At 59.9% G+C, this 115,343-nt stretch carries 90 protein-coding genes, 1 tRNA gene and 9 pseudogenes (1 of these 100 running past the window's edge); 54 read left to right on the forward strand and 46 right to left on the reverse strand.

The window, feature by feature from the left end; all coding sequences use genetic code 11:
• Window positions 1–436 precede the first annotated feature (436 nt).
• Genes JO965_RS45485 through JO965_RS45510 form a run of 6 tightly spaced genes read left to right on the forward strand, consistent with a single transcriptional unit; the run spans window position 437 to window position 18,281 of the window.
• The gene (locus JO965_RS45485) at window positions 437–3,373 is read left to right on the forward strand and encodes a DEAD/DEAH box helicase (protein WP_203448275.1); all 2,937 of its coding nucleotides are present in this window, start codon (window positions 437–439) and stop codon (window positions 3,371–3,373) included.
• A 3-nt stretch (window positions 3,374–3,376) separates the two neighbouring features.
• Complete coding sequence (locus tag JO965_RS45490) at window positions 3,377–8,167, forward strand: Eco57I restriction-modification methylase domain-containing protein (RefSeq protein WP_203448278.1); 4,791 nt, start codon at window positions 3,377–3,379, stop codon at window positions 8,165–8,167.
• A 2-nt stretch (window positions 8,168–8,169) separates the two neighbouring features.
• Window positions 8,170–14,520 (forward strand): DEAD/DEAH box helicase, encoded by a 6,351-nt coding sequence (locus JO965_RS45495; RefSeq protein ID WP_203448280.1) that lies wholly within the window; start codon window positions 8,170–8,172, stop codon window positions 14,518–14,520.
• Window positions 14,517–16,706 carry a UvrD-helicase domain-containing protein gene (locus tag JO965_RS45500; RefSeq protein ID WP_203448282.1) on the forward strand — a complete coding sequence of 730 codons (2,190 nt, stop codon included), beginning with the start codon at window positions 14,517–14,519 and terminating at the stop codon, window positions 16,704–16,706. Before JO965_RS45495 ends, JO965_RS45500 begins: the two co-directional genes overlap by 4 nt.
• A 58-nt stretch (window positions 16,707–16,764) precedes the next feature.
• Window positions 16,765–17,163, forward strand: coding sequence for a hypothetical protein (locus JO965_RS45505; protein WP_203448284.1), 399 nt, complete (start codon window positions 16,765–16,767; stop codon window positions 17,161–17,163).
• Between the two features lie 2 nt (window positions 17,164–17,165).
• Window positions 17,166–18,281 carry an ImmA/IrrE family metallo-endopeptidase gene (locus JO965_RS45510; RefSeq protein ID WP_203448292.1) on the forward strand — a complete coding sequence of 372 codons (1,116 nt, stop codon included), beginning with the start codon at window positions 17,166–17,168 and terminating at the stop codon, window positions 18,279–18,281.
• A gap of 54 nt (window positions 18,282–18,335) precedes the next feature.
• Here the strand turns inward: JO965_RS45510 and JO965_RS45515 are convergent, their stop codons facing one another.
• Both JO965_RS45515 and JO965_RS45520 read right to left on the reverse strand, forming a co-directional pair.
• A complete protein-coding gene (locus JO965_RS45515) occupies window positions 18,336–23,090 on the reverse strand; it encodes a protein NO VEIN domain-containing protein (RefSeq protein ID WP_203448294.1) in 4,755 nt (1,584 codons plus the stop codon).
• 289 nt (window positions 23,091–23,379) lie between these two features.
• Window positions 23,380–24,570 carry a hypothetical protein gene (locus JO965_RS45520; protein ID WP_203448296.1) on the reverse strand — a complete coding sequence of 397 codons (1,191 nt, stop codon included), beginning with the start codon at window positions 24,568–24,570 and terminating at the stop codon, window positions 23,380–23,382.
• Window positions 24,571–25,021: 451 nt separating this feature from the next.
• On the opposite strand from JO965_RS45520, the gene JO965_RS45525 reads away from it, so the two are divergent.
• Entirely contained in the window at window positions 25,022–26,059 is a 1,038-nt protein-coding gene (locus tag JO965_RS45525) for a DUF4365 domain-containing protein (protein ID WP_203448298.1), read from the forward strand.
• Window positions 26,060–26,639: 580 nt separating this feature from the next.
• Here JO965_RS45525 and JO965_RS45530 read toward each other — a convergent pair.
• The gene (locus JO965_RS45530) at window positions 26,640–27,650 is read right to left on the reverse strand and encodes a DUF6635 family protein (protein WP_246777360.1); all 1,011 of its coding nucleotides are present in this window, start codon (window positions 27,648–27,650) and stop codon (window positions 26,640–26,642) included.
• A 307-nt stretch (window positions 27,651–27,957) separates the two neighbouring features.
• Between JO965_RS45530 and JO965_RS45535 the strand changes: the two genes are divergently transcribed.
• The 3 genes from JO965_RS45535 (at window position 27,958) to JO965_RS45545 (ending at window position 31,800) form a co-directional block, all read left to right on the forward strand.
• Window positions 27,958–29,409, forward strand: coding sequence for a hypothetical protein (locus JO965_RS45535; protein ID WP_203448300.1), 1,452 nt, complete (start codon window positions 27,958–27,960; stop codon window positions 29,407–29,409).
• A 186-nt stretch (window positions 29,410–29,595) separates the two neighbouring features.
• Window positions 29,596–30,411: a hypothetical protein gene (locus tag JO965_RS45540; RefSeq protein ID WP_203448302.1), complete on the forward strand. Its 816-nt coding sequence runs from the start codon at window positions 29,596–29,598 to the stop codon at window positions 30,409–30,411.
• A 354-nt stretch (window positions 30,412–30,765) separates the two neighbouring features.
• Window positions 30,766–31,800, forward strand: coding sequence for a lysozyme inhibitor LprI family protein (locus JO965_RS45545; protein WP_203448304.1), 1,035 nt, complete (start codon window positions 30,766–30,768; stop codon window positions 31,798–31,800).
• A 12-nt stretch (window positions 31,801–31,812) separates the two neighbouring features.
• Here JO965_RS45545 and JO965_RS45550 read toward each other — a convergent pair whose 3' ends face one another.
• Window positions 31,813–32,001, reverse strand: coding sequence for a hypothetical protein (locus JO965_RS45550; RefSeq protein ID WP_203448305.1), 189 nt, complete (start codon window positions 31,999–32,001; stop codon window positions 31,813–31,815).
• 213 nt (window positions 32,002–32,214) lie between these two features.
• A complete protein-coding gene (locus JO965_RS45555) occupies window positions 32,215–33,471 on the reverse strand; it encodes a DUF6538 domain-containing protein (protein ID WP_203448307.1) in 1,257 nt (418 codons plus the stop codon).
• Between the two features lie 611 nt (window positions 33,472–34,082).
• Here JO965_RS45555 and JO965_RS45560 point away from each other — a divergent pair.
• The 5 genes from JO965_RS45560 to JO965_RS45580 are packed head-to-tail and all read left to right on the forward strand — an operon-like array spanning window position 34,083 to window position 41,496.
• Complete coding sequence (locus JO965_RS45560) at window positions 34,083–35,147, forward strand: gluconate 2-dehydrogenase subunit 3 family protein (RefSeq protein WP_203448308.1); 1,065 nt, start codon at window positions 34,083–34,085, stop codon at window positions 35,145–35,147.
• Window positions 35,148–35,177: 30 nt separating this feature from the next.
• Complete coding sequence (locus tag JO965_RS45565) at window positions 35,178–37,013, forward strand: FAD-dependent oxidoreductase (protein WP_203448310.1); 1,836 nt, start codon at window positions 35,178–35,180, stop codon at window positions 37,011–37,013.
• Between the two features lie 9 nt (window positions 37,014–37,022).
• Window positions 37,023–38,183 (forward strand): cupin domain-containing protein, encoded by a 1,161-nt coding sequence (locus tag JO965_RS45570; RefSeq protein ID WP_203448312.1) that lies wholly within the window; start codon window positions 37,023–37,025, stop codon window positions 38,181–38,183.
• 27 nt (window positions 38,184–38,210) lie between these two features.
• The gene (locus JO965_RS45575; protein ID WP_203448314.1) at window positions 38,211–39,530 is read left to right on the forward strand and encodes a cupin domain-containing protein; all 1,320 of its coding nucleotides are present in this window, start codon (window positions 38,211–38,213) and stop codon (window positions 39,528–39,530) included.
• Between the two features lie 22 nt (window positions 39,531–39,552).
• Entirely contained in the window at window positions 39,553–41,496 is a 1,944-nt protein-coding gene (locus JO965_RS45580) for an alpha amylase C-terminal domain-containing protein (RefSeq protein WP_203448315.1), read from the forward strand.
• 444 nt (window positions 41,497–41,940) lie between these two features.
• On the opposite strand, the gene JO965_RS45585 is transcribed toward JO965_RS45580, so the two are convergent.
• The gene (locus JO965_RS45585; RefSeq protein WP_203448317.1) at window positions 41,941–43,917 is read right to left on the reverse strand and encodes a hypothetical protein; all 1,977 of its coding nucleotides are present in this window, start codon (window positions 43,915–43,917) and stop codon (window positions 41,941–41,943) included.
• Between the two features lie 560 nt (window positions 43,918–44,477).
• Between JO965_RS45585 and JO965_RS45590 the strand changes: the two genes are divergently transcribed.
• Both JO965_RS45590 and JO965_RS45595 read left to right on the forward strand, forming a co-directional pair.
• Window positions 44,478–44,675: a hypothetical protein gene (locus tag JO965_RS45590; RefSeq protein WP_203448319.1), complete on the forward strand. Its 198-nt coding sequence runs from the start codon at window positions 44,478–44,480 to the stop codon at window positions 44,673–44,675.
• A gap of 524 nt (window positions 44,676–45,199) precedes the next feature.
• Window positions 45,200–45,367: a hypothetical protein gene (locus tag JO965_RS45595; RefSeq protein ID WP_203448320.1), complete on the forward strand. Its 168-nt coding sequence runs from the start codon at window positions 45,200–45,202 to the stop codon at window positions 45,365–45,367.
• Window positions 45,368–45,869: 502 nt separating this feature from the next.
• Here the strand turns inward: JO965_RS45595 and JO965_RS45600 are convergent.
• From JO965_RS45600 to JO965_RS45620, 4 genes and pseudogenes are all read right to left on the reverse strand, one after another.
• On the reverse strand, window positions 45,870–46,793 hold the full coding sequence (locus tag JO965_RS45600) for a DUF429 domain-containing protein (RefSeq protein WP_203448321.1): 924 nt from the start codon (window positions 46,791–46,793) through the stop codon (window positions 45,870–45,872).
• A gap of 99 nt (window positions 46,794–46,892) precedes the next feature.
• Window positions 46,893–47,765: pseudogene (locus JO965_RS45605) on the reverse strand (hypothetical protein).
• A gap of 329 nt (window positions 47,766–48,094) precedes the next feature.
• Window positions 48,095–48,643 (reverse strand): annotated as a pseudogene (locus JO965_RS45615) (AAA family ATPase); the annotation flags it as partial.
• Between the two features lie 15 nt (window positions 48,644–48,658).
• Entirely contained in the window at window positions 48,659–50,404 is a 1,746-nt protein-coding gene (locus JO965_RS45620) for an MrcB family domain-containing protein (RefSeq protein ID WP_203448330.1), read from the reverse strand.
• A gap of 860 nt (window positions 50,405–51,264) precedes the next feature.
• Between JO965_RS45620 and JO965_RS45625 the strand changes: the two genes are divergently transcribed.
• Both JO965_RS45625 and JO965_RS45630 read left to right on the forward strand, forming a co-directional pair.
• Window positions 51,265–51,687: a helix-turn-helix domain-containing protein gene (locus JO965_RS45625; RefSeq protein ID WP_203447660.1), complete on the forward strand. Its 423-nt coding sequence runs from the start codon at window positions 51,265–51,267 to the stop codon at window positions 51,685–51,687.
• Window positions 51,651–52,226 (forward strand): IS630 family transposase, encoded by a 576-nt coding sequence (locus tag JO965_RS45630; RefSeq protein ID WP_203447954.1) that lies wholly within the window; start codon window positions 51,651–51,653, stop codon window positions 52,224–52,226. Before JO965_RS45625 ends, JO965_RS45630 begins: the two co-directional genes overlap by 37 nt.
• A 290-nt stretch (window positions 52,227–52,516) precedes the next feature.
• On the opposite strand, the gene JO965_RS45635 is transcribed toward JO965_RS45630, so the two are convergent.
• From JO965_RS45635 to JO965_RS45650, 4 genes are all read right to left on the reverse strand, one after another.
• Entirely contained in the window at window positions 52,517–53,287 is a 771-nt protein-coding gene (locus tag JO965_RS45635; RefSeq protein ID WP_203448332.1) for a hypothetical protein, read from the reverse strand.
• Window positions 53,284–53,505 carry a hypothetical protein gene (locus tag JO965_RS45640; RefSeq protein WP_203448333.1) on the reverse strand — a complete coding sequence of 74 codons (222 nt, stop codon included), beginning with the start codon at window positions 53,503–53,505 and terminating at the stop codon, window positions 53,284–53,286. Before JO965_RS45640 ends, JO965_RS45635 begins: the two co-directional genes overlap by 4 nt.
• 144 nt (window positions 53,506–53,649) lie before the next feature.
• Window positions 53,650–53,913, reverse strand: coding sequence for a helix-turn-helix transcriptional regulator (locus JO965_RS49955; protein WP_371827064.1), 264 nt, complete (start codon window positions 53,911–53,913; stop codon window positions 53,650–53,652).
• Between the two features lie 426 nt (window positions 53,914–54,339).
• Window positions 54,340–55,590, reverse strand: coding sequence for a site-specific integrase (locus JO965_RS45650; RefSeq protein ID WP_203448335.1), 1,251 nt, complete (start codon window positions 55,588–55,590; stop codon window positions 54,340–54,342).
• A gap of 475 nt (window positions 55,591–56,065) precedes the next feature.
• Between JO965_RS45650 and JO965_RS45655 the strand changes: the two are divergent.
• From JO965_RS45655 to JO965_RS45665, 3 genes and pseudogenes are all read left to right on the forward strand, one after another.
• Window positions 56,066–57,502, forward strand: a pseudogene (locus JO965_RS45655) (IS1182 family transposase).
• A gap of 409 nt (window positions 57,503–57,911) precedes the next feature.
• Window positions 57,912–61,286: an AAA family ATPase gene (locus JO965_RS45660; RefSeq protein ID WP_203448336.1), complete on the forward strand. Its 3,375-nt coding sequence runs from the start codon at window positions 57,912–57,914 to the stop codon at window positions 61,284–61,286.
• 183 nt (window positions 61,287–61,469) lie between these two features.
• Complete coding sequence (locus tag JO965_RS45665; protein WP_203448337.1) at window positions 61,470–62,666, forward strand: IS256 family transposase; 1,197 nt, start codon at window positions 61,470–61,472, stop codon at window positions 62,664–62,666.
• 187 nt (window positions 62,667–62,853) lie between these two features.
• On the opposite strand, the gene msrA is transcribed toward JO965_RS45665, so the two are convergent.
• From msrA to JO965_RS45710, 9 genes are all read right to left on the reverse strand, one after another.
• Window positions 62,854–63,369, reverse strand: coding sequence for a peptide-methionine (S)-S-oxide reductase MsrA (msrA, locus tag JO965_RS45670; protein ID WP_203448338.1), 516 nt, complete (start codon window positions 63,367–63,369; stop codon window positions 62,854–62,856).
• Window positions 63,366–63,824 (reverse strand): peptide-methionine (R)-S-oxide reductase MsrB, encoded by a 459-nt coding sequence (msrB, locus tag JO965_RS45675; RefSeq protein ID WP_203448339.1) that lies wholly within the window; start codon window positions 63,822–63,824, stop codon window positions 63,366–63,368. The genes msrA and msrB overlap by 4 nt, the downstream gene beginning before the upstream one ends.
• Window positions 63,825–63,857: 33 nt before the next feature.
• Window positions 63,858–64,013, reverse strand: coding sequence for a DUF1127 domain-containing protein (locus JO965_RS45680; RefSeq protein ID WP_203448340.1), 156 nt, complete (start codon window positions 64,011–64,013; stop codon window positions 63,858–63,860).
• Between the two features lie 80 nt (window positions 64,014–64,093).
• Window positions 64,094–64,630 (reverse strand): YkgB family protein, encoded by a 537-nt coding sequence (locus JO965_RS45685; RefSeq protein ID WP_203448341.1) that lies wholly within the window; start codon window positions 64,628–64,630, stop codon window positions 64,094–64,096.
• A 263-nt stretch (window positions 64,631–64,893) separates the two neighbouring features.
• Complete coding sequence (locus JO965_RS45690) at window positions 64,894–65,244, reverse strand: hypothetical protein (RefSeq protein ID WP_203448342.1); 351 nt, start codon at window positions 65,242–65,244, stop codon at window positions 64,894–64,896.
• Window positions 65,245–65,355: 111 nt separating this feature from the next.
• Window positions 65,356–66,984 (reverse strand): NADP-dependent glyceraldehyde-3-phosphate dehydrogenase, encoded by a 1,629-nt coding sequence (locus tag JO965_RS45695; protein ID WP_203448343.1) that lies wholly within the window; start codon window positions 66,982–66,984, stop codon window positions 65,356–65,358.
• Window positions 66,985–67,241: 257 nt separating this feature from the next.
• Window positions 67,242–67,514 (reverse strand): glutaredoxin 3, encoded by a 273-nt coding sequence (gene grxC, locus JO965_RS45700; RefSeq protein ID WP_203448344.1) that lies wholly within the window; start codon window positions 67,512–67,514, stop codon window positions 67,242–67,244.
• A 186-nt stretch (window positions 67,515–67,700) separates the two neighbouring features.
• Window positions 67,701–68,078, reverse strand: a complete 378-nt coding sequence (locus JO965_RS45705; RefSeq protein ID WP_203448345.1) for a hypothetical protein — start codon at window positions 68,076–68,078, stop codon at window positions 67,701–67,703.
• A 116-nt stretch (window positions 68,079–68,194) separates the two neighbouring features.
• On the reverse strand, window positions 68,195–68,893 hold the full coding sequence (locus JO965_RS45710; protein ID WP_246777364.1) for a transglutaminase-like cysteine peptidase: 699 nt from the start codon (window positions 68,891–68,893) through the stop codon (window positions 68,195–68,197).
• A gap of 234 nt (window positions 68,894–69,127) precedes the next feature.
• On the opposite strand from JO965_RS45710, the gene JO965_RS45715 reads away from it, so the two are divergent.
• Window positions 69,128–69,715: a TetR/AcrR family transcriptional regulator gene (locus tag JO965_RS45715; RefSeq protein ID WP_203448454.1), complete on the forward strand. Its 588-nt coding sequence runs from the start codon at window positions 69,128–69,130 to the stop codon at window positions 69,713–69,715.
• A 34-nt stretch (window positions 69,716–69,749) separates the two neighbouring features.
• Here JO965_RS45715 and JO965_RS45720 read toward each other — a convergent pair whose 3' ends face one another.
• The 3 genes and pseudogenes from JO965_RS45720 to JO965_RS45730 form a co-directional block, all read right to left on the reverse strand.
• Window positions 69,750–70,262 (reverse strand): hypothetical protein, encoded by a 513-nt coding sequence (locus tag JO965_RS45720; RefSeq protein WP_371827053.1) that lies wholly within the window; start codon window positions 70,260–70,262, stop codon window positions 69,750–69,752.
• Window positions 70,263–70,489: 227 nt separating this feature from the next.
• Complete coding sequence (locus tag JO965_RS45725) at window positions 70,490–70,816, reverse strand: ATPase inhibitor subunit zeta (RefSeq protein ID WP_203445919.1); 327 nt, start codon at window positions 70,814–70,816, stop codon at window positions 70,490–70,492.
• 105 nt (window positions 70,817–70,921) lie between these two features.
• Window positions 70,922–71,188: pseudogene (locus JO965_RS45730) on the reverse strand (NAD(P)H:quinone oxidoreductase); the annotation flags it as partial.
• A gap of 119 nt (window positions 71,189–71,307) precedes the next feature.
• On the opposite strand from JO965_RS45730, the gene JO965_RS45735 reads away from it, so the two are divergent.
• The 7 genes from JO965_RS45735 to JO965_RS45765 all read left to right on the forward strand — a co-directional run bounded on the left by JO965_RS45735 (window position 71,308) and on the right by JO965_RS45765 (window position 77,853).
• A complete protein-coding gene (locus JO965_RS45735; protein ID WP_371827054.1) occupies window positions 71,308–71,658 on the forward strand; it encodes an NAD(P)/FAD-dependent oxidoreductase in 351 nt (116 codons plus the stop codon).
• A 64-nt stretch (window positions 71,659–71,722) separates the two neighbouring features.
• A complete protein-coding gene (locus JO965_RS45740; protein ID WP_203448347.1) occupies window positions 71,723–73,030 on the forward strand; it encodes a family 1 glycosylhydrolase in 1,308 nt (435 codons plus the stop codon).
• A 14-nt stretch (window positions 73,031–73,044) separates the two neighbouring features.
• Entirely contained in the window at window positions 73,045–74,280 is a 1,236-nt protein-coding gene (locus JO965_RS45745) for an IS701 family transposase (protein ID WP_371827056.1), read from the forward strand.
• A gap of 544 nt (window positions 74,281–74,824) precedes the next feature.
• On the forward strand, window positions 74,825–75,226 hold the full coding sequence (locus JO965_RS45750; protein WP_203448348.1) for a cupin domain-containing protein: 402 nt from the start codon (window positions 74,825–74,827) through the stop codon (window positions 75,224–75,226).
• Window positions 75,227–75,234: 8 nt separating this feature from the next.
• The gene (locus tag JO965_RS45755; protein ID WP_203448349.1) at window positions 75,235–76,575 is read left to right on the forward strand and encodes an epoxide hydrolase family protein; all 1,341 of its coding nucleotides are present in this window, start codon (window positions 75,235–75,237) and stop codon (window positions 76,573–76,575) included.
• A 73-nt stretch (window positions 76,576–76,648) separates the two neighbouring features.
• Entirely contained in the window at window positions 76,649–76,870 is a 222-nt protein-coding gene (locus tag JO965_RS45760; RefSeq protein WP_203446729.1) for a DUF2798 domain-containing protein, read from the forward strand.
• 29 nt (window positions 76,871–76,899) lie between these two features.
• Window positions 76,900–77,853, forward strand: coding sequence for an alpha/beta fold hydrolase (locus JO965_RS45765; protein ID WP_203445913.1), 954 nt, complete (start codon window positions 76,900–76,902; stop codon window positions 77,851–77,853).
• Window positions 77,854–77,978: 125 nt separating this feature from the next.
• Here JO965_RS45765 and JO965_RS45770 read toward each other — a convergent pair whose 3' ends face one another.
• Window positions 77,979–79,031 (reverse strand): alpha/beta fold hydrolase, encoded by a 1,053-nt coding sequence (locus JO965_RS45770; RefSeq protein WP_203445912.1) that lies wholly within the window; start codon window positions 79,029–79,031, stop codon window positions 77,979–77,981.
• A gap of 221 nt (window positions 79,032–79,252) precedes the next feature.
• Between JO965_RS45770 and JO965_RS45775 the strand changes: the two genes are divergently transcribed.
• Window positions 79,253–79,669 (forward strand): organic hydroperoxide resistance protein, encoded by a 417-nt coding sequence (locus JO965_RS45775; RefSeq protein ID WP_203445911.1) that lies wholly within the window; start codon window positions 79,253–79,255, stop codon window positions 79,667–79,669.
• Window positions 79,670–79,987: 318 nt separating this feature from the next.
• Window positions 79,988–80,155, forward strand: coding sequence for a hypothetical protein (locus JO965_RS45780; RefSeq protein ID WP_203445910.1), 168 nt, complete (start codon window positions 79,988–79,990; stop codon window positions 80,153–80,155).
• 41 nt (window positions 80,156–80,196) lie between these two features.
• Here JO965_RS45780 and JO965_RS45785 read toward each other — a convergent pair whose 3' ends face one another.
• Both JO965_RS45785 and JO965_RS45790 read right to left on the reverse strand, forming a co-directional pair.
• Window positions 80,197–81,510: a HAMP domain-containing sensor histidine kinase gene (locus JO965_RS45785; RefSeq protein ID WP_203448350.1), complete on the reverse strand. Its 1,314-nt coding sequence runs from the start codon at window positions 81,508–81,510 to the stop codon at window positions 80,197–80,199.
• Window positions 81,511–81,512: 2 nt separating this feature from the next.
• Window positions 81,513–82,253 carry a response regulator gene (locus JO965_RS45790; RefSeq protein ID WP_203445908.1) on the reverse strand — a complete coding sequence of 247 codons (741 nt, stop codon included), beginning with the start codon at window positions 82,251–82,253 and terminating at the stop codon, window positions 81,513–81,515.
• Window positions 82,254–82,599: 346 nt separating this feature from the next.
• Between JO965_RS45790 and JO965_RS45795 the strand changes: the two genes are divergently transcribed.
• From JO965_RS45795 to JO965_RS45805, 3 genes are all read left to right on the forward strand, one after another.
• Entirely contained in the window at window positions 82,600–84,366 is a 1,767-nt protein-coding gene (locus tag JO965_RS45795) for a cytochrome c biogenesis protein DipZ (protein ID WP_203448351.1), read from the forward strand.
• A 243-nt stretch (window positions 84,367–84,609) separates the two neighbouring features.
• Window positions 84,610–85,116 carry a helix-turn-helix domain-containing protein gene (locus JO965_RS45800; RefSeq protein ID WP_246777289.1) on the forward strand — a complete coding sequence of 169 codons (507 nt, stop codon included), beginning with the start codon at window positions 84,610–84,612 and terminating at the stop codon, window positions 85,114–85,116.
• Window positions 85,113–85,703: a transposase gene (locus JO965_RS45805; RefSeq protein WP_246777290.1), complete on the forward strand. Its 591-nt coding sequence runs from the start codon at window positions 85,113–85,115 to the stop codon at window positions 85,701–85,703. Before JO965_RS45800 ends, JO965_RS45805 begins: the two co-directional genes overlap by 4 nt.
• Before the next feature lie 417 nt (window positions 85,704–86,120).
• On the opposite strand, the gene JO965_RS45810 is transcribed toward JO965_RS45805, so the two are convergent.
• The 7 genes and pseudogenes from JO965_RS45810 to JO965_RS45840 all read right to left on the reverse strand — a co-directional run bounded on the left by JO965_RS45810 (window position 86,121) and on the right by JO965_RS45840 (window position 92,816).
• Complete coding sequence (locus JO965_RS45810; protein ID WP_203448455.1) at window positions 86,121–87,155, reverse strand: IS481 family transposase; 1,035 nt, start codon at window positions 87,153–87,155, stop codon at window positions 86,121–86,123.
• 477 nt (window positions 87,156–87,632) lie between these two features.
• Window positions 87,633–88,637 carry a thioredoxin-disulfide reductase gene (gene trxB / locus JO965_RS45815; protein WP_203448352.1) on the reverse strand — a complete coding sequence of 335 codons (1,005 nt, stop codon included), beginning with the start codon at window positions 88,635–88,637 and terminating at the stop codon, window positions 87,633–87,635.
• Entirely contained in the window at window positions 88,634–88,855 is a 222-nt protein-coding gene (locus tag JO965_RS49960; protein WP_203448353.1) for a DUF1127 domain-containing protein, read from the reverse strand. The genes trxB and JO965_RS49960 overlap by 4 nt, the downstream gene beginning before the upstream one ends.
• Before the next feature lie 763 nt (window positions 88,856–89,618).
• Window positions 89,619–90,209, reverse strand: coding sequence for a transposase (locus JO965_RS45825; protein ID WP_246777290.1), 591 nt, complete (start codon window positions 90,207–90,209; stop codon window positions 89,619–89,621).
• Window positions 90,206–90,712: a helix-turn-helix domain-containing protein gene (locus tag JO965_RS45830; protein ID WP_246777368.1), complete on the reverse strand. Its 507-nt coding sequence runs from the start codon at window positions 90,710–90,712 to the stop codon at window positions 90,206–90,208. The genes JO965_RS45825 and JO965_RS45830 overlap by 4 nt, the downstream gene beginning before the upstream one ends.
• A gap of 69 nt (window positions 90,713–90,781) precedes the next feature.
• A complete protein-coding gene (locus JO965_RS45835; RefSeq protein WP_203448354.1) occupies window positions 90,782–91,738 on the reverse strand; it encodes an IS630 family transposase in 957 nt (318 codons plus the stop codon).
• A 236-nt stretch (window positions 91,739–91,974) separates the two neighbouring features.
• A pseudogene (locus JO965_RS45840) lies at window positions 91,975–92,816 on the reverse strand (IS5 family transposase).
• Between the two features lie 212 nt (window positions 92,817–93,028).
• Between JO965_RS45840 and JO965_RS45845 the strand changes: the two are divergent.
• The 5 genes and pseudogenes from JO965_RS45845 to JO965_RS45865 form a co-directional block, all read left to right on the forward strand.
• Complete coding sequence (locus tag JO965_RS45845) at window positions 93,029–93,316, forward strand: helix-turn-helix domain-containing protein (protein ID WP_246777378.1); 288 nt, start codon at window positions 93,029–93,031, stop codon at window positions 93,314–93,316.
• A gap of 208 nt (window positions 93,317–93,524) precedes the next feature.
• A pseudogene (locus JO965_RS45855) lies at window positions 93,525–93,774 on the forward strand (IS6 family transposase); the annotation flags it as partial.
• Between the two features lie 534 nt (window positions 93,775–94,308).
• Window positions 94,309–95,277 (forward strand): group II intron reverse transcriptase/maturase, encoded by a 969-nt coding sequence (ltrA, locus tag JO965_RS45860; RefSeq protein ID WP_371827057.1) that lies wholly within the window; start codon window positions 94,309–94,311, stop codon window positions 95,275–95,277.
• A 45-nt stretch (window positions 95,278–95,322) separates the two neighbouring features.
• Window positions 95,323–95,568, forward strand: coding sequence for a group II intron maturase-specific domain-containing protein (locus tag JO965_RS49965; RefSeq protein ID WP_371827058.1), 246 nt, complete (start codon window positions 95,323–95,325; stop codon window positions 95,566–95,568).
• Between the two features lie 62 nt (window positions 95,569–95,630).
• Window positions 95,631–96,098: pseudogene (locus JO965_RS45865) on the forward strand (IS6 family transposase); the annotation flags it as partial.
• Between the two features lie 128 nt (window positions 96,099–96,226).
• Here JO965_RS45865 and JO965_RS45870 read toward each other — a convergent pair.
• The gene (locus JO965_RS45870; protein WP_203448356.1) at window positions 96,227–98,005 is read right to left on the reverse strand and encodes an adenylate/guanylate cyclase domain-containing protein; all 1,779 of its coding nucleotides are present in this window, start codon (window positions 98,003–98,005) and stop codon (window positions 96,227–96,229) included.
• A gap of 158 nt (window positions 98,006–98,163) precedes the next feature.
• On the opposite strand from JO965_RS45870, the gene JO965_RS45875 reads away from it, so the two are divergent.
• Window positions 98,164–98,583 (forward strand): DUF1236 domain-containing protein, encoded by a 420-nt coding sequence (locus JO965_RS45875; protein WP_203448357.1) that lies wholly within the window; start codon window positions 98,164–98,166, stop codon window positions 98,581–98,583.
• Between the two features lie 106 nt (window positions 98,584–98,689).
• Here JO965_RS45875 and JO965_RS45880 read toward each other — a convergent pair whose 3' ends face one another.
• The 4 genes and pseudogenes from JO965_RS45880 to JO965_RS45895 form a co-directional block, all read right to left on the reverse strand.
• The gene (locus JO965_RS45880) at window positions 98,690–99,295 is read right to left on the reverse strand and encodes a PRC-barrel domain-containing protein (RefSeq protein ID WP_203448358.1); all 606 of its coding nucleotides are present in this window, start codon (window positions 99,293–99,295) and stop codon (window positions 98,690–98,692) included.
• Between the two features lie 313 nt (window positions 99,296–99,608).
• Window positions 99,609–100,013, reverse strand: coding sequence for a PRC-barrel domain-containing protein (locus JO965_RS45885; RefSeq protein WP_203448359.1), 405 nt, complete (start codon window positions 100,011–100,013; stop codon window positions 99,609–99,611).
• Between the two features lie 571 nt (window positions 100,014–100,584).
• Window positions 100,585–100,767, reverse strand: a pseudogene (locus JO965_RS49970) (hypothetical protein); the annotation flags it as partial.
• Between the two features lie 284 nt (window positions 100,768–101,051).
• Window positions 101,052–101,333: a hypothetical protein gene (locus JO965_RS45895; protein ID WP_203448360.1), complete on the reverse strand. Its 282-nt coding sequence runs from the start codon at window positions 101,331–101,333 to the stop codon at window positions 101,052–101,054.
• A gap of 114 nt (window positions 101,334–101,447) precedes the next feature.
• On the opposite strand from JO965_RS45895, the gene JO965_RS45900 reads away from it, so the two are divergent.
• From JO965_RS45900 to JO965_RS45915, 4 genes are all read left to right on the forward strand, one after another.
• Entirely contained in the window at window positions 101,448–101,705 is a 258-nt protein-coding gene (locus tag JO965_RS45900) for a hypothetical protein (RefSeq protein ID WP_203448361.1), read from the forward strand.
• A 91-nt stretch (window positions 101,706–101,796) separates the two neighbouring features.
• Window positions 101,797–102,039: an RNA chaperone Hfq gene (gene hfq / locus JO965_RS45905; protein ID WP_203448362.1), complete on the forward strand. Its 243-nt coding sequence runs from the start codon at window positions 101,797–101,799 to the stop codon at window positions 102,037–102,039.
• Window positions 102,040–102,176: 137 nt separating this feature from the next.
• Complete coding sequence (locus JO965_RS45910) at window positions 102,177–102,410, forward strand: hypothetical protein (RefSeq protein ID WP_203448363.1); 234 nt, start codon at window positions 102,177–102,179, stop codon at window positions 102,408–102,410.
• Window positions 102,411–103,201: 791 nt separating this feature from the next.
• Entirely contained in the window at window positions 103,202–103,891 is a 690-nt protein-coding gene (locus JO965_RS45915; RefSeq protein ID WP_203448364.1) for a protein-glutamate O-methyltransferase CheR, read from the forward strand.
• A gap of 253 nt (window positions 103,892–104,144) precedes the next feature.
• Here the strand turns inward: JO965_RS45915 and JO965_RS45920 are convergent, their stop codons facing one another.
• Together JO965_RS45920 and JO965_RS45925 are read right to left on the reverse strand one after the other, a co-directional pair.
• Window positions 104,145–104,405 (reverse strand): hypothetical protein, encoded by a 261-nt coding sequence (locus JO965_RS45920; protein WP_203448365.1) that lies wholly within the window; start codon window positions 104,403–104,405, stop codon window positions 104,145–104,147.
• Between the two features lie 600 nt (window positions 104,406–105,005).
• Entirely contained in the window at window positions 105,006–105,155 is a 150-nt protein-coding gene (locus JO965_RS45925) for a hypothetical protein (protein ID WP_203448366.1), read from the reverse strand.
• 14 nt (window positions 105,156–105,169) lie between these two features.
• Here JO965_RS45925 and JO965_RS45930 point away from each other — a divergent pair, with 14 nt between their 5' ends.
• The 3 genes from JO965_RS45930 (at window position 105,170) to JO965_RS45940 (ending at window position 106,547) form a co-directional block, all read left to right on the forward strand.
• Window positions 105,170–105,790 carry an Hsp20/alpha crystallin family protein gene (locus JO965_RS45930; RefSeq protein WP_203448367.1) on the forward strand — a complete coding sequence of 207 codons (621 nt, stop codon included), beginning with the start codon at window positions 105,170–105,172 and terminating at the stop codon, window positions 105,788–105,790.
• An 88-nt stretch (window positions 105,791–105,878) separates the two neighbouring features.
• On the forward strand, window positions 105,879–106,079 hold the full coding sequence (locus JO965_RS45935) for a helix-turn-helix domain-containing protein (RefSeq protein ID WP_246777369.1): 201 nt from the start codon (window positions 105,879–105,881) through the stop codon (window positions 106,077–106,079).
• Between the two features lie 388 nt (window positions 106,080–106,467).
• Window positions 106,468–106,547: transfer RNA gene (locus tag JO965_RS45940), tRNA-Lys, on the forward strand.
• Window positions 106,548–106,929: 382 nt separating this feature from the next.
• Here the strand turns inward: JO965_RS45940 and JO965_RS45945 are convergent.
• Complete coding sequence (locus tag JO965_RS45945; protein ID WP_203448368.1) at window positions 106,930–107,190, reverse strand: dodecin family protein; 261 nt, start codon at window positions 107,188–107,190, stop codon at window positions 106,930–106,932.
• A gap of 231 nt (window positions 107,191–107,421) precedes the next feature.
• On the opposite strand from JO965_RS45945, the gene JO965_RS45950 reads away from it, so the two are divergent.
• Window positions 107,422–107,640 carry a hypothetical protein gene (locus tag JO965_RS45950; RefSeq protein ID WP_203448369.1) on the forward strand — a complete coding sequence of 73 codons (219 nt, stop codon included), beginning with the start codon at window positions 107,422–107,424 and terminating at the stop codon, window positions 107,638–107,640.
• Between the two features lie 533 nt (window positions 107,641–108,173).
• Window positions 108,174–109,034 (forward strand): class I SAM-dependent methyltransferase, encoded by an 861-nt coding sequence (locus tag JO965_RS45955; RefSeq protein ID WP_203448370.1) that lies wholly within the window; start codon window positions 108,174–108,176, stop codon window positions 109,032–109,034.
• A gap of 542 nt (window positions 109,035–109,576) precedes the next feature.
• Here the strand turns inward: JO965_RS45955 and JO965_RS45960 are convergent.
• Window positions 109,577–110,602 carry an IS110 family transposase gene (locus JO965_RS45960; protein ID WP_203448371.1) on the reverse strand — a complete coding sequence of 342 codons (1,026 nt, stop codon included), beginning with the start codon at window positions 110,600–110,602 and terminating at the stop codon, window positions 109,577–109,579.
• Window positions 110,603–110,819: 217 nt separating this feature from the next.
• Here JO965_RS45960 and JO965_RS45965 point away from each other — a divergent pair, with 217 nt between their 5' ends.
• Together JO965_RS45965 and JO965_RS45970 are read left to right on the forward strand one after the other, a co-directional pair.
• Complete coding sequence (locus JO965_RS45965) at window positions 110,820–111,548, forward strand: protein-L-isoaspartate(D-aspartate) O-methyltransferase (RefSeq protein WP_203448372.1); 729 nt, start codon at window positions 110,820–110,822, stop codon at window positions 111,546–111,548.
• Between the two features lie 4 nt (window positions 111,549–111,552).
• Window positions 111,553–114,012 carry an SAM-dependent methyltransferase gene (locus JO965_RS45970; protein ID WP_203448373.1) on the forward strand — a complete coding sequence of 820 codons (2,460 nt, stop codon included), beginning with the start codon at window positions 111,553–111,555 and terminating at the stop codon, window positions 114,010–114,012.
• A gap of 206 nt (window positions 114,013–114,218) precedes the next feature.
• Here JO965_RS45970 and JO965_RS45975 read toward each other — a convergent pair whose 3' ends face one another.
• Window positions 114,219–114,404: a hypothetical protein gene (locus JO965_RS45975; RefSeq protein ID WP_203448374.1), complete on the reverse strand. Its 186-nt coding sequence runs from the start codon at window positions 114,402–114,404 to the stop codon at window positions 114,219–114,221.
• A 156-nt stretch (window positions 114,405–114,560) separates the two neighbouring features.
• On the opposite strand from JO965_RS45975, the gene JO965_RS45980 reads away from it, so the two are divergent.
• On the forward strand, window positions 114,561–115,259 hold the full coding sequence (locus JO965_RS45980; protein WP_203448375.1) for an IS6 family transposase: 699 nt from the start codon (window positions 114,561–114,563) through the stop codon (window positions 115,257–115,259).
• Window positions 115,260–115,311: 52 nt separating this feature from the next.
• Window positions 115,312–115,343 (forward strand): annotated as a pseudogene (gene groL, locus JO965_RS45985) (chaperonin GroEL); its annotated part runs 1,219 nt beyond the window's last position; the annotation flags it as partial.

A 115,343-nucleotide genomic window follows, 5' to 3' on the forward strand; every position in this document is an offset into this window, starting at 1 on the left:
CCTTGTTTCCCTCATACATCTCAGGCTTACAGCTCCGATGGTCTCGCTCAAGCGGGCTAGGTCGTCGGAATGGGTCAAGCAGGGCCTGAACTTGGCTGCCCCGAACGACAACGCACGTGGCAGGTGGGCTTCTGCAGCCTCCCACAACTGATGTTCATTGCGGCGCCCCTTTCCTAGTCCTTGATCGCCGTTAACCGTGACAGCTCTCCGTGACCTTGACGGTCAGGAGAACCTCCAACGAATCGCTTATAAAGTCCTTGTACGTTCGGATTGGCGCATCTCAGCAGGGTCAAAGACCCTGAATTGGTTGTCCGCATCCATGGTTCATGCACAATCCGACAAAGCGTAAAAATAAGCGGGGGCGATTATGGACAAGCAGACGATCATCCGGCCCGATACGGAGCAGCCTTCCAACCCGGTGAATGGGTGATCTGCCATGACTCGTGGATCCCTCGTCGCGGGTGCCCGCATCCGTGTCCGTAATGCCGAATGGGTCGTAGGCCATGTCGACCCAAGTCCTCTCTCCGGCAACGTCATTCATGCCATCGGCCTGTCGGGGGTCGTGCGCGACAAAGCGGCGATCTTCGTCGAGACGGTCGAGAAGGCGCGGGGGCGCGGGATTGAGGTGGTTGATCCGGCCAACGTTACCCTCGTGGCCGACGAATCCTCCGGCTACACCGATACGCTCCTCCACCTGGAGGCGGCCCTGCGCAAGTCCGCCCCCACCGGCGAGGCGATCCAAGTGGCGGGCAAGGCGGCCATTGACGACCTCGACTTTCAGCTCGATCCGGTTCGCATGGCCCTGAAGGCGCCCCGGGCCCGCATCCTGATCGGCGACGACGTCGGCCTGGGCAAGACCCTGGAGGCGGGTCTGCTCACCTCGGAGCTGATCCTGCGCCGCCGGGCCAAGCGCATTCTGGTCGTCGCCACCAAGGCGATGCTGGCCCAGTTCCAGCACGAATTCTGGACCCGCTTCTCGGTGCCCCTCGTGCGCATCGACAGCGACAAGATCCGCCAGATCCGGACCCGGATCCCGCTCAACCACAACCCCTTTGATCAATTCGACAAAGCGATCATCTCGGTCGACACCCTCAAGAACGACCTCCAGTACCGGACCGCGCTGGAGAAGGCGTGGTGGGATCTCATCATCATCGACGAGGCCCACAACGTCGCCGAGCGCCGGGGAGCCGGCGGAGTGAGCCAGCGCAACCAGCTCGCGGAGCGCTTGGCGTCCCGCTCCGACGCGCTGATCCTCATGTCGGCCACGCCCCATGACGGCTCCCGCCGTAGCTTCGCGAGCCTGATGCGGATGCTGGACCCGACATCCATCGCCAACCCTGACAGCTACAAGCCGGATGATATCCAGGGGCTGTTTGTGCGCCGCTTCCGCACCACGCCAGCCGTCAGTGCCGCCCTGAAGAGCAAGGTCCAAAAGCGCGCCACTCAACGGCTTGACGACTTCTCGCCTTCGCCAGCCGAGGAGGCCGCCTACGAGATCCTGGCCAATCTCGACCTGCAGGAGGACAAGGTGGCCCGGAACCGCGGGCAGCGCCTGTTCAAGACGCTCTTGGAGAAGGCGCTGTTCTCCAGCCCGGCGGCCTGCGCCGAGACGCTGGAGAAGCGGATCAAGACTCTCCTCAAGGACGGGAGCCCGGAGGCCCAGGCTGACGTGGCTGCCCTCGGACTTTTGCTCGAAGCGGTCCAGGCCATCGGGGCTGACGACTTCGCCAAGTACCAGCGCCTGCGCAAGCTGCTGACCGACATCAAGTGGTCGCCCAGGAAGAAGGATGACCGCATCGTTGTCTTCTCAGAGCGCATCGCCACGCTGGAATGGCTCGCCAAGCACCTGCGTGAGCACCTCGGGCTGAACGAGGAGCAGGTGAAGACCCTGCACGCCTCGGGGGGTGATGCCGACCGGAACACTCAGGAAGTGGTCCGTGACTTCGGGCTGGAGCGCTCGCCCATCCGCATCCTGCTGGCGTCCGACATGGCGTCAGAGGGCCTGAACCTCCATTACCTGTCGCACAAGCTTATCCACTTCGACATTCCGTGGGCCCTGCTCACGTTCCAGCAGCGTAACGGCCGCATCGACCGTTACGGGCAGGAGCGTAAGCCTCACATCTGGTACCTCATCGCGCAGTCTGCCCAGCCGAAGATCCGGGGCGACCTGCGCGTCCTCGACCGCCTGATCGAGAAGGATGAGGCGGCGCAGGACAGCATCCGGGATCCCTCGGCGTTCCTTGGCACCAACGACGAGCAGGAGCAGGAGGACGTCGTCGCAGATGCCATTGAGCAGGGTGTGTCCGCGGAGCAGTTCGACGCCGAGATGAATGCCCGGGCCGACGCCTCGGATGCCGCCGGCGATGATGCCTATGCCGCCCTGGAGGCGTTCTTCGAGATGGCCCAGCCGGAGCCGCCTGCCGTGCCGACCGAGCGGGAAGCGGGGCGTCCGTCCGTGTTCGAGACGACGTTCGACTTCACGACCGCGGCCCTCGAACGGGTGAAGGCCTGGAAGCACGACCTGCAGTTCGAAGTCGACCGGACCGACCGGGTCATCACGCTGCCGATCCCGGACGACTTCCGCGAACGTTCGGACTTTGGCGGACGGGCCGCTCGCGCGGTCGACGCCCGCTTCATGCCACCCGAGGCCGAGCCGCAGGACGGCCGGGTTCGGTTGACTGACAACCGCTCGCTCATGAACGACCGCATCGTCGCCTCGCGCCAGGGCGCCGGCGGCGGCTGGCCGGAGTTCCAGTACCTGTGGGACGTCCATCCGGCGGTCGATTGGCTTGCCGACAAGATTTCGGGCGTGTTCGGGCGCCAGAATGCGCCCGTGGCCCGCCTGGTCGGCCTTCTTAAGCCCAACCAGACCGCGTTCGTCTTCAACGGCGTGGTCCCCAACCTCAAGGGGCAACCCCTGGTCGACGAGTGGCCTGTCGTCCTGTTCTCCGGGTCCGAGTTCACAGGAGTCGAGACGGCCCGCGAGTTCCTCGCTCGAACAAGGCTTGGACGCACCGAAATTCCCAACATCGGCACGACGCGTCTCGACGACGTGCAGAAGCTGGTGGAGGAGGCGGTCGGCCGCGCTCAGACCTACGTGCATCAGGCCCGCAAGCGCTTCCAAAACGAACTCGACGGCGAGCTCCTGGCCCTGGATGAGCGGCTCGAAGCTCTGCGCGCCCGGCACCGTCAAACGATCACGGATCTTTTCGGCCGCCTGGAAGACAACGCCATCCAGCGCAGCAAGAAGGCGCGGCAGGAGGAGAAGGTGGAGCAGATCTTCGCGTCGTGGTGGGACTGGATCAAGAAGACGCGCGAAACGCCGAACGATCCCAATCCTTATGTCCGCCTTGTAGCCGTGTTTCGGGGTTAAGCTATGCCGATTGAACTCGCCGGTATCTCGAACGAGAACGAATTCTACTCCGAGCACTACCTCTCGACGATCTTCGAGGGCGACATCGAGGAGACCTTCCGCGAGTGGAAGGATGCCGAAAAGGCGGGGAACACCCCGCCGAACAAGCTCATGGAGAAGGTCGGCGTCCAGTGGCGGCGCCTGTCCGCCGCCTATCTTGAGGAGCGGGACGACCGCAAGCGCCTCCTGATCGGGCGCGCGTTCGCCCACGAGATGCTGACCGCCCTGGGCTTCGAGCGCCGCTCGGAGCTTGTGGTCGACGCCGAAGGTAAGCTCATTCCTGTCCTGGCGCGCAGGGCGTTTCATGACGGACGCGAGGCCGTGTGGGTGGTCGAGGTGCCGTCCCCGGGCGGCGCCGACTTCGAGGTCGACCCGCTCCAGATCCGGTTCCGATGCGAGCAGTTCGAGGGGATCGAGACCGCGGAGGAGGTCGAGAAGCGCCGCAAGGACAATGCTGAGGCGGCCCTCGCGAAGGGCATCTTCGCCCTAGAGGCGCCCCCGCGCTTCGTCGTGCTCCTCAGCATGTCCCAGGCGGTCCTAATCGACCGCAACAAGTGGTCCGACAGCCGCCTGCTGCGCTTCCGCTTCCCGGAAATCTTCGGCCGCGGCGACAATGCGACCGTCGGTGTGACCACGGCTCTGCTGCATGCCGAGTCGCTGGCCCCAGGATCGGGAACCTCCCTCATCGACCGCATCGACGAGGAAAGCCATCGGCACGCGTTTGGCGTCTCACAGGACCTGAAGTACGCGCTTCGGGAGGCTATCGAGCTTCTTGGAAACGAGGCTGCCCAGCAGATCCTTGAGAAAGGGGTTGTAAGATATACCGGAAAGAACGCTCTTGATGCGGAGAAGCTGACGACGGAATGCCTGCGGTATATGTACCGCCTGCTCTTCCTGTTCTTCATCGAGGCGCGCCCGGAGCTCGGCTTCGCGCCGATGAAGGCGAAAGCCTATCGCATGGGCTATAGCTTGGAGGGCCTGCGTGAGCTTGAGCTGGCGCCCCTGGAAACGGACGAGGACCGCAACGGCCACTACATCTCGGACACGCTGGAGACGCTGTTCAATGTGGTCTTCGAGGGCACGCCCGCAGCCAGCATGGCGAAAGGAGACGTCACCGAAGAGTTCACATTCAACCCGGTCCGAGCCCGACTGTTTTCCCCTGAGGCTATCGGCACCTACCTGAAAGGCCTTCGATTCCGCAACGTGACCATGCAGCGGATTATCGAGCTCCTGTCGTTGTCGCGGGGCGACCGCACGCGCGGCCGCGGCCGCATCTCCTATGCCCAGCTCGGGATCTCGCAGCTCGGTGCCGTCTACGAGTCGCTCCTATCCTTCTCGGGCTTCTTCGCGTCCGAGGACCTGATCGAGCTCAAGCCGGCCGGCAAGCCTGCACCAGGGCCGTTGGAGGCGGCTTTCTTTGCCCCTCGGAGGCGCTCGGAGGAATTCAGTAGGGACGAGATCGTGTACGAAGGCACGAACGCCAAGATCTATCCCAGGGGCACGTTCATTTACCGGCTGGCAGGCCGCAACCGTGAGAACTCGGCCTCCTTCTACACGCCAGAGCCCTTGGCCCGTGTAATGGTGAAGTATGCGCTGAAGGAGCTCCTCGCCGGCAAGAAAGCGGACGACATCCTGAAGCTGCGCATTGTCGAGCCGGCGATGGGATCGGCGGCGTTCCTGGTCGAAGTCGTTAATCAACTTGCTGACAAGTATCTCGAACTCAAGCAGGCCGAACTCAAAAAGCGTATCCCGCACGAGCGCTATGCCTTGGAGCGCCAGAAGGTGCGCGCCTATCTGGCCGACCGGAACGTCTTCGGCGTCGACCTCAATCCGGTTGCTGTGGAACTCGGGCAGGTGTCCCTCTGGCTCGATTGCCTCCACGAAGGAGGGTTCGCGCCCTGGTTCGAGGACCAGGTGCATGCTGGCAACTCACTTGTCGGCGCCCGCCGGGCTGTGTTCCCGGTCGTGTCGCTCGATGCCCGCCGCGAGGAGGATCGCTGGTACAAGCGCAAGCCGCGGGAGATCGGCTGGTCCGCGGAAGCCCGCAAGCCCGACGAAGTCTGGCACTTCCTGCTGCCCGACCCGGGCATGGGCACCTATGACCCCAAGATCGTGCGTCCCCTCGCACCAGATAACTGGGCCACCTTCGCCGAGTGGCGGCGCGACTTCATCCGTCCGCTCGATCAGGACGAGATCGCAACGGTGAAGCGTCTTTCCAGTGTCGTCGATGCACTGTTTGAGGACGTTGCAGATCGACTGCGGGAGGTTCGCAAGGAGGTGAACGACGACATCTCGATCTGGCCGGCCGAGCCCCGTCCCGACGAGCGGCATGTCGATTTCCAGGAAAAGATCCGCCGCCTGATGACCTTCCAGGGTGAAGGGGTGAAGAATGCCGTCTCCTGGCGCCGACTGCGCAGTGCTATGGACGCATGGTGCGCCCTTTGGTTCTGGCCATTGGATAAGGCAGATCAGCTGCCGTCCCGGACCAAGTTTTTCCAGGATCTCGACCTGATCCTCACCCAGGGCATCGACAATCAGAAGGTTGTCACGCGCGCGTTCGCAACAGGAGCGCCCCAGGGACGGCTGTTCGAGACCGTTACCTTGCCTGGAGAAAAGGGGTCCGGCTCTCTGTTCAGAACCGAGGAGCGGGTTGTTGAGCTCCGCCGGAACGATCTCTTTGGCGATATCGATGTCGGCAAATTGATTGACGCGTCGCCGTGGTTGCCGACCGCAATGAATGTCACACGTCGGCATCGCTTTATGCACTTCGACCTTGAGTTCGCAGATGTAATGCGGGACCGAGGAGGCTTCGACCTCGTGATTGGGAATCCCCCGTGGCTCAAGCCGGCGTGGATCGACGCCCATATTCTTAGTGAGCATGAACCGACATTTGGAATCCGAGAAGTGTCCTCCGCGGAAGTGGAGCGGTTAAAGCCACGTCTGTTTGAGATCGATCCGGGCCTCAAGGCTTCATATCTCAACGATTATATTGGGACCGGTGGGCTACAGGCATTCCTGTCATCTCCAACGTGCTATCCATTTCTCGGTGGAGGGCAACCTAACCTTTACAAGTGCTTTATTGACCTCGCATTCCGCATCACATCTCGGCGGGGCTTTGCAGCGCTGATCCATCAGGACAATCACCTGTCCGATCCAGACGGTACAACGCTAAGGCGCGCTTGGTACCGGAGGATCAAGCGGCACTATCATTTTGTGAACGCGATCAAGCGGCGCCTCTTTGCAGAAGTCGGCCATAGCAAGACCTTCAGCCTAAACGTCTATTCAGGCACGGAGCACGATATCGAGTTCGACCATGCAGCGCTCCTGCTGCTTCCATCAATGGTGGACGAGAGCTACGAGCACGATGGTGTGGGGCCGGTGCCTAGCCATAAGAAGCCAAACGGAGAATGGGATACTAGGGGACATCGCAAGCGGATCGTACGTATCGACAACGAGGTGCTGCGGACGTTTGCAAGTGTAATCGAGGATGAAAGCACCCCTGTTGACACGACGCGGTTCCTATTCCCCTATTCGACTGAGACGCTCGCAGTGTTGCAAGCCTTTGCTAACGGCAGAACTTCCTTCTCGGATGGCGCCAGACCGTTCCAGATGAGGCCCATGTTGCATGAAAGCTCAGCGATAAAGCGTGATAAGCTAATCGAGAGCAAAGTAATCTTCCCGGAACAAGCTGACGAAGTCATCCTCACCGGATCCTTGATGTATGTCGGGAACGCGTTCCATAAATCTCCCGACGAGAACGGACGGCGCGAGGTAGAGGTTGATCTGGAAGTCATCCCAGAAGATTATCTTCCGAGGACATATTACAGTCGGTCTGCGGAAAAGGTTGCATACGAGCAATCCTTGCCTAAGCTCGGCTGGGATCAATCCAAGTATCATGCCTCGCAGTACCGGATAGCTTTCCGGAACATGCTTGACTTGCACTCGGGACGGACACTTGTCGCTGCTTTGATCCCGCCAGGATTTGCACACGTCCACACAATCGAGAGCCTTGTATTTGAGGACGAGGCGAATCTTGTTACCGCTTTGCCTCTTTGGTTCTCGTTGCCGTTTGACTTTCTGGTAAGGACAATGGGCTTAAAGCATTTCCATGAGTCCGCCCTCAAGTACTTTCCTTGGGTAAACCTTACGGCGACGGCTAAGCAACGTGCACTCCGCCTCGCGTGCCTAACTAACCACTATGCAGAAATCTGGAACCGTCACGGTCGCCACCTCGATGCGCTTCCTTGGTCATCAGATGATCCAAGGCTGAAAGTGGAGAAACCGAACATTGGCTCTGAGATGCGGGATTGGACGCGCAATGTAGCACTCCGTTCAGACTTTGCGCGTCGCCAAGCGCTCGTGGAAATTGACGTTCTAGTGGCTCAAGCCCTCGGACTTTCACTCGATCAACTTATTGAAATGTACCGTACTCGGTTCTCGGTCTTGGAAGAGCAAGAACGAGGCACATGGTATGATGTCCATGGCAGAATTGCATGGACTTCGTCAAAGGGCCTTCCTGGCGTCGGTTATCGTAAACCAGACGGACGCAAGCCAACTGCCGTTGAATGGGTTCAAGAGTACGCAAGCCGACCTGCTGGTGAACGATTGGAATCCCAAGCCCAGGTTGGTTTCCTGAAAGACTATAAAGAGATCCATCGCGCCTACGAAGCGCCGTTTATCACTTGCGACCGTGAGGCGGACTACCGCACCACGTGGGCCTTCTTCGAAGCCCAGAATCAAAAGAAGGCCGCCTGACAATGCTCCCTTCCATCCTTGCGCGCCAGGTTCGGGCTGGCGTTGAAGATCAACTGCGTGCCTCGTTCTCGCCGTCGACGAAAGCCTTCGAAAACATCATCGAGAGCTTCCTCGGTGAACCGGACGCACTCCTCAAGGGGCCGTGGCTGTCGCTCGACATGCCTTTTCGGCGCAGCGTGCGGGCGGAGGAGTTCTTCCCGGACGTTCCGCTCGGGTTCAAGCCGTACAGGCACCAGGAGCGGGCGTTCGAGCGTCTCTCCGGGGAACGCCCGAAATCCACCCTCGTGGCGACCGGAACAGGGTCGGGCAAGACGGAGTGCTTCCTCCTGCCCGTCCTCGACAGCTGCGCCAAGGCCAAGGGCGAGCCGGGCATCAAGGCAATCATCATCTACCCAATGAACGCGCTGGCCTCCGACCAGGCACGCCGCATTGCGAAGGTCATTGCCAAGAACCCGAAGCTCAAGGGGCTGCGGGCCGGCATCTACGCGGACCAGCGTCCCGAACATCCGTCGACCGTCATGACGGACACCGGGATCATCGACTCCCGTGATGCGTTGGTGAAGAACCCGCCGGACATCCTCCTCACCAACTACAAGATGCTCGACTACATGCTTGTCCGCCCGGATGAGCGCGAGATCTGGGAGAAGAACCGGCCCGACACCCTACGCCACCTGATCGTTGACGAGCTTCATACGTTCGATGGCGCCCAGGGCACGGATCTGGCCAGCCTCATCCGGCGCCTCAAGGACCGCCTGAAGATGCGGAGCGGCGATCTTTGCTGCGTCGGCACGTCGGCGACCCTCGGTGGGCCCGAGGCTATCGGGGAACTCGTAGCCTATGCGCAGGAGATCTTCGACGAGCCGTTCGATGGCTCCTCGGTTGTCCTGGAGGATCGTCAATCGGTCAACGAGTATCTGGAGGAGATCCAGATCACGGCCCTCGACGTGCCGTCGGAGGGCCAGATCACGGCGCTCGTGCGCAAGACGGACGACCTCAGCCCCGAGGAACTCGTGAGGCTTGCCTTTGGCTTCTGGTTCAATGCCCAGCCCCCGAAGGACATCTCGGCCACGGACTGGCGGGTGACCCTTGGCCATATGCTGGACGGGCACGTATTCTTCCAGACGCTGCTGAAAATCCTGAAGGGGCGTCCGCGGTCTTATGCCGACATCAAGGAAGAGTTCCGCCGCAACAAGCTTTATCGGAGCCTCAGCGACGACCACCTCGGCGCCTTGCTTGATACCCTGACCGCCTTGGTGGCGCACGCCAGGCGCATCTATCCGGACGTCGCCGACGAGGCCGGCCGTCCCATCCCGATGCCGTTCTTCAACGTCCGCCATCAGCTCTGGCTGCGCGAACTCCGGCGCATGGTCGCCAATGTCGGCACGACGCCGCGCCTGCAGCATCACGACGACTTGGGCATCGACGAGCAGCGGCGCGCCCTGCCTGTCATCCATTGCCGGGCCTGCGGCGGGGCTGGATGGGCGACCGTCACCCCGAACGATGAACGCCGTCCGCTCGCGGCGGAGCTGCAGGAGATCTACAGCGCCTACTTCGGCTATTCGGACCGCCTGCGCTTCGTCTTCCGGGAGCCGCCGGTTCCCCGGATCAAGCGCAAGGTGGTCGGCCAGACGCGGTCCGCCTGGCTGTGCACCGAATGCCTGGCGCCGCACTATGGCGAAACCTGCCCCGAGGACGGGTGCGGGTCATGCCGCGCGTCCTCGGACAAGCTCATCGAGGTTTATGTCCACAAGCCGGGCCGGCTCACCGACGAGAAGTTCCGGATCGACCATGACTGCACGTTCTGCGGCGCCCAAAACGGCCTCGGCATACTGGGGGCGCAGTCCGTCACGCTGGTGACCGGCATGGTTGCAACTATGTTCGGTTCCGACCACAACGACGATCCCAAGCTCCTGACGTTCTCGGACTCCGTCCAGGACGCCGCGCATCGGGCGGGCGTCCTGCAGGCCCGCAACGCCCTCAACGTCTTCCGCGCCGGCCTGTCCCGCTTTGTGTGCGAGGCCGTGGCCCCGGACCTGGACACCGTCGAAGCCGAGGCCCCCGACGCCATGCAGAGGGCCTTGGGCGACAAGGCACCGGACGGCGACTTCGTGGCGACGTACCTGCCGGCCGACATGGAGTGGCGGAAGGACTACAAGGCGCTTTTAGCGACCGACGAACTCCCGGGCGGCAGCAAGCTGCCCGAATACCTCAGGCAGCGGCTTGCCTGGGAGAGCTTCGCCGAACTCACGTTCCGGTCGCGCCTCGGGGCCACCGTCGAAAGGACGGGCCTCGCCGCGCCCCACGCCGACCTGTCGCTGGTCGAGCCGCTTTGCGACGAGATCGCCGGAAGAATGCAGGACGAGCTCGCGATGGCGCCGGACGTGATCTCACGGGACGGGCTGCTGCGCTTCCTCGTCGGCCTGCTCGACCACATGCGGGCCCGTGGAGCCGTGGCAACCGACATCACGAGGCTCTACGTGGCGCGCGGGGCGAACTGGTTCGCCGTCCTGAAGGCCCATCCGCACGGGCGCTCGCTTCCGCAATACGGCCCGTCCGCCCCCAAGCCGACGTTCCCGTCCAACCGCATTCTGCGCGGGTTCGAGCCCGTGGCGACCGATGGCATCGGGGGGTGGTACGTGCCCTGGTTCCTGAAGTGGTTCGACCACAACAACGTTCTCACGGGCGACCTCTACCGAGACTTCTACGAGCTCGTGTTCAAGGTTCTGGAAAACCGGAACATCGTCGAACGGCTTCCCATCGGCACTGATAAGGACGTGTCGGCGGTCTGCGCCTGGGGCTTGCGGCCGGAAACCGTCAGAGTGTTCGCGAAGTCCGCCAACGTCCGCTGCGACTCCTGTGGCAACCAGCATCACGTGCCCCAGACCTATGTGCATGTCTGGACCGGGATGCGGTGCACTCGGGTGGGCTGCGATGGATCCATGGGGCTGGACGGGGGCGCGAAGCGGAACCGGTTCCGCACCCGCATCCTCACCAAGGGCCGGATCAAGCGCGTCATCGCGGCCGAGCACACCAGCCTGCTGGGCCGCGACCAGCGGCAGGAGGTCGAGCGGCGGTTCATGGCGGAGGACCGCAAGACCTGGTATCCGAACCTGCTCGCCGCGACGCCGACGCTGGAAATGGGCATCAACATCGGCGACCTGTCGACCCTGGTGCTGTGCTCCGTTCCCCCTGAGCAGGCAAACTATGTCCAGCGCATCGGGCGCACCGGACGCCGCGACGGCAACTCGCTCAACGTGACGGTCGCGACCGCACGTCCGCATGACATGTGGTACTGGACGGATCCGGAGGAGATGATCTCCGGCAAGGTCCGCACCCCGGGCGTCCACCTGAAGGCGGTGGCGATCCTGAAGCGCCAGTACGCCGCCTACACGCTGGACCGCTGGGTGGCAGAGGCCGGTGCCGGGGTGAAGAGCTACGGCAAGGTCCGCGACGCACTCAACGCCATCGTCGCGAAAAACCAAAACGCCTTCCCGCTGTTCTGGTTCAACTTCGTCGAGGCGAACGCCGACAGCCTGTTCAGGAAGTTCTGCGAGCTGTTCCCGCGGCTGCGCGAGGACACAGAAGCCCTGGAGGCGCTCCGCGCGTTCGCGTTCGGGAGCGACAACGACGGCCTCGCTTATGCCGTCGCCAACGAGTTCGCCGGCGTCGCCAACGAGGTCGCCGCGGTCCAGGAGCGCATCGACGCCGCCACGGCCATGGCCAAGAAGCTCAAGGCCGAGCAGCCGCCGCCCTCCAACCTTGATGAGCTCCTTGCGGCCCTCGAAAGCGAGAAGCGGGCCCTGAGGTCGATCCGGCAGGAGATCAACACCGGGGACATCGTCGGCTTCCTCACGGACCGGGGCATTCTCCCGAACTACCTCTTCCCGGAGCAGGGCGTCACGCTGAAGTCGATCCTGTACCGCGCCGAGGTTGCAAACGAGGAGGAGAAGGCCCCGACCATCACGGAGTACATGAGGCCAGCGGCGGCCGCCCTGGGCGAGTTCGCCCCGAGCGCGCTGTTCTACGCTGACAGCCGGAAGCTCAAGATCGACCAGATCGACCTGTCCGCATCGCCCATCGAGTACTGGCGTGTCTGCCCGGATTGCACCCACATGGCGCTCGCGCAGGCCGAAACCACCGAGGACGGTTGCCCCTGCTGCGGCTCGAAGATGTGGGCTGACAAGGGCGCTCGGCGGCCCATGATCCGTCTGAGGCAGGTCTATGCGGTCGGCAACGACCGCAACACGCGGATCGGCGACGACGGGGACGAGCGCGAGACCCGCTACTTCGACCGGGACTACCTGCCGGCCTTCGAGCGCGACCAGATCGGGGACGCCTACGCCGTCGAGGAGGGCGCCCTGCCATTCGCCTTCGAGCATCTCCGGCGCTGCACGTTCCGCGAGGTCAATTTCGGCGAGACCGGCGACACGCCGTCAGGGCAGAAGGTGGCCGGCGAGCGCCGCCTCGGGCATGGGTTCTCCCTCTGCCGCTCCTGCGGCCGGGTCCAGGACCCGGAGGAGATCCGCCGCCTGCGGCGCGACGGCTCCAAGAAGGGGCTCCACCAGCCGCGCTGCCAGGAGGTGAACTCCGAAAAGGACGAGACCTATGTCTCGGTCGTCTACCTGTACCGGGAGTTCACGTCCGAGGCGATCCGGTTCCTGCTGCCGCTCGCCTCGTCGGGCGATCATGACAAGGTGAAGTCCCTGCGCGCCGCGATGGACCTGGGGCTGCGCCTCCACTTCAAGGGCAAGGTCGACCATCTTCGCACGTCGCTCGTGGAGACAAGCGACGGCCCGCTCACCCGCCGGCATCTGTACCTCTACGACACCGTCCCGGGCGGAACGGGCTATCTCAAGCAGCTGGCGACACGGCCCGAGGAGATGCGGGATGTGTTCGCCCTTGCCCTGGCCCACATGCACGAATGCGTCTGCAACGCGGACCCGCGCAAGGACGGATGCCCCCGTTGCATCCGCTCGCACGCCTCGACGTTCGGACGAGGCGAGGTGTCCCGGAACACGGCCAGCCTGATCATCGCCGAGATCCTGGCGGACTGGGACAAGCTGAGGCCCGTCGATAGCGTGGACGGCGTCAAGCTCAACAAGGCTCTTGAGAGCGAGCTGGAGGCAATGTTTGTCGCCCGCTTCAAGGCCAGCGTGCAGGACGCCGGCGGCAAGTTCAACAAGGCGGTGGTGAACGGCCAACCAGGCTTCTTCGTGAAGCTTGGGGAGGGCGAGTGGCGCCTGGAGCCCCAGGTCGACCTCGACAAGCGCTGTCCGGACGTGCCCAAGACCCGCGCGGACTTCGTCCTCTGGCCGGCCGTGCCGACGCCGGGCTCAAAGCCGGTCGTGATCTATCTCGATGGCTGGCAGTTCCACCATGACGTCGTGCCAAAGGATCTGCGCGTGCGCCAGAAGATCATCAGGTCGGGTCACGCCCTGGTGTGGTCCCTGACCTGGGCCGATGTCGAGACGGCGTCCGGGGGCGAGGCCAAGAAGCACTTCTGGGATCCATGCTCATCCCTGCCGGGCGACATGCTCAAGCGCCTTGCCGATGGGGAGAAGGCCCTGACGGACCTCAAGGCCGTCCTCGACGCGGCGCCATTCGACCAATTCCTGCGGTTCGTTCGCTCTCCGGACCTGGCGGTATGGGAGAAGAGGGCCTGCGCGCTCTCGACCGGGCTGTTCCTGGCCGGGATGCAGGCGGGCAAGAATGTGAAGGCCGTGATGACGGCCACGGAAGAGTTCAGCGGCGATGCCGGGCGGGCGACGTTGGAGGTAATCTCCGGATCGCCGCTATACGGGTTGCGGCTGGACAAGGGCGTGGGTTGCGTGACGGTCGCGGTCGAGCAGCCGTGGAAGCCGCCTGCGTGGCCCGATGATCGCACACTGACCACGGTCGTCGGCTTCGAGCACCGCCTGGAGATGTCGCCGGAGGCCAAGAAGGCCTGGAACGGCGCTCTCCGCCTCCTCAACCTGCTTCAGTTCGGCGGCCCCCTGTATGTGGGCTGCACGGAGGAGACCGGGCTTGATCCCGCCCCCCGTCCGTCTCCGAAGCAGCAGGATACGAACAGCGAGGCCTGGGCCGACGTCGAGCGCCTTGTTCTGTCCGACCTGCTGCCGCTCGTCCACAAGCTCAGGCAGCAGGTTCCGCCGATTGCCCCCCCGGAAGTTCTCCACGAGGTGGCGGACGAGGAGGGCAACCCCATCGGAACCCTGGAACTGGCCTGGCCCGACAAGAAACGGGGGGTTGTGATCGATCCCGACGTGGCGGGCCTCTTCCCCGGATGGACGATCATCGTCTACGCCGGGCAGGACAACATTTTTGACGACGAATCCGTGGGAGAGCCGGCATGACAGCGCGGAAGCCTGACGTTCACATCATGATCGACGCGCTGCTGTCGCAGAACAGGCTGCCCCGGGCGGTCCAGGACAAGGCGGCGAAGCTCATCCTCAAGCTCAAGAACGATCCCGCGGCGAACGGGATCAACTTCGAGAGCATCGAGGGGGCCCGGGACCGCCACATGAAGTCGGCCCGGATTGACCAAGGCCACCGCGCCATCGTGTACGACCGCGGCGGCGCCCTGGTCGTGCTGTGGATGGACAAGCACGACGACGCTTACCGCTGGGCACGGGACCGGGTCATCGACATCAACCCGCTCACCGCCTCGGTGCAGGTCACCGACATGAGCCTCGTCGCGGCGCCCCCCGCAGCCCCGACGGCAGAGCGCGCCGAGAAACCGCGTTTCGCCGATTACAGCGACGCCGACCTGATCGCCGTCGGCGTGCCCGAGGTGCTGCTGCCGGCCATCCGCGCCATCCGGACGGACGAGGAGCTCGAAGCCAACAAGCCCGGCATCCCGGCGGACGCCTACGACGCGCTGATCTGCCTTGCGGCCGGCTACTCGGTCGAGGAGACTCTGGAGGAGCTAGAGCGCACCTCGGGCCCGCGCATCTCCCCGGACGACTTCGCCGCGGCGCTCAAAACGCCGGAAAGCCAGCGCTCGTTCTGGTTCGTCGAGGACGACCAGGAACTCCAGAAGGTTCTCGACGAGCCGCTGGAGTTCTGGCGCGTCTTCCTCCACCCGTCCCAGCGCAAGCTGGTGAACCGGCAATGGAACGGCCCGGTGCTCGTCCGAGGCGGGGCCGGCACCGGCAAGACCGTGGTCGCGATGCACCGCGCCCGCTACCTGGCCAGCCGCCTGATCGCAGCGAAAGATGCGCTGGGCAAGATCCTCTTCACCACCTTCACCTCGAACCTCGCGGCGGACGTGAAGGCGAACCTCGCCAACCTCTGCTCCCAGGAGGAGATGGACCGGATCGAGGTCATGCACCTCGATGGCTGGGTCGCGGACTTCCTGCGGAGACAGGGCTACCAGCGCGAGATCCTGTACGGGGACGCCTCCCGCCTGACGGATGCGTGGGACGCGGCCTTCCGGGCGCACGGCAAGGATATCGGCCTGAGCCTGGAGTTCCTGCGCGACGAGTGGCGCCAGATCGTGCAGGCGAACGGCATCTCCGATATGCCGGGATACCTGAGGGTGCAGCGGGCCGGCCGGGGCACGTCCATCGACCGGCGGACCAAGGAGAAGGTCTGGGCCGTGTTCGCGGCCTACCGCGCCCGTCTCGACGAGGAGGAGTTGTCCGAGCCCGAGGACGCTTACCGGCATGCCCGGGAGATCCTGCGGGCCAAGCCGGCCCTGCTGCCATATCGGGCCATCGTGGTCGATGAAGCGCAGGACCTCGGGGCCGAGGCCTTCCGCCTCATCGCGGAGATCGCCCCGAAGGCCGAGGGCACCGCCGCCCCGGACAGCCTGTTCATCGTGGGCGATGCGCACCAACGCATCTACGGCCGCCGGGCGTCCATGTCGAAGTGCGGAATCAACGTGCGGGGGCGCAGCCGCAAGCTCCGGATCTGCTATCGCACTTCCGATGAGATCCGACGGTTCGCCGAGGCCATCATCCAGGGCGTCACGGTCGATGATCTGGATGACTCCACGGACGACCTGAAGGGCTACCGTAGCCTCTTCCACGGCCCCAAGCCCGACATTGCGGTCACCGACACCACGGAGGCCGAGCTGTCGGCCTTGGTCGAGTGGGTCGAACGGTGCAAGGCCGACGGCATTGAGGAGACCGAGATCTGCGTCCTTGCGCGCACGAACGACCTCGTGACGGCCGCGGCCGATGGTCTGAAGGCCCGCGGCTTCAAGGTGAACCTGCTCGCGCGAAAGAAGGCGGACGACCGGGCGAAGCCCGGACTGCGCCTGGGCACGATGCACCGCGCCAAGGGGCTGGAGTTCGCGGCCATCGCCATCGTCGACATCAACGACGGCGTGGTGCCACCGCGCTGGCTCGTGGACGCAGCGCCGGACGCTGCCATCCGACGGCAGGTGATCGAGGCCGAAAAGGCGCTCCTGCACGTCTCAGCCACGCGAGCCAAGAAGCGTCTGTTCGTGGCATCGTCCGGAACCCCCAGCGACCTGCTGCCGAAGGTTTCGGCCGACAGGCAGGACACGGCGGGGCAGACGGCGAAAGCGGCCTGATAAATGAGGAAGGCAGGGGCGGACCAAACAACGAGCCACCGCTGCCAAATCGGGGGCAATGATGAAGAAGCGGGAACCAAAGAAGCCGAGCCGTCTCGGTTTGGAAATCGAAGATGCCGTGGAGCGCGACCCGCGCTTCGAACGGCACCAGCCCAACCGGCTGTACCAGTGTACTTTCCGCACCGTGGAGGGGCGCAAGGTTTTCGCGTTCGAACGGGTCACGTTGGATGCGATCAGGTTCTGGCTGCCACCGACAGAGGCCATCAAGAAGGCCGTGGCTGACGAGGGCATCCTGGTGCCGGAGGTCAGCATCCCGTATCCGGATCGGAATGATCTTGATCGCTATGGGAGGTTATCAAACCTCTTGAGTGTTCCCGAGCTCAAGGACGAATCGCTCCTGCCTGTGCCGGTCACATCCGCCGGACAGGCGCTCCGCATTCTTTCGGCGTTGCACTGACCATGCTTGGCTTCATAAAGGGCCTGCTGGGCAATAGCCGGCCGACCCGGCAGGAGCACACAGCCATCGTGGCAGCGGTTCAGGCGTCACTCGACAGCGGGCAGGTCGCCGGTCCCAAGAGGCCAACCCATCAGGAGCAGGCCACCATCATCGCCGCCGTTCGGACGTCCCTCGAACCCGAACCGCAGGACGACCTCGACGCCCAGGGGCTGCAGGTTCGTCAGCTGATTAAAGAGGCCCTTGAGACCACGACCCCAGAGTCTCTGGTTCAGTCCCTGGAATTCCTGACCCGGTTCCGGCGGATGTCCGTCTGGAATGCCAGGATGGTGTACATCCAACGTCCGGGATCCCGAGCCGTGGCTTCCGAGTACGAATGGGGGAAGATGGGGCGGCATGTACTCCCGGATGCCGTCCCCATCATCATTCTCTGGCCATTTGGACCCATCCGTTTCGTCTATGAGCTGGCTGATACCGGGCCTCGCTTGGAGCGCGATGATCCCAATGACCCTTTCGCGGTCAAAGGTGAGTTCTCCCCCCAGACACTGGCAACCTTGATCCGGGGCCTTGGGAAGCAGAAGCTGTTCCGCGTGAAGACGGAATTCCGGCGGCATGGCTACGACAGTGCCGGGACGGCCGCTTTCCACGGTGTTGATGGAAGACCTGAAGCAGATGCGCCAGGCGCGCTGGGACCATCCGCCGCCGATGTCCAGACTGTGGCATCCGTGGTCGAAGGAATTCGGGTCTATGGCGTCGTGATCAATGACCGGATGACGCCTCCAGAGCGCTTCGTCACCCTGGCCCATGAGCTGGGTCACATCTTCTGTGGTCACCTCGGAGGCTGCCAATCGATCACAACCAAGGCCAATGAGAGCGGCTGGCCGGATCGAACCCACTTGAGCCACAGCGAGCGTGAGATTGAAGCCGAGGCGGTTGCGTACCTGGTGGCCGCCCGGGCCGGATTGAAGCCTGCCTCCGCCAACTATCTTCGCCCTCACGCCAAGGCGGCTAACTTGTCCAAGGTTGATGTCGACACCATCGTCCGCGCAGCGGCACGGATCGAACGGCTCGCAGGCATCTCATACGGCAAGGTTCTGTTCGAGAGACCAAAGACAACTTAGGCAGCAGACTGCGGGGAAGGTTCCCTGTCCCACCCGCATCTGCTGGAACCCGAGTTACTCCTCGATCAGCTCCATTCTGGAAGTATCGAGCGCGATAGATCGCTTTCCGTGAAATGGAAATTCGATCACAAGGTTTCGCGTGGAACCGATGTTCTGAATTTCGATGATCTTACCTTGGCCGAAACCGCTCAGATTAAGCTTACGGCCCGGTACAAACTTCGACCGTAGATCTTCTCGCTCGGTGGCGACCTTCCGCCATTCTTCGTCGAACCAGAACTCAGATGCCTTGCCGAATGGGTTCTGTATGGCGTGAATGGTACGCATCCTGTTGTCGAGGGCGTGCTCGACGACATAGAGCCAGTACTCGTTTCCAGTGTCCCTAGCGCAGCTTATCTGCGTCCGTGACAGTTTCACGCCGCGCTCCGTCCAGGCGCCATCGACTCCCTTCACCTCAATGATGCGCCTTGCGCCATCCTCTGACGTGGAATTGATGTCGTAGCCAGGGTTGAAGTGGGGTTTACGTTCGGGGGACCGTCCCGCTGCGATCTCGTAATCGAGCACTGCCTTCATGGCGGCTGCGTCGATGGCATTGATGCGGTCCTGCGACTGCCCCTTCTGTTGAGATCTCTCGGTTTCGCCGCTGGTCGGGGCCACATACGACCGCATCCACTCCTCCCGGCGGTTCCCCGTCTTCGGTGTGTCGTCAGGTTTCGACGTGGGTGAGCCCGGCTTCGATGCACCATTCGCGACCTGGGGCTCGCGTTCTTTGGCCGTGACGCCGTCCGGGTTCTTGATTGGGGTACCTGGAACTTCGCTCCGATTTGCCGAGATGGGCGGGATGCTGCCGCTCGGTTTGCGGGGTTCGCCAGGCCTCTGCACGAGATCTGAACTGGTGTCGTCACCCAATGCGGCCTCGTCGGATGTCTCCCCGTTCCAATCCTCATCCGCGCCGATTGTGCCCATCCCTACGTCTTCGTCGTCTGCCATGTGCAGGGCGGGATGGAGTGTTGGAGCGGTATAACCCGCCTGCTCCAATTGCTCCTGAGCTTCCTCCGTGCTCGGGGCATGCAGGATCAGACTTGCGGCGAAGGCGCATTGACGTACGTCAATGTCGCCCTCCTCGGTTAGGAGAGTCGAGAAGATCGTCTTCAACGCGGGGATCCAAAGGGATCCTTTGATATCCATCTGTACGTGGAGGGCGCCCTTCTCCTCATCGTAAATCACGTCCTCAGAACGGGTGGAGGAGGTGATTGGTGGATCGTCAAGGGCAAAGACGGAATAGACCTTGATCGCATCCGATCTGAAAACCCGCATCCGTTCCAGGGCGTCCGCGATCCTCTGCTGAGCGTCGGCACGCAGGTCCGAGAACAACCAGAGCAAGAGCTCCTGGCGCTCCCCTAGCAGATCAGTCGCGGCCTCATCGGCAATTACCTCGCCGATATGGGCCGCTTCGACGCGGGTCACCGACGAAAGCTTGGCGCATCCGAGGCGCTCCAGCAGTCTCCAGGTTTCAGGAAGTGGTTTAACGAGCCTTGCGTCGATGTCGCTGCCGAAGGGTTCTACCAGCCAGGCGTTATCAACAACCGCAACCTCATCCGGGAAGGCAAGCGTGCCCGCCATTGTCAGTATGCACGGGTGATCATTCAGTTTTTCGAGCACGGCCTCGACCGCTGCGGGATCCGTCTCATAGCCGTTCCCAACGGCTTTCATGCAGGCGGCGTGGACCAGTTGCGAGTGCGGATGCAATGAATCGGGGGACGCTCCATACCTGTCAGCGATCTCAACAAGAACGTCCGCATAGGTTAACAGCGTGGGCTCTTCTTGAACCCCGATCAGTTCAAATAACTCCCGATACTGATGTGCTATCTGCGAGACTTGGAAGCAGTAATCTCCCATGCCTCTTGGCTTGCTCCAGAAGATCCTATCGGATCGAATAAAGCGTTTGGTAGTCTCGCTATAGACGCAAGCGATGTCGCGTAATGCTCGAATGGCCTGGATGTCATTCTTCGCACGGATACGCTCGTTGAGAATTTGATAGACAACTGGATTCGGTTCGAGGCCGTTCTCCGAGCACCATACCCAGTGGTCCACCACGACCTTGGTCGGCGGCACGGCGGGCATAAGAAGGTAGTCAAGGAATTTGCCCGAGAGCGAGTTTCTGAATCTACCTTCCAAGGCAAGGACCGGTACCTGCGAGTAAAAGCCGCTTGCGCGGAAATGCTGAAAAACCTCGTTCGGCTTGAACCAAACCGGCTGCGGCTTGCCTGCCTTCGTGGCAGGGACCCATTTAAGGGATCGCAGGCGGATGAAGGATTGCGGGACGAATCTCTGGTTGGCTAGTTTTTCATCCTCCCAGGTCTGCGCAACAAGATGCAAGAGGGTGACGACTTGGTCTCGCCGGTCGTCGTCTGGCGGAGCAGATACCAACTGCTCGATTCGGCTCACTATGTGGTCGAGTGATGGTCGCGCTCGCATTCCCAGGAATCCCAGAAATTCCTTAAGACCAACCGAGCTTGAAGTCTTGAATGCGGATGTATCAATCCATAGGCTCGGAGTATCCCCAAGGGCGGCGGCTAACTCCGTGGTTTTGAAGTAGCAATCCCGGGGCCTCACCATGGTGCCTGCGCTTGTCCTGACGAGCGGCAAGCCGGCGAGCGTGTTCCTGAGCCCAAGGTCGTCCAACACTTCCGGGTGTTTCACGAGCTCCGCGAGAAGGGCGGCGTGCTCCTCGCTGGATAAACCATCTTTCAGCACAATCCTCAGGTTGGTGCTGAGGTAGGTCCGGAGATCAAGCGTCTGAACCCCAAGCACGTCCCTCAGAAAACCACGGGCCGGAGTATCGTAGAGGGACACATCAAGGATGTCGAAACGCCCCAACGGATCCTTGAAACCACCGGGAAGGACAGCCTCATTGGGTGTGAGAAACCTGCCGTTCCCCCTGAGGAATGCTACACCCTGCAAGGTTACCCCCTGTAAGACGAGAGCCCCGGTCAAACCCTCCCGCGGGTAGGCAGCAAGAAAGGAGTAAAACTTGCGCAGATGCTCGGGGTCAACGCCGAGCAATCCATCCGCGCCTTCCTGCTTCAACGTGCCGGCAAGCTCACCAAGGAGCTTTTTCAGATCAAGATACTCGATGTTCTCATACAAAGCGTGGTGAATTTCGAATTCGCGGGAAACCAGCGGGACATCCGGCAGGAACTCGAAGACTCGTTCGTTCGTGACGCCAGGGGGCAATCGGTACAAATCATTGATGCGGGTCAGGCCGGATCCCCAGCGCGGGGCGAGACGGACCGCCTTCAGGCGTGAGACCAGGGCGGCCGTAGTGGAAGTCTTGCTCGCATCCCTGACCATCCTGTTCAGTATCGAACAAACTGGCTGAACGATCTCGTTAAAGACAGATTCCCCTCTTGCAAGCTCCTCGTCGAGTGCTGTCCGGTCCCACTTCTCGAAAGCATCGACCAAGAATCCCAGGTTGAGCTGCCGAGCTCCGAGGGCTTGAAGTGTATTCAGGAACGGGCGGAGCTCGGGATCGACGAGCTCAACACCAATGTGAACCAATGCCCGTTCCTCTTCCAGAGCAGTGTCGCGCACCGGAATTAGGACCTCTCTCGGCTTGGCCCACCGCCCAGACGTCGTCCAGACGATCTCCTCGTCCTTTGAGACTTCTTCAAGGGCGGACCAGTAGCGGCCGAAGTGCTCGGAACTTTTTTTGTCGAAGGCAGCGCTCAGGATTTTCCAGAGGCCGTGGGCGCCCAGAACATCCCTCAGCCCAATCAAATTGGCGGCGATTTCGTCCGCGGCGGCATTGAGGAGCATCTGGTTCCAGTGCCGCTCATGCTGCTCACCTGATAGGACAAGCGCTTTACGATCCTGCTCAGGGAAGAAGTCCGCATTGATGTGGCAAGGCACCGGAGCCGGCTGCTCTGTCGGCAGGAACGCAAAAAGCCGGCCTGAGATCGACTGCGAGAGGTCGACCGGAAATGCGATCTGGATGGCGGCTTGGCGTCCAAGCTTCTCAAGCTGCGGGAACTTTTGCTTGAGCTCCGCTGCGCCTTTTTCCGCGGCGGTGTGCAGGACGTACCACACCTGCTCGATGGAGCTTGGCTCGAAACGCAGGTTGATACGGTTCCCGTCCAGCGTGCTCCGGGTCACACGCGCCTTGACCTCGCCCTCCCGCGCGACTTCCACGCACCTAAGATTCCTGAGGAACAGTAGACATGTGCGGCTGACCCGCTCGAAATCCGCGTAGGCCCGCTCGATGTCCTGAGGAGAGATGGCGGACGCATGGAGGGCGTCACGCGTCGGGCTCTCCGGGTCGAAGGCCCAGGGAAGCTGAAACTCGGTGCCCGGATGTCCGGCAATCTGATTGGCGACGTTGCTGGCATGGTATGGGTCGAGCCGAAGCTCGGTGGTCCCAGACCGAATGATCGGGTTGTCGGTCACCTGGTAGACAGAGACGAAGCCGATACCGAACCGGCCGATCAAGGACGGGTCACGGTATTTATTGCCGCTGCCGACCATGCTGATTGCATGGAAGTCGCAAGCCTTCCTCTTACCGTTTGGGCCGCCAGTCTGCTCCCAAGGACACTTGGCCGATTGCAAACCGCATGAGGAAAAACGACCATTGTTTGTTATGCAGAGGCAGTCATCCCGGACATCGAAGCGCATGGTTGACGCTCCAGCGTCGTCGGCGTTCTGGATCAACTCCAGTGCCATCGCTTCGAACCCCTGAAGGCTCGTCAGGTGTGGCCGGATGTTCCCCAGCAAAGGAGCGACGTAGGGTATTTCGAAGCTGTTCAACTTGCTCACTGGAAGCGCCCCCAAACCGTCCTTCTTGTCTGAATGCCTGGCAGACGGCCAATCCGGACATTTTGAACCGCCCGCGCTGATGGCGGGCACTCAGGTGTAGATCCGGCTCCGTCGCAGGAGCCCTTCTAGTGTATGGCCCAAGCTTGTCCCCTCTGGGAGCCTTTGAGAGGGCTCTCTTAAGGGACTTGGCGATTGCCGGAACCGGTTTCTTATCCTGCGGGATTCTACAGGAAACGCCCAGTTCAAAATAACCAGGAAAGCCACTTGTTGGTCCGGCATGGGACCTGCGTCATGGTAGGGAATTTCCATGCTTGTGGTAGCCATCGATGTACTCGCCGACCGTGACCTCCTCCCCCTCGTCGCCCTCGATGATGGAACCCCAGTTCTCCCGAAGTACGTTAATCAGTTCGCGTGGATCGTCGAAGGGATCCTCCTCCAGACCGAGCTCACCCAGTGCGGCGCCTATGCGCTGGTAGATCAGCGACACGCTCCTCCTTTTAAGGTTCTCCAGATGGAGTTGCCGCGCGAAGCTCATGACAAAGGTGTTCCAAGCCCCTGTATCAATGCGAAACCGTGGCACGTCGATGATTTCGACCCCATCGATAAACCGTGTACGAAATTCCTCGTCGGCGGCCAGATCGAGGTCGTAGTCAACGCGCTGTTCGAAAAGCTGCCCGTAATGGTTTAGGTCGACCATGCCGCCGTCGGAGGACAGGTATGTTCCGGCGTTCTCCCCCAGCGCCGTCCAAAGGCGCCTGATGCGGTCGAGATAATGATCCCTAGCTTGCTTCCGGCAACCGGATTCCTTCAACTCCTCCAAGCGTTCAAGGATGTGGAGCCGCCCCTCATGGCCAGCTTTCCTGAATAAGCGCTTTCGGTCTGCATAGCAGGCTCCCGAGCACCAGTCTCCGAGCTGCGTCAGGGCAAAATAGCGGCTTCGCCAATGGCCGCTGCCGTCGGGGGCATCTTCAATATGCCCAATGTTCTGCGGGTACGGGATGCTTAGTCGCTTGGTCCGAGGTGTTTCAAACCCTTCGTTTTGGATCATCTGCTCCAGAGCCCCCGGAGGAAGCTCAGCGAGGAGGTTGATATGAACGCGCAGGAAGGAAGGGTCCGGACGGAATACAGCAGCCAGCCGACCCCGCTGCAGCCACAGGTCGAAATTGTGAGCTTTCGTCGTGGCGTCCTTCACGACGATTTTGGGGAGGCGCACAGAGATACCCTCCGCAAGCCAGATGTCCCGCGCTTCTTCAATGGTGACATCCCCATTGCGTGCGGCTTTAACTGCGTCACGGACACCGCGCACCCAATCAAGGACGTCCTGGTGGTTGGCTGCCGTGAGTCTGGCCCTGCACATCAACTCAGCGTTGATGCCCCCATGGAATGCCTGACGAGTAGCGTTCCCGGAGCCATATACAAGGGAGTGAGCGCGCCTGCCGCTGGATGTCTTCCACTCGACGTAGAACACCTTCGCATGCACGAGGCCAGTTGCCCCTCCGAGCGCCGCGTGGACCTTCGTGACCCCAGAGGCCAACGATTGGATCATTTTCACGTCTTCGGGACGGCAACCATCGTCCACAACTACCGTCAGACGATTAGGTCGGAGATCCGAGACGAGGCGCCGGAAGAACTCTTCCTCCACGTAGGGTGTCACAATAAGAACAGACCGGGCCTTCCAGTCCGGACGAGCGAGCAGGTCGTAATGGTCCACGGAAGCGCCCCCTGCGCCAGTTTCGGCGCCATTTTCGCCGCACATGCAAGCGCGATGCGTAGAATTTTTCAAGACGAACCCGAACGCTTTCTAGGGGGATAACGAATTCTGGATTTTTCTGTCCTTGTGTTGCTGAGCTTGGCGGTACACATGAGGAGGCCACCGCGCTCAAAGTGATTAGGCTCAGGCGCTCAATCATCCGACTTGAAGGATCTGAGTGATGGATCTTCCGGCTCGCACCGTTCAAAAAAAGTCCGAATCGGACTCGTATGCCATCCTACTCTACAAGCTCCGAGAGCTCGGGGTGTTTAGAAACATGACCGAGAGCGACTATGGCATCGACTTTGAGATCGAGCTCGTCATCAACAACATCATGAGCGGCCGCTATTTCAAGGCACAAGTGAAATCAGCCGACGGGATAACTATCAGAAAGGATGATGTTCCGACGGTTGGAGGAGTGAAACAGTCGACCCTTGCCTACTGGTGTGAGCTGAGCCAGCTCTCACACGTACTGGCCTTTGCAGTCGATCTGAGCTCAGAAGAGATCTATGTGTCGTTGCCGCTATTCTGGCAATCATCCACGCTGATCGATGGCACTTCGCGGTCCAAGACAATCGAATTCGTCCCTAGCAAGCATATACCGGCAGGACGTTTAGTAGATATTACGAGACAGCTAGCGATGGCGCCTAGTGCGCGAGATGAGATGCAGGCATTTCAGTACGCTGTTAAGTATTTCCGTAATTTTATTCAGATGCGATACGACGTGCATCAATACGACGCTGGAGGCATCATGCCTGAGCCTGTGACGTTTGATACATTTCTGCGAGTCTCTAGCGTACTAACCTTTCCTCATGTTCAGATTCCTGGTTATGCGCCTGGCTACTTCAACACTAATTATTGGTCTAAGAAGGGGGGATCCCTGGAAGATGGTGTGATGAACATCCATGCGAGATCGGCAATCGGCGCGATTCTTCCGGAGCTGATTAAACGCTTAAGGATCTTTAAAATGAGGATCCTAGACGGATGGTACTATTGGGAGTCGCGGAATAGGTCATTATTGGCCCTCGCGTATGATACCCCTCTGCCCGCAGACGAAAGCGAAGCGACTCTGGACGCTTGGGAAGAGCAGTACGATAAAGTCGCGCGACGACCATCCCTTGGGCTATCCATGTACATTCAGAAGAAGAAGGAAGAACAGGAGGAAGAGAAGCGCCAGCGTGTAGAGCGCGCCCGTGATCGCAAATCAAGGAGTGCGTGATCTGCCCTTGCCACGGATCGTCGGGCTGTATCTGTTTCCTCGATGAGTGGTTTAGATGAAGATGGTTGGATCTGAAAGCATCGATCCCCCAGCACAAATAGCAATGACGTCTGCTTTGAAAGCGTTCCGAACTCGCAACTTATCATTCCCGATCCTGTGCCTGTAGCTGCGGATTGCGAAAAGCGCAGTCGTTGATCCTGCAGGGGGTACAGGTGAAGGGTTTAAGTTTTTGCTAGACCTCTTCCAGGGATTGCCAACGGGTACTAACGTGTATGGGCAAGGACGTGGGCACTGATTGCAAAAGGTTTGATGGAGCCGAGGGATCTGACACGGTCGTCATGGATCACGTCATTCCCCGCTTAGTTCGCCTTCGGTCGGTCGTCTCGGCTGCCAGGACCTCGTACTAGGGATGCTTATCGATCTCGGACTTGATGGCATCCGCCGGGAAGCCGCCATAGCGGCCGCTCTCGTTGGCCTGGGCATGCCCCTGGATCGCGTCCAATCACCGCTTTCCCGGGAGCCTGAGATCGTGGCGGCAAAATTGTCCCATCGGGCAGCCGGCAAGCTGACCCGGGTTGTATCAGGTTTTCGCGAGCTTGTAGGCGCTCCCGAGCAGATCGACCAAGTCCAGCAGGCGAGCCACGTAGGGATCCCGAGCGACAAAGCCGGCTTCCTCCCGCTCCGCATTCCACTGGCGCTCCAGGGCGTCGATGAGGCGGTGCAAGCGGCGTTGGTGCAGCCCCAGCTTCCGCTGCACCGGATCGGCCAGGATGCCGGCGAAGGCCGCGGCAATGGAGCTGACCGCCAAGAGCCCGCCGGTTACGCCGCCGACCAGGACCGGAGAGGCCGCCGCCGGGAAGATGCCGTACCACAGACTTCCGACGCCGGCGCCCAACGGAAAGGAGGCCACCGCCGCATGCTGCGCCAGCGCCGCCGCGAGGGCTGGCCCGAGCGTCATGACGCCGGGGGTTGCCTGCTTCACGGCGATGGCTCCTGCCCCGACTGTCAGCAGGGCGGTGGTGATCTCGGCGGCGGCGGCCCGTGTGCCGGCGTAGGTCTCCATGGCTTCTTCCAGTCGTTGCCGAAAGGCCGGATCGCCCCCACGCCGGCCGACCGCTTCCAAGGCCTCGTTCAGTGTGCCTTGAATCTCCGGGGCGGAGAGGATCTCTTCCGTGAGGGCGTCCTTCCGTGACTCCTGCTCGCCTTGCTGGAAGGGCAGTTCGAGCAGGTCCGTGATGATCAGCCATTGGATTTCCTGGCCCACGGCGGTGTCGAACATCAGATTGCGGGAGCCCAGATACACGGAGGCCCGTTCGGCACCGAGCGCCTTCGCTCCGGCCGCGGCCAACTTGGTGGCAAGCTGTGGCACCGCTAGGGCAATGTTCACGGGCGCCTTCAGCATGTCCCAGCCGACCGCCTTGCGATGGATGGCGGCCGAGCCGGCGAGTGAGAAGTGACAATCCACAAACCCATCCACACGCGAGCGGCGGCTCTCAAAGTAGCGGCGGCCCGCCACCGTGACGATTCGTTGGGCCTCCTCGGGCGACAGCCGAGGAGGCTCCTGCGATGGTTCAAGTGGCATATCCGCCATGAAGCGCCCAGCGTTGGCTGTCGGAATGAGCAAAGTTCCCTCAATGTTGGATCGAAAGCCACGCTTTCAACGTGCGCCATAAGGCCTTCAACCAGGCTGGCGGTTTCCCGCCAGAGGATGTTCCGTCAGCCGGAACCGGACACACGGATAGAATGGGGATAACCGCGGTTTACAGGGTGCGGTTCTGTAAAATCCAGATTTACTCTTCTACAAAATTCCAATCACGCCATAATGCAGAAAGAGAATGTGGCTGTGCCCGCTTCAGCTTAGCCTCCTCCTATCGCAATCCCATCACATGGAGGACGTCGTGACCGACACTGCATCAAACCCGCAGATCGAATTGCTCCTGAACAATGCCGCGGGCGCCACCAGCCCGGCGAGCTTGGTTCAAAGGGCTGCCGACCTCACCGCTCCTGGCCATCACTGGAAAGGCCGTACCAAGCTCACCGAGGAGGAGGCCATTGCCGCCATGAGGGTGGTGACCACAATGGTCCATCGCTTCGGGCTTCAGCCGACGACGACCTTGGTCAAGGCCGGCAGGGCAAGCGCCCCGAGCGCCACCTACAAGCTCTATCTCACCCCGAAGGAAATGGCCGCGGGAGCGGCGATCACGCGCAAGCGCAAGGATCTCAACCTCAGCGTCAGGGCGCATGTGGACAGCATCAGGCAGATTGCCCTCCATGCCCGTGCAGCCGGGCATGAGGTGGATACGGATGAACTCCTAGGGGGGCTCGCCGCTGCCATGCCAGACTTCCTGGAGCAATTCCGCGAGGAACTGGACATCGATCCGGATGCCGAGCTTGCCAGCGACATCGAACGGATCGCCCCATGGCTCGCCAGCCCGCACCGCGGAATTGAGGTGGTCCGCTTCATGACGGAGTCCTTCCGGCAAGAGGTGATCTATAACGAACAGACAGGCTTGATGGAGTATCAAGGCTCGGACGGGGACTGGGACGATGCCAACACGCCCTTCATCCCCCTGCTGACGAGGGTTGTGGCACGTGCCGCTGCTGACGTTCTAATTGAGGCCCCCGACCAGCACGAGGAAGAGAAGCCGCGGGGTCGCATTCGCCTCTCCGGACCCGAACTCCGGCCAATAGGCAAGGCCCACTGCTTCATCGCCTACAAGGTCGGGCTGGGGGCCGCCCTGACCCAGGAGCGGCGCGGGTTGCGCATGGTGTTCACCCTGGATCCGGTCTCGTACGTGGGTCAGCCCATCGGAGGCGAGGACGACCCGCACTGGATGACGAGGGGCTACTCGAAGCTGATGTCGGTTCGGGGCATCCCGATCCCTGGCCGACCGCAGAGGGTAGGGGACGAGGGCCAATGGTTTTCCGTCCACTGGCCGCTGGATTACAAGTGCACCGAGTTCGAGGAGTTCGTCGATCAGGTCTACGATGACGAGCGTGGCTGGGACGAGGCTGCCCTGTGGACGCGCCGCTGGCTGCCCGTCACGGCCCAGACATGCGCTAGGGTCTTCGAGGACCAGGGCCACCTCTTCCGTATGATCCGTTCCTTCTCGGGCTTGGAGGAGGACAGCGTGCTGCCAGAGGTGGCGGTGTCCGAGGGGGGCGTGGAATCCTGGGCACCCCGTGATCGCTTCGAGTCCCTGCTCTACGCCAAGGACGAGCCGTCGGCTGCGGGTCTTCTCCTGGAGCAGGCCGAGAGGCGGATGCGGGCGTTCGAAGAATTCATGATCCGATCCGCAAGCGGCATCCGGCAGCGCAAGCTGGCGTTCCGGTCCCGGATGCGCAGATGATCCCCAAGGAGCCCAAACGGCGAGAGGGGCCCGCGTTGGCGGACCCCTCTCAAAAAGAATAGTTTAGACTCAAGTGGCGTCCGCCTTGCGACGGCAAATGTCCCCGAGGCGACATCCCCACCGGAGTGATGTGGTATTTACCGCTGACGCCTTCCCGCGTCAAGGTTTCTGTGTTTCTTTCCGCCCATGCCAGCCCGCCGCCGATTCCTGCTCGAATTTTTCCAGAACCACCTGCCATTCACCCCGACCGCCGGTCAAGTAGCCCGCTTCGAGGCCGACCTGGCTGTCGTGAGCCCCTACATCATGCAGGCCTCCCTAAAGGAAGTGGCCGTGGGCAGGGCCCTCGTCAACCGTCCCTTCAACGACTGGCGCCAGGCGATCTTCGGCGTCTATCACAGGAAGATCGCCGAGCATGCCCAGCTCTTCCCGGTGTTCCATACGTTTGAAACGGCGTTTCGTTCCTTGGTCGCGGTCGAGCTGGAGGCGCTTTACGGCACGCCGGACTGGTGGACGCCAATCTACACGGCTCTCCGGAATGGCGCCGCCGCGAACACCATCGCCCACATCCGCGGCAAACCGATCTCCAAAGACGCCGCTCACAGGGTCGGGCAGATCATCCTTGCCATCGAAGGCGACAAGCTCCAGCGCGGTGTCATCCCGACGCTGCGGAATGGCTATGAGTTCGCCGAGCGTTGCGATCTCTCGCATATTGAGGGGTTGATCGTGGAGCACTGGTCGGTGTTCGCACCGAAGTTCGTGCGGGGCACCCTCCGGTTGCCGCAGAAGGACTTCAAGGCGAAGTTCAAGCGCGTGCGCGAGGCCCGCAATGACGTCTACCACCACAAGTCCGTCGCCCGGATGACAAGCGTGGTCGACGCGGCCGAGGACCTGCTGGATTATCTCCACTTGTCCCTCGACTTCACGGTGACCCAGATCCAGAAGGCGAATCCCGCCCCCCTGTCATTCCTCCTTCCGCAAGCGCCCCGGCACGGCTGCTGGTAGTCGAGGGACCTCTCTGGGCCTCTCTGGGCAGGCTGATCGGCCAGGAATGCGATGCTCGTTCTGTCCTGAATGTAAGAGCAAACGGTGCAAGCGCTCTTCAGGCGGGGCGCGCACCGGAGGCCGCCCCGAAGGGCGTAATTGCGGCTGGACCAAAATATTCCGTGCCAGTACGTCGAATCGCTATTCTCGTTCCAATCAATTGGCTAACGGAAGCTCATGGGCCGTCTAAGGCAAATACTTCTGCGAGGCATTTTGAGAACGTGGCGCCATCCCGACATGCCGCGACCCACGTTGAAAACGACACCGAGATGTTGGGTTCGCGTCCTGCGTTCGGAAAGGCATTGAGAGGTCGCTATGGGGCAGGATGTTGAACAGATGGTGCGCGTAGGGTTGAGGTCACTGCTGGCGCTTAAAAGGATCAGTGCTTCATTGCTGTTCTGCTCGGCCTTAGCATTCCATTGCATTGGCTCGGCATCTGCAATGGAATTCAAGCTGGAATACTCAAAAGATCGCACAAACGCAGCTGTGTTTGCTCGGGGCCCCATTGAAAGCGGTGATGCCCAAAAGATGCGGCAACTTATAGAAAATAGTTCGCTGCCAGTTGAGATCCTATCAATTGAGAGCCCCGGAGGCAATGTTGCCGAAGCGAGGAAAGTGGCAGAGATAGTAAAGCTCCGCCAGCTCATTGTGATCGCCGATTACGAATGTGCGTCGGCATGCGCCCAAGTGATATTCCCGGCAGGCAAGTACTCAATGCTTACCAAGGGTAGCCTTTTAGGTATCCACTCTTGCTCTACTCAGGGCGTGAGGTCTGAAGTTTGCAATGAGGATATTGCAGATTTCGTCGTGGCGAATGGCTTTCCGCACGGGACAGTCGACATGTTCATGGACCTGTATGATCCGTCTGACATGAAATGGATGGGCGAGATAGCTGCTCGATGCTTCGGATATTATCATGCAATTGGGGAGCCCCTGCCCAACAATGGCGGGAAGAAGGCTTGCGTGGATGGATACATATTTACATCAAACTCGGGGATCAAAACGAGACCTTATGGTCCGAGCTTCGACTGCACGAAGGCCCAAACCAAAGTGGAAAAACTACTTTGCAGGGACAAAGAGTTGATGGCTTCCGATAGCGTATTGGGCCGAGCTTATGATGCAAGACGCCTGAAATCGAATCCGGGCGACAAACCCCGTCTGAAAGCAGAGCAGGTGGCTTGGATTGGGCAAAGAAACGAAAAATGTTCAAGTCTAATTTCAGATGACCCAAGCTTTGTCGCTACACGGGAGGCCGCGCTTTGCCTTTTCTCCGCCAACGAAGCCAGAATATATGAACTTATAGGGTTCGATCCCGCAGACCCTTCCAAGGCCATCCTGCAAAGGCCTTGAGGCGGAAAACTTCTAAGGCTTGCTGGCTCGCTCCTTGCTCCGCCGGGTCTTGCGCCGGTCAGTCGTCTCGGCCGCAACCACATCGTACCGGGGGTGCTTGTCAATCTCGGACTTGAGCGTAGCCGGCCGGAAGGTGCCATAGCGGCCACCCTCGTTGGCCGGGGCATGACCCTGGATCACGTCGAGCTTCGCGGAGTCCATCCCGCATTCGCGCCCGACCGTCTTGAAGCGATGGCGCCATCCATGGTTGGGCCAAACATTGGGGTCATCAATCCCAAGGCCACGGACCCATGCGCCGAGGCTCTGGCCGACGCGGACATAGGTCGGGTTCTGCCCGGAGACGCCCTTCTTCTGATGCTCGGGCGAGTAGAACAGCGGCCCCTTGCCGCTTAGCAGGGCGAACTCGATGAAGCCCTACTCGACCAAGTGGTCGTGCAGGGGGACCTCCCGGAACCGGCGGTTCTTCACACGGCCGGCCTCGGGCGTGATCTTGATGAAGTAGTACGGCACTTCGACCTCGCAGCCGTTCTCCTTCTGGACCAGCGACCCCTGATAGACGTCCTGCCCGCGGAGCTGGGTGATCTCGTTGACCCGGGCCCCGGTGTAGGCGCACAGCCACGGCACCCAGCGCCGCGGCGTGCTCAGCGGGCTCGGCGGGCTCGGCGGGCTCGGCGGCGCCAGCGTGGCCGACAGGATCGTGCGCGCCTCCCAGTCCTTGAAGCCTTTCTCTCGCACCTCATCCTTGCCCGGCACCGTGACCTCGATCTCGGCGGCCGGGTTCACCTTCAGCTTGCCTTGGCCCTTGCCCCAACGGAACACGGCGCTCACGGCGGCGATGTAGACGCCCTTGACCGTCTTGGGATCAAGCTTCGAGGTCTTCACGAGATGGTCCCGCCAGCAGATCAGGTCGTCCTCGGTGATGTCACGTACGTCCGCGGCATCAACGAAGGCCGCCATCTTGTGCAGGACAGGCTCCCAGCGCTTGACCGTGCTGGGGCTGGGCTTCTTCAGGTCCTTGTAGTCGTCCCAGAGCGCCTGCATTGTCAGAGGCCGACCTGGCCGCTTAAGGGGCGGGAAGCGTTCGGCCTGCGGGTCGGGCCGGTAGTCACCCTCGGCGTTGCGCTGCAGCTGTCCGTGGGCGTCACGCATGGCGTCCACAGCGGCGAGGACGATGCGCTTGCGGTCCTCCGGGCGGACCTGAAGCCCGTGCTTGGCGAGCAGGGCGTCGACCAGGTCTCCATACCGGCCCTTGGCCATGGCCTCCGCCGGGGACCAGCCGGTCGTCAGCCTCAGCCCGTTCGGCTTGGTGCCCTCCCGCTGCCGGGCATGGGCGAAGAACTCGGCGAAAAATTGGGCCGAGGCCCAGTGCTGCGCGCTGCCCGGATTGGCCCGGTTGGCCTCGACCTCCGCGCGGTAGAGCTCGCCGGCCAGGGCATGGACCTGCTCGTGGCTGAGAGCGACCGGGCCGCGTGCCAGGTTCCTCCAGCGCTCGTCGATCTCGGCCGCGACGGCGGCGAAGCGCTCGCGGGCGACCGCGGGATCCTTGGTGTGGAGGCTGCGGACCTCCTCGGTCTTGCCGACCGCGGCGCGCAGCCGGTCGGGCACCCGCCTGCGGTACCAGTAGACGCCGGTCCTTGGATGCTTCTGAGGACGGGCCATACCAAGAGCCATTGTGGAGCACCCTTGTGTAGCACAGGGCGCCGCGAAGCCATTGAGTGGCAAGGACTCTATAGCAGAATCAGAGGCTTGGGGAGGGGTTGGCGGAGAGGGGGAGACTCCGCTGTACTTCCTCTGAAGCCAGAATTTGCTGTGGTTTCCGGCCGAGGTTCAATCCTGTTTGTGTACCATGTTTGTGGAACGCCGTCGAGCAACCCGACTAGGTTGTCAAGAATTGGAAACTCAATTCTTGAGAGCACGTTCCAGCGTACCCTCGGCTCGTAATCAACGACGAATGACACTGATATATGGAAATTAAGAGATGCGAGCCTGCATCAGGAAGACACTTGAAAAGTATTGCAGAGGTGCTGTTTACTTGAGAGAAAATCTTGGCCGGAGGCGACAAATCGGCAGGCAGAGAATGCTCCCTTAAGTAGAATATACTCGCGGCTACCAGGCGAAGTGCGCTAATACCATTAAGTATATAGCTCATTGGCTGAGGGTAGTCCAGCATTGTAGATCTCTTGACGAACGAATGACAATTGATGATCGTCTAGCGAAAGTAGTCTCCTAGCACGTTACCAGAAATATTTGTCAGAATGGAGCCTCTAGACCAGGAGGTAGTGTTGAGATCGGAAATCGTAAAAAAAGAACCGGGTTACATATTCAACAATTGCACAAAGTATTTAGCGCGAGATAACTCGGAGCCACGTCATAACTACTTTGGGGTCTTTGATGGTCAGCGCAGAGCCTTGATCAGTGAGGCATGGCGTTTCCCCGTGATTGACGCCCATAGTCCGGCGAGCGCCGCCGAAACTGATGCATACGAGTATAATGATGTAACTTTTATTTATGTGGCGCCTGATGATGAAGCATCGTCTGTAGAGCTTGTGGCATCCTGTGCATCACTAACCCAGCCGGTCAGGCTGAACAGGGTCGGAAATTCGATCTATTTTGCAGTGACACTGAAGGTTCATAAGGCAGAACGCCACCGGTATAGGTTTATCGTTGACGGTTCTTCTGTCCTTGATCCCATCAATCCTCAGATAGAGACGTTACCGACAGGGGATGTGTGGTCGAGATTCTTTACCTGGGCTTACAACGAGCCGATCAGTTTCGAGAGATGGGAATTTACGCTGCTTGATCGCCTAACCCGGCATATCCTTCAATTCAACAGTGATGAGGCCAAGAATTTTCAGGCGCGTGGCAACAACGAGAAGAATGTTGCTAATCTTTATCGTCTCGATATCTCCGTGGGTGTCGCCAACTACATCGATAAGTTGGTCGCGCGTGAGGAGCGGCATCAGCTAGGAGCTTATAAGACCTGTCTTGAGATGCTCGCAGAAGTGCTCAGGCGGCGGCATCCCGGTCAGGATATAGAGACCTTGAAAGAGGAAGAATTCGGCAAGCTTTATGACGAGATGGCGGACGGGAACCTCGTCAAAAACATCATCAACGATGGATGGGATCCAAACCGGTACAATAACCCATCATACTTCCTTTATCTGCTGCGCCGGCATGCTTGGACAGGTGCGTTCTCCCATCCGAAGTACGGCGGCAATCCGGGGGGGATGGCTTGGGCGTATATGCAAGAAACCTATAAAACAAATGACAATAAGAGCGTGACCGCATTCGACTGGCGCCGGGCAATTGAGCCGCCTCTCGGAACAAGCACGGAATACAAGGGATAAACGCAATCACGACAGACGCGGGAGGAAGAAATGGGCACCGACTTCGATGTTGTCGTTATCGGCAGCGGGGCCGGCGGCGCGCCTGTCGCGTATGAGCTGGCGCGGGCTGGTAAGTCAGTACTCATTCTCGAGAAAGGGCCTCTGCTGGCCACTCAGGGAGAACGCAGTGAGCACGATCTAAGCGACTTCAAGCGCGACGAGATGTTCAATGCCGGTCCTGAGCGGATCATCACAATTCCAGGAATGACAAATACTGGTGCCTCGTTCTATACGAGCCACATCGAGCCGGATCTGAACGACGAGCCCCACATCTTCAGCGACCCTGATGATCCAGCGGCGGGATCCAAGGTTACGATCGAGGGATACACCGCTCAGGTCGTCGGGGGCGGAACGCAATTGTACGGGGCGGTGTCGCTCCGTTTCGCCCCCGACGATTTCAGGCTGAAGTCGTTCAACGAAGGGCAGAAGCTTCAAAACGACCCCAATGGAGATGCACTCAAGCACGTCTTGGACTGGCCGTATTCCTATGAGGATTTGGAACCTTATTATGTGAAAGCCGAGGATCTCATTGGGATCAACGGGAGCGTGAGAGGGCAGGCCAAGCCATTCAGTGCAGACAAATACCAGAAACCGCTTCCGCCCAATCCGATCAGTGAGGTCGCTTTGGCTGGAATGAAGAAGCTCGGGTATGAAACATACCGGACGCCCCTTGCGGTCATTACTGAAGATCACGCACCCAGCAATCGTAAGGCAGGGGAGCCCAAGGTCGGCTATGTCAACCGGTACGGAGATCCCCTCGGCTATAAGTCGAACACCTGGGTTTCGTTGCTCCGCCCGATACGCAATTCCGAGCAGTTCTCCTCCTATTTAACGCTCCGCGAAAACTGTGTCGTGACGCATCTGGAGTCGAATGATCGGATCGTCAACAAGGTTCACTATAGAGATGAGAGCGGACGTCACCATGTGGTGACCGGAAAAATCGTTGTCGTCGCCTGCTCCGCTGTCGAATCCGTCCGCCTCATGATGCTGTCCGCAGAGGAGGACCGCCTTGGATTCGGGAAGAACGCTCGATACCAGGAGGCGGACAGCCTCCTTGGCCGGTTCTTCCTCACGCATGCGTTCGGTGGAGCTGAAGTGGCACTCAAGGGGCGTCGGTACGATAAAACGATCTCTCTCGACAGCGATTATGCGACGGACGCGTGTGCTCACCCAGACTTCATCAAACAGAATGGTATGTGGGCGGGGGGCGCGATCTACAACAACACGTCTGACCAGTCGCTGCCCGTCACCTTGGCTCGCACCCATGGAAGCACTGACCTCGATTTCTTCTGGGGTGGCTTCATGGGGGACGTCAAAAAGTATGGCGATGAGATCACGAAATGGCTGGATGAGGATTTTGGCACCCGTCTTTCAGTGAGCTTCATGGCGAACCAGATCCCACGATGGGATAACCGCATCGAGATCCATCCCGATGTCCGGGACAAGTGGAACCGCAAGGCCGCACATATCGTCAAGAACTGGCATCGGCACGACGGGCATGTGATGGACGTGATGGCCGATATCTGCGGAAAGATCTTGCGTGCCGGATGCGAGGCCGAAGGACTTGAGGGCATCGAGACCAAGCATGTGAGCAAGGGATCGGTCTACGGGAACGCTGTCCGGATCGCCAATCATATCTTGGGAGGCATGCGGTTCGGGCGGATGGCGGAGGAGTCGTACCTTGATCCTAGTTGCAGGGTCTGGGGGTTCGACAACCTGTTCGTGACCGATGGGTCGTTCATGCCGACATCCGGGGGCGCTAATCCTACGCTCACGATCCAGGCCAATGCCTTCCGCGTGGCGGACGAGCTCAAGAAGATGGTTTAGGGGGCAACCATGGACCCACGCTTTAACGACATCGTCGACCGCCCTGAGAACAAGATATTCCAAGTCGTCTTCTTCCCGGATCGGGTCTACCACGCACAGTACCTCAATGCGACACGAAGCGTGAGGTACCGCTACAATGTGCAGGAGGTCCGCGGCAAGGCTGACATCAATGTTCTCAAGGGAGAGGTGTATCTCGACGGCATTAAGCTCTGCAATTTCTTGCGCATCGAGTACCGCGGAACGCGTCTTGGGGAACTGTCGCGGGAAAAACTGCGGTTCCTTGGCCCGGACATTCTTGCCGAAGTCGGCATCCAGAAGGACGACGGGTGGATATGGGCATCGGTCCGGATGCACTATTGTCCATGGATCAGGGCCTACCAGGTCGAGCTTTGGGAAACGCTCGAACCACCCAGGAACAGGCGGCACGATTATCAGGTGCTAGACCTGATGGGGTTTGGTGGCTCGATTACCCGTGAGCCTAAGTTCGCCGACCTCCTGAAGGGAGCCGATCTAAAGCAGATCAAGCGGGTCAAACTGGCTTTCAGGGAAAATGACATCAACTACCCCAGCGGAGCGACGATAAACAAGGGTGAGGTCCAGTGGGACAACTTCTTCAGTCGCAACATCCAGGTTCCGAATAAGCCGAATGAACCAAGCAGTCCAGAGAACACCGTCGAGGACAAGAACTACGACATCTATTTTCAGAGAGGCTGGTTCATCAAGGATGTGGGCCAGATTACGCCGGTCAAGTACGTCAACGGCATGATGGAGCCTCCGAGCCGGGGATTTGATGAGACCAAGCAGAAAAACATTATCGAAATGCGATGGGTGTTTCAGCAGGAGTTTGGCGGGCCTGTGGTCTTTTTCCACGAGGTGACAATCCCGCCTGGGACATACGAAGGGGTCCATCAGCACATCGGAAGTGAGGAACTGTACTTCATCGTTGAAGGGGAGGGCGAGGCCTATCTCGGTAAAGATGACGACCCTAGCCTGGCCGATGTTAAACTGGAACAGGATCACATATTCGGGATAGGGACGAAGGATGTGCGGGTGCTGGATGTCGGCCCCCGTAGTGTCATCTTCACAAAGAGTGGCGGCATCCATGGGATTCGAAACAAATCGAAGACCAAGGATCTGCGTTTCGTTGCCTTCCTATACCACAGTGCCTGAGCCACGAGCCGAAGGGGAGGAAACGGAATGCGGATCCTAGACGAGGAAATCGGGAAGGTTCATCTTGTTCAGCCGCCAGCAAAGCCGAACTACGATGAGAAGAACCCGATCGGCAAGCTCTTGGCTATGGTGGAGGGCGTTGCTCTCGCTGCGGGACGCGAGCACTATTTGGCGGATCACCTGCAGTACCTTTTCCCGATCTCCACCGTGGAACTCTATGGCCCATCTGGCGACCAGTGGCAGGTCCGAGATCCCCGCCAACAGGACAACCGCAACGACTTCCAAAAGCAGAACGTGAGGGATTTCACGCTTCAGGGGATCGAGATTGTCCGAGGTTACGCCGCGATCGGAAATTGGATTGGGTCATTCATCAACATTGCCTACTTCCCGAAGCCCGGATCGCCTTTGTTGAACCCGGATGGGACCTACCGCGCCAACTCCGTCAAACTCTACCTGAAAGTCGGAGATAAGGCGGGCACAGAACCGATCACCGTGCCCCTGAACGAGGAGATGCACCGTTTCCAAGTCGAGCTGTGGGCGGTTGACGACCCCGCAATGCTTGATGGCCTCGACGAGAAGGGAAAGGCGTCCCTCAAGAACGGCACGCTCCTTGCCCGGCCGGATCTCGTCAAGGGAACGTACGATCAGCTGTACGGACATTCGTTCAATGGGATCCGGCAGGAGGCGCTGAAGCAGGATCAAGGCGTCGGGATGCTTGATTATGTCCCTGATCACACGATGCACCCGGTTCGCCCCCTTCGCCTCGAGATGGCGTGGGGCAGCGAGGATGGAGAGCGTTGGGATTCCCGTGAAGGCACCAACTACCGATTTGAATTCGCGATGAGCCAGCGCGGATGGAACCACTACCTCGGCGTCGGCAAGAGCCGGAACCCCCATGGCGGCCTAAAGGGGCTCGAATTTAGAAACCTGTACTCGAACTATTTCGGTTATGAGGGCCGGCGGCAGGCGATCTTTGGCGGAAACACGCTTAGCGAGCTGGGACGGGAGTTGCCCGACTGGAGCTTTGATGCGGACGGGAACCGCCCCCCCGGCGTCAAACGCGAAGCCTTCATGACCGTCGACTATATGGATCTGCACATCCTTGAGCCGAATGCGGTCATCGGCATTCACCGCCATCGGGACAATCAGGAAGCCTTCTTGGTCATGGAGGGCAAGGCGCTGATGGTAATCGGGGACTGGGCGGAGAGGAAGGAGCGTCAGCGTGCGTTCGAGATCCGAACGATGCGCCCAGGTGACATCTCCCTGGTCAAGGGTGGGCAGATGCATGCGCTCGCGAACAGCCTTGATGAGAATGTCCTGTTGTTCATGTTCGGCGGCTACGACTGAGACGATGAAACCGGGGGCGGGCATGCCGATCACGCAGGATCATATCGACGCGTCCACTCCCATGGGCGTCAATCTGGTCGATGGGGGAGCAACCATCCGGGTTTGGGCCCCGAGCGCCAAATCCGTCCACATAGTCGGAAAGCTCGCCGGCGGAGAGGAATGGCAGCCAACGGATGCGAACAGGCTGGTCCGGAGCGCCAACGGCTATTGGTCGGGATTCCTGGCAGGCGTCAAGGAAGGCGACGAGTATCGATTCTATGTGCATGGGAGAGGCACGTCCGGGCACAAACGGGATCCATATGCGCGGGAGCTGACAAGGCGCCCTCCTTATCCAGGTTCCAACTGCGTCGTGAGAAACCCGAACGCCTTCCCCTGGCACGACCAAGGCTGGCGGGCGCCGCCCTACAACGACCTCGTGATCTATCAATTGCATGTCGGAACATGGTGGGGCCGGGATCCCGAGGAAGAGGTCGCGACATTCCTCGATGTGCTGAAAGGGCTCGATTACTTGGCCGATCTGGGCGTCAACGCCGTCCAGATGCTGCCGATCGGAGAGTTCGCGGCACCGAGAAGCCTTGGCTATGGAGGGTCCGACCTGTTCTCGCCCGAGAACGATTACACGGTCGAGACCGTCTCGGACGCCCAATTGCTCATGGTCAACACCTACCTGGCCCGGCACGGCAAGGCGCCCGTGACACGGGAGCTGATATCAGCCCCCAGCAATCAGCTGAAAATCCTCGTCGATCTCTTCCACCTTCATGGCATGGCGGTCATCTTCGATGTCGTCTACAACCACGCTGGCAGCGAGATCCGGGGGCAAGACGACGGCATCTGGTTCTTCGATCGCGATAGAAGCGCGAACTGGAACGCCAGCCTCTACTTTACCGATCAGGATTGGACCGGACCTGTCTTTGCCTTCTGGAAGTCAGAGGTGAGGCAGTTTCTGATCGACAATGCCGCCTTCTTTGTGAAGGAGTATCATGTCGACGGCTTCCGCTACGACGAGACGAGCGTCATCGACAGATCGAGTTCGTGGGGCTGGCCGTTCCTACAGGACTGCACGTCGACCGTAAGGCATGCAGATCGCAGCGTCATACAGATTGCCGAGTATTGGAACGTGAGTCCCTGGGTGGTGCGGCGGAAGGAAGACGGGGGTGCCGGCTTCGACGCTACCTGGAGCGATGGCCTGCGGGAGAGCGTAAGGAAAGCGATCGAAGAGGCGTCTCGTGGCCGCGATGCCCATGTGGACCTCCATTCGGTTGCCCATAACATCGCGCGAGCTGATTTCCCGAGCAGGTGGAAGAGGGTCGAGTACGTAGAGAGCCATGATCACGTGTACCGGGACCGGGACAAGCGGGTGGCGAGACTCGGCGACGGCAGCAACCCTCGCTCCTGGTATGCGAGGAGCCGGGCCCGCGTGGCGTCTGGGATCGTGCTGACCTCACCCGGGATCCCGATGATCTTCATGGGGCAGGAAGTGCTCGAGGACAAGCAATGGAGCGACAACCCGAGCTATTTCAAGGACGTGCTCATTTATTGGGACGGTCTCATGGGCGACCGGGTGATGATCGACCATCTCCGGTTCCACCGCGAGCTGATCCGCTTCCGGAGACGGCATCCGGCGCTGCGTGGGGAGGGAGTTCATATCATCAGCGTTGACGACTTGAATCGCGTTCTTGCTGTCCAGCGATGGGTTGAAGGGCAGGGTCGGGATGTTGTCATCCTAGTATCCCTGAATGAATCGACCCTTCACGACTATCAGGTAGGTGTGCCGCGCGCCGGCGACTGGATCGAGGGATTCAACAGCGATGTTTACGATAACTGGGTGAACCCCAACGTTGCAGGCAATGGTGGACGGGTCCGGGCCTTCGAAAGCGGATATCACGGGATGCCGGCCTCCGCAAAAGTTGTGATTCCCGCCAATGCCGTCTTGGTGTTCACGTCCGATCCTGGCGATCCTGACTGACTGATCAACTACTCTCACGGAGCATGCTGGCACAATAGAAGTGGCTCCAAGAAACCCAGCCATTCATCCGGATTCTGAAAGATTGTGTTATAGCATGGGACGGGAAGTCGGATCCGATGGGTTCTGCACCTCAGTGATCCTGAAGCGTCCGGCGGCGCGTTCACTTTTGGGTTCGATGCTCTAGCCTAGCTCGATTGCGGCTATATGGATCTTCTGTAGACTGAATCGCCCTGGAGAGCTAACGTTTCATTTACACCTTGAGGTCTCTGGGAACTCCTACATCTCGAGGTGGAAACTTATTCTCAACCAGGCTATAAGCTGGAATATGGAGAGTTGGAATGAAATACCTACTCCTGTCGCTAGCCACGTTCCTAATGTATGTTGGACCGGTTGCTAGCGCTTTAGCAGGGAAAATACAAAATGGTGGTCCAATGTGAGCAAAGATCACGCATCGCATTTACTATTTTTGACCTGAGCGATTCGTCGGAGCAACTGATCAGAAAGTTCTTTTTCTGTTTCGCTAAAGTCCGATTGAGACAAGTCGAAATATCTTTTAAATAAACGTTCTGAATTGGCGAGGTGCGCTTCAGCAGATAGGCATGCTGATTGAGGTGGTTTCTGAGTATTTCCGTTTAGCAGAACCGCGCCCAGTGCTAGAATGCTTCTGGCGTTAGCCTGAAAGACCAATGCTCGATTTGTATTATCTAAGCGGGAATTAAGATGCTTGTTGCTGCGCCAGCGTTCTTTATCGCTCGACGATAGCCAGATTGCTGGAGATGCTCGGAAGCCAATTGGCTCGCGGCTCAAAGTAGCGAGAATTTCCTGGAGTTCATCAAAAAAACCTTGCCATTGCAGCTTTCTATGGTCTTCGATGGCTTCTTGGCTTGTAATTGCTCTGTTAAATACATCCACATAAGATGTCATGATGACAAAGCGATTACGCTCATAGTACTGTAAGAGATCTTCTGCAGAAATTCTTTTAGATTTATATTCAACGTATGCGTTCTTATCTGCATTTAATGCGGCATTTAGATGGGATAAGATACTATCAACTGCTTCATAGGCAATGTCTAAGTTTGATAAGAGACCATCAGTGCTCCAATCAAGTTCTGAGCGCATCTTGGCATCGGAAAGCTGATAAAAGAAATTCATAATATCTGGGCTTAGCGCCGCTTGGCTGAACTTGTACTTTTGATCTATTGCTTGCAAGTAGGAAATTTTTGCGTTGAAATCTTGTGTAAGCGCAATCAAGTCTGCCACGGAGGCGATTACATAAGGTGGTAAATGCCTCGCTTTGTCCTCCGCTAGCCATCCGCGCATAGTGTCAATAACAGGGCTGATTGGTTGGATCGTCTGCGAAGGTGCTTCGATATCGCTACCAATCTGAGCCTCAGCCTGCCCTTCGGCGGCTAACCAATTGATTGCTCGTTCCCCGGAAGCTCTCCTATCCCCTTGTGTTAGCTGAGCTGTCGTAGCTAACTGGGAAATCAACTCGGCCTCTTCTTGGCAAGAGATGCCTAATGCTTGAGCTTCCTGAAGCAGCTTGGCTGGTAGTTCAAGCGTCGCCGCAATCAATCGCTCAAGATCGAATTTCTGCCTTTGCTCGCCCTCACTCAACGAGAATGCCTGCCAAGCTGTGGCGACCCGAGCGAGCTCCCCAGATGCTCCCGTGAAACGAGGCTCGATTCGGCTTTCGATGCATCCAGTCATTACTGCTACCGGACGAACGAGTTGGTTAAGAATTGCCTCAGTAACACGGTATGACCCATCTTGTGTCTCGTTCAATCCCATCAGCTTAGTTACGGGTCCAGCTGTAACATCATAAGACTGAATAAAATCCTGCCATGCGCTCAATGTTGCTTTCGAGTTCGCTCTGCCAGATCCAGTTTGCTTTAATGTCTCTTTTGTCTGCGTTTGCGCAGCAGCCATCTTGATCTCAGCGCCACCGACTGAGAATTCTTCAATGCGATCAAGCACATTTGTAAACATGAGGAGTGGGAGGGCAAATATGGCCAGCAGTAAACCAATCTGTACCGATCTATTTTGATGTTCTGGGGGCCCAAAGAGCGCAAGACGGAGATCGCCTCCTAGACCAGTCAGTGCCTTCCGGCTGCGCCAGGCGAGAAATCCCAAAACAAAGAACAGAATGCCAATTAAGTGCCCAGAGCCAACGGCAGCCGCAAGCAGTAACGAAATCAGGGGCGGTAAAAAACCGCCATGATATGCAAATGTAGAAATTATAATAAGTATCAGTATAGATAGCCACAATGCCGCAAAGCCTGTCAGTGTAGCTTCGTGCGGCGGAGATTTCTCGACAATGCTGTTGCCGTTATTCCTTCTATTGCGAATAGATCTATCCAATTCCAGTAGATATGCAAAGGAGAGGCCGAGTATGGCCGAAATCAGAGTCCAGAACATCATTGTATGTCTGCCTTCCGACCGCGTGAGTCATGTTCATTTTCCCATTAGTGAAAGCACCACGGGAACATCCGCACTTGAGGTAATATAAGGCATATTGAATAGTAGAATTCCGTACTATTTATAATAGCGATACTCATTCATTGATATTTGGATATTCCGAACTACCCAATTGTACTAGTTGACGTAGCGTATCAAACTCCCGTGCAAGAGGAATAACCGTCCGTCCACCTTGCTCACGCCGCCCAGAATATGGTCCTCGGAGGTTGGAAAGTCGAACTCCTCCCCCTGCAGGGAATGCAGAGATGAAAGCGATATCGGAATTCCTTCTCCTTGCCGGTCGTGTCTCATGACGGAGGAACAGCAGATGGTTCCTTCTGAAGAACCTAAGGAAGATCTAGAGCCTCCCGCCGAGGAATCGGAGAAAAGTCTTGAGAGAGCTTTGACAAGCAAACCCCAGTCAACTCTGGAGCTTGTTCGTGAACAAGCTCTGAAGACAGCAACCACTACCGTGATCGCGGCAGTGACAGTTTGGTTGCCAGCTTTTGTTGGAGGACAGTTCGATGGCATTCGATGCGCGGTCACTCGTTGGTTTGGTCATGTTTGCTAATGCGGTAATAATTGTTGGCACGATAAGTGAAACAAAAGCTCAGGGGGTCGAACAGTGCAAAGTGGACGATAACACAACACGCGGGGAAGTTTTGGCGCGCCTTGAACTGCTTACTAATTCAACTTTCTACAGTTCAACAAAGATTGTCTGACGTGGAAGCGGAACTAGCACCATTCAGAAGAGCTGGCGGAGCGGTAGTAGCTTTTCGTGATGATAAATGTCCAAATGGTTGGTCCGAAATGTCGGAGCTGAGGGGGCGTTTCATTATTGGTGCTGGTACAGGGGAGGGGCTTGCCTCTCGACCATACGGCTTCCAGGAGGCACAGAGGCCCTTCAGTTAACCCCCTGAGAACCTGCCACCTCATCAGCACGACGTATATTCTCACGCGGGGGTGATTGTGGGGCCAACCTCCGGAACGCCTGGTGCAGGCAGCGAAGACCCGAATGTGACTTCGCGGGTGCTAACGGGAAAAACCGGGTCAGGGCCTGGGGCTGCCGCGCCCATCAGATTCATGCCTCCCTACTATGCGCTAACGTTTTGTAAACGAGATCGATGATGCACCACCACGTCAGACTTTTGATCTGCGCCTCCTTATAGCAGCCCATGCAGAGCACCTCGGCCAAGCCTCGCGCGTCACTACGGTCTGACTTGTTGGGGCTGGTTGAGAGAGCTGCATGGGCGTGACGAGCATCCATGCATACGACCGGCAGGTCTTCCGCTTTCGCCGCGCTCCAGATCCAGACAGAAGTCGCGCCGGTCTCCAGCCCGATCTTGACCGCATGAAGGGCTTTGCCCGGACCAAGCGCATCAGGCCCGTTGGTTGGGATGGAACAGAGCCCTGATAAGCCAAGTGCCCTTTCCCAACGAGGAGGCACACGCTGGTCTTGTTAAGAGAGACATCAAAGGCGATGTAATAGCCCATGAGGCTCTCCCTGGTGCCGACGTTGAACCAGGACCAGCTCTAGACAGCTCTGTGCAAGGGAGGATCGCTCGCCCCGACTACCCCATGTTTGAGAAAAGGTACCAAGTTTGTTGAAAGAGCAAAAACGAAAAAGGGCCTAGCTTGATGCCGGGCCCTCTGTTTCACGAGCGTCTCAAAGGACGCCCTTGACCTTGCTCATGAACGTATCGAGGAAGCAACCTCAATCGTCAGTGAGGCCGTCAAAGTCGTTAGGCTAGCTGGTCATCGACAGAGCCTTGCCATAGGCGACCACCATGAGAATTAGGCCCTCCACGGCACGCCGTGCTGCCTTGACTGCATCTTCATCCGATGGTTGAATAACACATTGTTGACTGGTTGCGCTTCTAGTAGCTGTGGGTTCTTGCCCGCGTTTCGGGATTCCGCTACCGACCGAGGATCCAACCTTCCCATGTCAGTGCCGGCTCCGATCCGACCGTTGCCTCCGGACGACGGCCATCAGCAACCTCAATCATCTTGAGAAGGCCTGCGAGGGCGTCGAAGGCATCCTCTCCCGAAGCTGCTTCTCCGAACCCGTCGCGGACTGCTGTTTCGGCCGCATCAGAAAGGTGAACGGAGTAGGCGGCGGCCCAATCTAGAATGGCAGGTGCCTTAGACGCACGGTCGGAACGCCGACGCTTACTCTCCCCACTGCGGAAGGCTGCGTTGAACATACGGTAGGCTTCAGCCGGGTATGTTTCGGCGAGAACGACATCACTACGCGCTGAAAGTTCGGCCAGTGAGCCGTCGAATGGCCATAGGGCTGCACCTCGCTCCAGAGCAGCTCTAACAACCTCTCTCCATCCTGATATTGCGGCACGGCCCGCTTGGTTGCCGCCGAGAGTCCAAAACAGTGAGCATGCGGCCTGTCGATCGGAGGTTCTCCGCTCGCAGGTGCGGAGGAGGCTATCGAACGACTCCATTCCAAGCCCTGCAACTAGCGAAGACCGTGAAACTCCCTTGAGGCTTCCCTTTGGATAGAATGGTCTTCTAATGGAAACATCATCAGGCTGATCGACCACGTCGAAGAACTGCGCCCAATCGCCCTCGCCGAAATTCCGTAAGCCATCCCTAAAGTCGACAAGACCTGTCTTGCTGCCGTAGGCGCTGGGAATACCTATCGGAAAATCAAAACCCACCAATGTGCGGCCACCGTGTGCGTTGCTAAAAATGCCATCGAGAAATGTGGGGATCGCACCGACAGGACAAGGAGCGGACACCTTCCACAAACCGTTGTCGCGTATAGCCGACGCTTGCCAGCGCTTGCGAGGGTCGACACTCCAATCGGCATGGATCAGGTGGTCAAACATCAAGTTTCCTTTGGTGATCGGCTTTCGCTCGAACCAGGACAAGTTACCCCAAAAGTATCTTCCATAAGTTTGATAAGCAACGCTGCGCCGCAACCTATTTCACAAGTTCCTATCTACATTGGCGGCTGCCTTCGGAGGGCTGTCAGCGGATGAGCTGTGCGGCTGAAGTATGTTCAAGAGGTTCTGATGGATCGCTGGCCAATCTTCATTAAGGTCAACGGTGACCGCCGATATCAAATGTCCTCCGATCTCATACCCCACATTGAGAGCTCTTCCGACAGTGGGATATAACAAGATCCCTCGTGCCCGCGCATCGTTGCCACCTGCCCTCTCAAGGTTCTTGAGATAGGCAAAGATCTGATACAGATGGCTCGACCAGATCTTTTCTGATCTCATATGGGTCGATAGCGTCTTCCGATAATATTTCGTACCAATAACGACTGTCTCAGCAACGAAGCGCAGCGTGACGTCCGTCCGCATCATGGGGAGATAGGCAGTGTGTTCCTGTTCGGGCGCGGTTGCATCCCGACTAATCAATTCGCTCCCGGCTGAAAACTCGCTCTGCTCACGCCGATAGAAGTTGCCAACGAAGGCTCCGAACACGGCAGACATACGCTCTTCATCTTTGAGAATATTCGCAAACCTCGCTCCTTCTCCCGACGCTCGCGGGAGGAGATCCTCATACAGGAGTCGGCAGATTTTCAGCAGCAGATCGTAATGCGCAGTATTTCAGGAGAGCTGCACTCTTCTAAACAGCTCACTCGACAGTCTCACGTCACTGATGCCGTCCAGTTGTCTGCACAAAACCCGAAGTCGGTGGGCAAGATCAGAGTCAACTTGACCTACATTGCTCAGTCGCCGCGCCGCTGCTTTGATGATCTGGTTATGCGGAACATCACGCTGCAACTCATCGAACCGACAGTAAGCGCGAGCGTGTTGAAGGAGGTTCCGCCGTAATGTCTCATTGAGCACAATCCGCCCACGAACGGACGAGGTCTCCTCCTCGTGCTCACGGTATCCCTAATCAAGCCCTCTTCGGATAAGCCTTTCGATGCCATTGATCAGCACCTTCGCGAACAGGTCGAGCGGTCCTGGACTTTCCTCTGTCCCGACAGACAACGCTTTCCCCTCCGGGAAGCGGTCCCAGGCATAGCAAAACAGATAGTAGAGATTTCGAATAGGAATGGTAGCGGCCATTGGAGCTAGTCCGTTAACCGCTCAACCCACTCCTCAACCCTGCTGGGGCTGTCAGCCCAATATTCCTCGAGCAGCGGTGCAATTTCCGTTTGCACAATGCGTGCCTACCACGCCTCGTCAGCGACTGTACCATCCGGGATAGTCGCAAAGAAGCTATGTCCGATACAAAAGCCTGGTCCAAGGTCCGACTTGTTATCGCTGATTGCCTCGTTCAAGGCGGTCATCGACGTCACAAGTCTCGTAACGAGCGCCTCGGTTGCTCCTCTGGAGAGCAGCTGGGTTCGGAACTTTGGTGCTCCAAATTGGGGACGTAGCGTAAGGAACGCGAAACGCCTACGAAGGGCATAGTCCACGAGGGATAGGGAGCGATCCGCTGTGTTCATCATCCCGAGAATATAGACATTCTCTGGGACATAGAACCGGGCTTCCGAGCTTTCAGCATAGGCAAGCTTTGTAGCCCAATCTGGCCCCCTTTTGTCCGGCTCGATCAGGAGCATGAGCTCACCTAAGATCTTGCTTAGGTTGCCACGATTGATCTCGTCAATAACGAAAACATACTTCGTTTCAGGATCGGCTAGGGCTCTCTCACAGAACTCAAGGAAGACACCCGGCTTCAATGTGAAGCCATTGGATGAGGGTCTATAGCCCTGAACGAAATCCTCGTACGACTAAGACTGATGAAACTGCACTGTGCGAAGGCGGCTTGGATCCCGATGGCCCATCAGGGTATACGCCATGCGCTTTGCGATAAAGGATTTGCCCACGCCTGGTCGTCCTTGGAGGATGAGGTTCTTCTTAGACCGCCAGACCTCAAGTGCATTAATAAATTCACTCCTAGGCATGAAGATCCCATCCATCGCCTGATCGATGGTGAATGGTTCAAGGACCCTCTCGTCAGCCGGCTTTCTGACCTCTATCTTGCTTAGCGAAACTAGCTGCTTCAGAGCTTCAACAAGCTCAGGAGCATTCGTCAGATCAGTCAGGGTTTTGATAGGCAACGAAGTGGCGGTCGACCATTCGCCCCGGCTTTGCCAGTGAACCGCACGGACATTACGGAGGTCGGCGCGTTCCGGGTGGTATTCAAACTCTCCAACAACAGCGCCATGACCAACGATCGTCGTTCGGCCTCGCTTAGCAAAAACCAGATCGCCTGGGCGCATTGTGCTGACAAAGTCAAAGCAGGTTCTGGCATTGTTCTGCCGGCGGGTGCTGTCCCCGTAAACCTCCTGCATTGCGGTCATGAGATCGTCGATGGACCCAAATCGGCTCAGATCGCCTAGTTCGTCCCAGCCGATGCCCATCAAGCCACTCTCGTAGAACTCGTCCCAGTGATCTGCTCCCTCACCCGGCGCATAGAGCCATACTCGTTGATTGGGATGCGATGAGACTGCTGCTTGCTGTAGACTCTCCACAAGAAGCTCCCGCAGGGCCTCTGCATGGTTCTGAGGAAGGGAAAAAGTGCTGTAATTCGCAAACCGCAAGATCATCAGATCCGATAGCCGCGGTTCCGCAGCAATCGTACTGCGAAGAAGCGTGGTCGATAGCCGCTGGTCAATGCGGATGCGGACTCGCAATTTTGGTCCAGCAAACCTATCTGTATCGATAAGATAGGGAAGTTCCTCAGGACCATTTTCGATCTGAGAGGCTTCACTGATGACGGTCGCGGTCGCGATGATCCCAGCATCGCGACCTGCCCGCCAGAGAAAAGCGCTGTCGCCAATATTAGGTCTCTTCCCTTTCTCCGGCACAGTCCAGGTGACTTCTGTTAAACTTTTGATAGCTCCATCCATGTCGAATAGCTTCGGGTTCCCTTGGAAGATCCAAGACTGCTTGGCGCTCGGGAGCTCCTGGGTGTTCTGGGCGAGTGAGATTTCATATCCCTGGAGCACGGCATCAAGGTCAGCGTTCAAGACGTCGTCGTCAGGAACATGACCTTTCGGATAGAACTTATAGGCAATGGTGCTGCTCTCATAATCGAGCCCGAGATCGCCTTCGGTTCGGAGATCGATATCATCGTCCAGTCTGAACTCAGCCTTGCGCAAGAGATCTAAGCTGGCCCGGAGACCTGCTCTGCGCTGGCTGAGTGACCGACGACCCTGAGCACGTCCTTCACGCTGAATGACTTCCGTGACACCCTGATTGAGGGCGAGATAAACGCCCGACATATCTTCTGGAAACAGGAAGACGCAGTAAATCCCACGCTGGGTGGAGTTTGTCTCTCGCTGATCCATCAATGCGATCCAGGGGACCCTTGCCCAGTTTCCAGCGCCAAGGCTCCAGCTCACCCGCACATGCAGGCGACTTGCTACGGCGGGTAGCTGCTCCAGTCCAGTACGGATACGGGTCATGAGAGCCTTTAGGTCATCATGCCCTCCAAAGAGCTCCTTCCGTCGAACTGGAAGCTGCTCGAGCAATGCATCAATTTCTGGACCGACTGGTTGCTGAGGCGTTTGACTGGAATTGCTTACACTGACCCAAGCCTCTCCAGAACTGCCCGGACGGTTGCCTCACCGCCGCTGAACTCATTCGACGCAAGGGCACCACGCTCAGGGAACTGGTATCCGTATGCAGCGCCTACGATGGCTTTGGAGTCATATCGCCTTCCGTCATGCTCCAGGAAAAAGCTTCGTGCTGGTCCAAACCGGTACTTTTCGAGGAACCGCTCTCTTCCGAGTTGGTCAAATTCACGGATTGCGTCCAGTACGGCGTCGCGGCTCGTAAGTTCAGACAGAAGCATTGGTCGGCGATACCTTATGATCGTTGCCGCCTCAGATTAATGTCTCGAACCCAAATTGCTAGGCTTATAACTAGAGCATCATCAAGCTGCGGGGCTCAGACAGTTCTATGGGGTACTATGCCATGTCCATGGCTCATACTTACCAACGTCGGGTTGATCGTTCCGATGTGCGCGCTGTAGCCCCTTCAAACACCGAGCAACAGGATGTTGCATGGACGGAATCAACCGGGTGTTGATTTCTAATGTAAGAATGGGCAGCCGCTCCGGGTCCTTCCTCGGATCGCGGGCTTCCGGGGGGTCCGCGGAGCCCCGGCTTCTGAGGCTTTTCAGTTTTTTCCGACACGCATCTTTTCCTGTTACCGAACTTTTTTCAGTTACACGTCAGTTACAAACTCGGTTACAGCACAAAACCCTTACTTTTCAACTATTTATCCTGATTTGTAACCGATAACTGAGATATTAAAGCGCTTTTGATCTGGGCTTGAATCCATTCGGGTGGTCTGTGCGTTGACGGGGATATGGCTCAGGAGGCGAGCGATGCCCCAGCCCTATTCTCCCGATTTGCGCGAACGTGTTCTTGTCGCCTGCGAGCGCGGCGACCTTCCTCAGGTCGAGATTGCCCGCCGCTTCCAGGTCTGCCCCGCCACCGTCTCGAACTGGCGCCGCCAGGAGCGCGAAGAAGGCCGACGCTGCCCCAAGCCGCACAGCGGCGGTGTGCCCTCGCGCCTGGATGCCGCAGCTCTGGAGGTGCTGCGCCAACTCGTGCTTGAGGACAATGACGCGCTGCTGCGTGAGTACCGCGAACGCCTGGCCGAGCGCACCGGCGTGACGGTGTGTCTGGCGGTGATCTGTGAGGCGCTCAAGCAGCTCAAGCTGCGTCCGAAAAAAAGACGCTTCGGGCGGCCGAGCAGGAGCGGCCCGAGATTGCCGCTGAGCGCGAGGCCTACCGCCAGCAGATGAGCGAGATTCCCGCAGAACGGTTGGTGTTCCTGGACGAAAGCGGGGTGACGACCAAGATGGCCCGCACCCACGCCCGAGCGCCGCGTGGGCAACGCGCCTATGGATCCATTCCCCTTGGCTCGTGGCAGCGGTTGACGGTGTTAGGGGCGCTCGCCTGTGAAGGCTTGGTGGCCACGATGAGCATCGAGGCGTCCACCTCGACCTCCGTGCTGCTGGCCTATCTCGAGCAGGTGCTGGTGCCCAAGCTCCAGCGGGTGAAGCCGGATGCCATTCTGGTGATGGATAACTTGCGCCCGCATCGCGCGACGGAAGTCGGCGAGCTTCTCGCTCAGGCCGGGATCGGGCTTTTGTACCTGCCGCGCTACTCACCGGAGTTCAACCCGATCGAGCACGCCTGGGCCAAGATGAAAGAGCGGCTCAAGGCGAAAGCGGCGCGCACTCTCGAAGCCTTGGAAGCAGAACTCAAACCAGCCCTCGACACCATCACCGCAAACGATGCCAAAGGTTGGATCAGGCATGCCGGCTATGCCCTACACTGAGACCAAAAGCGCTTTAGGGTAAAAGGCGGAAGAGTAGCGGGGAGATTCACCGCTCTCGCACGGGAGGGAGTGAAAAGGGGGTGAATGCGCGTATGTAAAGAGTTTCGTCAGTTACTCGGATACAAATTCTGAAAACGCCTAAAAGCTCAATTTCTGCAAGGACTTAAGCGTGTAACCTAGCTGTAACTAAGCCGTAACCAAGCCGGATTCCGGGATTTCGGTTACAGCCCGGAACGAAAAAGCCCCGCCGAAGGGCAGGGCAGTTGTCAAACTCTCGTTGATATTCCGAGTCACAAGCTCGACGTCGGCGGTTGATGCTCCATAAGCCGACGTCGCCGACAGTCGATCTTATGCGCCGTTGCACGGACCTCCTGCGCCTCGGCGAGAAGCAGTTTGATCCTGCGCCTCGGGATCTTCAGGGCCGCGAGGAACTCCAGGTCACGGGCCGCGTCCCGGAGCTTCCGCACTGCCTTGTGCATCACATGGGCCTCTGTGCTGTGAAGAGCAGCGGCTGTTTCGATCTCGTCGGTCATGTCATTCGCATGATAGCGTTCGAGCGCGTCACGCACGGGATGGAAGCGTTTCTTCATGGCCGTTACGGTGACCACGCCTTCAAGGTCACGGTCGCTCACTTTGACGCCGTCGTCAGGTGTGCCAGGGCCATTCGGGGTGACGTAATTCTCTTTTTTGAGCTCCTTGGCGCTGGGCTCCCGCTTCGTGGGCAGGGGACCGAGCAGGGCTTCAACATCGTCCTCATACTTCTCGGCGTCGAGATCCTCAAAGAGACTAGTCGGATCTTCCGAACCGCCAGACAGGTCGTCGTCGCCGTTATCATGATCCATCCCGAGATCCTCAAGCATTGCGAGCGCGTCATTGCATTCCTTCGGGAGCGCCGTGTATTGCTTATCAGTGACGTTATCGCGGACGGGCTTGGCGAGCCTTTCACCTAGCTTATCCATCATCAGTTCAAGCTTTTTGATCTTGCCGAGATTGCCGTTCCCGACACCAATTTTCAGCGGTTTGTCGCTGTGCTGAAAGGGCGCCTTCGAGCGTGTCGTCATTGCTCAGCACCCCCATTTTTGGGACGCTGAGCAAGCTTCAGCTCGAGAAGCTCCAGGAGAGTGCCGGGACTGGCGTGAGTTTTGCCGGAAACCGAAGCACGGAAGGTCTTGCGATTGCGCCCGAGAAGGGTGCAGACGTTACGGACCTCAAGTCCGTACTCGGCCACCAATGCATTGAATCGTTCAGTCTTGCCTCCGCAAGATGCTTGATTTTGCATGTCTCTATCCAGTTTTAAGATCACGGCTGCGCTCACCAGCGCAACCGTTTTAGTTACATAGCAAAAGAAGATCGTTTGCCGGTCCTGTATGGCTCCGGCGGTGAACTCTCGTTCATCCCGTTTAGATTAGGGGAATGCGGCGCCTCAGGCGCTGGCGCGCTCCATTTGGGTGACGTACTCGTCGACTGCTTCGGGGCGATACCGAATCGGCGCTCGGCGCCCGCGCCCTAGGCGGAGGAAAGCGGGTCCTTGCTTCTGAGCTCTCCACCATACGAGCGTCGCCGGAGCAACGCAGAGTCGGGCTGCGACCTCCTCTGTCGTCAACAGCCGATTAGGTTGAGCGAGTTGCGCGGAAGAGGGGACTTGGTTTCCCGCGCTTAGCGATACTCTACTCAGGAGATCCTGCATCGAATTGGACCCCCGCGGGGAAACCACTCCCGGATCCGATGTTCTAGTGCTTTCTTGTCTGATTGGATGTGTCACGATGCGCCCCAAATTCGATCTTGGGAACACATATAGGTTTATGAATGAGTATATACAACTGTAAACTCGAGTTATTCACATTGCAAGCACAATATCAACAAGTTGTTTAAAAGTTTAGCGTCTAGTCGCATCTTTAAAACATCGTTGGTTGCTTATCAAATTTTCTCCGCAATGGCGCAGTTTCTATCTCTTATATTCTCCGTTGTGCACGAGCGTGCAACAAATTCGCCGGACGTCAAAATTAAGAGTTTTCCAGTAGTTAGTCGCTGCCAAGAGCGTGAGCGTGTCTCTGGCATACGGATGCTGCCGTTGTGAAATGCATCTCTCCGTTTTGTGTTCACGACCTCCGCTTCACGCCGCCTTCTCTATGCAGGATAGAGATCTCAGTCCGGCAGCTTCCAGCACCAAAAGCTCCCAGGCCTCGAACGTAGCACGGCGCTCCTTGAGCAGTGGCGCGCGGTTGTAGACACCCACGATGCCGCCAAACGTTCCTGAGATGTGGTTGATCGCCCGCTCAATCACAGGAATGTCGACGCCCAGTTGATCATGGGCGTGGGTCACGAAGCTGCGACGCAGATCATGCAGCGTCCAGTGGGGCAGGGAAGTTGCCTTGCCTCGAGAGACTCCTCGCAGCTCTGCCACCTTCCCGTCTAAACGCTTCTTGGCCTTCGAGAGTGCGCCAAACACCGTGCCGTGCACGGTGGAGAAGACGAGATCCCGGCCATTAGACCGCGAGGCGACAATGGCCAGAGCGGCTGATGACAGCGGCACGTCATGAGGACGCCTGTTCTTGGTCCGACTTGCCGGAAGGCGCCAAATCTTCTCGTCAAAGTCGATCTCGCGGTGGGGCATCTCGAACACCTCGGATCGGCGTTGACCCGTCAGCATGAGGAAGCGAACAGCTGCGCCATACGTGTCGTCCATCTCCAAAGCGGCGCGGTAGATGAGCCCGAGCTCCGCCATCGTGAGAACGCGCTCGCGCCGGTTATCCCGACCAGCAGGAGCCGTGTCCGTGACCGGGTTCTCATCACAGAGCCCTACCGACTTCGCCCACGAGTACATCTTCCGGATCACGGCCCGGGCTAGATTGGCTTGCCGCACCCCGCGCTCAGCAATGGAGTGGAGGGCGTCTGCGATGTGGGCGCGGGTCACCTCATCAAAGGGTTTGGCCGCGAGCGGCTCAAACAGCCGTGTCAGGATCCGGCGGTACTCCGAAGCGCTTTTGGGCCGCAAGCGCGTGTCGACATACTTCGTCAGGAACTCGTCGCGCACCTCGGCAAACTGGCGCTTGCGAAACCGGTCTAGTTCGGCCTGGCGCTTCTCGGCCGATGGATCGCTGCCACGAGCGACCTGCCCGGCGAGGTCGCGCGCAACCCGCTTGGCATCCTCCAACCCAAGCTTGCGCACATCCCCGATGGTGACCATGCGGGCAGGAGCACTGCGACTGGCTCCAGCGCGATAGCGGTAAACGTAACGCCGCTGACCCGAGGGATAGACCCGCACCCCAAACCCCGGGGTGGCCTCATCCCAGACGGCATATTCCTTGGCTTGAATCGGCAGCGACCCAACACGACTGGCGGTGAACTTGATACGCTCTGGCACGGCTTGCCCCCGGTTTCCGTGCGCACCTCGTGCGCACGCTGCTTCGATTATGCTGCAGCTTATTCGGGTTTGTTCGACTTATTCAATGCCAAATTACCGAGTCTGCACAGGTACTTAGCTAAAATTCCTTTGTGCCACAAGGACTCTGTCGCTCTAACTTTTAATCAGAGGGTCCTGGGTTCGAGTCCCAGCGCGCTCACCACCTGAAACCCTTAACCGGCAAGGGTTTTATGATGTTACCGTGTTTGCAACAGCGCGGGGCATTTTCGCCCGGGTAACACCAGGGGTAACAGCAGACAAACTTCATGCAATCGGCAGCAACCCCGCCTCACATCGCGCTGGGCTGACAAACGTCCGCGATGTGGGGACAAGCTGACCTTCACACAGACATCCCGATAGGCCGGTTTTGACCGAGGCTGTGTCAAAACGCGGGATCTGGTAGTCTGGTGAGGTCATATGGACTGGAGGGATCGCGATGAAGCGGTTTGTCCAAGGCCAGGAGCGCAGCCAGGGCACTCTATTCCCCGCCTGCCTCGACGAGTACATCAGCGACGACAATCCGGTGCGGGTGATCGACGTCTTCGTGGACGAACTCGACCTGCGCGCTCTGGGGTTCGACGGCGTTGTCCCGCAGGCGACAGGCCGCCCGGCCTATCATCCGGCGGCCCTGCTCAAGATCTATATCTACGGCTATCTCAACCGCATCCCGTCCAGCCGCCGCCTCGAGCAGGAGACCGTCCGCAATCTCGAGCTGATGTGGTTGACCGGCCAGCTCCAGCCGGATCACAAAACCATCGCCCGCTTCCGCAAGGACAACGGACCGGCCATCCGGGCGGTATGCCGCCAGTTCGTCGGGCTGTGCCGCAAGCTCAACCTGTTCTCACAGGCGGTGGTGGCCATCGACGGTTCCAAGTTCAAGGCCGTCAATGCCCGCGACAAGAATTTCACGCCAGCCAAGATCGCCAAGCGGATCGCGCAGGTGGAGGCCAGCATCGCGCATTACCTCTCCGCCCTCGACACGGCGGATCGACAGGAGAGCGAACTGGCGCAGGAGAAGGCAGGCCGGCTCAAGGACAAGATCGCGGCGCTCAGAGAGCAGATGCAGCAATTCCGGGAGCTGGAGCAGCAAGTGCTGGCCGCGCCCGACCAGCAGATCTCACTCACTGATCCAGATGCCCGCGCGATGGCCACCCGCGGCATCGGCACAGGAGTCGTGGGCTACAACGTCCAAGCCGCCGTCGACGTCCAGCACCATCTGATCGTCGCGCATGAGGTGACCAACAGTGGCTCGGATCGGGGCCAGTTGTCGGGGATGGCTCAGCAGGCGTAGACGGCCATGGGCACGCCGAGCCTGGAGGCTCTGGCTGATCGCGGCTACTACAAGGGCGAGGATATCCTGGCCTGCGAGCGAGCCGGCATCACGCCCTCTGTGCCCAAGACCCTCAGTTCCGGCGCTAAAGCCGAAGGCCGCTTCGGTAAGCAGGATTTCGTCTATCATCCTGAGGACGACACCTATCGCTGCCCGGCGGGAGAGCGCCTGACGCGGCGGTTTACGTCGGTTGAGCACGGCATGGCTCTGCACGTGTACTGGACCACCTGCTGTGAGACGTGGGCCCTGAAGGAGCAATGCACGACCGGCAAGCAGCGGCGCATCAAGCGCTGGGAGCATGAAGACGTGCTCGATGCGATGCAGGAGCGGCTCGACCGGGCACCGGAGACGACGCGCCTGCGCCGGCAGACGGTGGAGCATCCGTTTGGAACGATCAAGGCCTGGATGGGGGCCACGCACTTCCTGACCCGAACCCTGGAGCGGGTGCGCACCGAGATGAGCCTGCACGTGCTGGCCTACAACCTGAAGCGGGTTTTGGCGATCCTCGGCCCTGGACCGCTGTTGGCGGCAATCCAGTCCTGAGACGGATCTAAGCCGATCACAATGGATCAGACACCATGGAAGCCGCCATCCAGCCTTGTCAAAGAACCAAACGCTCGTTGTCCCGCGCGCTCCAACCGATCAGAGAGCGGTTGGGGAACTCAGTCGGCCGCGAGCCGCGTTTTGACACGGCCTCGACCCAAAGCGGACTTTCAGCTCGGCCAAGACAGCTGGTATCGCATGGACAAGTTCATTTAACATTATCGCCTCGGGTGAGAGCCGGATCGCGTATCGGCTATGCCTTGTCCAAGGTTCACAGCCAAAGCCAAGCTTCTCCTGCTATCGAACTAATCATGATGGGTTGGCAGGAGCATAGTTCGATCAAGTAAGTGCCGGATCGCTGGGATATTGGTGCTATACTGGCGCCATACGCTCGAGCACGGAGAGGATCGTGGATATCACGACCTGGCTGAAGACGCTCGATCTGGAACGCTACGTAACTGCGTTTCAGCAAAATGACATCGATGCTGAAGTCCTGCCGGAGCTCACCGCCGAGGATCTTACAGCAATCGGCGTCACCTCAGTGGGGCATCGCCGTAAGCTCCTTGCCGCAATCGCTGCTTTGCGCGACAGCCGCCCCATCACAGACAATCCATCGATCGCAACCTCCCCTGGGCCGGCCACAACATCTGACACAACTCTGTTGCGACATGAAGCCGAGCGGCGTCAGCTCACCATCCTGTTCTGTGACATCGTCGGCTCAACCGAGCTTGCAGCCCGCCTCGATCCAGAGGACCTACGCGAGATTATTCGTACCTATGATCACTGCGTCACCGAAGTGGTCGCCCGCTATGAGGGCCATGTCGCAAAATATCTGGGTGACGGCGTGCTGGCCTATTTTGGCTATCCCCGGGCCCACGAGGATGAAGCCGAGCGGGCCGTTCGAGCCGGACTGGATCTTGTGGCCGCAGTCCGCAACCTAAAACAACACGGCAATGTGACGTTCCCGGTACGGGTTGGCATCGCAACCGGGCTGGTGGTGGTGGGAGACCTGATCGGCGAGGGGGCAGCGCGCGAGGAGACGGTGGTCGGTGAGACTCCGAATCTTGCGGCGCGCTTGCAAGCGCTGGCAGGGCCAGGCGAGGTCATAGTTGCGCAGCGCACCTGCCAACTCCTGGGCGGTGTGTTTGATCTCGTGAATCTTGGTACCTTTGAGCTCAAAGGGTTCACCGAGCCGGTAGCCGCTTGGCGGGTGCTGGGGCTGAGTCGGGCCGAAGGCCGGTTCGAGGCCCGGCACACAGCAGGCCTGACGCCGCTGGTGGGGCGCGAACATGAACTTGGTCTGCTCTTGGATCGCTTTCAGCAGGCCAAGGAGGGTGAGGGCCAAGTCGTCCTCCTCTCAGGCGAGGCTGGCATCGGCAAGTCTCGTCTGATCCGTGCCCTGCGCGAGCAGTTGGCAACCGAGCCCCATATGGTCGTCAGCCACTATTGCTCGCCCTATTACCGCAACACGGCTCTCTACCCCGTCATCACGCTCCTCGAGCGGGCTGCTGGTCTGTCCCGGGATGAACCGCCCGAGCAGCAGCTCGATAAGCTGGAGGCTCTGCTGGCGCTGGCGGTAAGAGATGTAAGCACGATTGCCCCGTTTTTCGTTGATCTGCTGGGAATCCCACCAGGGGATCGCTATCCGCCCTTGAGGCTTGCGCCCCGGCAAAAGAAAGAAAAGACCCTTGAGGCCCTGCTGGATCAGTTGGCGGGCTTGGCAGAATACCAGCCGGTGTTGGCGCTGTATGAGGATGTGCATTGGGTTGACCCCTCCACGCTTGAACTGCTGGACTTGGTAATCGAGCACGTCCAGCATCTTCCAGTTCTGACAGTCATCACATTCCGACCGGATTTTATCCCGCCTTGGACCGGGTACGCCCATGTTACCTCTCTGTCGCTGTCCCGCCTCGGACGCCGGCAGGGTGCGGCGATGATCGAGCGGGTCACAGGAGGCAAAGCCCTCCCCGAGGCGGTCCTTGATCAAATCATTGCTAAAACCGATGGGGTGCCGCTGTTTGTTGAGGAGCTCACCAAGACAGTGCTTGAGGCAGGATTGCTCAAGGAGGTGGGTGACCGCTATGTCCTGAGTGGACCGCTGCCGCCGCTGGCGATCCCAACAACCTTGCAAGACTCCCTCATGGCACGGTTGGATCGCTTGGCGCCGGTCAAGGAAGTAGCCCAGATCGGAGCTGCGATCGGCCGTGAGTTCTCGTATGAGCTGCTGTTGGCGGTGTCGCTCCTGCGCGATAACGAGCTCCAGGATGCGCTCAGCCGGCTGGTTGAGGCGGAGCTGGTGTTCTGCCGCGGGGCACCACCAGGAGCGACCTACATGTTCAAGCATGCTCTGGTCCAGGATGCTGCTTACCAGAGCCTGCTGAAGAGCAAACGCCAACAGCTTCACAGCCGGATTGTGCAAGCGCTGGAGGAGCGGTTCGCGCAGCAGGCGAAGGCTCGTCCGGAATTGGTGGCGCACCACTGCACATTGGCAGGTCTTGCCGAGAAAGCAGTTGGCTACTGGCACCAAGCCGGGCAGCAGGCGATCCAACGCTCTGCAATGGCAGAGGCGGTGGCTCATCTCGCAGCGGCATTAGAGGTTCTGAAAGGCATACCCGACGGCCCCGAGCATCAGCAAAAGGAATTGGACCTGCAGGTGATCTTGGGTGGCGCGCTTCACACAGCGAAGGGCTGGGCATCGCCGGAGATGGGGGCCGCTTACGCCCGAGCGTGCGAGATCGCCCGGCAGATGAGAGGGGCGCCACAACGGTTTCCCGCCTTGTACGGTCTCGTGGCGTTTCACACCAATCGCGCCGAACTGGAGGCCGCTCTCAAGGTCGCGGAGGAGCTCTATTCCCTTGCCGAAGAACAGGAGGATGACGCGATCAGGCTCTTGGCACACCGGGTGATGGCCAATGTTCTGATGTACCGCGGTGCATTCAATGCCGCCCTGCCGCACATCGAGCAAGTCGTCACCCATTATGACCCACAGTCGCACGGCTTTCCGATTTACGTCCCGATCGACTCGCGCGTGAACTGTCGCAGCTTTCTGGCATGGATCCGGTTGTTTCAGGGCTACCCGGATACCGCTCTGGTGCAGAGCCGGCAGGCGCTCGCGGAGGCTCGCGCCCTTGGACATCCACACACACTGGCGTTTGCCCTGCATGTGAACTGCCTGTTTCATCAGGTTCGTGGAGACCGGACGATTGTTGAGGAGCGAGCCGCCGCGCTGATCAAGCTCGCGGCCGAGCAGGGCTTCCCACATCTTGTAGCCACCGGAACGCTGTTCCACGGTTGGGCAATCGGCGCAGGAGGCTCTGTTGAGCTGGGCCTGGAGGAGATGCGTCACGGCCTGACGCTGAAGGAGGCAACCGGGTCCCGGCTCAAGGTACCGTACTACCTTGGGGTCTTAGCGGGCTTGCATGCCACCCTTGGTCAGTACACCGAGGCAGTATCGCAGCTCAAGGACGCGCGAGAGCGAATAGAAGGAACCCAGGAGCGCTGGTTTGAGGCCGAGGTCTACCGTCTCACGGGTGAGGGGCTGCTGCGATCGTCCGACCCTGCGGGCGCGGAAAGGGTCTTGCGCCAAGCGATGAGGGTCGCGCAGCAGCAAGGGGCGAAGCTGTGGCAGCTACGTGCAGCAAAGAGCCTTGCGCAGTTGTGTCGCAACCAAGGCCGAGGTTCTGAAGTCCACGACTTGCTCACCCCGGTTTACGGCACCTTCACGGAAGGATTTGACACCCCTGACATGAAGGAGGCGGGGAGCCTACTAGATGAACTGGAATGAGATTGCGCCCCGGCTTGTCCAGGGCCAGATCCTTTGCCGCTCGACCGTTCACGAGCAATCTTGAACGAACCCTACCGTAGTGTCCCAGGGCGTGGTGTAGGAGCGAGCCATCTGTGAGGTGGTCATCGCCAGTCTTCGGTTAGAGTTCGGGTTGCGACACCTGACCCTGACCCGGAGGCGACGATGACCGACGAGAGAATGGCCCTGATCGAGCTGATCGAAAAGGGGGCCGATGCCGATCTGATCCGTGACATGCTCGCCTTTGCGGCCGAGCGCCTGATGAACCTGGAGGTGGAGGCCCTCACCGGCGCTCCAGCAGGCGTGCGCAGCCCGGATCGCCTCACTCACCGCAACGGCTACCGCGAGCGTGCCTGGGACACCCGCGCCGGTCGGATCGATCTTGCCATCCCCAAGCTGCGCAAGGGCTCGTACTTCCCGGCCTTTCTCGAGCCGCGCCGCACCGCCGAGAAGGCACTCACCGCCGTCATCCAGGAGGCTTATGTTCACGGCATCTCCACCCGCTCCGTCGACGATCTGGTCAAAGCCATGGGCGCCTCCGGCATCTCCAAGAGCCAGGTCTCGCGCCTGTGCGAGGAGATCGACGAGCGCGTCAACGCCTTCCTCTCGCGCCCGATTGAGGGTGAGTGGCCGTATCTGTGGATCGATGCCACTTATCTGAAGACCAGAGAAGCCGGCCGGATCGTCTCGACGGCCGTGATACTGGCGGTGGGCGTCAACAGCGATGGCCGGCGCGAGGTGCTGGGGATCGCCACCGGCGCCTCGGAGGCCGAACCGTTCTGGACCGCCTTTCTGCGCTCTCTCGCCGACCGCGGCTTGCGCGGCGTGAAGCTGGTGATTGCCGATGATCACAAGGGGCTGCGGGCCGCCGCTAGCCGGGTCTTCCATGCCGCGCACCAGCGCTGCCGGGTGCATTGGATGCGCAATGCCATGGCGCACCTTGCCCCGAAGCAGCGCCCGGCCGTGGTGGCGATGCTCAAGACGATCTTTGCTCAGGAGAGCGCCGCGGCGGCTGCCGTGCAATGGGCTTCAGTGGCAGACGCCTTGCGGGGGCGCTTTGCCAAGCTCGCCGAACTGATGGACCGCTCACGCGAGGAGGTGCTGGTGTACATGAGCTTTCCGCGCGAGCACTCGGGTCAGATTGCCTCGACCAACCCGCTCGAGCGGCTCAACGGCGAGATCAAGCGGCGTGCGGACGTGGTCGGCATCTTTCCCAATGATCGGGCGGTGATCCGTCTCGTGGGAGCGCTGATGCTGGAGCAGAATGACGAATGGGCGGTCAGCCGGCGCTATATGAGCCTGGAAAGTCTGAGTGCTTTGAGCGATGATCCCGTTCGCAGGCTGTCGGCCGTGACCGCCTGATCAACTCGGCTCAGCCGAAGACTGGCGCTCTTACACCACGCCATGGGGCACAATCGAAAATCGGCCCTGTCGAACGCATTCTGGCGCTCGGAGTAACAGAACCGCCTCAATAAAATGGCCCGGATTTCTCCGGGCCATTCCAATCGGAAGCTGCTCTACGGGAGACCGACTCCCCGAGTTTTCTGTCCTAAGCAGCGTTGCTGCGGCGCGGCAGCTTCCAGCCGGGACGGATGAAGTGGCACGTATAGCCGTTCGGAAGCCGCTCCAGATAATCCTGGTGCTCCGGCTCGGCCTCCCAGAAATCGCCCGCCGGCTCAAGTTCCGTGACTACCTTATCCGGCCAAAGGCCCGAGGCATCGACATCGGCGATCGTGTCCTCGGCCACCTGCCGCTGCTCATCCGAAGTGTAGAAGATCGCCGACCGGTAACTCAAGCCGCGATCATTCCCTTGCCGGTTCTTCGTGCTGGGGTCGTGGATCTGGAAAAAGAACTCCAGCAGGTCGCGGAAGCTCGTCTTCTCGGGATCGAATATGATCTCGATCGCCTCCGCGTGCGTGCCATGATTGCGATAGGTCGCGTTCGGCACGTCTCCACCAGAATAACCAACACGAGTGGAGACGACGCCGGGAAGGCGGCGGATGAGATCCTGCATGCCCCAGAAGCAGCCTCCAGCCAGAACGGCCCGCTCAGTCACGCCAGTCATACTGTTCCTCCTTTCTCTGCAAACAGCTTGCGGAATTCACCGTAGCCCTCGCTCTCCAGATCATCGTAATGGATGAACCGTAGCGAGGCCGAGTTAATGCAGTAGCGCAATCCGCCCGCCTCTTGTGGCCCATCCGGGAATACATGACCCAGATGGCTGTCGCCGTGGGCGGAGCGCACCTCGGTTCGCACCATGCCGTGGCTCGCATCGCGGATATCGACAACGTTGTCGGCATCGATCGGCTTGACGAAGCTGGGCCAGCCGCTGCCGCTGTCGTACTTGTCGAATGAAGCGAACAAGGGCTCGCCTGATACTATGTCAACGTAGAGCCCGGGTTCCTTGTTATCCCAGTACGCATTAGCGAAGGGACGCTCAGTTCCGTCTTTCTGTGTCACCCGATACTGCTCTGGCGTGAGCCCGGACACAGCCTCGGGGTTCTTATGATAGGTTTTCATCTGTCATTCTCCTTCCGTGATGCGGGAGGCGGCTTACGAAGGCGCACTCTGGCGTGCGATGGCATCGATATCGTTACGGACGACGCCGATATCGTCCAGCTCCCGATCTGAGAGCTGCATCAGCTCACGGATGACCTTGCGATAATGCAGGTAGGCGCTAATCTTAGACACGATGAAGGCGATAAACATGGGAAGCTCCTTATGTTGAGCCGACTGTCACAGCCGGCGGAAGGAAGGCGAGGCCTCTTTGAGACTTCGCTGGGGTTCGATTACGCAACGCGGGCGGAACGCATGCTCGAAAGCGAGTCGACAGCGATCGCGAGCGACACAGCGAGCAAACCTATGTCCTTGAGCAGGAATTGCCCGGGCGCGACGGATATCGCCGGATAGCCGACCTCCGGCAGAAACACGCCGGGCGTTGTTGCCATGAAACTAAGCGTCGTCACGAACAACCCGGCCGACAGCGCGCCGCCGACGAGCGAATACACCGGGTTGACGAGCCGGGCTGCGATCAGGGCGCCGATGCTGAGTTCGAGGACACCGAGAAGGCTTGAGAAGCCCCGCACTCCAAAGATGGGATAGACCCAACTCAACAGTGGGCTGTTTCCGACCAGTCCGGTCAGGCCTTCCGCCTCATAGGCGGTAAACTTCATGCCGCCGAACCAGGCATAAACCACAACCAGCGAGGCATAGAGACCTGCTGTCGTGGCCGTCCGGCCGTGGCGGTCGACCAAATCCAATAAAATTGCCGCGCGAGCTTGGGAACTCGGATACGCCGCGACGCTCGGGGTATAAACATAAGACATTGCATTCTCCTGGGTTTCCGCGGCGACTGTTGCGGCCGGCTGCGGCATAATCGATACCGATTTGTATCGATCACCCCGGATGTATACCGACCTGTATCGTTTATCAAGCTAACAAAGGCAAAATGCCCGTTGCACGCCTATGCGATGTGCCATTTGGCACCTTCATGGCAATATTGCAGCCTCCCAATAGAGATGTAGAAAGGCAATAATAAATACTGATCAGTAGCGAACCTTCCCGAAGACAGTCCACCATCAAGGCTGCGTCAGGGGCAGAAGTAGCCCCGTGCGCTGTCCGAGATGCATCTTGCTCCGTTCGGCAGGATAATCCCGCCGGCTCCATCGGGCGGAATGTAGGCTCCGGTGGAGATCGTGAACCCGCCGTTGGGGTCGGCCGGCACGATCGAGCCGTCCGGAAGAGTGAATCTGCCATCCCGATAGGTGATGTGCCGGGTGTACCCTGGCGGAAGGGCCGCCGGGATGGGGGCCGGGGGCACGGGAGGTGCGGCCTGCGTCGACCCGAGATTGGCTGGTGGTACCGGCTGGGGTGCCTGGTCGCCTGTAGAAACGCACGCGGAGAGGGCAATGATCATCAGCAGGGCTGCCGGCACTCGCATCGGAACTCTCCGATCGGATGGTGGGTGAACCATCTGAGCACAATCTGTCGGGGACGTCCCTTGTCTCACGATTGCCGATGCGAGAACAGGCGATTAAGCAACCTCAACGGGTCAGAAAATGAACCGGGTGTTGATGAAGTTGGAGGTCTGCTCGGTGATGATCGCCTCAAGCAGATCCTTGTTCGCTTGCGTTTCTTTAGTTGCGATCATCGAGCGGATTGAAAACGAGCGCAGTGCGTCCGTCACCGATAGAGTTCCCTCAGCCGAGTCCTTACGGCCGGTGAAGGGAAACACATCAGGACCGCGCTGGCACTGGCAGTTGATGTTAACCCGACACACCTGGTTGACGAGCGGATCGACAAGCCGGCCGATCTGGTCCGGACTTGAACCGAAGATGCTCACCTGCTGACCATGCTCGGAGGTGGTCACGTACTCGAGTGCCATGTCGAGGTCCTCGAAAGGCATCACCGGGACAACGGGCCCGAACTGCTCCTCCCGGTAGAGTCGCATGCCCTCTTGGACAGGATAGACGACGGCCGGGTAGAACAGGGTGCCGGCCACGCTGCCGCCATCCTCATTGGCCACGCGAGCCCCCTTGGCCTTCGCGTCCTCAACCAGCGCCGTCATGTGATCGGTCTTGCCGGCTTCAGGCAGCGGGGTGATGTTGACATCCTTCTCCCACGGCATGCCAACCTTGAGCTTACTCACCTCCTCGCTGAACCGGCGAAGAAACGACTCAGCGATTGACTCATGAACGATCAGCATCTTCAGCGCGGTACAGCGCTGGCCGTTGAACGTGAGAGACCCGATCAGACACTCCTTCACCGCAAGCTCAATGTCAGCGTCTGCCAGGATGATGGCGGCATTCTTCGCATCGAGCCCGAGAATGGCCCGCAGCCGGTTGGTCTTTGGATGCAGCTTTTTGAGATGGTCTGCAACCTTGCTCGAGCCAATCAGGGCCAGCACGTTCAGTTGGCCGGTATCCAGCAGGCGCGGCACGACCACCGAGCCACGTCCGTACACCATGTTGATCACGCCCTTCGGGAAGGAGTTTTGAAAGGCCTCCAGCAGCGGATAGAACAATAGTGCGCCGAACCGCGGCGGCTTGAACACGACGGTATTGCCCATGATGAGGGCCGGGATCAGGGTCGCAAACGTCTCGTTCAGGGGATAGTTGTACGGCCCCATGCAGAGGACGACCCCGAGCGGGGTGCGCCGGATCTGCCCGATGGTGCCTTCGATGATGGTGAACCGGGAATTGCTGTTGTCGAGCTCCTTCATAGCGTTGATCGTCGCCCGGATGTAATCGACGGTGCGGTCGAATTCCTTCTCGGAATCTGCTCTGGGCTTGCCGATCTCCCACATGATGAGATCCACGACTTCCTTCCGTCGGCCGATCATCCGACTTGTGAAGTCTTGCAGGCAGGCGACGCGTTCGGCAACCGTCATGGTGGGCCACTGGCCACGGCCGCCATCGTACGCGGCGACGGCAGCCTCGAGTGCCTCTTCCGCCTCCCGCTCTCCTCCAGAGGGGACACTTCCAAGTTCGATCTGCTGCAGTCGGCCATCCGCGGCACGCAGGCAGACCGGCGATCGCACCGCGTCGACAGATCCGTCCCAGACCTTCAATTCGCCGTTGACCAGATAGGCGCGCTGGTGAATGGGCGCTGGCGGACGATGTTCCGCAGGGATCCCACCGTCCTTGGGGAAGAGCAGCCTCAACGCATCGGAGTTGGCCATGTCATGCATCCCGTGTTGGCCACCGATGTAACCCGTCAGCGAGGCGGATCTATGGCTTGCTGGCCATCAGCCTGGGCATTGCTATGATCTGGTTTCGGATTGCCGGAGGGTGACCTCATCGAGATCGGCTTCAGCCCTGAAGCGGCGGCTCGGATCTCCACCAGAATCCCCAATTGGGAGAAGCTCTTAACCGAGAACGTGAGCTGAACCGAGCCTCACATCAAGGAAACAACGCGGGTGATGAACGCCCTCCTCGCTCATCCTGAGCTTTGCGAACTCAGGATGAGCGAATCTAACTCACCGCTGCGGTTGATGGCATGCAGGTCATCGGATCCGCCGATATGCCGGCCGTCGATAAATACTTGAGGAACTGTGGTCCGCCCGCCTGCTTTCTGAACCATCTCCGCCCACTTCTCGGGCTGTGTTTCAACGTTGATTTCGGTAAAGCTGGCTCGTTTCTGGGTGAGCAGTCTCTTCGCCGAGGCGCAGTAAGGGCACCAGCTTTTGGTGTAGAGGGTGATTTCCGACATGATCATCATCTCCATAGTGTGAATGGTTGAGCTAGAGAAACAACGGCAGATAAAGCACGCCAATGACGAGTGTCAGCGTGAGCACCGCAGTGGCGGACGCCCAGAAAGTGTTTCGTTCATTGCTTCGGTTCACGGCTTTGTCCTCATCGATGGATGACGGCACGGCCGCCCGCTTCGGACTGCGGGTCAGTGCGGGAGCGGGCCAATACGAGGGCCGGCATCATGCGCAGCGCTCACGATCATCTCGACAGCGGCTGCCAGTTCATCCTCGCCAAAGTCGTTGAATCCCAGACTGTCGATCGACATGTCGGTCGGGCCGGACATGACCTCGATCCAGAACGGCGGAAGGTCTAGGCTGGTACGTACCGGGCGCATTTCGGACAGATAGACTTCAACCGACCCAAGCCGCAGCACTGCAATAGTGCGCGAATTGTTTGTATCAACAGTCCGAAATACCAGTTGAAGATAGGCTTGGACGATGCGCCGCTCGATTTCGTCAGCGCAGAGGTCGCTCAACAGAGGGTAGTCGACACAGGCTTGTTCGACGATCGGTTTGGTAAACATTGTCGATGCCTCCAAGTGAGGGTTTTTATGGCGGACTGTACGTTCCGGACGAGAACTTCGGTTAGGCCGCGACGCGCTGTGGACCGGGATGCGACCGTGGCATAAAAGCCTCCTGATTATCGGCTGAAAGCTGACGTGACGGTGGCTTGGTTGCCCAGCCAGACCCAAGCGTGAGTCCGGTCACCTTCGCTCTTGATGTACACGTAGCCGGTCTGATGCCACGGCAGGACGGTATCCCGCTTGTTGTCGAGGATGAAGTCGCCGCGATCGGTCCGGATCGCCATGACGGCATGGCCTGCGCCGAGTTCATCGAGCACCACGACCATGCGAAGGGCCCGCCGCGGTAATCCGGCCTCGACCAGCAGACGACGCTTGAGAAGCTGATAGTCCTCACAATCTCCATAGCCATCGTCCGGGTAGTCCCAGCGGTCGATCACGCCCCAATGGGCAATGTCTTCCTGCGGTGAGATGGCGGCGTTGACTTGCTGGTTGATCGCCACGATCAGGGCCCAGGCACGCTCGTCGAGCTTGATCGTGGCAGGCTCGGAAGGGTCGATCGCACAGTCACCCGGGCTCCGCTCGCAAAACTCACTCCAGGCGTCTGTCGGCTGAGCGCTCTCGCCCACTGACGGAATCCAAGCTGCATTAAACGGGTGGAGCTCGCCTGCATTGACGCGCGGGATCCCGACAAGGGAGAACAACAGGAGGAGGCCGATCACGATCGACCGCAGAGTCCAAACCAGGCCTCCGCGGGCGGTCTTCTTTTCAGAAACAGGGTAACAGGAGAACTGCCGTTTGATGGTCCAGGGCATCATCGCCCCTCCTGGTCTGTCCGGCTTGACAGGCCATCCTGCAAATTCCGGAAACGATACAGTTCTGTATCGGTAGACGGACAAATATACCGATCTGTATCGTCCGACAAGGCAGCTTTGAGAGCAGATCCGCCAAGTCCCCCTTGCGCAAACGCAGAAATTCCCTCAGGAGCACTTGATCTCGCGCGGGGCTAGGCATAGGTAAAGCTACTGATCTGTTTTGTGTTTGAGGGTATGATGCGCCGTTCAGAGATCCGAAATCATCTGCTTGAGACCGCGCTCCGACTGTTTAATCAGCACGGCTATCACGCTACGGGGATCGACTTGATCATCGCCGAGGCCGGAGTGGCCAAGACGACACTCTACCGCCACTTCGAAACCAAGGAAGACCTGATCCTGGCCGTCCTTGAGCGTCGTGACGAGCAGGATCGGGACGCCATGAGGGCCTATGTCGAGCAACGCACGAAGGATCCGGTCGAGCGCCTGCTGGCGACCTTCGATTTCCTCGAAGCCTGGTTCCGTGACGAGCACTTCCGCGGCTGCATTTTCATGAGCGCCGCAGGGGAGCATAAGGAGACCGTCAATCCGGTGTTCCAAGCTGCCGTGCTGCACAAACGTCTGTCCCTGGCATACTTCGAGGAACTCGCCCATGCGGCGCGGGTTGCCGAGCCGAAGCGGATTGCGGCCGAGATGAACATGTTGCATGAGGGCGCGACCGCCGTTGCACAGATGAGTCGCGATGTCGAGCCCGCTCGACAGGCCAAGCAGATGGCGACCCAGTTGCTCGCAACGGAAGCACGGTCTGCGGTGGCGCCGGTATCCTAGCTAAATCCCGGACTTGCGGTCAGGCCAAATGCCTTCAAGTCACTTTATATTCGCTGAGGTCGATTGACACGAGTGTGCGTGAGCGGTCCGGCTGGCGGTTCGCGAGGCGCGGGTGAGCGCGTCTTCGGGTGGGGAACATGAATCCCCCGAAGTCCCTGACATCGTAGACGTACTGTGCAGCGAGGAAGCCGCCGGAAACGTCCACCTGATAATCGTGGCGGCGGAGCAGGAAATCGGGGCCAAAATAGAAGTCCTGTTCGCGGCAATGGCTGGCGATCGCAAGAGGAAAAGTCGCACGCAGGACCCGCCAGGTTTCATCTGCTTCCTGCCATGGCTCGACTTCCTCAACTTGAAAGCCGGGCATTGCCAGCAGGAAGGGAGTCGTCAGATACGTCCATAGCGCATATCCGTTGAAATAGGCCAGGTGTAAGGGGTCCCACGGGGACTCGAACCCATGACCCGCGAATGCTGATCTTGGATCGTCTCTTTCAGCGACGATCGATTTGTCACTGCCCTCGACCACAACACGGGTGGGGCCGAATGTCATGTGCCAGTCCGGACTGCCAAACGGCGCGAGTGTTGCCCATTCCTCATGGATCCCGGCTCTTGCTCGGCGCCGAATGTCGTCGGTGGGAATACCTTTCGTGGCCCAGAACTCACCCCCAGTCACAACGGTTGCACTAACCTCGTTAAAGGTGTTCCACCGGTCCAGTCCGCCATGTGCGGCGAGGACGCGCTTAAGTAGGTCTTGCATGGCATCCCTCATAAGGATCATTAGTCGGCCGATAGCTCTCCGATCTCAGCGCGGGCCTGCTCATGTAACGCTTCGAGTTTCGCGCGAAGCGCAGCTCCACCCACTTTGATGCCGGCAGCCCGCATATCGTCGCCGACTTTCTGGATAATATCGAGATCACCAGGTTCTTCCAGGTCAGCATCGACCACGCTCGCGATGTAGTGAAGCATCTCGCAATCGATCTTGCCGAGTTGCTTCCCCACCCAGAAGCCAAAGAGCCGGTTTCGCCGGAGGATGATCTTGTATCGGTGCACCCTCTCCGGATCGAACCTGAGGGTGTCGTCGGCTTGGTCTTCGATAATCATCATGGAATTCGACCCACTCTCTGAGACAGGGCGCGATCCTGCCGCCGGAGTGGGTCACGAAACAGATCCAAGAATCGTTGAAACGATTGTACTGTCGCCGGGCGGACATCATGTCGGCTCGCTGGCTGCTCCGCCGACGGTCTCGATTGGGTTCTGCATATCGGCTGGGTCAGGCCCTCTTTCCCCAGCGCCACGCTCCAGCTTTCCCGCAATCTCGGCCACATGCCGGCCTTGAAAGCGGGCTCCATCAAGCTCGTTCTGGCTCGGCTGGCGGGAGCCATCCCCACCGGCGATCGTGGTGGCTCCATATGGTGAACCGCCGGTGACCTCATCCATCCTGGTCTGGCCCGCAAAGGAGTAGGGCAGGCCCACGATGAAGCTCTTCCCAATGTGGAAATCATCACCCAAGCCCAGATCACCGGACTGGAGGGACAGCCCGGTCGGCTGGAGGCGGTTCGCTGGCGCCTGGAAACCGGGGAAGAGACCGCCGGCCGATGCGGCATCTGTTCCTGTTCATCGGTGCTTCGCCCAACACGCAATTGCTCGATGCGTCGCAAGTGGCGCTGGACCCGAAGGGCTTCGTTCTGACCGGAGCCGATGTGGCTCCTGGCCGGAGGCCATTGGAGACGAGCCTTGACGGCGTCTTCGCTGCCGGGGACGTGCGGTCCGGTTCAGTGAAGCGGGTGGCTGCAGCGGTAGGAGAGGGGGCGCAGGTGGTGGCCGCGATTCACGCCTTTCTGACCAAGGACACCGTTCTGGCCGCGGCTCGCGGCGGGATGCGGCCTACCAACAAGGTCGATCACCAGAAGAATAGTCCGCCACCTTGGACGAGTCAGACAGTATGAACCGACATTGTCTACCTGATCTAAGGAAACCATTGGGCCGCTCCCATCACAAGCGAGGTCCACCATGACGGTTTCGACGTTTCTATTCGCTACAGGGATTGAGAACAGCTATCCCACCATCAACGGCGGTCGGACCCGCATTGATGAGATGGAGAAGTGCGGCCACTACACCCTCTGGAAAACAGACTTCGACCTGCTTGATGAGGTCGGCATCCGCTACCTCCGCTATGGCCCACCCATTCACACCACGTGGCTGGGGGAGGGGCGCTACGACTGGGACTTCTGCGACCAGACCTTCGGCGAACTCTATCGGCGCAACATCGTGCCGATCGTCGACCTGTGTCACTTCGGCGTGCCCGACTGGATCGGCAACTTCCAGAACCCGGATTTCCCAGAGCTCTTCGCCAGTTATGCCGGCGCCTTCGCGGAGCGATTTCCCTGGGTTCAGCTGTATACGCCAGTGAACGAGATGTTCGTCTGCGCCGTGTTTTCGGCCGCTTATGGCTGGTGGAACGAGCAGATGCAAAGCGACCAGGCCTTCGTGACCGCCTTGAAGCATATCGTCAAGGCCAACGTGCTGGCCATGGGGACGATCCTCGATGTCCGCGCCGATGCCATCTTCATCCAGAGCGAGTCCTCGGAGCACTTCCACCCCGACTGCCCAGGCGCGATGCCGGTCGCAGAGTTCTACAACGCCCGCCGCTTTCTGCCGCTCGACCTCAACTACAGCCGGCGGGTGGACTCGGACATGTTCGTCTATCTCATGGACAACGGGATGAGCCGGGAAGAGTACGACTTCTTCATGCGGGCCAACCTCAAGCGGCACTGCATCATGGGCAACGACTACTATGTGACCAACGAGCATCTCGTCTCGGCCAATGGACATACCAGCGCCTCCGACGAGGTCTTCCGCTATGCCGAGATCACCCGCCAGTACCATGATCGCTACATGCTGCCGGTCATGCACACGGAGACGAACGTCAAGGAAGGCCCGCGCGGAGACGAGGCGGTCAAATGGCTCTGGAAAGAATGGTCCAACGTGCTGCGCGTGCGCAACTCCGGCGTGCCGATGATCGGCTTCACGTGGTACTCGCTCACCGATCAGATCGATTGGGATACTGCCTTGAGGGAGGAGAACGGCACCATCAACCCGCTCGGCCTGTACGATCTCGACCGCAATGTCCGGGCGGTCGGTCAGAGCTATAAGCAGCTGATCCATGACTGGTGCCAGGTCCTGCCGGCCCAGAGCGTCTGCCTGCAGCTGCCAATCACGCAGCCGCGTGACTTCGACAAGCCGTTCGCTCAACGGGCGCGGAAGTCGATGAAGTCGATCTGCGAGAGAACGCCGAGCGAGCCGCTCATGTCGAACTAGTACTACAGCCGGGTTTGTGCGTTGACTTTGACACGGAGGTGTCGAGCCATGACGCATGCGAGGCCCACCGCTGGGCCGATCAACTGGATGATCTCGTCGCCCGGATTGCTCCCCGGTTCAGCCGCATCGAACCACGCCGCCACGCCCGGGCCTATTTGCAGGGTCTGCTCTCGCCGCTCGAGCGCAAGAACGGCTGGCACTTGGCCGAAGCCGCCGGCGACATGACACCGGATGGCGTGCAGGACTTTCTCGCCCGCATGCACTGGGATGCCGATGCCGTGCGCGATGATCTGCGCGCCTACGTGGTTGAGCATCTCGGTGATCCTAACGCCGTGCTGGTGCTCGACGAGACCGGCTTCTTGAAGAAGGGCGACAAATCGGCCGGCGTCAAACGCCAATACTCCGGCACCGCGGGCCGCATTGAGAACAGTCAGATTGGTGTCTTTCTCGCCTATGCCAGCCGACATGGCCATGTGCTGATCGACCGGGCACTGTACTTGCCCGAGACCTGGGCCTTCGATGCTGCACGCTGCGCGCAAGCGGGCGTGCCGAAGGAGGTCAGCTTCACCACCAAACCGAAGCTCGGACAGGCGATGTTGAAGCGGGCATTCGCGGCGGGCGTGCCGTGCACGTGGGTGGTCGGCGACTGCGTGTATGGCGCCGATTCTCAGACGCGGCGCCTGATCGAAGCGCACGGGCGCGGCTACGTGCTGGCCGTGACCTCAGCCCAGCGGCTTGGGCTGAAGCATGTGGAGGATTGGCTCGAGGATGTGCCGGCCAGAGGCTGGACACGGCTCAGCGCCGGCGATGGCGCCAAGGGGCCGCGCCTGTATGACTGGGCTTATCTGCCCTACCGCACACCGCCGGTGCCGGGCTGGAAAACCGGGCTGCTGATCCGGCGCCGGAAGGGACGACCATATCAGTTCACGTTCTATCTCACCCGTTCGCCGGAGGAGGCGTCACTGGCTGAGCTGGTGCGGATTGCGGGCCAGCGCTGGCGGATCGAGAGCTGCTTTGAGGAAGCCAAGGGCGAGACCGGGTTGGACGAGTACGAGGTGCGCTCATGGACGGGCTGGCACCGGCACATCATCCTCTCCATGTTGGCGCATGCCTATCTCACAGTCGTGCGCCAGCACGCCATCGGGGGGAGAAGCCCCTGTCAGGCACGCCGCGCGGCTGTTGCCGCTCACCGTGCCCGAGGTGCGACGCTTGCTCTGGCATCTGGTGTGGGAGCAGCCGCCTTCGGTTGAGGCCGTCGAGCATTGGTCCGTATGGCGCCGACGGCACCAGCAGCGCGCTCATGACTGTCACTGGCGCAAGCGCACCCGACGCCGACGTCAAACCCGGCTGTAGTACTAGGATGTCTGGAGAGGCTCCAATGCGTTGGAAAACCACACACCGGTCGGAGTGCTTTCCTGAAGTTGAAACGAAAGCCAAGTCACAGGGACGCTTAGCCCGGCTTCTGCTGATAGCCGTCATTGCCATCCTTGCGGTTGTCTCTTCAATTTATGTGTCTCTCGCCAGGGCAGATGCAACTCACCACATTGATCTGACATCGGGTGAGAGAGTTGCCGGGCGTGTGGAGGTGCCGGTTTGGCAAGGCCGACCTGACTAAAACCGTTGAGGCCATATGCACGACCAACGAACGCACATTTTTGTATCGCAATGTATTGGCGTAGGCGCTCTCGGACGGTCCGATACAATCAGGCTCGATCCCTGAAACATCCAGTACACACAAGTAGCGCGATTGTTCCGGCAGCATGAGGCATGTCGCCTCCTCGGAAGGAAGAGCAAATGAAAGCGCGTAATCTCTTGATGTCGGCCGGCGTCATCGCGATCGGTGTACTGTCGCTCCAGGCAGCCCAGGCTCAGCAGCACGTGACCCAGCGCACTGATCTGGTGCAAAGCGACATCAGCGTGCCCGGGAAAGAAGTCCTTCAGGTCAGGGTCGACTTCAATCCCGGTGTTGTATCGATCAACCACAGGCACCCGGGCGAAGAGGTTGCCTACGTGCTCGAGGGAACTCTCGAGTATCAGCTCGAAGGCCGTCAGCCTGTTAGCCTCACGGTAGGCCAGGCGCTGTTCATCCCGGCTGGTGTGGCGCATATCGCCAAGAACGTCGGTCCGGGCAAAGCCTCGGAACTGGCGACTTATATTGTCACAAAGGGCGCCCCGCTCCTCGAGCCCGTGAAGTGAGTTCTCCGATGGACCTCAACATAGGGGAGGGCGCATTGTCATCACAAGAAACATTCCAAAGTCGGCAGTTTTCGCGCCGTTCACTGCTTTTGGGCGGTGCGGCGGTGGGGCTGGCATCGGCCACCTTTCCATTGGCGGGCGCTTTCGCCTCAGATCCTGTGAGGAGGCCCGTTCCTGATTGGATCCGGCCCTTCCAGGCAAACATTCCCGAGGCGGCATTGGTTGATCTGCGCCTGCGGCTTGCCGCGACCCGATGGCCAGACGGCGAGACGGTGACTGACCGCTCACAGGGCGTTCAACCCAACAAGCTGAAGCCCCTCGTGGAGTACTGGCAGACTGCATACGATTGGCGTCAGGCCGAGGCCAAGCTGAATGCCTTTCCACAGTTCCTGACAACCATCGATGGGGTGGACATTCACTTCATCCACGTCCGCTCTCCTCACGAGAATGCGCTGCCGCTGATCATGACCCATGGATGGCCAGGATCAGTCTTCGAGCTCCTGAACCTGATCGGGCCCCTTACTGATCCCACGGCTCATGGCGGCAAAGCCGAAGACGCCTTCCATCTCGTACTCCCGACAATTCCAGGCTTTGGGTTCTCGCAGAAACCCACAACGAAGGGTTGGAACCCGCAGCGTATCGCGGCGGCATGGGATGTGCTCATGAAGCGCCTCGGATATCCGAGATATGTTTCTCAAGGCGGAGATTGGGGCGCCATCATCAGCGACGCCCTGGGCCGTCAGGCACCTGAAGGACTTCTGGCGATCCACGTCAACCGGATCGAACGTGCAACCACCTTCCCACCCGATGCCGCGCTTGCTCTCAGGAGCGGCGGCCCGGCACCGGACAACCTGTCCCCCGAAGAGAAGGTCATTTTCGATGAAGCCCGGGACTTCCTGAACAACGGCTTCGGATACGCCGCGATCATGGGAACCCGGCCTGAGACGGTCGGTTATGGGCTCGCGGACTCGCCAGTCGGCTTGGCCGCCTGGCTGTATGACAAGATCGCCGATTGGGTCTACACGCGGGGCGACCCCGAGGCGGCTCTCAGCAAGGACGCGATCCTCGACAACATCACGCTCTATTGGCTGACGAACACCGGCCCATCAAGTGGGCGGATCTACTGGGAAAATACCGCCTCCGGCGCGAAACTGACCCCTGTGAAGGTGCCAGTAGCCGTGACGGTGTTTCCAGGAGAGGTCTACAAGCCGCCGAAGAGTTGGCTGTCGCGGGCTTATCCGAACCTCATCTATTACAATCGGGTCGAGAAAGGTGGCCATTTTGCTGCCTGGGAAGAGCCCGAACTCTTCAGCGCCGAGATGCGTGCCGCATTCAGGACCGTTCGCTGATCAAGGTCATGCCGAGCCGGCGCATAGCCGGCTCGGCATGATACGTCGGGCGCGAATCATCATGGAAACTTCAGTGACAACACAATCGAAACGGAAGATCGCTTTTGCCCTGCTGATGGGCATCGTGACGACGGGTGTTATCTCCTTTGTGCTGCTCGCACTCAACGTGGGCTTCTCGGAGAAATTTGCCCTCACATGGCTGCGCTCATGGGGCATCGGATACGTGATTGTCGTCCCTGTCATTCTCCTCGTCGGTCCGTGGCTACAGGCACAGGTCAACCGAATGATTCAATGAACTCCCCGAGTTTTCTGGAGGGATCTGCTATGCTCAAGCGTTCGTTGTTTGCCATTTTCGGTTTTGTCCTCGGCTCCTCGGCTGCTTGGAGCTGCACCGACATATCTGCCGCGAAGGAACAGGCCATGGACATCGGATACATTGATGTAACTTCCGACATCACGCTCAGAAGGATGAGAGCCGGCCCTCCGAGTCCTAAGGGGACAGTGCTTCTGCTACATGGGTTTCCGGAGACGTTATGCGCCTGGAAAGAGATATCCAGGGATCTCTCCGCAGACTACGAGGTCCATGCCATCGACTGGCCGGGCTATGGTCTTTCATCGCGGCCTGCCGCCGATAGGTTCTCCTACTCGCCAAAAGACTACGCGGGTGTCTTAGGCGAATACATCAAGAAGGCTGGTATCGATACATCGAAGCTCACGATCTATGCGACAGATATCGGTGCCCTGCCGGCGCTGCTGTTGGCTCTGGACGATCCGAAGGTCGCTAGGACTATCATCGTGGGTGACTTCGCGCCCTTCAACCGGCCCCAGTACATGCACGATAGATTGCAAGGTCTGAAGTCTGAGCCTTCGGCAACGGCGATACTCGCTACCTACAAGACCAGGACTGGCGGGGAAATTCTTGACACTGCAGTGAGGGGAGGACTGTCCAAAGAGGCGCAGTTTGACGTCTCCGCTGACTTCAAGGAGGACGTCTCCCGTGGATGGAGCCATGGGGGAATGACGCCACCCGAGGCCTTCTACCACTACTATGCCAACTTCACCCGCGACGAAGATTTTCTCGAAGCGAACCTGCACAAGCTCAAAACACCCGTAAGGATAGTGTGGGGCGAAAAGGACGTCTACATTACGAAGGAGATGGGGATCGAGTTCGCGAACAGGGTCAATGCGGACATCACCCTTCTGCCTGGTATCGGACACTACCCTCATCTTCAAAGCCCGAAGCAGACCGTTGAGGAGATCCGTGCCTCGTTCCGATGACGGACAGAAACCAAGGGAAACGCGGAGCAATGTAAGGTAGCGCGTCATTGCCTCTGCGAACACCAGCGCTTAGACAGGCTGAGCATGCCGAGCCACCTCGATAGTGGCTCGGCGCACGACTTCAATCAAGCACGATCGGCATCAACAATCGCCTGGGCGAAGGCGTGTGGGGCCTCCTGAGGCAGGTTGTGGCCTATCCCGCCAGTGATCAGGCGATGCTCATACTTGCCGGAGAACTTCTTGGCATACACAGCCGGATCCGGGTGAGGTGCGCCATTGGCATCACCTTCGAGAGTGATCGATGGGATGCTGATCACCGGGAATTCAGCCAGACGGCGCTCGAGGTCGTCGTACCGGCGCTCGCCGTCTGCCAAGCCAAGCCTCCAGCGGTAGTTATGGATCGCAATCGCGACATGATCGGGATTGTCGAAGGCGGCGGCGCTACGATTGAATGTCGCCTCGTCGAAATCCCACTTTGGTGAGGCGAGTTGCCAGATCAGCTTGGCGAACTCGCGTCGGTACTTCTCATACCCAAGGCGCCCACGCTCTGTAGAAAAGTAATATTGATACCACCATTGCAGCTCAGCCTGAGGTGGCAGCGGCATCTGGTTGAGTGCCTGGCTGCCAATAAGATAGCCGCTCACGGAGACCATCGCCTTGAACCGCTCCGGCCAGAGCACCGCAAGGATGTTGGCGGTGCGCGCGCCCCAGTCGCAGCCGGCCACGACCGCCTTCTCGATCCTGAGAACATCCATCAGGGCAATGATATCGACGGCGATCGCCGACTGTTGGCCGTTACGGTGCGTATCGCTCTTGAGGAATTGCGTGCTTCCGTACCCACGCAAATAGGGCACGATCACCCGATAATCTGCCTCGGCAAGAACGGGCGCGACGTCAACATAGGTGTAAATGTCATAAGGCCAGCCGTGCAGCAGGATCACAGGCGTGCCATTGGAAGGACCGGCCTCCGCGTACCCAACATTCAGGACGCCTGCCTCGACCTGCTTAAGCGAGGAGAAGGATGTATGAGCGCCTCGCGTTAGCGGCGGAAGCCGGGATAGGGCTGCAGTGGGTACCTGCGCACGTGCGGCGCCCATCATCCCAAGTTGCGAGGCCGCCGCCGTTAGGGCAGCCAAGCCCACGAAGTTGCGCCTCGAACGGTCGATACTCTCTGTCATCGCTTTATCCCTCTGATGAATGAACCGGAGCCATAGAACAGGACCGTCGTGTGTCTCCATTGTGTTCGCTTGGACGCCTTTTGTAAGCTTTTGTATCAGGATCCCTGAACGAAACGTGCGCTTACAATTCGGGCCGATCTGCAAACATCCCGGATACGTAGTTCCGGCATCTGTTGGCTACGCTGACAGCACAATCCTCAGCGATGCAAGGAGCCGACACCATGTCAAAGATTGAAAAGGTTCTCTACACCGGCAAGACTCGCACGACCGGCGGACGCGATGGTACATCGCGCAGCGACGACGGTCGTCTCGATATCCAGCTATCTCACTTCGTGGGAAAGGGAAGCGGTACAAATCCCGAGCAGCTCTTTGCAGCCGGCTGGTCGGCCTGCTTCCTCGGCGCGATCGCCAAAGCAGCCTCCAAGCGGAAGATTGAGCTTCCGAAGGACCACGCGATCAATGCGGAGGTCGATATTGGTCAAACCGGCGATGCCTTCTCCCTCCAGGCTCGTCTCAATGTAAGCCTCCCGGGCATCGAACCGGAGACCGCCCGGGCTCTCGTCGATGAGGCCCACCAGACGTGCCCTTATTCCAAGGCCACGCGCGGCAACATCGATGTCGCAATCAACCTGATTTAAGGCCCGTCCAGGCGGGGGCTGCAAGCGGCGCTTTGCCGAACAGCTGGCTTTCCGAGGTGTGACTCCCCCGTGGCGCCATAGCCATGGGGGCTGTCACTCCGAGTTCAATTCTAGAGAATCTGCCTCTTACTGGAGATCGTTATGGGTGTTCCCATTTGGCTTAAGATTGGCGATGGCAGCGGCATTCCTCCATCGATGCGGCGGGCGTGCCCGGTTTGGCTTATCGCCGACAGTTCCAGCTTGGTCGGCCTCTCCGTTGCCAAGGACGTTGTCTAGCGTAGGCATCGGGTCATCCTCGCAGCCCGCGACACAACAGCGATGCAGGATCTTGTCAGGGGATTTCCGCATACGACTGTTGTTGTCGCACTCCCCGGCACGACGCCGGACGACATTTCTCGTATGGTTCAGGAAGCGAAGGACCAGTTCAGGCCGATCGAGGTCCTCGTCAATACCCCAGGTGTCGGCAGTCTTCCGTCCCTTGGATGATGGCGGCACCCTCCGTTGCGTGAGTGGGTGTCGAGGTGGGGTCAGCCAAGGACAATCTCCGCGGCAAGGCCCCCGCCAGACCGGTTCTTGAGGTTGAGCGAACCGTCGATTGCCAAGGCCAGTTGCTGGGCTATGGCCAGGCCAAGACCGGTTCCTCCCGTATCCCGGTTCCGGGACTGCTCCAGCCGATAGAAGGGCTGAAGGACAGCTTCGAGTTGCCCATCGGGAATCCCCGGGCCGCGATCGAGGACAACGATGTAAATTTTTCCATCCGGCTTCCTCCCGACATCGACTTCCGCCTCTCCAGCAAACTTCAGGGCATTGTCGATGAGATTCGTCAGGATCCGCCGGAGAGCATGGGGCCGTGTGGTCACGACGGCATCAATCGTCTGTAGAGCTTTTACGGCCTTCCCCGTATCCTGATAATCGGAGACGATGCTCTCAACGAAAGAACCGACATCGATCCGAGCCGGCTTTTCGACGTTGCCATGTGCTGTCCTGGCATAAGCCACACCCTCGCGCACAAGTCGCTCAATCTCCGAGAGGTCGCTGAGAAGTTTCTCCTTTCCCGGGCCATCCTCAGCGACCTCGGCACGGAGTTTCATGCGCGTAATGGGCGTCTGAAGATCATGCGAGATCGCAGCCAGGATCTGGACCCGCTCCTTGAGGTAGTGGGTGATCCGGTCCTGCATCGTGTTAAAAGCTGTCGCCGCGTAGGCGACTTCTGCCGGTCCGGTTTCATCGAGCCGAGCCACCTCTTTGCTAGGATCCAAGGCCTCGGCCGCCATTGCGAGCCGGTGAAGCGGCCTGATTGCCGAGCGGACAGCAATGTAGGCGCACAGCAAGAGAAGGGCGAGTTGTGCTAACAGAACATAGGGAAGCCACGAGGCGAGCGGCATGACCCTTGGACGTAAGTCGATCGTCACTTGAGAGCCATCGCTAAGTGTCACATGAGCTTGAACCCGTTGCCGTACGCCCGGAATGGTTTCAATGGTAACTGGCAGCCGCTGTCCTACCGCTGTCTGGATGATGTCTGCGACCTCTTTGCCCAGCCCGCTCAGCTCGGGAACGCCAGGGAGACCTGGCCCGAGCTCATATCGATAGTTCCCCCGCTCCAGCGTGGCAATCCATTGATGGCGCTCGCCTGCTGGCAGGCGATCGAGCAGGGCCAGAGAGATCCCGACGTCCTTCTCCAAGTTGCCGAGCATCATCGTCTTGGCGGCCGTGTAACGCTCAAGGAACAGGACCCCAAACGAAAGAACGTGCGCTACGGCTAATCCGGCAAAGAGGATGAGAAACAGCTGCCATCGTAAGGTTCGCGGCAGTTGAAAGAGCCTGCGATGCCAGCTTTCCATGATCATTGCCGTGCCGTCGTGATCTCGACCGGCATTGCGAGTACATAGCCTTCGCTGCGGACGGTCTTGATATAGGCGGGTTCGCGAGCCTCGTCGCGGAGGCGTTGCCTAAGCCGGCTGACGAGCAAATCGATCGATCGGTCGAAGAGTTCGGATTCGCGTCCTTGTGTCAGGTTGAGCAACTGATCCCGTGTGAGAACACGTTGTGGATGGTCCAGGAAGACACGAAGCAGGCGGTACTCGGCGCCGCTCAACGCAACGGCAGTTCCCTCCTTGTCGAGCAGGTGCCTCATCGTCGTATCGAGTTGCCAATCGCCGAAGGTCAACAATTGGCCGGCTTCCGTCACCTGCAGGTTCGGCGGCATCATGCGCGTGCGGCGCAGCACCGCCTTGATCCTAGCAAGCAGCTCCCGAGCGGCGAATGGCTTTACCAGATAATCGTCGGCGCCCATCTCGAGGCCAACGATTTTGTCAGTCTCGTCACTTCGTGCGGTCAGCATCAGGATCGGCGTCGATTTGTGCTTTCCCGCCCGAAGTTCGCGACAGAGAACCAGCCCGTCATCCCCCGGAATCATAATGTCAAGGACAATGAGATCGACCCGGTTGGCTTCGAGAAACGTCCGCATTTGCCGTCCGTCAGCAGCGACGGTTGCGCGGAGACCATTCTTCTTCAGGTAATCGGCAACGAGTTCTCTGATTTCGCGATCGTCATCGACGATCAGGATGTGGTCTGTATGCTCCATGTCCATCACCGCAGATTATGCCGAGCCATTTTAGCATCCCGATTTACGTGAGCATCCCACCTCCCGTCGGAGATTTGTACCTTTCTGTATCCAGCCGATGCAATGATACACGTCCTGACAAAAAATTCCTTTTCGGCTGCCAAATCCATCAACGCGACGCTCCGGGCGGACCCTTTGAGACGTTACTTTGCGGCAATTGGGTGCGATCCTGCGCTCCAGGCACCTACACTGCGATACACTTCGGCCTGTCCTGGACACATGCCAGATACTTCAAGCTGAACAGATGCGGGTCGCGTTCGCCCCGGCCAGTGCACCAGCGCATTGACCCCATCCGAGAGGCCCGGCCATGACCCTGTTCATCGTTTCCTATCTGGCAGGAGTGCTGACGATCGTCAGTCCTTGTATCCTTCCGATCCTGCCATTTGTCTTTTCCAGGACGGACCAGCCGTTTGCCAGAAGCATCCTGCCGATGGCGTTGGGCATGGCCGGCACATTTGCGGCGGTCGCGACCCTTGCTGCCGTCGGCGGAAGTTGGGCGGTGCATGCAAACGAAATCGCGCGCGCTGCTGCCATCGCCTTGCTCGCTGTATTTGGCGTGACCCTCGTCTCGGCACGCGCGGCCGCCTTCCTGACCCGGCCCGTGGTTGCCCTTGGGGGACGCTTGTCTGGGGTTGCGCCCTCAGATCGGCCAAGTGCCAGTGGATCAATGCTCCTGGGAGCCGCGACAGGGCTCCTCTGGGCGCCCTGCGCCGGCCCGATCCTGGGATTGGTTCTGACGGGAGCCGCTCTCCAGGGAGCCAATTTGCAGACATCGTTGCTGTTGCTGGCCTACTCCGCCGGTGCGGCAACATCCTTGGCGCTGGCCGTCCTGGCAGGGGGACGGGTCTTTGCGATGATGAAGCGATCGATCGGTGTCAGCCACCGCGTTCAACAGGCCATGGGCATAGCAGTTCTTGCAGGCGTTGCAGCAATTGTCCTCGGCCTCGACACCGGCCTATTGGCACGCCTGTCCTACGCCAGCACAGCCGGGATCGAACAATCGTTGCTAGATCAGGTTCAGAGCAAGCCCGATGCCATCTCGACGAGTTCCGTAGGATCAGACGCGACTCTAGCCGTCAACAAGGCTGGTCAGGGCTATCGCAGCAGCTTGCCACTCGAAGGCAAGTTCCCGTCCCTTGATGGGGCCGTGAAGTGGCTGAACTCCGGGCCACTGACGACTGAACAACTGCGCGGCAAGATCGTCCTCATCGACTTCTGGACCTATTCCTGCATCAACTGCATTCGCACGATGCCGTACGTACGGGCCTGGGCCGAGAAGTACAAGGATCAGGGTCTCGTCGTGATCGGCGTCCATGCTCCCGAGTTCGCGTTCGAAAAGCGCATCCACAACGTCGAGCGTGCGGTCCAGAATTTCGGGATCACCTACCCGGTGGCGATCGACAACGACTTCAAGATCTGGCGCGCCTTCAGAAACAGCTATTGGCCTGCCCACTACTTTATCGATCCGCGAGGACAGATCAGGCACCACCACTTCGGCGAAGGCGACTACGAGGAGTCGGAGCGTGTCATTCAGGAACTGCTGGCGGAAGGCGGGACACAAAGAGCAGACAAGGGCTTCGTCGCGCCGGACGCAAAAGGAGCGGAAGCTGCAGCTGACTTCGACAGCGTCCAATCGGGCGAGACCTATCTCGGTTACAAAAGAGCCTCCAACTTCGCGTCGCCTGAACAGGTTGGCGCCGACGAAGCGCAGGTCTATTCCGCCGGACGTTTACAGCTCAACGAATGGGCTCTCGCCGGGAACTGGACCATTGGATCTGAGGAGGCTGTGCTCAATCAGTCAGGAGGGGCGATCTCCTACAAATTCTGCGCCAGGGACCTGCACTTGGTCCTTGGGCCCAGCCGCGATGGCAGACCGGTACGGTTTCAAGTCACGATCGATGGCAAAGCACCAGGGACAAACCGTGGTACCGATATCGACGCCAACGGGAATGGGACGGTTTCGGAGATCCGGCTCTACCAGTTGATCCGCCAAGATGATGATGTAGGAGAGCGCACTTTCGAAATTCGGTTCCTTGATCCCGGTGTTGAGGCATACGTGTTCACGTTTGGCTAGGAAGGCTGAATTCTGTCAACCGAAACAACCGTCATTTTGCGGATCGTTGGATGCCATGCCAGTTTGTTTATGACTGGCGTCGGGAACCATCGCCTGTCGATGATGCGCAACCGCATCTGGGACAGGATGCGACGCGTGTGGAATGTCGCGAAAATGCAATCTGAAGGCCGGAGTACTCAATTGATGCTAAGTAGGTCGCCATAAGACTTGCGACGCGGGAGCTGCGGGTGTTTCCTGGGGAGCATGCAACACCATGATCACTCTCCCGGGACGTGGCTCGACGAGGCGGATCGCAAGCGGCTTGCCGCAGCGCTTGCCGGCGCCCGTGAGGCCCGTGTGTATCGCCGCCTCGAGGCGCTGCTATTGGTGGCCGAGGGCCATTCTATGGCCGAGGCGGCCCGCCGCTGCCGGGTCAACCGCTCCAGTGTGCATCGCTGGCTCGTGCAGTACCGGGCCGAGCATGAGGCCGCGGCACTGATCGACCGGCCGCGCAGCGGACGTCCCCGTCGTCACCCGAGGCTCACGCCGCAGCGGCTGGCGGCGGCCCTGGCACGTGACCCGCGCCGCTGCGGCTACCAGGCGACGAGCTGGACGGTGCCGCTGCTGGCGCACGATCTGGCCGCCAAGGGCCTCGCCGTCAGCCCCCGCACCCTGCGGCGCCGGCTGCACGAGGCCGGCTATCGCTGGAAGCGGCCGCGCTATGTCTATGTCGCGCGCGCGGCTCATCTGGCGCAGAAAAAAGGGGCTTGATCCGGCGCCTGAAGGCGGGCTGGCACAGAGGCGATCGGCTGCTGTGCCTCGACTGGACCCTGCTGCGACTGTTTCCGCCCCTGCGGGCGATGTGGGCGCTCAAGGGTACCCAGGCGATCGTGCCGATCACCGGCCGCAATGCCAAGCGGGTGCTGTTTGGGGCGATTGACCTGCACAGCGCGCGCCGGCTGGTGCTGGTCCGCCATCGCGCCGGTCAGGCCGATGCCCAGGCGTTCCTGCGCGTGTTGCGGCGCCACTACCGGGGCGCCGGCTGGCTCTGGCTGCTGACCGACCGGGCGAGCGCCCACACCGCGCCGCAGACCCAAGCCCTGGCCGCCCGGCTGCGCATCCGGTTCGTGTGGCTGCCCCGGCAGGCGCCCGAACTGAGCCCGATGGATCAACTCTGGCGCGAACTCAAGCGCCTGGTAGCGGCCAACCGGCAGGCGGCGTCCATCGATGCTCTGGCCGCCGAGGCCGCTGATTGGGTGCTGACGCTGACGCCGCAGCAGGCGCGCCGCAAGGCCGGCATGGCATCCAAACACTTCTGGCTCAGAAAGCTGTTGCAGAACTTTTGGCGACCTACTTAGGAGCAGTGCTGATCTCATTGATAGGACTGAGCGCCGCTATGCCTGCGTTCGCCAGCTCGGATGACGCTTGGCGGGCAATGCGACAGAAGGTGCGCAGCGGATGTCTCGCAAAGGCGAACGCGACTGGCCTTGGTAAGGTGAACGTCAGTGTGGATCCATTCGGAACGCAAAGTTATGGCACTGCCATTCTCTTCAAGCGCAGAGCTTCCAGACAAGCAAGTCTGGCCTACATATGCGTGATGGACAAGAAGACGGGAGAGGTTGAGGTCGGAGGAGAACAAACGCTGCAATGATTTGCACTCAAGCCAGAATTTGACCATGCGGGCCGACGGACGGTGGGTTCCAGTGTAGTAGCTGGAACTTGATCTGACATTTGGCGTCCGAGAGTTGGTCGGGCTCATCTGTCCGATGGTGTGTTCAAGCTGCGATCATCTTCTCCTTCGCTAACGGGATTGCATCAAGGAAGGTCTGCATCGGTATCTTGCCAAAGCACCACCGGCCCTGATGGGGACGCTCCTCATTATAACTCGCCACCCAAGCATCGAGATCAACCTGCAGCTCCGCAATCGAGCCATAGATCTTCTTGCGGAACGTCACGCGATAGAACTCATCCAGCACCGTCTTGTGGAAGCGCTCCACGATGCCGTTCGTTTGTGGGCTCTTGGTCTTGGTGCGGGTGTGATCCACATCCTCCACGGCGAGATATAGCTCATATTCGTGGCGCTCGGGATTGCCGCAGTACTCGGTGCCGCGGTCGGTGAGCACCCGACACAGCTTCACCTCATGGGCATCAAAGAACGGCAGAACACGGTCGTTGAGCAGGTCGGCCGCGGTGATCGGCGTCTTGCGGTCATCCAGCTTGGCGAACGCCACCTTGGTGTAGGTGTCGAGGAAGGTCTGCTGGTAGATCCGTCCGCCCCCTTTCATGGTGCCGACGGAGAAGGTGTCCTGACCGCCGCAGTCACCGGGGCATGCACTCTCGAATTCGCCATGCGCCTCCTTCTCGGTCTTGGCTTTCTCCAGCGCCGCCAACTGGCTCTCGGTCAGGATCAGGCCCTCCTGCGCCACCTTGGCGTCCAGGGCTTTGAGGCGTTTCGTCTTCGTCTCGAGATCATGCCGCTGCCACACTCCACGCACGCCGGCCGGGGAGATCGAGTGGCCGCGCTTGCGCATCTCGTTGGCAATCCGGATTTGGCCGAAGGCCGGCTGCTCCAGGGACAGCGCGACAATGATCGCCTCGACCTCGGCCGGCGTGCGGTTGGCCCGCAGCGGCTTGCGGCGGGTCAACTCCTGCAAGGCCATCTCGCCGCCGGTCTCATAGAGCTCCTTGAAGCGGTAGAAGCTGTCGCGGGAATAGCCCATCCTGGGACAGGATCGGCTGACATGGCCGAGTTGCTTGGCCAGTTCCAGCAGGCCGACCTTGGCGCGGATGATCTTCTGCTCGCGGGTCATGGCGGTGGTCATTATGAACGCCGAGGCCGGGCGCTGCGCACCCCGACCACTCCGCGCCCGGCCTCGGCTCATGCCTCAGCCTAACGACACCGTCTGTCAGATTAAGTCCAAACTACTTCTGTTCCAGCATCTTGGGCACCGCCCCTCAACGATGCACTCTCATAGCCTGCTCAGGCTTCAGTTGCGTTACATCACATCAAATTGCTCACCCGCCTCAAAGCAACCTTTTCCACGAGGCTCCGGCCCGTCCGGTTACCCGACCGAGCCCCCGGTAGCTACCAGATCAACCGACAAATCTGTGGGTGGAACCGTCCTCCTCTGGTAATCCGCACCTTCGGAACGCACTGCCATAAACGGACTTCTCGTCCAAATCGTCCAGAGTCGCTCCGAACGCGGCCCATCGGCCCACGCGGCGCCTATTACGCTTCTTATTGTAGCGACCAGCTTTTGCCTGAGCCAGCTGACACGTACTCGATCTTAGTCCCACGCACCGATCATCTGCTGATCACGCTGTTCGATCAACTGGGTAACCGGAACAGGTGAATGCTCGGCCAGGAATTTGTCGGCTTCCAAGGCTGCCATGCTCCCCATGCCGGCGGAACTGATAGCCTGCCTGAACACCGGGTCGATGACATCGCCGGCGGCCATGCACCCGGCAACGGAGGTTTTCGTCGACCAGGAGCCGACCGTGATGTAGCCGGCCTCGTCCATTTCAAGCTGACCACGAAACAGCTTGGTCGCGGGATCATGGCCGATGGCAACGAAAAGGCCTTCTGTGGAGAGGTCCCTCGTCGCGCCCGTGTTCACATCACGGATCCGAACTCCGGTCACCGCCTTCATCGGCTCCTGGTTGCCAAGGACCTCGTCGATGACGTGGTTCCAGATCACCTCAACGTTCGGCTTGGCCAGGAGGCGATCCTGCAGAATGGGCTCCGCCCTGAGGCGATCACGGCGATGGATGATCGTGACCTTAGAAGCAAGGTTCGACAGGTAGAGCGCTTCCTCCGCCGCTGTGTTTCCGCCTCCCACAACCACGACTTCTTTGTTGCGATAGAAGAAGCCGTCACAGGTTGCACAGGCTGAGACTCCGTACCCGTTGAAGACCTCTTCCGAGGGCAATCTGAGCCAGCGAGCTTGGGCGCCCGTCGCGATGATGAGGGCCTCTGCGATGTACGTATCTCCGGAGTCCCCTTGGGCGTGGAACGGGCGTCTGGAGAGATCAACGGAGGTGATGGTATCAGACACCAGAGTGGTGCCGACATTCTCCGCCTGCTGCCGCATCTGCTCCATCAGCCACGGCCCTTGAATGGGCTCCGCGAACCCAGGGTAGTTCTCGACATCCGTTGTGATGGTGAGTTGGCCGCCCGGCTGAATGCCGGTCACCAGAAGCGGCTTCCGGTTGGCGCGAGCCGCGTAGATGGCAGCGGTGTATCCGGCCGGCCCAGCCCCGATGATCAGGACCTCGGTGCGATGCGTGGTCATAGCGTGGTCTCAAAAATCGAGGGTGGCGAATGCAAACACCCGTTGGAAGGCCTCGCTGCCCGAGCCGCAGCATACGAGGACCTTGTGACGGCATCGATCTCGTTACGGGAGATGCCGAGGTCATCGAGCTCGTGCTCGGAGTAAAGCAACAGCTCACGGACGGACGCACGATACCGCTGGTAGGCGCGGATCCTGGAAAGAAGAAAAGCGACGAACATGGGAATTCTCCGTTTGCAGCTGAAGCAATGGCTTCTTTCAATAGAGGTGATCCTGCCAGCCGGCTGGACTACAAAACAGGCCCAAGACTGAATGAAAGGACTGTACCGTCGCCCGCTCGATGGCAATTGACTGGTCGACGGCGCTATCGGGCTTGAGGATCAAATAGTCCTTGGCCAAAGGGATTATGCGGGATAGAGGCGCTGCAGTTTGGTGCGCGCTTGGACGGTCGTGAAGCGCCAATGAGCTGTGGCTCTAGCCCTGTTGCGCATAACCTCCCACGCGGCGATCTCACGTTGGAGCACCGTTTGATCCGGAAGGCGCTGCCCCAGTCTCGGGTGGATCATCTGGCGCTAACCGCTTTCGCATCAGAGGCAAGAGCACGCCCGAATGTCTATCCTACGCGGTAAATTTCTCTATTAGCGCTCAGCAGCAAGGGTAGCATGCCTCTAGCGCAATCCCTTCTATGAAGCATGCTGAATTGCAAAGAGGCGCGATGCCGCCGATATCGGCAGTGGCTGATTTCAACGCGGCATCGCCTTCTTCCCTCTGGCGCTGTCGTATCGGCTGTTCCCTCTGGAAGGTTTTGGCTTTTGTCGAACCTCTACTTCGCCCGGCTTTTTCTTGTCTGCCGGTACAAGGCCGTTGACGCGTGTTAGCGAAAAGCTGGCTGTAGCGCAGCTCGACTTTGGTCGTGGACAGGCAGGTGTGCGGACCAGCTTGGTACGCTAGTGTTTCTCATGACAAAAAGCGCGTAATTCCCTACTAAGTAGGTCGCCAAAAGTTCTGCAACAGCTTTCTGAGCCAGAAGTGTTTGGATGCCATGCCGGCCTTGCGGCGCGCCTGCTGCGGCGTCAGCGTCAGCACCCAATCAGCGGCCTCGGCGGCCAGAGCATCGATGGACGCCGCCTGCCGGTTGGCCGCTACCAGGCGCTTGAGTTCGCGCCAGAGTTGATCCATCGGGCTCAGTTCGGGCGCCTGCCGGGGCAGCCACACGAACCGGATGCGCAGCCGGGCGGCCAGGGCTTGGGTCTGCGGCGCGGTGTGGGCGCTCGCCCGGTCGGTCAGCAGCCAGAGCCAGCCGGCGCCCCGGTAGTGGCGCCGCAACACGCGCAGGAACGCCTGGGCATCGGCCTGACCGGCGCGATGGCGGACCAGCACCAGCCGGCGCGCGCTGTGCAGGTCAATCGCCCCAAACAGCACCCGCTTGGCATTGCGGCCGGTGATCGGCACGATCGCCTGGGTACCCTTGAGCGCCCACATCGCCCGCAGGGGCGGAAACAGTCGCAGCAGGGTCCAGTCGAGGCACAGCAGCCGATCGCCTCTGTGCCAGCCCGCCTTCAGGCGCCGGATCAAGCCCCTTTTTTCTGCGCCAGATGAGCCGCGCGCGCGACATAGACATAGCGCGGCCGCTTCCAGCGATAGCCGGCCTCGTGCAGCCGGCGCCGCAGGGTGCGGGGGCTGACGGCGAGGCCCTTGGCGGCCAGATCGTGCGCCAGCAGCGGCACCGTCCAGCTCGTCGCCTGGTAGCCGCAGCGGCGCGGGTCACGTGCCAGGGCCGCCGCCAGCCGCTGCGGCGTGAGCCTCGGGTGACGACGGGGACGTCCGCTGCGCGGCCGGTCGATCAGTGCCGCGGCCTCATGCTCGGCCCGGTACTGCACCAGCCAGCGATGCACACTGGAGCGGTTGACGCGGCAGCGGCGGGCCGCCTCGGCCATAGAATGGCCCTCGGCCACCAATAGCAGCGCCTCGAGGCGGCGATACACACGGACCTCACGGGCGCCGGCAAGCGCTGCGGCAAGCCGCTTGCGATCCGCCTCGTCGAGCCACGTCCCGGGAGAGTGATCATGGTGTTGCATGCTCCCCAGGAAACACCCGCAGCTCCCGCGTCGCAAGTCTTATGGCGACCTACTTAGAGCACCGGACGGTTAAACGGACGCATATCCGGCCGCCCTGAGGAAGTTCCAACACTCGTGCGGCTCGAAGAGATTGCAGATGTCGCCGAGGGCGCGCCAAAGCGCGTCAAAGGTTCGGGCTTCAGCTTTGCGCAGGTGTGCCTTGATCTTGGCGAAGGCCTGTTCAATTGGATTAAGATCGGGCGAATAAGCAGGCAGGAACAGAAACCAGGCGCCGCGTTGCTTCAGGCATTGGGCGGCCTTCTCGCTCTTGTGGACCGCCAGGTTGTCGAGGATTACCACGTCGCCTTGGTGCAGCGTCGGCGCGAGCTGGGTCTCGATATAAGCCTCAAACGCCAACCGGGTGATCGGGCCATCAATCACCCACGGAGCGCTCAACTCGCTGCACCGTAGCCCGGCTACAAAGGTATGGGTTGTCCAGTGTCCAAAGGGAGCTTTCATGCGCAGGCGCTGGCCGCGGCGAGAACGTCCGCGCAGGCGCGTCATCTTGGTGTTGACGTACGTCTCATCGAGAAAGATCAAGCGGTGCGGCTCTTGGCGCATATGCGGCTGACGGTGGGTATGCCAGACGCGGCGCTCATCCCGCACGGCGGCGTGTGCGCATTCCGCCGCCATCAGGACTTTTTTATAGCTGAAGCCGCGGTGGCACAGAAAGCGCGAGAGCATTGCGGGAGCTGCCATCACCCCGTGTTCCTCCAGCAGCCTCGCGGCCAGTTCGGGCATGGTGATGGCGGGGTGGGCCTCGACCGTCTGGATCAGGAAGCTCTCATAAGCCACCAGCTTGCCGCGTCCGGGCGGGCGGCCTTGCCGGGCCGGCGCCGGCGAGCCGGTGTCCCGCGTTCGCCGCACCAGCTTGATGGCCAAGCTCTCGCTGACGTCAAAGTGCTCGGCTGCCGCTCGGCAGGAATGACCGGCCTCGACAAAGTCGGCGACGCGCACCCGCAGATCCAGGGAATAGCAATGACCCATGATCCACCTCCCGTTCCAGCAAGTGAATCACGGATCGCGCCAGCCCAAAACCCCGGGAGTCGGATTTCCAGTCCGGTGCTCTAGTATAAGTTGATGGAAGGCGCCTTGGTCCCGAAAACTTCGGCTTAATACCACCCTTAAGTTGAGTAGATCAGCGAAGTCATGCTTCCGAGAGCCACGCCAGAGGCGACCTGTGGCAGGCCGCCGTCGAAAGGCTAAGAGTCGGTCCGAGCGATTCATGAGCTTTGACAAAGCCTTGCGATCCTGCGGGTCATGAGCCGGATCATGGCGAGTTGCACGAACGCCAGCTGCGTGCGCGTGAGGTTCTCAAAATCCTTGACCAGCCGGCGGCAGCGACCGAGCCACCCGAAGGTTCTCTCGACAATCCACCGCTTCGCGACCACCCCGAAGCCTTTGGCTGCCTCCGAGCGTTTGACAATCTCCAGAACCACCTTGCCGGTCCGTTTCGCGGCCGCGGCTGTTGCTGTGCCGCTGTAGGCGCCATCGGCAAACAGGCGCTCCAGGAACACGAACACGCGCCGCACACTCTTCAGAAGCGGCAGAAAGCCATCCCGATCCTGCACATCGGCCGGTGTCACATTCAGCCCGAGCATCAGGCCCAGCGTGTCGACGATAAGGTGGCGCTTCTTGCCCTTGACTTTCTTGGCCGCGTCATAGCCGATCGGATCGATGCGCCTCCCCCTTTTTCGGCGCTCTTGACACTCTGGCTGTCGACGATCGCGGCGGTGGGACTGGCGTGGCGTCCCTCAAGCTCGCGGACCTGCTGGTAGAGCGCGAAGTGCAGGCGGTCGAGCACGCCATCGCAATGCCAGCGCACGAACCAGCCGTGGACGGTGCTGCGCGGCGGCAGATCTTTGGGCAAAGCCCGCCATTGGCAGCCTGTGCTCAAGACGTACAGAACGGCATTGAGGATCTCGCGCACGCGCTCCGGGACTGGCCCGGACCTCGTGCGACGGAGCAGAAATGGTCGCACCCGATCCCATTCGGCATCCGTCAGGTCGCTCGGGTAGCGCAAACCTGTGCGAGCGTAGAGACCTCGGTTCTCTGGGGTCCACATGGGCGCCTCCGCAAATCGGCGCCAACCAGAGAATCACAAGTCATTGCTCGGATTCAACTTTCACTCGGACAGGCTCTTAGTAGAGCATTAACGTCTGTTACATGACAGCCATCACTGGAGTCGACCATGGCTGGGTCGATCCTCTGGGCTCGAGGGGGTGAAAAATCCACCTCCTGCCACTGACGGCCGGGTTTAAGAAAGCGAAATTCCGGCTGCAGGGGAGGGAAGGGGCACTCGAAAGGCTGCAGGGTTTCTGCCAAGTGATCGAAGAGAGCGTCGAGATCGCCAACAAGGATCTGGAAAGATTGATCCTCGCGCGGGAGCTGATGAACCGGGTGGCTAACAAGTGCCGCAGCAATTCCAAGCTGCCTGAGCTCGTAAACCTATTCCTGTCGCGCCCATTGGTGACGGTGCCGCTGGGAGCCAAGGTCCTGAAGGTCACGCCCAAGGGTGTTGACCTGATGTTGGTGCAGCTGGGGGTGCCCTGCCGAGAGAGTTGACTGGACGACGGCGCTACCGCGCTTGGGGGATCGTTTAGCTCCTGCACGTCAGTCGGCCTACAGCATCCAAACTAACCCGGCTCGGCACGACAGGCTGGAGCATCCTAAGGACAGACGCGGAGGCCAGTCGATCTATCTCTCCCCCGGGTGCTCTAGAGGGCACCGTCAGATTAACCGGAGAGTGACCGGTTCGAGACATAGGTAAGGGATGCAGAACGCCCGTCACTCTTGCTATGCCCGCCACCGCTTCCCGGCTGAAGTGATCAGCCATGCCGTCTGGTTGTACTTCCGGTTTCCTTTGAGCCTCCGGATGGTCGAGGAGATGCTGGCCGCCCGAGGTATCCTGGTCAGCCACGAGACAGTCCCGGCAATGGGCGATGAAGTTCGGCCAGACCTATGCCAACCAGATCCGCCGCCGCCTTCCGAAAGCGGGCGACAAATGGCACCTGGATGGTGTGTCACGAACACATTTCTGAAGGAGGAGATGTGGAGCTGTACAAGAGATGAGGGTTGGCCCCTCGAGGTCTGCAGTCAGGTGCCGGCCTCAAACCCCTGCAAGCTGCGGTCGTCAAGAGCGACCGTGGTGAGCGTTGCAGCCAAAGGCGGGACCTCAGTCCCGTCAGGTACGATCCGGAGAGGCGAGCGAAAGCGAACCGCTGATGACGTGTCGAAATGCCAAAGATGATGTCAAAACCGGAGGGTCGTCCATCCTCCGGGATCAGTTCGGGGGCTGTCCTGAAGACTGCCCGAGTGACATCCGGCATGGAGGCGGCGCGAAGCCGGATCAGGCTCTTGTACGGAACGTGAGAACCTGTCGTCCCGCTGCCAAGGGAGACGTCCAAGCGGCTCAAACCGCAAGGACCAGAGGACCGCTGCGGGGCACAGGGGCGGAGCAGCTCTGAGTCAGGTGGAAGGTTCTGTCATGGGACCGGACCGAAGGGGCTGCAGTGTTCCGCCGCGGCGCAGAGCCAACCGGTCACGGGAGGAGCTCTGTGGCCACGGCAAAGCCGTTTTCCATTCCGAAGCGGGAAGTCTGGGACGCCTTCCAGAAGGTGAAGGCCAACCAGGGAGCGGCTGGCGTAGACGGACAGTCGATTGCGGAGTTTGAGGCTGATCTTGCGACCAACCTCTACCGGCTCTGGAATCGCATGTCCTCAGGGAGCTACTTTCCTCCCCCGGTCAGACGGGTCGACCTGCCCAAGAGCGATGGACGGACCCGGCCATTGGGCATTCCCACGGTCGGCGACAGGATCGCTCAGGAGGTGGTCAAACGGTATCTGGAGCCGATCCTGGAGCCTGTCTTCCATGATGACTCCTACGGATATCGCCCCGGCCGATCGGCGATCGAGGCCCTCCGGCAGACCCGCCAGCGCTGCTGGCGGTTCGACTGGGTGCTCGATATCGACGTCCAGAGCTATTTCGACAGCATCGACTGGGAGTTGCTGCTCAAGGCGGTCCGTCATCATACGGACTGTCCGTGGATGCTGCTTTACATCGAGCGCTGGCTGAAGGCTCCGGTCCAGATGCAGGATGGTAGCATCGTCCCGCGCACGGCAGGCACGCCTCAGGGCGGGGTGGTCAGCCCCGTCCTGGCGAACCTGTTCCTGCATTATGTGTTCGACGTCTGGATGGCGCGGAGCTTTCCCGCCATCCTGTTCGAGCGCTACGCGGACGACATCATCTGCCACTGCCGCAGCGAAGAGGAAGCTCGCACGCTGTGGAGTGCCCTGGAGGTCCGCTTTCGGACCTGCGGGCTGGTTCTTCATCCGGCAAAGACGAAGATCGTCTACTGCAAGGATACGAACCGGCGCGGCAACTATCCAGTCCAGTCATTTGACTTCCTCGGCTATAGCTTTCGGCCGAGGAAGGCAGCCTGGCGCGGTGGTCGTTACGGCACCTCCTTCTTGCCAGCGGCGAGCCCAAAGGCGCTGAAGGCCATTCGGCAGACGGTCCGAGGGTAGGCGTTCCACCACCGGACCGACAAATCCCTGGCGGATCTGGCGCGGATGTTCCGACCGTACATCCAGGGCTGGATCACCGACTACAGCCACTTCTACAAGTCGGCGTTGACGTGGACTTTGCATCGCATTGATGCCTTCCTGATCCGCTGGGCCTGCAACAAGTTCAAACGGTTGCGCCGGCGGCCCAAGGGCGCAAGGGAGTGGTTGGCGCAGGTGATCCGCGCCAATCCGCACCTGTTTGCGCATTGGCGCTTTCTGCATGGAAATGGCCGAACATCGGGAGCCGTATGACGCGAGAGTGTCACGTACGGTTCTGGGAGCGCGCGGGGGTGAGATTCCCCCGCGCGACTCGCCAGGTCGTCATCACCATCGCGGGCGAAAAGCATTGGCTCTGGCGGGCCGTGGACCAGAATGGGATTGTGCTCGACTTCCTCGTCCAGAGTCGCCGCAACGCAAAGGCGGCCAAGCGCCTGCTGCGGAAGTTGCTCAAGAAGCAAGGTGCGGCACCGCGCGTGATGATTACGGACAAACTCGCCAGCTACGGCGCGGCCCAGCGCGAGATCATGCCGGGTGTCGAGCATCGCCAGCATAGGGGCTTGAACAATCGTGCGGAGAACAGCCATCAGCCCACCCGGCGACGCGAGCGGATCATGAAGCGCTTCAAATCACCCGGGCAGGCCCAGCGCTTTCTCTCGGTTCATGATCAGATTGCAAACCTCTTCCGCCGTCCCGCCAACACCAGCGCCGCTGATCATCGCAAGTCCCGAGCGCGGGCCTTTCTGGTCTGGCACGAGGTGACTGGCGTTGCCGCTGGCTTCTGATCTGACGATCCGGGACGGGCAGACCTAACTCAGCCCGTTTAGTTGACGATGCCTCACCTATGTGGGACAGTGCAGACAGACATTAAGCAGATAGGCGCGTCTCTCACCGTGCGAACGAGCAACCCGGTTCATCCATATTGCTCGTTCTCCAGAACTTCCCGAACTGCTTGCTCAATCTGGTTGACCCAAGCTGGAATTGAGCCAGGAAGCAGGCGGGCGAGATCGCCTCCCGAGGCACTGGCAGACCGTACCTGTGACGCCGCAGAGCGGGCCTGTGGTATGTCGCCGAGCAGCGTGCAGCACAGAACAACGATTTTGAGGGCAGGAACCCAGTGCGGGCGCAGGGACAGGGCTCGGCGTGCGGTGCTCAGTCCAGCTTCAGGATTCCCGGAAAAGATGTAGGCCACGGACAACAGAAACAGCCACGTGAAGTTCTGCGGATCAAAGGGGGAAAGCCGCAGCCCATGCTCCAGGGGTTCAATCGCATCTTGTGGGCGACCGCTATGGAGACAGGCGGCTCCGAGGATCAGGTGCCCAAGGGCGAAACTCGGGCTGAGGCTGAGAGCCCGTCGCGCAGCTTCGATGGCAGTATCGCACTCGCCGCCAAACACATGAGTCACCGCGACGGCATAGTGCGAGTACGGGTTTTTCTCATCAAGTTCGACGGCCTTCAGACCAGCTTCCATTCCACTTTGCAGACTGACCTCCGGATCGTTCCCCCATCCGTAAGCGGCAAGACCAGCCTCGACGCGTGCCAACCAGATGTATCCATCTGCGGAGTTAGACTCGACTTCAATCGCTTTCAGGAAAAGCTCGCGGGCACGGCGATGCGACTCGGGCCTAATCTTGTGGAACTCCCACATGCCCCGGCGGACGAGGTCCCAGGCGCTGAGGCTCTGCGGGCGCTCCGCGCCACGCTGCCCTTCCTTCTTGAGGAGTTCGGGCTCGATGGCTCCTGCAACCTCCTCAGCGACTTGGTCCTGGAGGACAAGGATATCGCAAACATCGCGATCATACCGCTCTGCCCAAAGGGAGCCGCCGGTTTCCGCCTCCGTGAGTTGGGCCGAGATGCGGACGTGAGAGCCGCTTCGGCGCACGCTGCCGCTGAGGATGTAGCGGACGCCCAATCGTCGAGCGACTTGCTCCGTCTCGATGGCTTTGCCCTTGAAGGCGAAGGATGAACTGCGAGCGGTGACGAAAAGCCAGCGGTCTTTGGCAAGGGCGGTGATGATGTCGTCCGTGATCCCGTCAGCGAAATACTCCTGTTCCGGGTCGCCACTCAGGTTCGTAAATGGAAGTACGGCAATAGACGGCTTGTCGGTGCGGTTCGGGCTCGGGCGCGCTGCCTTTGGCTCACGAGCGGATATGTCTCCGCTCCTCAAGGCGTAAACCCGAATGGGGCGGGCAATGTTCTTGAGGCGTTGTTCGCCCCGATCCTCAAAGGGCAACAACAACTTCCCCTCAAGCTCGTCGTAGACTTTGCCTGAGATACAGATGCCGCCAGGGTCGGCGATGCTCTCCAAGCGAACGGCGATGTTCACACTGTCGCCGAAGATGTCACCATCTGCGCTGATGAGAATATCTCCCAGGTTGATGCCCATCCGTAGCTGGATACCGCCTCCTTCGGGCTGATGCTCAGCCCACTCGGCGACACCGGCTTGAGCCTCCACTGCGCACAGAACAGCTTCGACTGGGCTGGCGAACTCCAGGAGCGCGCCATCACCCATGGTCTTCACCATGCGCCCTCGATGCCGAGATGCAGCAGGTTCGATAATCTCCGACATAGTTGTTCGAATAGCGGAGAGTGTACCTGCCTCATCCGCCTCCATCCGCCCCGACGCACCCACCACGTCAGCCGCCAGGATGGCTGCCAGCCGCCGTTCGACCCTGTGCTCCTGCCGATCCATCGGACCCTAAGTGCCCTTCCGGAGGGAATTGTGCTGCTGACCGAATGAGGTGTCCAGTCTTGGCTGATTAACTACCAAGCCTTGCCGAGAGCATCATGCGGTAGAGGAACAGGTCAAGCTTACCAGCGTTGCCTTTGATCTTGTCGAAGGCGCTCCTCATGCCCGATCATTCTCTCACGACCGCTGTGTCCCTTTTCTTATTGGTCCTTACCTTAGGAGCTTGCCAGACGGACACCGGAACCGGGTTCGCCACGGGAGTGGCAGGCGGTGCCGTCGTCGGGGCAGTTGTGGGCGGTCCAGTCGGCGCGGCTGTCGGCGGCATCGCTGGTGCGGCGGTTGGTGGCATCCTGACCGCTGAGGAGACGAGGCGGGTCCGCACTTATGTAGCGGCGCAACGGAACCCCTCGATCCAGGTCGCCGAACCGGTGACAGTGGGGCAACGTGCGCCACCGAGCGCACGTCTGTCTCCGCTTCCAGCCAGCGTTGGCCTTCGAAATCCCTATCGCTATACGGTTGTGAACGACCGAACGGTGCTGGTTGATCCGCGCAGCCGTCAGATCGTCGAGATCGTCGAGTAAGCGCCTCGCCAGACTCGGATCAGAGGGTTATGGCTCTGTGCATCTCGTGGCCGTAGCGCAGTAGCGAAAAGGGGCCTTGCGGCCCCTTCCTGGCAGGATGATCCTCTCAGCGAGCGTACTTGAACTCGGGAGCCGCCTTGAGTTGGTCCTTGGTCATGTTCGTTGTCAGCATCGCATGATCGGGAGCCGAACGGGCAGCCGCATCAGCAGGCCGATCCGTGGCCACTGTGCCGGTGGTGGTCGGCGCAGTTGGGCTGACCGCCCCCGGAGCCGTTGCGGTAGCTCTTGGAGCAGCCGGGGCATTCGGATCGGTCGTCGTGGCGGTGGTCGCCACCGCACGCGGCTCATTCACGAACTTCACCTGATCGAACGGGATCGCCACATCGCGCTCACCGATACCCAGGAAGCCGCCGACACCCACGACCACGGCCTGGATTTTGCCGCTGCTATCCACGAGCAGTTCGCTGATGTCGCCGATCTTCTCGTTATTCTGGTTGTAGATATCCAGCCCTTCGAGCTTGGAGGCTCGCCATTGTCCCGGCTGCTCCTGCGTCATCCAGGTGCCGGTGTTCATCTGCCCGGATGAGGGAGCAGTGGCGGACGCAGCAGGTGGGGCTGCTGTGGAGCCTGCGGGCGGACTCGTTTGGGCCAGAACCGGGCCTGCCATCAGGGTTGTACCAAGAAGAGCTAACGCAAGATGCTTCGCAAACATGTGTTCCTCCAGGGCGTTCGTGCGTCGTAAGGCGCACACCAGAATAACGTGGAAGCTAGGCGTTCCGTTCTGGCGCAGGTTTCGCTCTCATCGGAGGAACTGGTGCCGGGTTCGTGGCATTGCCATACGCAGCATGTTTTCCCCTGAGAGACCTGCCCCGTCCCCGGACGGGGCTTTTGTTGGTGGTGGTCAATCAGGTCCGACGTGGAACACGTTGAGGCTGTTTGCGGTTCTTTGGGCTCAAAGCTGCGGCGTTCCGCCTTCGCCACAAACCCGGGCGGTCGGCGACGAAGATATTCTCGGACACCGGGGATCAGATGCCCCAGTAATAGGGCGTCCTCCAGTAGTCGTGCAGTTCCCGCTCGCGCTCCCGATCCGACCAGTCGTAGTCGTCGCGATCCCGGTAGAAGGTCGGAGCGCCACGAAGCTGCTCTTCGGTGATGTCCGTGCGGTAGCCACCCAGGCCAGTATCGTAGGTCAACTTGCTCCACGGGATGGTGTGCTCGTTCTCGCCCATCCCGAGGAAGCCGCCGAATGACATCACCGCATAGGCGACCTTGCCGCTGAGCTTCTCGATCATCAGGCGCTTGATCGAGCCAAGGTGGTTGCCCTGCGGATCATACACTGCCGTTCCTTCCACCCGATCACTCTCGATCAGGGGCTTGCCTGTCATCACGCCAGGAGCATTGGTGTTGGCTGTAGCATCTGTCTGGGCCATATGGCGTCTCCTCTTCGGGTTACAGAAGACCTTGATGCCCCTGGTAACCTCTCATGCGCTATGCTGCGACGGGAGGTGCTTGTCTTGATTGAGGTCCGCGCAGAGTTGTAGTTGAGCCTCCGCGCTGCGCGCATCCCATTTGCTTTGCGCTGTCCTAGTGATGCTGATGGCCACGGTGTGCTGCATAGCCACGATCTGAACGGCCATAATCCGGCACATGCCTGTCTCGGTTTCGCCTCTCGCCATGGATCATCCAAGCCAGCGCATAGCCGATGGCTCCAGCTATGAAGAGCGAGAGGAGCGGGTTTGCCGTCGTGTACTGGGTTACAAGGCTTTGCCCCTCACGGACATATCGCTCAGCCTGCGGATAGCGTTCGCCTGCTTGCCGCACGTAGCGCTCACCCTGGCTGTACACATTCCCTGCGGCTTCGGCGGCATTTCCGGCCACATCGCTGAGAGCCTCCCGCACCTGATCAAGAACATGCTCGGTTGAGTCCTGCTCCGCTCGGCTCTGTTGGTCATCCACCGATGAGGCACGGGCTTCCTGATCAGGACGAGCAGGCTTAGGCCCTTTGGTGATGGTCACAGAGACCGGATCACTCGTCGGGAACGTCTCCTCGATGGCATGGTCGAGCCGTGCATCGAGGTTCTCCTGCGAGTTTTCGGGCAGCTTATTGTCTGGTGGACACTCCGCAGACTGAGGCTCCGCCCTATCAGAAATGGGTTGGCCGCTGATGCCGGGTGAGTTCACCATATGCGCCCTCCAGGACACTCCGAGCAGGTGTGTCGGCAACCTGCACCCCATGTAACGCCAAGGCCGCGCGAGCCGTTCCGATGCGCTTTGCCTTATGTAAGAGGGCATGGCTGAAGGGCAGGGATCAACAGATCGTCTGCAAAGCGCAAGCAACGACGGCTTTGGGCGATGATGAGATGTACCAAGAGGTTGGGGAGCCGGATGATCGGGGTGGCTGCGGATATGATGGAGGCACGCTAATAACGCTCTACAGGAGCAACTCTAAGGGTTCCAGATCGCAGAGTTCAGGCTTCCTGAGTGCGCTTTGTGATATGTGCCCGGTACGCCGCTGCCGATTTCATGGGGATCGTGCCAGCGTCGGTCAGCCTCACGATCTCGGCTTTGGCCCGTCGTGCCGCCTGCGTAGTGTAGGACGGCTTCAGCGTGACTTGAATGCGGCTGGAGATGTGTCGTCGGTACACGCTGGCCTGCCGTGGATTGATGCTCTTCTTAGCGACAAGCTGATCCAATTGTTCATAAGCCTGCTGGGCTTCTGTCGGGGCGTAACTCTGCTTCTTCTCGAACATGGGGATATCCTTTCGGTGATGAACCGGGCCATTTGGGCGCTGGCCTCAGCTATTTTCCGATAACGTCCTATCTTACTACGCAGGCTGTTGCCGCGCCTAGAATGGGAGAACTTCATGGCCATGAAGTATGTCATGCTCAAACTCGATGGTGGCGAGTTGCTCCCGCTACTCTTCCCCGAGTTCATGCAGCACTCGCACATAGCCCAGTCTGTTCCGGCCACAGTGGTGAGCGCCGGTCGGGTCTCTTTGGAGGCCGGAAAGCTCATTGCCCATAGCGCATCAAGCTCACTGGATGTCTGTTCACGAGAGGAGGATAGTGGGATTATTCAGGCATATTTTGATGGACAGAATGTTATCCAGCAGGAGCTTTAACCTGATACATGATAGGAACGGCTATCAGGCTGCTCCGCGTGATTGGTTTCAACGGTACGTCGATATCCTAAGCTTGCAACAGGAACGGGTAATGTCCGCACAAAGCACCGAAGCCCTTCAAGGAATGTTCCTGAAACAGGTTCGTGATAATAGAGTTGAAGTCACCATCTTTCTGGCGAACGGGATTAGGCTCCAGGGTCAGATCAGATCGTTTGACAACTTCACAGTCCAGCTTGTTCGGGGCAACGGGACACAGATCGTCTACAAGCATGCTATCTCGGCGATCCACCCAGCAGAGCCAGTGCAACTGATAGACCCAGCTTCATTGCGGTGAGAGAGCCCCTGTCCAAATCCTGCTGAGGATGCGGCTCGGATCACCTCAAAGCAGCATTCGACAATTCAGTTGGCGCTTTTTGCGCTCTGCCGAGCTGCGTTGCAGTGGATTTATCTGTCGATCCGAGAGGAGCCCACATGAAGAAGGCGCGAAAGCTCTATGAAAGCTCAAGTGGTGACCGCTGGTACTTGATCCGCGACCCTTCAGGAGGTCTGTTCATCCATTACGAAGCCAATGCGGCGTCCGGAGGGCACGTGGAACATGAGGACATCGTAACCTTCCTGAGTCGCGGCGATGGTCCGGAACAGCAGGAACTGCTGCGTTTGATCGGGACCCTCACGGAGGAACACCCTGCGACTACAGGAAAATGATCACTTCGACCAAGGTCCTCGCAGGACAGAAGAACCCCGCCAAGAAGCGCCATTACCCCAACCGCCACGGTTAGCCGACCAACCTGAGATTAGGTGTCAGGAAAGTCAGTTATCGCCGCTTCCATAGCCATGCAGGATCAGCTTTTTCGCGGAACAGTCGGAGTGCCTCTGAGGACAGCCTGAGCAGAGGCTTCGATCCAACGGGCCACACCGCTCCTCCCGTTTGTACACGTGCATTGCCTCTGCGGAAAGTTTCGGCAGACCCTCAGTGGATATTCACTGACGCAACTCCTGCAAGGTCTTCTCAGGGTCTTAGAGTATGGCTGATCCCGCAGCCAAAATCGTTGAGGTGTCAAGCAGCGCTACCGAATCAGGCATGGTTCACCTCCCTCGGCATCAGCCTGTCCGGAAGCAGGGCGGTCTGTGAGTGTTACGACTCAATCCGTCGTAGCTATGAGGGCCTTCGGCCTCACACTTAGACACGGCGCAGTATGCAGGCCGTGCAGAGGAAATTTGGGCTTAAACGTGTCAGTAATAAGCCCAGAGGATGGCAGTATTCGCTAATTAATGTTAGTAAAATTGACCGTTCTGTTGGATTCACTGTGAATCAGCATCGAATGCTGCTCCCGAGCCGATTGTCATTAAGTGCCTAACTTTGCTTGCGAATCCAAGCCTCGGCGAGGTCGTCATGGGCGCCGATCATGACCCCACCGAATTTCCATTTTGTCTCGCTAACCCAAAGCGTTGCGCCTCCCTTGCGAGGGGTCAACCTTCGGGGCTGATTCACACAGATGACAGGCGAAGCTGACTGCGCTGCCTTTCTGCAATGGGCCCTGCCGCAGTTGCGGCTCCGTTGGGCGGGATTTCGCAGGGTTCACCACCAGGTCTGCAAGCGCCTTCGCTGGCGGCTCCGCGAACTCACGCTTGAGACACTCGATCACTACCGTCACCGACTCGAGACTGACCCTCACGAGTGGACCGTGCTGGACGATCTCTGCCATGTCACGATTTCGCGCTTCTATCGCGACCGACAGGTCTTCGACGTTTTGGGACGCCTGATCCTGCCGGAATTGGCCGAGCGCGCGTTCATGCATGCGCGCCCAATCCGCGGCTGGTGTGCGGGTTGTGCATCGGGCGAAGAAGCCTTCACGCTGAAGATCCTGTGGGATCTGGATGTTCGCCCTGGGGCAAAGCCGGTCAAACTTGAGGTGATCGGAACGGACGCGGACGACGCCGTGCTGCGGCGCGCTCTGAACGGCTGCTTTTCCTTTGGAAGCCTGAAAGATGCACCGGTCCATTGGGTCGATGCCGCGTTTGAGCGCCGGCAGCAGTTGTACTGCATTCGGCCGGCCTATCGCGAGGGGGTGGCGTTCGAGCGCCACGATATCAGGTCTGAGCTGCCGGCCGGCATCTTCGATCTGGTTTTCTGCCGCAATATCGTCTTCCTATTTCGAGGCCGGGCTGCAGCGTACGGTCCTTGACCGCGTTGCCAGTGTGCTGCGGGTGGGCGGTTATCTTGTGATCGGCGCGCATGAGCAACTGCCTGATCCTACCGGATTATTTGAGCCGGTTGCGGGGTGCCGGGAGATCTTCCGCAGGGCTGGACCTGGGCGGGATCCGTCGCACACCGTTCAGTAACTCAGTTCGGTCTACGCCTCCGACAAACTCGGAGAGCATGAGATTTTGTGTTGGGGCAGCGAGTGAGAGATCCTTTCGAGAGTTGGCCGCGCCCGATCAGAGGCAGAGAGTCAGAACTGCGGGCGACCTTCGTGCCCCACAGCTCCTTATGCTCTCATCGGGCAGGACGTATCCGCCGGCCCCGTTGTAGGTGATATGCTTCGCGTTGGAGGGCACGGGGGCAATCGATGCGACAGGCGCGTCCCAGGTGTCGCCCACATTCGCAAGTGGCAAGGGTTGTTGCGCCTGCTGCCGTCCACCGGACAAGACACCTGCGGCGAGGGTCAGACATATCAACAGGACGGGCGGCAGGCGCATCGGGTTCCTCCAGTTGGCTGACTAACGGCCAAGCCTAAGTAGGGGTACGCAGGATCGCCGCCATTGCTCTCATGGATTAAGCTGATCTAGGACTGGGCGAGTGAGGCTTTCGCTCCGGGATGTCCGAGCATCTATAGTCGTTGACAGGACCGGCCATGGTCTTGGTCAAGGGATCATACCCCGTTTGTGATCCGCCTTGGCATCGTTTCCGGCCCTGCGGGCGCTATTGTTGGTTGGAAGGCATCGCCCGCTTCGCGGTAAGCCTCCGATGAGGATCGCCACGGTGACTCTAACGCGTCTCGCAGCCCTCTTGGGGGCATCGCAAAATCTTCCCGGAATCCTACACTAAGCCCCCTTTGAGAAACTTCGAGCGCAGATTTCGGAGTGAGCAGAAGTGATTGTTGAGAGCCTCGCCGGGCTAGACATAATCCCGTTGAAGCAAATGGGCCCTATACGGTGCGGCATAGGTTAGGCATTCATCCAACAGGTGCACCCCGTTGGGTAAATGTTAGGATCGCACCCGGACTGAGGCGCAAAAAGCCTTGTTCTACGCGTAGTTGCTCGCACGGAGGACGAGGATCTGAGTTAGTTCCGGGATCCTTAGCGTAGGATCTCGGGAAGGTTCTGCGATGCCCCCAACGTCTCCTGGAGAGGAACCAGAAAGCCTGAAACGCAATTCTTCTTCAGCCGCTCCGCGTCAAGCGCGACGGTCAATGCCGTGCCGGCGTGGAGCGGATCCAGACTTCGCATGAAGGAGGAGCGCCATGGCCCGCAATCCATTGACCCCTTTCCGCTCTGGGTTCGGCCTCCTGGGAGGGGATGACCCATTCCTCTCACCGCACCGGGAGATGAACCGTCTCTTTGATGACGTCCTGCGTGGCACCAGTCTGCCCAGCACGGGCCGGCAAGGCGAGGGCGGCAACGTGATCAACGCGCAGATGAACGTGTCCGAGACGCAGAATGAGATCCGCATCACGGCGGAGTTGCCCGGCGTCAGCGAGCAGGACATCGACATCAATCTCGAAGACGACATGCTCACGATTCGCGGGGAGAAGAAATTCGAGCGCAAGGACGAGAAGGAGAACTTCCACTTCGTGGAGTGCTCCTACGGCACCTTCCAGCGTTCGGTGCGGCTGCCCTTCCCGATGAATCCAGACCAGGTGCAGGCGCGATTTGAGAACGGCGTGCTCACCGTAACGGTGCCCAAGACCGGACGGCCTGAGCGGTCGCACCGGATCCAGATCCAGGGGCGTGCCGCGGGCGGACAGGTTATCGAGGGCACCCAAGCCGGGCAGGGCACGGGCAGCGAAGCATCGCAAGCAAAGCAGGGGGGCAAGCCGCGCAAAGGCGGATCGGAAAAGACGTCGGGCACCGCGGGCAACTGAACTCCGCCGCGAGCGGTGAGAGCGCCTTGAAGGGCTCCAGCGCCGATCCGGTCTGCGCCGTGAACAGAACCATCGAGGAGGATCCTGCGTGCGCCTGCAGGAACTTCCGATGACCTGCATGCTGCCTGGTGGACTTGTTTTCGCTCATCCGCTGGTGACGCCGCCGCTCGGCACCAAGTTCTTGCAGGTCGCGCCCAAGGCAGTGGATCTGATGTCGGTGCAATTGGGAGGAGCGCTGCCGCGCGAGCGCGGCGGGCGAACCCGCTCCCGCGTCTGGGGCATCGTGTAAGTCTACGCGACCACACGACTGATGCCTCGTTGTCGCGTTACTGCCATGGTTCAGGGCTCCTGGACGGACCGCAAACGGAGAGGGCAGCTTGTTCGAGGATCACGGGAGCATACGGATTGATCTGGCGTGTCCTCACTGCCAGCAACTGTTCAAGGTCCGGCTGCGGAAACTGCACTTTGGGGCAGACCTGACCTGCCGCCTGTGCCGGCATGAGTTCTCCGCGAGGGATGTGTCTGACCGTCCCGAGGTTCAGGAGGGGGTTACACGGATGAAACAGATTGTAAAAGAGCAGGTGCGCTCTATGGAGCCGCGCAGAAACCGGAACGTCACTGAAGAACGTGGTGGTGAGAAACAGGACCACCACAGCGCTCCCATGCGCAGGCCTGCTGAGCGCGAGCGTGAAGTGGCGGAAGGATCCTCTGACTTTTAATCAGAGGATCCTGGGTTCGAGTCCCAGCGCGCTCACCAAATCTTATCAAGCACTTAGATGCTGATCAGGCTTGGTCTTGCTTCCCAGAAAACCGGATTGGGAAGCGTATGGGAAGCAGGCTCGACCTGAGTGGGTTATTTCCTCTGCGATCGCACCGGTTTGCCCGCAGGTCGAACCCTACTGCCAGAATCAACAAACGTCAGGAATCAGCCAGAGAGCGGACCTTTACACGGTCAAGCTGAATGGCCGAGTTTGACCCGTTTCAGACGCCCCGCGCTCCGCAGGAGCCTGGCAGTCTGGAACATAACCGTCGGGCCTCGCGAAGAGCGTGTGCAGGGATAAGCTCGTGCCCATTGCTTCGCTGAAGCTTCTGCCGTCATGTGCCGCCGATCCGTGACTCCGCCAGGAACCTTGAGGATCTCACTCCAAGCCCAAGATCTCCTCGCTTCCCATGCTCCGTGTACTCCTGATACTCGCTCCCTCGTCGAGCTGGAAGGCGATCTTCAGGATCACCCGAAACTGGGTGACCTGCTCGTTCTCCACCACAGCCTCGAACTCCTTGACCCAGACGGAGCGAATGTTGCGCAAGGTCTGTGCGGCACGCTCGACCGCTTGGCGCGTCGCATCCTCCCAGCTGTCCGGCGACTGGGATGACAACTCCACCATTTTCACGATCGACATGTGTCCCTCCTTCGCTCCGGCGCCTGAGCGGCGCCTAACGGGACAAGCCCATATAAGAGCGGCCGTTCCTGGTCAGGGAAGCTTCTCCCGGGCCTCATTCCCTTGCACGTGGCTAGCTGCACCACGCTGGTGCCGGAGACCCTCAGACAACCCGGCTGCTTCGGTCGATCCGATGTCGGCAAACATGCTAGTCTGGCGCGACCTGACCGGGGTTCGAAGCGGATTGGTCCCATGACGCACCGTTACGTTCAGCAGCTGCAGAAAGCACGCGAGCGGCTGGTCGCGCACCGGCGCGAGATGGCCGAGATCATCATCAACACGGCGGCCTTCATTCCCGAGAGAGCCGTCGAGTTCACGGAGATCCAGAACGCGATCAAGTCGATTGACGAGGCGATCGAGGATGAAGGCAGGCTGTCCGGCACTGTCTTTCGTGACGAAGAGGACGTTTAGCGCATTGTGTGGCCCCGAAGGATTGACGCGAACCGCTGGTTCCGTCCCGAACGATGCGCCAGCTCAGGAGTGGAGCAGCGGACCTCACCCCAAAAGTGGGGCCACTTTCAACGTCCGAGGCTCTAGTGCGCCATCAGGACCGGAACTGTGGTGTTGGACAGAATGTGGCTGGTGGCCGCGCCGAAGATGAACTGCCGTAGCCGGGCTCTGGGTGTAGGTGCCTTTGACCAGCAGATCGCACCCGAGCGACACCGCCGCCGACAGGATAGCCTCGCCCGCATGTCCATGCGGGTTGCGCAAGGATCTCGTCTCCACCGACAGCCCATTCCGCATGAGGGTGCGGCTGAGATCCTGCGTCGACGGGCCCGATACGGCATCATCAACTTAAACAAATAAGGGCTGTTGGAAGTCATCACGCTCAGCGCCAAGCCATTGGAGGTCCGTCATCCACTCCTCGCGAAAAATTCACAAAACGCAGGCGAAACCCGTTATGTTGACGATGCCTCACCTCCACGAAGAGAGCGAGCGCGGGATTGACTGTCCAACCGAACACCGGACACTCGATTGCGGGTCTGGGCTGCGTCGAGCAGACCTTGCTCATTCCCCTTGCGGCACGCGCGCTCGCCCGTCGCCTTCTCCCTCACCGGGGCTTTGCTGATCCAGCGGCCGAAGCGATCGTCGTGCGCCTCGCTTACGACCTCACTCCCTTCGAAGCCGACCGGGAGATGCTGCGGGGCTTAGTCGAGCGTAGCCTGGTCTTGGATCAGCTCTTGCGTGACTTCCTCAACCCTCACCCCGACGCTCAGGTGCTCAGCCTCGGGTCTGGCCTGTCGACCCAGTTTGAGCGGCTTGATAACGGCCGGCTCCGCTGGGTGGATGTCGATCTCCCCGAGGTTGTGGAGTTGCGACGCACCCTGTTCCCGCCCCACCTGCGCAGGTGCTTGGTGAGCGCCTCAGTCACCGAGGCAGGCTGGATCTCCAATCTTGGCGATCTGCGTGGCCCGACCTTCGTGGTCGCCGAAGGTCTCTTGATGTATCTCGAGCGCGCCCAGGTTTTTCAGCTGGCGCGAGACCTGGCAGAGATACAAGGGGGTGGCCCGGCCGAGTTCGCCTACGATTATTACTGTTCCCACATGGTCGGCCAGGCATGGCTGAATCTGTCGCTGCGCCGGCTCGGGGCTGAGTTCAGATGGGGGCTGGCGTGCCCGGAGGAGCTTTCGCTTGGCGAACCGCGCTGGCATGTGATCGACACCTACCCGGTGATGGAGCGGCTGGGCTGGCCCTACGATCTGCTCTGGTCGTGGGTTCGCTTGTTCACGGGCGTTCGGCCCTATGGCATCGCACACTTGCGGCTCTCGGACAGCGCTTCAAGGGCATGCGAGTCGAGCGCTTGAAAGAGGATCGTGGCAACCGAAGCGCCGACGGCAGTCGGACCGACGCTGACAGCATCAGTGCGACGCCTGTGGTCCTGTGCTCAGCTTTTCATCCGGACATAGCTGCCTGGCGCATCCTCGATGGGGGTGAGCCTGCCCCGCCGATCTCCCGGGCCGGAACGTGTGCTTACGTAGCTGAATATGAGAAGATTACGATTATCGGTCGACATGAATTCCGGAAGAATGCCCATGCCTTGCCCCCACACCTGGACTTGGCCACCAAATCGCTTATCCATGCAACATGTGTGGACGCCCCTTGTGACGCAAGAAGAATCTTCTGGAGTGGTAGAGCGCGTCGGCGAGTGCTGCCATGTGTACGGCCTCATCTGCGGCCATTCACATGCCGCGGGCCCGGATGAAGTTCGCGGATCAGGTCCAATTCAAAGCGGCGCGCTCGAGGCGCGTTGTTGCACACTGGTTTTCCTGATCCCGTCTCATCGACCGTTGCGCCATCCCTCTCCTTCGACTTTCCTACGCCCCAACAGCCCCACAGACGCGAGCGCTTACACGCTCGCGGCCGGAGCTCGGTAGATCCCGCCTTTGGCCATCAAAGCCCAAATGACGCGAGCCATCTTGTTAGCCAGCGCCACCCGCACCAGCATCGGTGGTTTGCGCGACACCATCCGCGCGATCCACGACCCCGCGGGGGCCCCGTTGCGGGCCGCCCAACGTAAGACGCCGCTGGCCCCGAGGATCAGCAAGCGACGCAGCGTCCGCTCGCCCATTTTTGAGGTGGCGCCGAGCTTCTGCTTGCCGCCCGTGGAATGCTGCAAGGGCGTGAGCCCGACCCAGGCGGCAAAGTCCCGCCCGCGCTTGAAGGTCTCAGCCGGTGGTGCGAGTGCCGCCAGGGCGGTGGCAGTGACGGGTCCCACTCCGGGGATGGTCATCAGGCGCTGCGCCGTCTCGTCCTCCTTGGCCCGCTGAGCAATCTTGCGGTCGAGCCCAGCAAGCCTGTGATCCAGCGCCTGCAGCATTTCGATCAGTCCCTGGAGGATCGGGCGGGCGAGCTCCAGGATCGGCTCGGCCCCGTCCTCGACAGCCCGTACCAGTTGAGGAACGTGAGCCGGGCCTTTCGCCACCACGATGCCGAACTCGGTCAGATGTCCCCGAAGGGCATTGATGATCTGGGTTCTCTGCTTCACGAGGAGATCGCGCGCCCGAAACACGACAGCGGCGGCTTGCGCCTGCTCGCTTTTGGGTACCACGAAACGCATGGTCGGCCTCTGGGCTGCCTCGCAGATCGCCTCGGCATCGGCCATGTCGTTCTTCTGTCGTTTGACGTATGGTTTGACGTAAGCCGGTGGGATCAGCCGCACCATATGACCAAGTCTGCCGATCTCGCGGGCCCAGTGATGCGCGCTGCCGCAGGCCTCCATCGCCACCGTGCAGGGTGGCTGGGCGGCAAAGAAAGTGAGAACCTGGTGCCGCCTCAGCTTCTTGCGGAACAGAACCGCGCCGGATGCATCAGCTCCGTGGACCTGGAACACGCTCTTGGCCAGATCCACCCCAATCGTGCTAACTTCTCCCATAGACGCCTCCCGTAAGTGGTTTGCAACACCTCCACTGTGGCACATCGGGGCCGTTGGGGGGCGTCCACCTCATCAAAGCGTCATGGGCCGGTATGGCCTATCCCGATCGGGAATTGGCCAGTAGCAAACCCAAGTAGAGCTGGTAAGAAGCAAGCGCTTCTGGAACGTCGGTGGGAGCGAAGGGGTTGGTTTCAGGATACCTGTCAAGGCTCAGGTCATGGCTCGCACGCTGGTCCTGCTCGCCACAGCTCTGCCGCTGTTGACCGCCGCAGCCGCGGAGCCGGATTATGGGACAGCGCGGCAGAAAATGGTCGATACGATCGAGGGGCTCGCCACCCGTATCGCCGCTGCCCCGGGTACCGATAGCCTTGCCCCACCCGTTCTGGCTGCCTTGCGGCAGGTGCCACGGCACGAGTTCGTGCCGGCAGAGGCCCGAGCCGCGGCCTATGACAACCGGCCCCTGCCGATCGGCTACGGCCAGACGATCTCACAGCCCTACATCGTCGCCCTCATGACCGACCTTGTGAGGCCAGACAAGGATGATGTTGTTCTCGAGGTCGGGACCGGCTCCGGCTATCAGGCTGCCGTCCTGTCGCCGCTGGTCAGGCGGGTCTACTCGCTCGAGATCGTGGACGCGCTGGCCAAGCGGGCAACGGAGCGTTTGGCGGCACTGGGCTACGGCAATGTGACGGTGCGCCACGGCGACGGCTATCACGGCTGGCCCGAACACAGCCCCTTCGATGCGATCATTGTCACAGCGGCCGCAAGCCATATTCCCCCGCCTCTTGTCAGGCAGCTCAAGCCGGGGGGCCGCATGGTCATTCCGGTCGGGCCGCCCTTCATGGCTCAGAACCTGATGCTGGTCGAGAAAGACACGCGGGAGCAAGTGCATACTCGCACACTCCTGCCCGTCCACTTCGTCCCGCTGACTGGCGGTAATCGCTAGGGCCATGGCACTCCTGGTCGCCATCGGCATTCTCGCAGGCGCCGCCCTCGCCTACGAGATCCTGCTAGCGCGCCTGTTCTCGATCCTGCTCTGGCACCATTTCGCCTACATGATTATCAGCGTGGCGCTGCTCGGGATTGGCGCCAGCGGCACGGTCCTGGCCTTCGCACGAGGAGCACACACCTCATCATCCTTTGGCGTCGGCTTCACCGGCTGCGCCGTGTTGTTCGCGGTCTCCACTGTCGGAGGCTTTGCGCTCGCACAGCGGGTGCCGTTCAATCCACTCGAGGTGACCTGGGATGTTCACCAGCAGCTTCATCTGGCGCGGATTTGCCTGTTGCTGACCCTGCCCTTTTTTGCCTCCGGTGCCGCAATCGGGTTGGCGTTCACCCAGGGCAGCGATCGGATTGCCGCGATCTATCGCGCGGATCTGCTCGGCGCCGGTGCCGGTGCGCTGCTGATTGTCGCCCTGCTGTACGTGCTTCCACCGCAGGATTGCCTGCGGATCATTGGCGGGCTGGGCTTCGTTGCCGCCGCACTGACCGCATGGGACAGGGGCGCTCGCCGTTCGGCTGCTGCGTTGGCTGCCCTTGCGGTAATCTCGTCGGCTGCCTGGCCATCGTCATGGCTGCAGCTCCAGCCCTCACCGTACAAGGGCCTGAGCGTAGCCTTGACCGCCCCCGATGCCCATGTCCTGGCGCAGCGGTCTAGTCCATTGGGGCTGCTGACGGTGGTCGAAAGCCCGGTTGTTTCGTTCCGTTATGCTCCCGGGCTCAGCCTCGGCGCCACGTCGGAGCCACCACCGCAGCTGGGTGTCTTCACGGATGCCGAAGCGCTGACCGTCATCACCCGCTTTACGGGTGACAAGAGTGCGCTCGACTATCTCGATCAGCAGATCACAGCACTGCCGTACCACCTCCTCAAAACGCCACGCACGCTGATCCTCGGGGCGGGAGGAGGCGCCGACGTGCTCAGCGCTCTGTACCATGGCGCAGCACACATCGATGCGCTTGAGCTCAATCCGGACTTGGTCGACTTGGTGCGGGGGCCATTCTCGGCTTTGGCCGGAGGGATCTATCGGCGCGAGGATGTCACAGTGCACATCGCCGAAGCCCGCAGCTTTGTCGAGGCGAGTGGGCAGCGTTGGGATTTGATCCAGCTGGCACTCCTCGATTCGTTCACGGCGGCCGCGGCCGGTGTTCAGGCTCTTGGGGAGAGTCCACTCTACACGGTGGAAGCGCTTCAGGCTTATTATGGGCATCTCGCCCCCGGCGGGCTGCTGGCCATCACGCGCTGGCTGCTCACGCCGCCCCGCGATGCCATCAAACTGTTCGCCACTGCCGCTGTGGCTCTCGAGCAAAGGGGTGTCTCATCCCCCGGCGCTCAGCTGGCGATGATCCATAGCTGGAACACGGCAACATTATTGATGAAGAACGGGCCGTTCAATGCCGCCGAGATCGCCGCGATCCGGGCTTTCGTCGAAGCCCGTTCCTTCGACGTGGCTTGGTACCCGGGCATGGTCGAGGCAGAGGCGAACCGGTTCAACCAAGGGGCCGAGCCGTATCTGTACCGCGCCGCCCTGGCGCTGCTTGGCCCGGCGCGGGAGCGCTTCCTGAACGACTACAAGTTCTACATCACCCCGGCGACCGATGACCGGCCCTACTTTTTCCGCTCGTTCAAATGGGCGCTGTTGCCCGAGCTTTTGGCCCGGCGCGCTCAGGGTGGGCTGACCCAAGTGGATGCGGGCTATCTGGTCGTGCTCGCCACGCTCCTGCAATCGGCAGTCGCGAGCTTGGTCCTCATCCTGTTGCCGCTGGCGGTGTTGCGCGCCAGACACCGGCATCGCAAGCCTGGAACCGTGGCACGGTGGCAGGTCGTGCTTTACTTTTTGGCTCTCGGCTTTGGGTTCATCTTCATTGAAATCAGCTTCATTCAACGCTTTACATTGTTCCTTGGCCATCCACTTGCGGCGATTGCCGTGGTCCTAGCCGCCTTCCTGGTCTTCGCTGGTCTTGGCAGTGGCATCGCGGCACCCCTCGCTTTGCGTCGACGAGCGGTCATCGTGATTGCTGTGGCAGGCATCATCGCATTCGCTGGGATTTATCTGATTGGATTACCTGTCCTGCTGCCGAGCCTCGTCAGCTTGCCCGCTCCACTCAAAACGGCGATCACCCTTGTGCTGATCGCGCCCCTGGGCTTCGTGATGGGTCTCCCATTTCCACTTGGCCTGGAGCGGGTATCCGCAGAGGCTCCTGACCTGGTGCCATGGGCTTGGGGTATCAATGGCTGTGCCTCTGTGGTCGGGGCTGTCCTCGCGAGTATCCTTGCAATGCACATCGGTTTAACTCTCGTCATCTGCTTGGCGCTCGCGCTCTATGCTGTTGCGGCACTGACGCTCATGCCGGGAACACCTCGAACTCTCAAAGAGACCTTGTCAGGCTCTGATGCCTCACGAGCGCTGTAGGGGCCAACACGACCTACAGCAGGACGACAAGGCAGGTCCCTCACTCATGCAGGACGGGTTCCGACCGCTCCGCACCTCAGCTACGGATATCGCGCAGGAGGATGAGCTTGATCAGTCCGCTTGGCTCTGTTGCAGTAACTTCGTGAGACACAATCCGTAGCGTGCCGGCCGCGTTCTGCAGGCACTATATCCTGTGGCTCGACACGTTAATGCAACAGAGCCGGCAGTAGATAGGTGTCGAAGCGCTGGTAGTTGCGCGTGCCCTCGACCCAGATGTCGCCGGAGCGCAGGCGATCCCGCAGCACGGCAAACACGGCCGTCTCGTACAGCCGCCGGTCCGGCTGCCCAGACTCCATGATTAGCTGCTGCCAGGTCTTCGGAAGGAATGACATGGGAGGCTTCTGGGGCAACTCCCGACGACGAGAGCGGAGGCTATCCCGGACTATGTTAAGCGCCGCAAGAACAGGGTTGAGCCGGCGGTTCTGTCGCAACTCTTTCTTTCCTGTCGTTGGGCTATGGCCTGCGCTGATAGGAGAGGATGACGCGGGATGTTCAAGGGCAGGCAATTCGATCGGTCGGTCATCCTGCTATGCGTGCGGTGGTATCTCGCTTACAACCTCAGCCTGCGTGATCTCGAGGAGATGATGGCCGAGCGCAGCATCTCTGTTGATCACGCTACGATCCATCGCTGGACCGTACGCTATGCGCCGCTGTTGCTTGAACGATTCAACCTCCGCAAGCGGGCCGTCAGTGGCAGGTGGCACGTCGACGAGACGTATATCAAAGTCCGTGGTCGATGGATGTACCTTTACCGCGCTATCGACAGCAACGGAGATACCGTCGAGTTCCGGTTCAGCGAAAGGCGCAATCTCACTGCCGCCAAGCACTTCCTGAGCCGAGCGCTGAAGCGCCATGGCCGCCCGGAACGGATCGTCATCGACGGCAGCCAGACCAACCGGGAAGCGATCCTGGCCTGCGATACGGCAAACCGACTGCAGGATCGGTCAAGGCGTAAGCTCAAGCCGATCCGGATCGGACAAAGCCGATACTTGAATAATCGGATCGAACAGGACCATCGGCGCATCAAGCGCCGAGTACGACCGATGCTCGGTTTCAAGTCCATGGACAGTGCTCGCGCGATTCTCAGCGGGATCGAGATGATCCACATGATCCGCAAAGGACAGGCGAAATGCGCCGGGAATCCGCGACCGTCGCTCGCGGAGCAGTTCGAGTGGCTCGCTGCATAAGCAGTTGCAAGCCACTCCGGCATCTTTCTGTCCGCAGCCAAAATTTGCGACAAAACCCGCCAAGAAGGTTGGCTCGTCCGAAGA

This window comes from Microvirga sp. VF16 (assembly GCF_016864375.1).
In the GTDB taxonomy this organism is placed as follows: domain Bacteria; phylum Pseudomonadota; class Alphaproteobacteria; order Rhizobiales; family Beijerinckiaceae; genus Microvirga.

Excerpts from the sequence above, each read along its gene's own strand:
- JO965_RS45900 (WP_203448361.1), top strand. The coding sequence starts at position 101,448 with ATGGCCATGAAGTATGTCATGCTCAAACTCGATGGTGGCGAGTTGCTC.
- JO965_RS45880 (WP_203448358.1), bottom strand. The coding sequence starts at position 99,295 with ATGTTTGCGAAGCATCTTGCGTTAGCTCTTCTTGGTACAACCCTGATG.
- JO965_RS45835 (WP_203448354.1), bottom strand. The coding sequence starts at position 91,738 with ATGGGTCATTGCTATTCCCTGGATCTGCGGGTGCGCGTCGCCGACTTT.
- JO965_RS45810 (WP_203448455.1), bottom strand. The coding sequence starts at position 87,155 with ATGACCCGCGAGCAGAAGATCATCCGCGCCAAGGTCGGCCTGCTGGAA.
- JO965_RS45965 (WP_203448372.1), top strand. The coding sequence starts at position 110,820 with ATGGCTCGCACGCTGGTCCTGCTCGCCACAGCTCTGCCGCTGTTGACC.
- JO965_RS45770 (WP_203445912.1), bottom strand. The coding sequence starts at position 79,031 with ATGACAGAGAGTATCGACCGTTCGAGGCGCAACTTCGTGGGCTTGGCT.
- JO965_RS45580 (WP_203448315.1), top strand. The coding sequence starts at position 39,553 with ATGCCGATCACGCAGGATCATATCGACGCGTCCACTCCCATGGGCGTC.
- JO965_RS45930 (WP_203448367.1), top strand. The coding sequence starts at position 105,170 with ATGGCCCGCAATCCATTGACCCCTTTCCGCTCTGGGTTCGGCCTCCTG.
- JO965_RS45895 (WP_203448360.1), bottom strand. The coding sequence starts at position 101,333 with ATGTTCGAGAAGAAGCAGAGTTACGCCCCGACAGAAGCCCAGCAGGCT.
- JO965_RS45715 (WP_203448454.1), top strand. The coding sequence starts at position 69,128 with ATGCGCCGTTCAGAGATCCGAAATCATCTGCTTGAGACCGCGCTCCGA.
- JO965_RS45875 (WP_203448357.1), top strand. The coding sequence starts at position 98,164 with ATGCCCGATCATTCTCTCACGACCGCTGTGTCCCTTTTCTTATTGGTC.
- msrB (WP_203448339.1), bottom strand. The coding sequence starts at position 63,824 with ATGAAAACCTATCATAAGAACCCCGAGGCTGTGTCCGGGCTCACGCCA.
- JO965_RS45550 (WP_203448305.1), bottom strand. The coding sequence starts at position 32,001 with ATGGACTCCGCGAAGCTCGACGTGATCCAGGGTCATGCCCCGGCCAAC.
- JO965_RS45780 (WP_203445910.1), top strand. The coding sequence starts at position 79,988 with ATGCAGGATCTTGTCAGGGGATTTCCGCATACGACTGTTGTTGTCGCA.
- JO965_RS45765 (WP_203445913.1), top strand. The coding sequence starts at position 76,900 with ATGCTCAAGCGTTCGTTGTTTGCCATTTTCGGTTTTGTCCTCGGCTCC.
- msrA (WP_203448338.1), bottom strand. The coding sequence starts at position 63,369 with ATGACTGGCGTGACTGAGCGGGCCGTTCTGGCTGGAGGCTGCTTCTGG.
- JO965_RS45685 (WP_203448341.1), bottom strand. The coding sequence starts at position 64,630 with ATGTCTTATGTTTATACCCCGAGCGTCGCGGCGTATCCGAGTTCCCAA.
- JO965_RS45960 (WP_203448371.1), bottom strand. The coding sequence starts at position 110,602 with ATGGGAGAAGTTAGCACGATTGGGGTGGATCTGGCCAAGAGCGTGTTC.
- JO965_RS45575 (WP_203448314.1), top strand. The coding sequence starts at position 38,211 with ATGCGGATCCTAGACGAGGAAATCGGGAAGGTTCATCTTGTTCAGCCG.
- JO965_RS45975 (WP_203448374.1), bottom strand. The coding sequence starts at position 114,404 with ATGTCATTCCTTCCGAAGACCTGGCAGCAGCTAATCATGGAGTCTGGG.
- JO965_RS45600 (WP_203448321.1), bottom strand. The coding sequence starts at position 46,793 with ATGTTTGACCACCTGATCCATGCCGATTGGAGTGTCGACCCTCGCAAG.
- JO965_RS45705 (WP_203448345.1), bottom strand. The coding sequence starts at position 68,078 with ATGTTTACCAAACCGATCGTCGAACAAGCCTGTGTCGACTACCCTCTG.
- JO965_RS45485 (WP_203448275.1), top strand. The coding sequence starts at position 437 with ATGACTCGTGGATCCCTCGTCGCGGGTGCCCGCATCCGTGTCCGTAAT.
- hfq (WP_203448362.1), top strand. The coding sequence starts at position 101,797 with ATGTCCGCACAAAGCACCGAAGCCCTTCAAGGAATGTTCCTGAAACAG.
- JO965_RS45510 (WP_203448292.1), top strand. The coding sequence starts at position 17,166 with ATGCTTGGCTTCATAAAGGGCCTGCTGGGCAATAGCCGGCCGACCCGG.
- JO965_RS45720 (WP_371827053.1), bottom strand. The coding sequence starts at position 70,262 with ATGACATTCGGCCCCACCCGTGTTGTGGTCGAGGGCAGTGACAAATCG.
- JO965_RS45885 (WP_203448359.1), bottom strand. The coding sequence starts at position 100,013 with ATGGCCCAGACAGATGCTACAGCCAACACCAATGCTCCTGGCGTGATG.
- JO965_RS45505 (WP_203448284.1), top strand. The coding sequence starts at position 16,765 with ATGATGAAGAAGCGGGAACCAAAGAAGCCGAGCCGTCTCGGTTTGGAA.
- JO965_RS45790 (WP_203445908.1), bottom strand. The coding sequence starts at position 82,253 with ATGGAGCATACAGACCACATCCTGATCGTCGATGACGATCGCGAAATC.
- JO965_RS45980 (WP_203448375.1), top strand. The coding sequence starts at position 114,561 with ATGTTCAAGGGCAGGCAATTCGATCGGTCGGTCATCCTGCTATGCGTG.
- JO965_RS45785 (WP_203448350.1), bottom strand. The coding sequence starts at position 81,510 with ATGGAAAGCTGGCATCGCAGGCTCTTTCAACTGCCGCGAACCTTACGA.
- JO965_RS45585 (WP_203448317.1), bottom strand. The coding sequence starts at position 43,917 with ATGATGTTCTGGACTCTGATTTCGGCCATACTCGGCCTCTCCTTTGCA.
- grxC (WP_203448344.1), bottom strand. The coding sequence starts at position 67,514 with ATGTCGGAAATCACCCTCTACACCAAAAGCTGGTGCCCTTACTGCGCC.
- JO965_RS45640 (WP_203448333.1), bottom strand. The coding sequence starts at position 53,505 with ATGCAAAATCAAGCATCTTGCGGAGGCAAGACTGAACGATTCAATGCA.
- JO965_RS45570 (WP_203448312.1), top strand. The coding sequence starts at position 37,023 with ATGGACCCACGCTTTAACGACATCGTCGACCGCCCTGAGAACAAGATA.
- JO965_RS45710 (WP_246777364.1), bottom strand. The coding sequence starts at position 68,893 with ATGATGCCCTGGACCATCAAACGGCAGTTCTCCTGTTACCCTGTTTCT.
- JO965_RS45970 (WP_203448373.1), top strand. The coding sequence starts at position 111,553 with ATGGCACTCCTGGTCGCCATCGGCATTCTCGCAGGCGCCGCCCTCGCC.
- JO965_RS45910 (WP_203448363.1), top strand. The coding sequence starts at position 102,177 with ATGAAGAAGGCGCGAAAGCTCTATGAAAGCTCAAGTGGTGACCGCTGG.
- JO965_RS49955 (WP_371827064.1), bottom strand. The coding sequence starts at position 53,913 with ATGCAGGATCTCCTGAGTAGAGTATCGCTAAGCGCGGGAAACCAAGTC.
- JO965_RS45500 (WP_203448282.1), top strand. The coding sequence starts at position 14,517 with ATGACAGCGCGGAAGCCTGACGTTCACATCATGATCGACGCGCTGCTG.
- JO965_RS45625 (WP_203447660.1), top strand. The coding sequence starts at position 51,265 with ATGCCCCAGCCCTATTCTCCCGATTTGCGCGAACGTGTTCTTGTCGCC.
- JO965_RS45920 (WP_203448365.1), bottom strand. The coding sequence starts at position 104,405 with ATGCGCCTGCCGCCCGTCCTGTTGATATGTCTGACCCTCGCCGCAGGT.
- JO965_RS45495 (WP_203448280.1), top strand. The coding sequence starts at position 8,170 with ATGCTCCCTTCCATCCTTGCGCGCCAGGTTCGGGCTGGCGTTGAAGAT.
- JO965_RS45795 (WP_203448351.1), top strand. The coding sequence starts at position 82,600 with ATGACCCTGTTCATCGTTTCCTATCTGGCAGGAGTGCTGACGATCGTC.
- JO965_RS45680 (WP_203448340.1), bottom strand. The coding sequence starts at position 64,013 with ATGTTTATCGCCTTCATCGTGTCTAAGATTAGCGCCTACCTGCATTAT.
- JO965_RS49965 (WP_371827058.1), top strand. The coding sequence starts at position 95,323 with ATGTTCCGACCGTACATCCAGGGCTGGATCACCGACTACAGCCACTTC.
- JO965_RS49960 (WP_203448353.1), bottom strand. The coding sequence starts at position 88,855 with ATGTTCGTCGCTTTTCTTCTTTCCAGGATCCGCGCCTACCAGCGGTAT.
- JO965_RS45530 (WP_246777360.1), bottom strand. The coding sequence starts at position 27,650 with ATGGCGGATATGCCACTTGAACCATCGCAGGAGCCTCCTCGGCTGTCG.
- JO965_RS45490 (WP_203448278.1), top strand. The coding sequence starts at position 3,377 with ATGCCGATTGAACTCGCCGGTATCTCGAACGAGAACGAATTCTACTCC.
- JO965_RS45590 (WP_203448319.1), top strand. The coding sequence starts at position 44,478 with ATGGCATTCGATGCGCGGTCACTCGTTGGTTTGGTCATGTTTGCTAAT.
- JO965_RS45595 (WP_203448320.1), top strand. The coding sequence starts at position 45,200 with ATGGGCGTGACGAGCATCCATGCATACGACCGGCAGGTCTTCCGCTTT.
- JO965_RS45775 (WP_203445911.1), top strand. The coding sequence starts at position 79,253 with ATGTCAAAGATTGAAAAGGTTCTCTACACCGGCAAGACTCGCACGACC.
- JO965_RS45740 (WP_203448347.1), top strand. The coding sequence starts at position 71,723 with ATGACGGTTTCGACGTTTCTATTCGCTACAGGGATTGAGAACAGCTAT.
- JO965_RS45735 (WP_371827054.1), top strand. The coding sequence starts at position 71,308 with ATGCGGCATCTGTTCCTGTTCATCGGTGCTTCGCCCAACACGCAATTG.
- JO965_RS45870 (WP_203448356.1), bottom strand. The coding sequence starts at position 98,005 with ATGGATCGGCAGGAGCACAGGGTCGAACGGCGGCTGGCAGCCATCCTG.
- JO965_RS45750 (WP_203448348.1), top strand. The coding sequence starts at position 74,825 with ATGAAAGCGCGTAATCTCTTGATGTCGGCCGGCGTCATCGCGATCGGT.
- JO965_RS45565 (WP_203448310.1), top strand. The coding sequence starts at position 35,178 with ATGGGCACCGACTTCGATGTTGTCGTTATCGGCAGCGGGGCCGGCGGC.
- JO965_RS45925 (WP_203448366.1), bottom strand. The coding sequence starts at position 105,155 with ATGCGAAGTCTGGATCCGCTCCACGCCGGCACGGCATTGACCGTCGCG.
- JO965_RS45690 (WP_203448342.1), bottom strand. The coding sequence starts at position 65,244 with ATGCGAGTGCCGGCAGCCCTGCTGATGATCATTGCCCTCTCCGCGTGC.
- JO965_RS45525 (WP_203448298.1), top strand. The coding sequence starts at position 25,022 with ATGGATCTTCCGGCTCGCACCGTTCAAAAAAAGTCCGAATCGGACTCG.
- JO965_RS45945 (WP_203448368.1), bottom strand. The coding sequence starts at position 107,190 with ATGTCGATCGTGAAAATGGTGGAGTTGTCATCCCAGTCGCCGGACAGC.
- JO965_RS45540 (WP_203448302.1), top strand. The coding sequence starts at position 29,596 with ATGCCAGCCCGCCGCCGATTCCTGCTCGAATTTTTCCAGAACCACCTG.
- JO965_RS45725 (WP_203445919.1), bottom strand. The coding sequence starts at position 70,816 with ATGATGATTATCGAAGACCAAGCCGACGACACCCTCAGGTTCGATCCG.
- JO965_RS45800 (WP_246777289.1), top strand. The coding sequence starts at position 84,610 with ATGCAACACCATGATCACTCTCCCGGGACGTGGCTCGACGAGGCGGAT.
- JO965_RS45695 (WP_203448343.1), bottom strand. The coding sequence starts at position 66,984 with ATGGCCAACTCCGATGCGTTGAGGCTGCTCTTCCCCAAGGACGGTGGG.
- JO965_RS45950 (WP_203448369.1), top strand. The coding sequence starts at position 107,422 with ATGACGCACCGTTACGTTCAGCAGCTGCAGAAAGCACGCGAGCGGCTG.
- JO965_RS45665 (WP_203448337.1), top strand. The coding sequence starts at position 61,470 with ATGACCGACGAGAGAATGGCCCTGATCGAGCTGATCGAAAAGGGGGCC.
- JO965_RS45915 (WP_203448364.1), top strand. The coding sequence starts at position 103,202 with ATGACAGGCGAAGCTGACTGCGCTGCCTTTCTGCAATGGGCCCTGCCG.
- JO965_RS45635 (WP_203448332.1), bottom strand. The coding sequence starts at position 53,287 with ATGACGACACGCTCGAAGGCGCCCTTTCAGCACAGCGACAAACCGCTG.
- JO965_RS45830 (WP_246777368.1), bottom strand. The coding sequence starts at position 90,712 with ATGCAACACCATGATCACTCTCCCGGGACGTGGCTCGACGAGGCGGAT.
- JO965_RS45545 (WP_203448304.1), top strand. The coding sequence starts at position 30,766 with ATGGGGCAGGATGTTGAACAGATGGTGCGCGTAGGGTTGAGGTCACTG.
- JO965_RS45555 (WP_203448307.1), bottom strand. The coding sequence starts at position 33,471 with ATGGCTCTTGGTATGGCCCGTCCTCAGAAGCATCCAAGGACCGGCGTC.
- trxB (WP_203448352.1), bottom strand. The coding sequence starts at position 88,637 with ATGACCACGCATCGCACCGAGGTCCTGATCATCGGGGCTGGGCCGGCC.
- JO965_RS45755 (WP_203448349.1), top strand. The coding sequence starts at position 75,235 with ATGGACCTCAACATAGGGGAGGGCGCATTGTCATCACAAGAAACATTC.